The organism is Streptomyces sp. NPDC001443 (assembly GCF_053597355.1).
The window spans coordinates 115,344-230,686 of record NZ_JBSFIA010000005.1 but is presented as its reverse complement, the minus strand read 5'-3'; the positions used below and the strand labels follow the sequence as shown (position 1 = coordinate 230,686).

Genomic DNA, 115,343 nt, shown 5'->3' with positions numbered 1-115,343 from the left:
CGGCCGGCTCGCTGGGCGCGCGTACGCACCTCACGCCAGGCGTCGGCGTCCCAGTCCAGCTCCGGCCCGATGGAACCGGTGCCCATCGGCCGCGCCAGCGACACCGTGCCGGGCGGGACTTCTGCCGAGTTCCCCTCGTGACCCTCGTCACCAGGGGGCAACTCAAGCCCTCCCGAGCCCACCCGCGCACCGCCTTCCGCTCCCCCGAGCATCCCCGTCCCAACGATCAAGGAAGGGTACTCCGGGAGCGGTCGGCGGTGCAGCCGGATGGCCATGGTCGTTTCTCAACTACGAGGTTCCACATGACCGTTCTGCCCCGCGAGGGCGGCCGGAGTGAGCGGATTCATAGCGGTTACGTCCCTGGGTGCGATGGAGAAGCCCTGCCAGTGGACGGGCATGGGCTGCTGGTCCTCGTCCCGGGCTATGTGGTGGAAGCCCACGTTCACCCAGACGACCGGGTGGGTGAGGGTCTGTCCGTTGACCCAGGTGTCGACCGACTTCCCGTGCCCGGCACCGCAGTTGAGCGGGTTGTTGCTGGCGTACTGCTCGCACTTGTTGTACTCGGTGAAGTACACGTCGTGCTTGGTGAAGGCGCGGCCGGGGTACTTGGCGGTGGGCCCGGGGACGAGCTCGTAGGAACGCGCGTGCCCGTCCTTGTTCTTGCCGGTCGCGCTGACGACCCGCCACCAGCGCATGTCCTTCGCGTCGCCCGCGAGTTCCTTGGTGACGTTGGTGCGGGTGGTCTTGTTGGTCGGGCCCTGTCCGCCCGCGGCGGGCGGGCTGACGACCGAGTCGTACTGCTCGACCCGGCCCTTGGAGGAGCCGTCGAGGCCGAAGTCGAGCCGCCAGAACACATTGTGGCTGTGGCTGGTGGCGTAGGCCCTGGCACCCTTGCCGAGCGGCCAGCCGCGGCCGTCGCCGGCGTCGTAGTCGTACGGCGAGAGGCTGCCGGTGGCGCCGACGTTCATGTTGACGGTGCCGTCGTCCTGGAACCGCCACTCCGTCATGTACTCGTACCAGCCGACCTTGTTGACCGTGTAGACGAGCAGGTCCTTGCCCTGGGCCTGGTACACCTTGTTCCCGGTGTCGGCCTGCATGCGGTACGCGTGACCGCGCGAACGGGTCGTGGTGCACAGGCCCTTGACGTTGGGGTGCGCGGGGTCCCCGTCGGGGACCTTGACCGACCGGATGGTGCCGCCGGGGCACTCGCCGGCGGCCAGGTCCACCAGGCCGGAGCCGAAGTTGTAGTCGGTGACGTCGTTGAACTCGTTCTTGCCGTCGTCGTAGGGCACATGGATCTGGGCGAGCTTGGCGCTGTTGAGGACCTTGATCGGAGCGGTCTCGCCGGGCGGCTGGTAGGAGACGTCCTCCAGGACCAGCCCGGACCTGCTCTCGAAGCGCCAGCACATGCGCCAGGTCGTGCCGCTGGCGAGCTTCTGTTCGATCCGGAAGGCGGTGCTGCACGACGGCGCCGCCGCCGCGGGGGCCGCCTCGGGCCGGGCGTGCGCCGGTCCCGCGGCGGTCGTCACCCCGGCGGTCAGCGCCGCAAGGGACAGTCCCACCGCAGCGGTACGGGCACGGCCGATTCTGTTCACGCGCATGAGGAAATGACTCCCTGACAGGAGGTGGGTTTGCGGCCGGGACGCGACGCGCCCCGGCGGGTCGGACACGGCGCGCCGCAGCACACCGGACGTGGCACGCCGCAGCGGGCCGTGAGCGGCGCGCCTCAGCGGGCCAGCGAGGCGACCTTGCGGGCGCTCAGGTCGATGACGAGCGACCGGGCGTCGATCCACGGCCCGTTCTTGACCTTCGGGAACAGCCGCACGCAGCGGTGTTCGCCGCACTTGTCGAGCACGGCGGGCTGCGCACCCGGCGTGGCCCGGTAGACCATGCCGGTGATCAGCAGCTGGTCCGGCGAGGTCAGCTCCGCGCCCGTGGCGTCCTTGTAGTCCGCCTTCAGACCCGCGCCCGCGGGATCGGCGATCAGCAGCCGGGCGGCCTCGGTCTGCTCGTCCCGGCTCAGCGGCGGCTGGACACCGTGCTGACGGCCGGTCCCCTCCACCTTCCCGGTGTCCAGGTTCACGGTCCGGGTGACGAGCGTGTCGTCGCGGTAGTCGTAGAACGTGACGTCCGCGCGGCGCGGCGCGTCCGGGTCGTCGAGTTCCGCGGCGTCCGGCTCGGCGAGGTCGACGCCGATGCGCTGCGGGCCGCGTCCGCCCGTCACGTTCTCCCCCGCGACGAGCTGCTGCCCGCCCAGCGCGATCCGCTCGACCCGCCGGGTCTCGTCGTCGGTCAGCGGGTCCCGGCCCGTGCCCTTCGCCCCCTCGGCCGGCGCCGGTGCGACGACGCCCGGCGCGACCGTGCCGCCGCCCTGGCCGGCGGCGTCCTGCCGGGCCGACTGCCCGCCCTTGCTCCCTCCCGTCTCGTCCGCCCCCGCCGTGCCCGGCAGGGTGACAGCGGCCATGACGGCGGTCCCCACCACCGCCATGGCCGCACCGGCCACCACCTTTCCCAGATGGCGGTGCACTATTTCGCGCACTTGTTCCCCCTACTCCCCCGACATCCTGGGAGTAACTGTTTGCCCCGATTGTTCGGCATACGGCGTATGCACTGGTCGGACGGTAAGAGGGGCGTAAGTCACAGGTGGTTCCATCACTTTCGGGGACACTCGGGGCCAAGGCGCCCCCAGCGCCGCCGTCCACCTGAAAGAGTCGTGTCCATGCAGGTCTGGCCTGGAGAGGCATATCCACTCGGTGCCACGTACGACGGCGCCGGCACCAATTTCGCGGTCTTCACGGAGGCCGCCGACCGAGTCGAGCTGTGTCTGCTGCACGACGACGGCTCGGAGACGGCGGTCGAGCTGCGCGAGAGCGACGCCTTCGTGCGGCACGCGTACGTGCCCGGCGTCATGCCGGGCCAGCGCTACGGCTTCCGGGCGCACGGCCCGCACGCCCCCGAGCGCGGACTGCGCTGCAACTCGGCGAAACTGCTGCTCGACCCGTACGCGAAGGCGGTCAGCGGCTCGGTCCGCTGGGGGGAGGAGGTGTACGGCTACCACTTCGGCAGCCCCGACCGGCGCAACGACCTGGACTCCGCGCCGCACACGATGACCTCGGTCGTGGTCAACCCGTACTTCGACTGGGGCGACGACCGGCGGCCGCGCACCGAGTACCACCGCACGGTGATCTACGAGGCCCACGTCAAGGGCCTCACGATGCGTCACCCGGCGCTGCCCGAGGAACTGCGCGGCACCTACGCGGCGCTCGCCCATCCCGCCGTCATCGACCATCTCACCTCGCTCGGGGTCACCGCGCTGGAGCTGATGCCGGTCCACCAGTTCGTCAACGACCACCGCCTGGTGGACATGGGCCTGAACAACTACTGGGGCTACAACACGATCGGCTTCTTCGCGCCGCACAACGCCTACGCCTCCTGGGGCGACCGCGGGCAGCAGGTCCTCGAGTTCAAGTCTGCGGTACGGGCGCTGCACGAGGCCGGCATCGAGGTGATCCTCGACGTGGTCTACAACCACACCGCCGAGGGCAACCATCTGGGTCCGACGCTGTCCTTCCGGGGCCTGGACAACCCGTCGTACTACCGGCTGGCCGACGATCCCCGCTACTACATGGACACGACGGGCACCGGGAACTCGCTGCTGATGCGGTCCCCGCACGTACTCCAGCTGATCATGGACTCGCTGCGCTACTGGGTCACCGAGATGCATGTCGACGGGTTCCGCTTCGATCTGGCGGCGACGCTGGCGCGGCAGTTCCACGAGGTGGACCGGCTGTCGTCGTTCTTCGACCTGGTGCAGCAGGACCCGGTGGTCTCCCAGGTCAAGCTGATCGCCGAGCCGTGGGACGTCGGCGAGGGCGGCTACCAGGTGGGCAACTTCCCGCCGCTGTGGACCGAGTGGAACGGCAAGTACCGCGACACCGTACGGGACCTGTGGCGCGGCGAGCCGCGGGCGCTCGCGGAGTTCGCGTCACGGCTGACCGGCTCGTCCGATCTGTACCAGGACGACGGACGGCGCCCGCTGGCCTCGATCAACTTCGTGACCTGCCACGACGGCTTCACCCTGCACGACCTGGTGTCGTACGACGACAAGCACAACCACGCCAACGGCGAGGACAACCGGGACGGCGAGAGCCACAACCGGTCCTGGAACTGCGGGGTGGAGGGCGAGACGGACGACCCCGCGGTGCTGGCGCTGCGGGAGCGCCAGATGCGCAACTTCGTCGCCACGCTGATGCTCTCCCAGGGCGTGCCAATGATCAGCCACGGCGACGAGGTGGCGCGCACCCAGCGCGGCAACAACAACGCCTACTGCCAGGACAGCGAGCTGGCCTGGGTGAAGTGGCCGGAGACCGACGACGACGGCGACGCCGGGGGCGGCGGGCTGCTGGAGTTCACCCGCGCGCTGGTGCGGCTGCGCAAGGACCATCCGGTCTTCCGCAGGCGGCGCTTCTTCCACGGCCGGCCGGTTGAGGGCACCCACGACGAGCTGTCGGACATCGCCTGGTTCACCCCGGAGGGCAAGGAGATGACCCAGCGGGACTGGGACTCGGCCCAGGCGTCGGCGCTCACCGTGTTCCTCAACGGCAACGCGATCTCCGAGCCCGGCCCGCGCGGGGAGCGCATCTCCGACGACTCCTTCCTGCTGATGTTCAATGCCTCGGCGAAGCGGCTGGAGTTCGTGGTTCCGGTCGATCACGGGCAGCAGTGGCAGATCGTGGTGGACACGGCCCTCCCGGAGGGGGTGGCACCGCAGACGGACGACAAGGTGCGGGCCGGGGACCGGCTGCCCCTGCCCGACCGGAGCCTGACGGTCCTGCGCCGGCCCACCTAGACGGGCCGGCGGTGGGGCTCCGGCGGCGCTCCGGTGGGGAGCTCCGGCGGACGCTCCGGTGGGGGGCCGGCGACGCTCCGGTGGGGAGCTCCGGCGGACGCTCCGGTGGAGGGGCCGGCGGCGCTCCGGTGGGGGCGTACGGGCGGAGCCGGGTGCGGCGATGACACGAAAGGCGGCGGGGCGGGTACGTAGGTGCCATGACACCTGAGCGACCCGACCCGACGGTGCCCACCGCCACCTACCGGTTGCAGCTACAGCCCGAGTTCCCGTTCGGGGCCGCGGCGGAGATCGTGCCGTACCTGGCCTCGCTCGGCGTCTCGCATCTGCACCTGTCCCCCGTCCTGGAGGCCGTGCCGGGCTCGGCGCACGGCTACGACGTCGTCGACCACGCGCGCGTACGGGACGAACTGGGCGGCGAGGACGGGCTGCGCGCGCTGTCGCGCACCGCGCGCGAGCACGGCCTCGGCCTGGTGGTGGACATCGTGCCCAACCACATGGCCATGGCGCCCCGGCACAACCGGGCCCTGTGGGAGGTGCTGCGGGAGGGGCCGAAGTCGCCGTACGCGCGCTGGTTCGACATCGACTGGGAGGCGCAGGGCGGACAGGTGCTGCTGCCCGTGCTCGGCGGTCCGCTCGGCGCGGAGATCGGGCACCTGGAGGTCGACGGCGACGTCCTGCGCTACCACGACCAGGTGCTGCCGCTGCGGGAGGGCACCGAGGAGCTGCCGCTGCCGCAGCTCCTGGACGCCCAGTGGTACCGCCCCGCGTGGTGGCGGCTGGCCCGTACCGAGCTCAACTACCGGCGCTTCTTCAGCATCTCCGAGCTCATCGGGGTGCGGGTGGAGGACCCAGAGGTCTTCGAGGCCACCCACGCCAAGATCCTCCAGCTCCTCCACGAGGGGGTGATCGACGGCCTGCGCGTGGACCACCCCGACGGACTCGCCGACCCCGACGACTACCTGGAGCGGCTGCACGGGGCGACCGGCGGCCGCTGGACGGTCGTGGAGAAGATCCTGGCGGACGGGGAGCACCTGCCCGCCTCCTGGCCCGTGGCCGGCACCACCGGCTACGACGCCCTGCGGCACGTCGACGGCCTCTTCACGGACCCGGCGGGCGCCGGTGAACTCCTCTCCCGGTACCGGCGGTTCGCGGCCCCGCAGACCGACCGGGGCGGCGACTGGGCGGCGACGGTACGGCGGGCCGCCTACCGGGTGCTCTCGCACGAGCTGGCCGCCGAGGTCGACCGGCTGACCCGGGTCGCGGTCCGGCTGTGCGCCACGGCGCCGGAGCCCGCGCTGCGCGACCGGGCACCCTGGGCGCTGCGGACCGCGCTGCGGGAACTGCTGGTCCGGCTGGAGGTCTACCGGCCCTACGCCTCGGGCGACGCGGCCGGCGTCGTCACCGCGGAGGCCGCGGCCGAGGCCCGGCGTGCCTTCGTCGTGCCCGAGGAGGCCGACGCGGTCGATGTCGTACGGGATCTCGTACTCGGGCGGCACGGGGACGGGCCGGGCCATGCCGAGTTCCGTACGCGTTTCGCGCAGACGGCGTCCGCGCTGCGCGCCAAGTCCGTCGAGGACACCGCGTTCTACCGCTATGTGCCGCTGCTGTCGGGGACCGAGGTCGGCGGGAACCCCGGGTGTCCGGCCGTGTCCCCGGCGGACTTCCACGCCCACTGCGCCCGCGTGCAGCGCGACTGGCCGGTCGGCGGGAGCGTGGTGACGACCCATGACACCAAGCGAAGCGCCGATGTCCGGGCGGCCCTCGCGGTACTGACCGAGTGCCCCGGGCCCTGGGCCGACGTGCTGGCCGAGGTCACCCCCGACGGCGACGGCGTGCCGGACGCGCAGCTCGCGTGGGCGGCCTGGCAGACGGTGTTCGGGCTCGGTCCCGCGTCCCCGGAACGGGTCGGCCAGGCGCTGCTGAAGCAGGTGCGGGAGGCCGGCCTGCACACGAGCTGGACCGAGCAGGACCCCTCGTACGAGGAGCGGGTGGCGCGGTTCGTCGCGACGGGGCCCTGTGGCGCGCCGGGTGAGCGGGTGGCCGCCTTCCGGGACGCCCTGGAGCCCCATCTGCGCGCGAACGTGCTGGGTACGGCCCTGGTCCAGCTGACGATGCCCGGCATCCCCGATCTGTACCAGGGCACGGAGGCCGAGTACCGGGCGCTGGTCGACCCGGACAACCGGCGGCCGGTGCGGTTCCCGCCCGCGGATCCCGGGGAGAAGGGCGCGCTGACCGTGGCCGCGCTGCGGCTGCGCGGGCGGCGCCCCGAGGCGTTCGGGGACGCGGCGACGTACGCGCCCCTGTCCGCGGAGGGCGCGGCGGCGGCGCACTGTCTGGCGTTCGTCCGCTCGGCGACGGTCGTGACGGCGGTGACCCGGCTGTCGCTGCGGCTCGCGGAGGCGGGCGGCTGGCGGGACACCCGGCTGTCCCTGCCGCCGGGGCGGTGGGCCGATCTGCTGGCGCCCGGCCGGGAGTTCGAGGGGCACACGCGCGTGGCGGACCTCTTCGGCGAGCGGCCGGTGGCGCTGCTGGAACGGATCGACGGGGAGCGACCGGCAGGGAATTCCGAGACGGCAGGCACGGCAGGCACGGCAGGGACGGCAGGAACGGCAGGAACGGCAGGAACGGCAGGAACGGCTGAGGACGCCGCGGGCGAGGAGTGACCGTCGGCGCGGACGGCTGCGGCGGCACTGGCGACGGGCGGGCCGTCCGGCGGCAGGGGCCGGGACAGGCCGTCCGGCGGCACGCGCGTCGGACGGGTCGTCCGGCGGCCAGGGCCCTGCCGGGCCCCCGTCGACGGACGGCGGTAATCCGGCGGAGATGCGGGAGATACGGCGGGGAAGGGGGCGATCCGGCGGGGGCCCGCCTCGCGTCCTTGACAGTCCACAGAGTCCATGGGGTACTGCGGATGCGAAGCAGGGCGGACCTATCGGGGGTGAGTCTCCTGCCGGAGCATCGTTACCCCAGCGTTCCCGAACTGGTCGAGTCCGCGAAGGCGTTGGCCGTCCATCGGCCTGACCTGTGCGCCCTGCGGCGGGTGGGCGTCTCGCGCGCCGGCCGACCGCTGCATCTGCTGTCCATGGGCCACGCCCGGCGCGCCGTCCTCGTCGTCGCGGGGGCCCACGCGAACGAACCGGTCGGCGGGTCCACGCTGCTGGCCCTCGCGGAACGGGTGCTGCACGACCGGGAGCTGCGGGCCGACACGTCCTGGCACTTCCTGCTGTGCGCGGACCCCGACGGGGCGAGTCTGCACGTGACGCCGGCGCCACGCAGCCTGTTCGACTACCACCTCGGCTTCTTCCGGCCCGCCGGACCGGAACAGCCGGAGTGGTCGCCGTCCGTGCTGCCGCCCGACCGGCTGCCGCCCGAGACCCGCGCCCTGACCGAGGTCATCGACGAGCTGCGGCCCTACCTCCAGATCTCCCTGCACGGCACCGACCTGGGCGGCAGCTGGATACAGCTCACGAAGGACATCCCCGGCCTGGCGGAGCCGTTCGCCAAGTCCGCGGCCGAGTTGCACATCCCGGTGGAGACGGGCGCCGCCGACGCGGCGGGCTGGCCGGCGAGCGGGCCCGGGGTGCATGTGATGCCCGCGCCCGGCGCGGGCGCCGCGTACCCGAGCATGCCGGACGACGCCCGGCACAGCACCTGGTACCACGCCCACCGGTACGGCGGTCTGACCGCCGTCGTCGAGGTGCCGATGTGGGCGAGCGACCTGGTGGACGACCGCGCGCCGCACCCGGCCCCCGCCGCCGCGCTCCGGCGCCTCGCGCTTCGGCTGCGGCGCGACGCCGTGGAGGTGGAGCAGGTGCTCGCCGAGGCCCTGCCGCGCCTGGCCGGCGTGGACGGGCCGCTGCTGCGGGCCGCGCGCTGGGTGCTGGAGCTGGTGCCGGGTCTGGTCGAGGACTGGATCCACACACCGCCGGCCGACACCACGATGGCGTACGTCGGCAGTGTCGACGCGTTCGCCCGTCGGCTGCCGATGCGTTCGGCGGCGATGCTGCTGCGGGTCCTCCAGGAGAACGACGACCGTGCGGCACCGCGTCTCGAACAGCTCGTGGCGGCCTGGAGCGACGCCTTCGCGGTACGGTTCCGCGCCCGCTGGGTGCCCCTGGAGCACCAGGTCGAGCACCAGTCCCGTACCGTCGTCGCGGCCGCGCTGCACGCGCGCGACCGCGACGGCTGACACGGCCTGTGCCCCGTGCCCGATCACTCGTCCAGCGCGAACACCGGCCCGGTCCACGCCGCCTGCGCGCAGGGGTTGGCGAAGCTCCGCGTGTACTCGACCGGCCGTCCGCCCCACTCCCCGCGCGCGTGGGCGGTCACCGGGGCGTACACCAGCGCGCAGAAGCCGTCCGCCGGCGTGTGGGCGCCGATGTCACCCTTCACCGCGGCGAGCCGCTCGCAGGCCTGTACGGCGTGCGCGTGCCCCCGGGGCGGGTCGCACCGCAGCAGGGCTTCGCGGGTGTCACCCGGACGGGCGCCGTCGCCCCGGGTGACGGTGAGCCGGAGCCAGTCGCCCGTGGGGGCCTCCCGGGCGGCCGCCGGGGCCGACCCGGCGACGGTGAGCAGGGCGGCCGTCGTCAGCAGGACGCCGCGGACCAGGTACGTCGTACGCGCCCTGCTGCCCGGGCGCGTGCGGTGCCGGTCGTGCCTCGTGTGTGTCGCGTGGTTCGGGTGCGTCATTCAAGAGGCATCGGCACGGCCGTCTCCGGACACCAGTCCCGCTCACCCGAACGGGAGTCCTCGCGCGCGTGCGCCGCGGCCAGCTCGAAGGTGGCGAGCACCACGCGCGACTGGTACTCCACCTGGCGGGCCACCGGGATCCAGCGGGCCCCGCAGCCGTCGCGGTAGTCGGCGCACCACTCGTCGATGACCCGGTCCAGGTCCGGCAGCGCGTCGTCCGGATCACCGTCGGCGCCCCGCACCAACTGGTGCAGCAGCCCCGCCGTGCGCAGGGCGAGCCGCCGTCCGGCGATGCGCAGGGCGGCGAGATGGGCGGTGCGCAGGGCCGGCAGGGGGCGCCCCTGGTCACGGACGTCGGGGTCCCACGCGTCGGCCAGGCCGGGACAGACCAGTAAATAGTCGTCGACCGGTGCGAGCAGGCGCGCCGCGTCCGGTGAGCCCGCGAGACGGGGCCGGACCCGGGCGAGGATCAGCTCCAGGAGCCCGGCGTCGTGGCGCAGCGTGCGGCTCACCGTGCGCAGCGCCTCGTCCGGATCGGCGGGCCGGGAGCCGTCCTCGACACCGGCCACGCCCCACATGGGGGCCTCGATCACGGCGGTGACCGTGCCGTGCCGGTGCGGGTGGAACCAGGTGGACTCGACGGCGGCCTCGGTGATGGCCGCGGCCAGGTCGCCCCGGCTCGGGGGCGGGATCCGGTAGACGGCGGGGCCGAGGCCGGGCCAGTACAGGGTGTCGTAGGGACCGAGCTCGCGCGGGATGCCGAGCCGGGTCGCGGTGTGCGCGACACGCTGGGCCAGGCCCGGCAGGTCGCGGGTCAGTTCGACGAAGCCGCCGCCGACGTCGACACCGTGCAGGGAACACTGGAAGAAAGGTTTCAGTTCGTCCTGGACACGGAGCAGGGCCCGCGTCTCGGGGAGCGTGGCGGCCTCCGCGCCGTCGGGCAGCCACTCGGGCTGTTCGAGGAAGCCGGGACGGAAGAAGTTCCGGAAGTAGTGGCCCAGGGTGTACGGGCCGGACAGCCAGCCCTCGTTGCGGCGCAGGCCGTCGGGGTCCAGGCACAGCAGCAGGTTCCAGGTGGTGTCCGCGCCGTCGGCGAGGCGGGGTTCGGCCAGGACACGCTCGGCCAGCCGCAGCGCGGTCGCGCCGCCCACCGGCTCGTTGGCGTGCGGTCCGGCGACCACCAGGGCCTGCCGGGTGCCGTGCCCGACGGACATCAGCCACAAGGGTGTTCCCGCGCGGGACGTCCCGACCTGGCGCAGCCGGGCGTCCCTGGGGCGCCGGGCGACGAGTGCGGCGGCCCGGGCGCCCAGTTCGTCCACGGTCGGGTAGCGGAGGAGTGGCGGCAGGGCGCACCTCCACAATGTGGTGCCGTCGGTTCACCTGGTGTACATGGTGTAAGCACAGTCAGTCATGGCTCGCCGGGTACGTCAACACCGCGGTACGCAAGGGAGTTCGAGGCCCTGGTGCCGGTTCGGGCCGGTTCAGTCCGCCGCGAGCCGGAACGCGATGCTCCCGAAGCCGATCTGGTCGCCCTCGCGGACGACGGCCGCGCCGATCACCCGGCGCCCGTTCACCGTCGTGCCGTTGCTCGAGCCGAGGTCGCGCAGGACCCACATGCCGCCCTGCCGGCTGAGTTCGGCGTGCACGCGCGAGACCGTCTCGTGGGTGAGCCGCAGCCCGCTGGCGGGGTCCCGGCCTATCCGCAGCGCGTGCGTGGCCCCCGGGTGCGGCAGCAGCAGCTTGGGCAGCTTCTCGGCCTGCCAGGCCCGGCGCAGTCGTACGGTGAAGCCGGAGACCGCCTCGACCGTGCCGAACACCGCGCGCGCGAAGCGGCTCTCCGTGGGCAGGTCGGCGGTGAGCGCGGCGAGTTCGTCGGAGCGGCGCGCGGTCAGCGCCAGTTCCATGCGCCGGACGAACGTGTCGTGCGACAGCCGCCCCTTGGCGACACCGTCGCGCAACACCTCCAGGGCCCGGTCGCGCTCCGCGTCGGACAGCCGCGCGGGGTACGTGTGGAACTCGAAGGACGACGTCACGCTCGTGATTGTCGGTCAGTGAACCCCGAGTGTCCAGAAAACACAGAAACGGCGCGCCCGTGCCTGTACCTGGACGACACCCCCCGCAAAAGGGAGCATTCAAAGGCGGATTGATCGTGTTTGAAGGACCATGGACGGGCTACATCACGGTGAGCAGACGAAGGGGAACCGTCCGTGCAGTTCGAGGTGTGGGCACCGCAGGCCGACCGGGTGACGCTCCATTGCGGCGGGGTCACGCGCGCGTTGGAGCGCGATCCGGCGCGTGAGGGCTGGTGGAGCGGCGAGGCGAAGGCGGCCGACGGCACGCGGTACGGGTTCGCGCTGGACGACGGCCCCGTGCTGCCCGATCCGCGCTCCCGCCGGCAGCCGGACGGCCCGGACGGCCTGAGCGCCGTCGTCGATCACGGACGGTACGCCTGGCACACCGAGTGGGCGGGCCGGCCGCTGCCGGGAGCTGTCCTGTACGAGCTGCACGTGGGCACGTACACGCCGGAGGGCACCCTCGACGCGGCCGCCGAGCGGCTCGGCCACCTGGTGGAACTGGGGATCACCCACGTCGAGTTGATGCCCCTGTGCCCCTTCCCCGGTCGGCACGGCTGGGGGTACGAGGGGGTGTCGCCGTGGGCGGTGCACGAACCGTACGGCGGCCCCGAGGCGCTGCGCAGGTTCGTGGACCGGGCGCATGGGCTCGGGCTCGGGGTGGTCCTGGACGTGGTGCACAACCATCTGGGCCCGTCGGGCAATCACCTGCCGGCGTTCGGACCGTACTTCACCGACCGGCACCACACCCCCTGGGGTGCCGCGGTCAACCTCGACGGGCCCGGCTCGGACGAGGTGCGCGCCTTCCTGCTCGGCAGCGCGCTGGCGTGGCTGCGGGACTACCGGATCGACGGGCTGCGGCTGGACGCGGTGCACGCGCTGGCGGACACGCGCGCGTGCCACTTCCTGGAGGAGCTGTCCCGGGCGGTGGACCACCTCGGCGCCGACACGGGCCGGCCGCTGTTCCTGATCGCCGAGTCGGACCTGAACGACCCGCGCGTGGTCACCGCGCGCGCGGAGGGCGGCCTCGGCCTGCACGCGCAGTGGAGCGACGACTTCCACCACGCCCTGCACGCCGCGCTGACCGGCGAGTCCCAGGGCTACTACGCGGACTTCGCGCGCGCCCCCCTCGCGGCCCTGGCCAAGACGCTCACGGGCGGCTTCTTCCACGACGGCACGTACTCCAGCTTCCGGGGCAGGCACCACGGCCGCGCCCTGGACCGCGGCCGGGTGGCCGCGCACCGGCTCGTCGGCTACAGCCAGACCCACGACCAGGTCGGCAACCGCGCCCAAGGCGACCGGCTGGCGGCCGTGCTCTCCCCCGGGCTGCTGGCCTGCGCGGCGGCGCTGACGCTGACGGCCCCGTTCACGCCGATGCTGTTCATGGGCGAGGAGTGGGCGGCGGGCACGCCCTGGCAGTTCTTCACCGACCACACCGATCCCGAGCTCGCCGAGGCCGTACGCCGGGGCAGGCGGCGGGAGTTCACGGCGCACGGCTGGGCCGAGGAGGACGTGCCCGATCCGCAGGACCCGGCGACCCGCGACCGCTCCTGTCTGGACTGGTCCGAGCCGGAACGCCCGCCGCACGCGCGCGTGCTGGACTGGTACCGCCTCCTCATCGCGCTGCGGCACAGCCATCCCGACCTCACCAACCCCGATCTCGCGGACACGAAGGTGGCGTACGACGAGGAGGCCCGCTGGCTGGCCTTCCGGCGCGGTGACGTACGCGTGGCGGTGAACCTCGGCAAGGAGCAGGCGGCGATCCCGCTGGGCACCCGTCCGGCCCGGGTGCTCGCCGCGTGGGAACCGGTGGAGCGTCCGGGGACGGACGGCGTCCTGCTGGTGCCCGGGGAGTCGTGCGTGGTGCTGGAACAGAGCTGACGGAACGGGCGGGGCCGACCGGGAGCCGGGGCGCGGACCCTGGGGTCCGGTCACCCAAGGGTCCGGAGGCCCGGTGACCTGGAAGCCCGGTGACCTGGAAGCTTGGTGACCTGGAAGCCCGGAGGTGAGGTCCGGTCGCCCGGAGGTCCGGGGCCCGATGCCCCGGGGCCGAAGACCCGGGGCCCGAAAACCCGGGACGCGGAGGCGCGGTCGCCCGGGGCGCGGCCCCGGAGGCGTGAGGCCCAAGAAGCACGGCCGTCCGGAGGTCCGGAGGCCGGAGGCCGGAGGTCCGAAAGCCCGGAGGCGCGGAGGCCCGGAGGCGCGGCCAGCGAAGCGTGAGGTCCAGGAGGCACGGTCGTCCGAGGGTCCGGAGCCCCGGAAGCCTGCGGCTCCGGGGCTCCGGACCCTCGTCAGGGCTGTTCCGCGTCGTCCGGGCCCTCCTCGCGGAACTCCGTCACGCGCTCCAGCAGGATCGCCTCCCAGGCGCGGCGCAACTGTGTGCGCAGCAGCGGCAGCGGGCTGTCGCCGCGGCCGTCCAGACGCTCGGCGAGAGCGAGGACCGTGTCGCAGCGGGCCAGCCACAGGCCGCGCAGGCAGCTTCGGGCGCCGTAGCCGGCGAGGGTCGCGGCGCGCACGGCGGCCGGGGAGCCGACGGCGAGCGCGAGTCCGGCGATGTCCTCCGCGGGGTCGCCGACGACCGCGTGGGTCCAGTCCAGCACCCCCCGCACCCGGCCGTCGGCGCCGACCACGAGGTGCTCGCCCCGCAGACCGTGGTGGACGAGGACGGCCGCGCCGGGCCGGGCGGCGAGCTGGGCCGCCCCCTGCGGGGTGAGCTGGTGCAGCAACGCGGCGTCGAACTCGTCTGCGGCGCACAGGAGTTCCGCGGCCGGTACGGCCATCCGGCGCAGCGCCTCCAGGGAGCGGGCCGGGGCGTGCGGTACGCCGAGGACCTCGATCTGCCGGGCGGGCACCTCGCGCATCCCGGTGAGCAGTCCGGCCAGGTCGGCCTCGCCGACGGCCGACACCTCGTGCTGCTCCGCGGTACCGCCGGGCACCTTGGTGTCCAGGGTGTAGGCGAGTCCGGGCGCCCAGTCGCCGTGCGCCACGCTGACCGGTACGGCGACCGGGACATGGGGGCGGACGAGATCGCGCAGGCGCAGTTCGCGGCGGCGCCGGGCGGTCGCCTCGCGGTCGGTGGCGAGGCGCAGCACATGGCGGGTGCCGACCCACCAGGTGGTGGACCCGCCGTCCTCGGCGACGGGCCGTACGTCGGGTCCGGCGGCGTCCTGCGCACCGGCGCCCGCCTCGCCCGTCCTGCCCTCCCCGCCTTCCTTCGTCAGGGAACGGACCAGTCGGCGGACGGTGTCCGCGGTCGGTGTCGGTGCCTGGGTCATGGGCCGCGCCGTCGCTCGGGGGTGTCGTCTCACGGGTTTCCTGGAGGTCCTTCGGACCGGGCCGTCAGTCCACGACGACCATCTCCCGGGTCGTGTCGTTGAGGCGGCGGCCGCCGTCCTCGGTCACGGTCACGATGTCCTCGATGCGCACCCCGAAACGGCCGGGCAGGTAGACGCCGGGTTCGACGGAGAAGCACATGCCGGGGACCAGGGGCTGCTCCTCGCCCTCGATCATGTACGGCGGCTCATGGGTGGTGACGCCGATGCCGTGACCGGTGCGGTGGATGAAGTACTGCCCGTACCCGGCGTCCTCGATGACCCGGCGGGCGGCCCGGTCGACCTCCTGGCAGGCGACGCCCGGCCGTACGGCCCGGAAGCCCGCCTCCTGGGCCGCGCGCACGAGGTCGTGGACCGTCCGTTCCTCGTCCGTGGGCTCGCCCACGTGGACCGTGCGGCTGGTGTCGGAGCCGTAGCCGTCCTTGAGTCCGCCGAAGTCGAGGACGACCATGTCGCCGCGTTCGATGACCCGGTCGCCCACCTCGTGGTGCGGGTTGGCGCCGTTCGGTCCCGAGGCGACGATGGTGAAGTCGACCTGGGAGTGACCGTGGTGGCGCAGCAGGCCCGCGAGGTCGGCGGCGACGTCGGATTCCCGGCGTCCGGCGAAGCGCACGTCGCGGATCTCCTCGAACGTCGCGTCCGCGGCGGCGCCCGCGGCGGCAAGCAGCTCCAGCTCGGCCGGGTCCTTCACGGCGCGCAGCATCGGCAGGGCGACGGTGAGGGAGGCGTACGAGGCGCCGGGCAGCGCCTGCTGCAGCGCGAGCAGATGCAGCGCCCAGGCGTTGTCGCTGATCCCGAAGGAGCCCGAGGCGTCGAGGAGGCCCGCGGTGAGCGCGTAGGGGTCCTTGCCGTCGGTCCAGTCGCGCAGCGCCAGGGCGGTCGCCCCCGTGGCCTTGGCGGCGTCGGGGGCCTCCAGGGCGGGGACGACGAGGACGGGGTCCTGCCCGGCGGCGAGGAGCAGCAGGGTGAGGCGCTCGGTGGCCGCAGGGGGCGCGTAGCCGGTGAGCCAGACGAGGTCGGGGCCCGGTGCCACCAGGAGCCCGGCCAGCCCGGCGTCGGCCGCGGCCCGGGCGGCCCGGTCCATCCGGTCCCGGTAGTCGTCTGCGGTGAAGCGCGCGGCCGTGCTGCCGGTCATCCGGGCCTCCCTGGGTGGACGAAGAGGGGCTACGGGCAGCATCCTGCCCGGCCGGAGGGGCCCGCGCGAGCCGGTCGGCCGAGGACGGGACGGTGTCGTCAGACGACGACGCCCGGGACGGCCCTCAGTCGCTGGTGGGCTCCGTCGTGGTGCCGGACGGTCAGGGTGACCTCCCTGCCGGGGCGGGCGCGGGCGACGGCGTGCGCGAGGTCGGCCGCCGAGCCGATCCGGGTCCTGCCGAAGGCGATCAGCACGTCTCCGCGGACCAGCCCCGCCGAGTAGCCGGGGCCGGGGACGTGGACGCCGACGACCAGCGCCCCGGACCGCCCGGCGTCGACCGCCTCGACGCCGAGGGCCGCCGTGGGGACGGCGGGCGGCAGGGACGGCATCGGGGACACCGGGTACACCGGTGCCACAGCGGCGCCGGAGCCGTCGGCCGCGGACCCGGGGCCGGCGGCCGCCGGTCCGTGGGAGGCCGCCGCCCGGCGCTGGAGCTCGGCGAGCTTGCCCATGCTGATCACCGTCGTCCCCACCGTCCCGAGGCCCACCCCGGACAGCACCAGCGCCGTTCCCAGGAGCAGGCCGAACAGCAGGGTCGTGAGCCGCCGGCCGCGGCGGCGCGCGGTGTGCGGGCGCCGGGTACCGCCGGCGGGCCCGCCGGCGCCCGAGGGCCGCTGTCCGGGCATCGGTCCGGGACGCAACGCGCTCTGTCCCAACGCACTCTGTTCCATGGATCGCCTCCGCCCGGTGCTCTACCCGCGGCACCGGCGTGGCACGAGACACGAACGAGTGAGACTGACCCGGGGCCGGGGACGGGCATCATCCGGTGGACGTGCCCCGCACCCCGCCGCCGCGCCGATGCTAGGCGCAGGAGGGGCACAGCCCCCGGTAGGTGACCTCGACCTCGGAGATCGTGAAGCCGAACCGTTCCACCGCCGGAAGGTCGGCCAGCGGATCGCCGGCGGGGTGGACGTCGCGGATCAGGCCGCAGTTGGAGCACACGAGGTGCTGGTGCGGTCGGTGCGCGTTGGGGTCGTAGCGCTTGGCGCGGCCGTCGGTGGAGACCTCTATGACCTCGCCGAGGGTGACCATCTCGCCGAGCGTGTTGTAGACGGTCGCCCGGGAGATCTCGGGCAGCCGCTGGGCAGCACGGGCGTGCACCTCGTCGGCCGTGAGGTGCACGTGGTCGCCGTCGAGGACCTCCGCAACGACACGCCGCTGGGAGGTCATCCGCCAGCCGCGGCCTCGCAGTCGCTCCAGCAGGTCACTCATATCGGTTCACCTATTCGCGTTCGGTGGGACATCCCGGATTTTACCAGTGGACATCCGGGTTCCTATCGGATATGGGTTTAGTGTGCTTCTTGACTAAGACTCTGTCCATTGTAGGATCGGATCAGGCGCTGGCCAAGGGACAAAAAGACACCAGTACGACAGGAGTGGACGCAGTGACCGTGCGAGGCTTTTCTCGCGCTCACCGCAGCTCTACGGGAGTCGGTGTCCCGTCCGTCCCTCCTCCCGCGGCCCCTGAGCACAGTGATCCGCCCCGTCCGGAAGGATTCCCATCCCATGTCCGAGAACCACGACGCCATCGTCACCGACGCGAAGTCCGGGGGCGCAGGTGGTTGCCCGGTTGCGCACGAGCGCGCCGCGCACCCGACGCAGGGCGGCGGAAACCGCCAGTGGTGGCCGGAACGGCTCAATCTGAAGATCCTTGCCAAGAACCCCGCCGTGGCGAACCCCCTGGGCGAGGACTTCGACTACGCCAAGGCGTTCGAGAGCCTCGACCTCGCCGCCGTGAAGCGGGACATCGCCGAGGTGCTCACGGACTCGCAGGACTGGTGGCCGGCCGACTTCGGCAACTACGGCCCGCTCATGGTCCGGATGGCCTGGCACAGCGCCGGCACCTACCGGATCAGCGACGGCCGCGGCGGCGCGGGCGCCGGACAGCAGCGCTTCGCCCCGCTCAACAGCTGGCCGGACAACGGCAACCTCGACAAGGCCCGCCGTCTGCTGTGGCCGGTCAAGAAGAAGTACGGCCAGAGCATCTCGTGGGCCGACCTCATGATCCTCACCGGCAACGTCGCCCTGGAGACGATGGGCTTCAAGACCTTCGGCTTCGCCGGCGGCCGCCCGGACGTCTGGGAGGCGGACGAGGACGTCTACTGGGGCCCCGAGACCACCTGGCTCGACGACCGGCGCTACACCGGTGACCGCGAGCTGGAGAACCCGCTCGGCGCGGTCCAGATGGGCCTCATCTACGTCAACCCCGAGGGTCCGAACGGCAACCCCGACCCGCTGGCAGCGGCCCGCGACATCCGTGAGACGTTCCGCCGGATGGCGATGAACGACGAGGAGACGGTCGCCCTGATCGCGGGCGGTCACACCTTCGGCAAGACCCACGGCGCGGGCCCGGCGGACAACGTCGGCGCCGACCCCGAGGCCGCCTCGATCGAGGAGCAGGGCCTGGGCTGGAAGAACTCCTTCGGCACCGGCAAGGGCGCCGACGCGATCACCAGCGGCCTGGAGGTCACCTGGACCTCCACGCCGACGCAGTGGGGCAACGGCTTCTTCGACAACCTGTTCGGCTACGAGTGGGAGCTGTCCCAGAGCCCGGCCGGCGCCCACCAGTGGGTGGCGAAGGACGGTGCCGGCGCCGGCACCATCCCGCACGCCCACGACGCGTCGAAGAGCCTGGCCCCGACCATGCTGACGACCGACCTCGCGCTGCGCATCGACCCGGCCTACGAGCAGATCTCGCGCCGCTTCCACGAGAACCCCGAGGAGTTCGCGGACGCGTTCGCCCGCGCCTGGTTCAAGCTGACCCACCGCGACATGGGCCCGCTGGCGCGCTACCTCGGCCCGGAGGTCCCGTCCGAGGTGCTGATCTGGCAGGACCCGATCCCCGCCGTCACGCACGAGCTCGTCGACGCCGACGACGTGGCCGCCCTCAAGACCCAGGTCCTCGCCTCGGGTCTGTCGGTGTCGCAGCTCGTGTCCGCCGCGTGGGCGTCCGCCTCGTCCTTCCGCGGCAGCGACAAGCGCGGCGGCGCCAACGGCGCGCGCGTACGTCTTCAGCCGCAGAGCGGCTGGGAGGTCAACGACCCCGACCAGCTCGCCCAGGTGCTGCGCACCCTGGAGGGCATCCAGGAGTCCTTCAACGCCGCCCAGTCCGGCGGCAAGGAGATCTCCCTCGCCGACCTGATCGTGCTCGCCGGCTCCGCGGCCGTCGAGAAGGCCGCCGAGGACGCCGGTGTCGACGTCGAGGTCGCCTTCACGCCGGGCCGCGCGGACGCCTCGCAGGACCAGACCGACGTGGAGTCGTTCGCCGCGCTGGAGCCGGCCGCCGACGGGTTCCGCAACTACCTCGGCAAGGGCAACCGCCTGCCGGCCGAGTACCTGCTGCTGGACCGGGCGAACCTGCTGACCCTGAGCGCGCCGGAGATGACGGTCCTCGTCGGCGGTCTGCGCGTGCTGGGCGCGAACCACAAGCAGTCGTCGCTCGGTGTCCTCACCGCCACCCCCGGCGTGCTGACGAACGACTTCTTCGCCAACCTGCTCGACCTGGACACGACGTGGAAGGCGACCTCCGAGGACGCGTCCACGTTCGAGGGCCGCGACGCCTCCGGCCAGGTCAAGTGGACCGGCAGCCGCGCCGACCTGGTCTTCGGCTCCAACTCCGAGCTGCGCGCGCTCGCGGAGGTCTACGCGAGCGACGACGCGAAGGAGAAGTTCGTGAAGGACTTCGCCGCCGCGTGGACCAAGGTCATGGACCTGGACCGGTTCGACCTCGTCTGACCGTCCGTCCCACCTCCCGCGCCTGACAGACGTCCGGGCCGGCCCGCACGGGCCGGCCCGGACGTCTTCGCGCAGTGGCGGCCGGGCCGTCCACCGCCCTCACCGCACCGGGGTCGCGGCCCCGCCGTCGAGCAGCGCCTCCGCCAGCCCGGCCGCCGGGCCGCCCGGCGCGCCCAGGCACACCAGTTCGGTGCGGTGGACGACACGCGGCCGCGTGAGCGGCACGGCGACGGCACCCGGCACCCCGGTGGCGGCCGACCGGGGCAGCAGGGTCAGCCCGTGACCCGCGGCCGCCAGGGCGGTGAGGACCCGGACGTCGGTCCCCTCGTACCGCAGCGCCGGGCGGAAGCCGGACCCGTCGACGGCGGCCCGGAGCCGGTCCAGCGGCAGTCCCGCGTCGGGCGCGTCCAGCCAGCGCGCGTGGGCGAGGTCGCCGAGGCGCAGCCCGGGGCGGCCGGCCAGCGGATGGGTGTCGGGCAGCAGGACGCAGACGGACTCCTCGCCGACGCCGTACGTCGTCAGGGGTGCCACGTCGGGCAGCCGCAGCGGATCGCTGGGAGCGGCCAGTCCGTCCACCAGTCCGAGGTCCGCCCGCCCGGCGGCGACGGCCTCGGGCACCTCGTCGCGGGCCAGCACCCGCAGGGTCACCCCGGCCCGCGGAAGCGCCGCCACGGTACGGGGCCCGAGCGCGGTCGCGGTGGTCGCGAGCGTCAGCCCGTGCTCGGGTGCGGCGGCCCTGCGCACGACGTCCGCGCGGGCCGCCTCCAGGCGCAGCAGCAACGGGCCCGCGTGCTCCAGGAGCCGCTCGCCCGCCGGGGTGGGAACGACCGGGCGGCGGGTGAGCAGGCCGGTGCCGAGGTCCTGTTCCAGCGCGGCGATGTGCTGGGAGACGGCGGACTGGGTGTAGCCCAGCTCGCGGGCGGCCGCCGAGAAGGAGGCGAGGCGGGCCACGGTGACGTAGGTGCGCAGGAGATGCGGGTCCATGCCGCCCCAGCATGCCATCAGCGATGCTTATCAGGCGTGCAGGAATCATCGTTGGACGTGAACTGCGGGCGCACACAGGATGAGGTGCATGACGCACTCCCACACGGCGAGGATCGCCCTGGTCGGCGACCGTTCCCCCGAGGTCGCCTCGCACGCCCGTATCCCCCTGCTGCTGGACGCCCTGGCCGAACGCGACGGGCTCGTCCTCGACGCCTACTGGATCCCCTCCGAGGACGCCGCCGCCGAGGGCGCGGTACGCGGCTTCGACGCCGTCTGGGTGCTGCCGGGCAGCCCGTACCGCAGCGAGGCGGGCGTGCTGTCCGCGATCCGGACCGCACGCGAGGAAGGCATCCCGTTCCTCGGCACCTGCGGCGGGTTCCAGCACGCGCTGCTGGAGTTCGCCCGTCACGTCTGCGGACTGACCCGGGTGGCGCACGCCGAGAACGAGCCGGACGCCGACGACTTCCTGATCGAGCCGCTGGTCTGCTCCCTGGTCGGCCACGAGGCGGCGGTGACGGTCGAGCCGGGCTCGCTGGCCCAGTCCGTGATCGGCGCGGAGCACACCGTGGAGCGCTACTTCTGCGCGTACGGCCCCTCCCGCCACCTCGACACGCTGCGCGCCCACGGACTGCGCTTCTCCGGCCACGACGCGGACGGCCACGTCCGGATCGCGGAACTGCCCGGCCACCCCTTCTACTTGATGTCCCTCTTCCAGCCGGAGCTGTCCGGCGACGGCTCGCGCCCGCACCCGATGGTCCGGGCGCTGGCGCGGGCGGCCGTGGAACACGCGGGCCGGTTCAGCCGGCCGCGGGGGTGAGCGCGGGCGGGCGGTTCGGCAGGAAGCCGTGCGAACGGCGGGCCAGATAGGCGGACTTGTAGCGGTCGACCGTCCGGTGCCAGTTCAGGATGCCCGCCATCCAGTTCTCCAGATCGGACACATAGCCCCGCATCACCTCGCGTGCCTCCTCCGACAGGCCGAAGTCGTCGTAGAGGACGGGCAGTTCGTGCGCGACGACGTGTTCGAACTGGCGCATGCGCTGGTTCATCAGGTCGGCGACCACGCGCAGGGCGGCCGGGTAGTCGCAGCCGAAGAAGTTCTGCACGACGAGGACGGCGTTGTGGATCTCGCCCTCGTACTCGATCTCCTTCTGGTACGAGAAGACGTCGTTGAGCAGGCAGGCGTAGTCGACGGCCGCGTTCTCCAGGGAGCGGACGGGGCCGCTGCGGTACACCTCCGGCGGGACGGCGGGACCGTGGCCGAGCCGGCACAGGCTCAGGGTGAGGTCGGAGCCGAAGGTGGCGCGCCGCATCTCCAGGTAGTCGACGGGGTCGGGGATCCGGTTCTGGAGCTGGTTGGCCAGCTCCCACACCCAGCTCTCGGTCATCTTGTCCACGGACTCCTTGAGCGTGGAGCGGGCCTCGGCGGTCATCCCCGCCGTGGTGCGCGCCCACAGGTCGGTCAGCCCGCGCTCCAACGCGCTCGCGGGGACCGGGACCGCCTCCCCGGCGACGGGCATGCACTCGGACAGGCGCCGGACCGCCTGCCGGGCGGCGGCGAGGTCGCCGCGGTGTCCGAAGACGAGCGGGAAGTAGTCGTCGCCGTAGGTCCCCCAGGCCAGCCAGCGCGAGCCGATGTCGAGGCCCTCGGGGGTCGCGTCCGGGTCGAGACCGGCCGCGCACAGCGGGAGGTCGGCCGCGGCGAGCCGGTCCTCGTCCCACACGCCCTCCGCCAGCATGCCGACACGGTGCATCCAGCCGGTCAGCCGGTGGCGGGCGCCGTCGAGGTGCGGGCTGAGCTCCACCTCGAACGGCATCCGGAAGTCGGGCAGCAGGCTGGGGCCGACCTTTTGGCGCGGCACGTGCGCGTGGGCGCGCAGGCGTTCCGCGGCGGCGGCGGCGAGCAGCGCGCCGATGTCCGAGGCGGAGGTGCCGGGCCCGGTCGGGCCGTGCCAGAACGGCACGACCCGGGCACCCTCGTTCATGTACCGGCTGGACCGCAGGTGCCACTCGTGGCCGCCGGACTGCCAGTCCTGGAGCCCCTTGGTGTACGCCGCCACCGCCGCGACCTCGCCGGGGGTCAGACCCCGGTCCACGGCCAGGGCGGGCACCTCGGTCACGGCGGTGTGCTCGAACTGGTGCAGCCGTGAGGTGAGGACGTCGTTGACGATGTCGGCGGCCTGCTGTGCGGTGCAGCCGAAGAAGGTCTCCAGGACCAGCACGCCGTTGCTGTTCTCGCCCTCGTCCTGCACCTCCCGCTGGTAGGAGAACAGGTCGTTGCGCAGGTGCACGGCGTCGGAGAAGGTCTCCATCAGCACCCGCAGCGGCCTCGATCCGGCGACGGACTCGGGGACTTCGGCGGTGGCGTACTCCACGAGACCCGCCGACCAGGGCGCGCCGCCCACCTTGCGGCGCATCTCGATGTACTCGACGGGGTTGGCGACGCGTCCCTCGTCGATGTTGGACAGCTCCCACATCGACTCGTTCAGCAGGTGCTCGGTGGCGACGGCGAAGCGGCGGCGCCAGGCGGCGGACATCGACGGCACGGTGCGGGCCCACAGGTCGGCGAGCCCGGCCTCGACCGGGTTCTGCGGCTGTGGCACGGGAGTTTCCGGGTCCAGCGGCATGAACAGCGGCAGCCGGTCCAGGTGGGCCTTGCCCGCGGCGCGGTCCGGGGTGCGCTTGAACATGTCGAGGAAGTGGTCGTCGAAGAAGAACACCCACACGTACCAGTCGGTGATCAGCGACAGCGCGGGGCCGTCGCAGTCGGGGTGGGTGTAGGCGCAGAGCAGACCGTAGTCGTGCGCGTCGAGATCGGCCTGCTCCCAGATCCCCGAGCCCTCCAGCATGCCCATCTCGCGCGCCCACCGCGTCGAGTGGGTCCGCGCCTCGTCGAGGTGGGGGTTCAACCGCGCGGGGTACGGCATGTAGAAGTGCGGGAGTTCGAACGGCTGCGTCATGGCCGGGCCCTACCCGGGCCCTCCGAGCCGCATCCACCCGGCCGGACATGATCACACCATCGCGTGAATCGAGGCCGAACCGGTCGGATTTCCCGGCCGGTACGCTCCCCCGCCGACGCCCGCCGCCCCGCGTCGGGGTGCGGCCGCCTCAGCCCTTCACCTGGATCAGCGCGTGCCGCCCGCTCGTCCGCCAGCGCTGCCCCTCGGCGGCGTCGAGCGCGTCGCGGGTGGCGGCGTCGAGTCCGGTGACCACGTCGGACTTGAGGGTGCGCAGGGCGGCGACCGGCCCGGGGAAGTAGGCGGTGGCCTCGGCGAACGGAGTGGTCGGCGGCCACCGGCGATCGCCCACCAGCCGACGGTAGTTGAGGTCGCCCTTGAAGACGGTCAGGTCGGCGGCGCCGAACTCCCCGTACAGCTCGGCGGGCATCTCCGCGTACCCGAGCGGGGCGCAGGCGAAGGGGTGGGCGCGCAGCCGGATGCGGCCGTCGGTCAGCGCGTCCCGGACCCGCCGCCCGTACCCGCCGGCCGCGCCCGGCGCCTCGGTGAGCCGGCGGACCGCGTCGAGCACGTCGGCGGTGGTGGCGTCGGAGACGTAGTACGGGTAGGGCTTGATGTGCAGCACCGCCCGCTCCACCCGCCCCTCCTCGAGCAGCCGGGCCACGAGGAGCAGGTCGGGGACGAGTTCGCGGCCCGCGTTGTCGGCGACCAGACAGAGGGTGCCGGTGCCGCCGGGCGGGAGCAGCGACCACAGGGCCGCGCCGGCGTCGGCGACCAGCGCCGGGGTGGTCCCGGCGGCGGGGCCGCCGGGGTCGGACAGCCGGAACCCGAGGTCGGCGCGGTTGCCCCAGAGCGATCCGTGCAGCAGGGCCTCGGCCTGCTCGTCGGCCGGGCGGTCCGCCAGATCGTCGAGGGCGGCCAGTTCGGCGTCCGTCTCCGGGGCGGCCAGCTCGGCGAGTTTGGAGGGCCGGAAGGGGTCGATGCCCTGCCAGGGCCCGGCCGCGAAGTACCCGACTGCTTGGAGGAGTTGACGGTAGAAGTAGCTCTCCGACCACAGCCACGGCACCTCGAACCAGGACCGGCCCGCGTACGTGTCCAGGCCCCAGGTCCGCCACCGGTCCAGGTCGTGCGCGCCGTCGGGAAGCGGTTCGAGCACGCCCTCGGCGCAGTTCTCCAGGAGCGCGTCGAGCGCGCTGCGCACGTCGGGGCCGTAGGGAAGGGCGTCGCGCACCTGGCGGATGATCGCGGGGTGCCGCTCGGCGAGCACGCCGTGGGGGAAGGAGCCGGGTTCGTCGCCCAGGATCACGGGCGGGACGGGGGTGTCGGGCATACGGCTCACCGTATCGGCCGGCTCGGGTCACACCGCGCCGGTCTCCCGCTCCAGCCGGGTGACGAGGGTCAGGTACCTCGGCCGTCGCGGCACCGGCACCAGGCCCCGGATCAGCACCCGCCACATCTCCGCGACACGGCGCGGGAGCCGGGCCACGGGCTCCAGGGAGCGTCCCACGACCCGGGTGCCGACGAAGAAGGAGACGAGGGAGTGGGCGACGGCGTCGACGTCCACGTCCGGGTGGACGTCGGACTCTCGGACCGCGCCGAGCAGCCGGCGGGTGACCAGGTCGAGCCACTCGGTGAACGGGTGCGGCAGCGGCGGACGCACCTCGACGGCGCCGGTGGCGAGCCGGAGTCCGGCCCGGGCGATCGGTCCTTCGACGGACAGGCGCGCCATGCCGAAGGTGATCCGCATCAGGGCCTCCAGGGACGGATACCCCCGGCCGTCGATCCGGCCGGCCACCTGCCGCGAGGCCTGCGACTGGAGTTCCAGGATGGCGTGGGCCAGGTCCTCCTTGGCCGCGAAGTGGAAGTACAGGGCGCCCTTGGTGACCTGTGCGTGCTCGACGATGTCGCTCAGGCTGGTCGACTCGTAGCCGCGTCGGTCGAACAGGTCCGCGGCGGCCGCGATGATCGTCGCGCGGGTCTGTTCGGCGCGTAACTGCCTCGCCATCGGATGGACACTCCCAGGGGCCGTAAAGAACGGGTCATGCCGTTTGTTTTGACTCCCCGCACACGATAACTCAATGCCCGGCCGTACCCACCAGGCATTCAAAGATCGTCGACTCCCCCTGTTCGCCCACGACTTGCAGCATCCCGTCGTCCTGGCAGGTCAGCCCTATCCAGACCGGACTGTCGAGTTCGGCGTACCGATGGAAACGCGCATGATAGGACACAGGGTCCCTTTTCCCCTCGGACCACCACACGGCCGCCTGCCGGGCCGCCTCCAGGAGCAGCATCCCCGGCACGTGGTCGAGCGGGTGGTCGAAGAAAACGGGGTGGGCGGTATCCACCCGCAGTTCCCAGCGGTCCGGTTCGTCCGTCGGGGACAGCACGACGTCGGCGGGCCGGACCCGGGCCACGCCCTCCGGCGGCAGTCCGACCCGCGGGGGCCGGGCCGGGGCGGGGCCGGTCGTACGGCCGGCCCGCAGCCGTTCGTAGACGGCCGCGCTCATGCAGGTGAAACCGACGTCCGCGTACGCCACTTGCTCTCCCGCGCACCGGACCTCCGCCGTGTAGCGGGCGGCGGTCATGCGCGTGCCCCGGTAGCGGACGTCGGTGAAGGCGATGTCGAGGACCGGTTCGGCGGGCAGTTCACCGACGGCCATGTGCTGGGCCGACGTCCACACCCGGAACTCGTCGAGCACGAACCGGTGGCCCAGGGGCACGTCGTACTCGGTGTGCGCGATCAGCGTCCCGCTCTGCCGCACGGTCTCCACGACCAGGAGCGGGTCGTACGCGGTACGGTCGCAGGAGACGTGCAACTCATGGGCCCGCGGCCACTGCGCCGACACCTGGAAACGGTCGGGCCCGGTCCGCTCCCAGTCGGTGAGGAGGGTCTCCGCCACCGCCGCGCGGTGGACGAGTTCGCGGGCCACCGTCGCCGTCATGGACGGGCTCTCGGCTTTCCGACGAGGTCTCGGCATGTCCCTCTCCCTATGGTCTCCCCCGAAGGCCATGGCGGACGGCCAAGTGCCCGATCGAATAAGCGTTAGAGTACGAGGCGACCGGTTTGTTTTCAATGAGATCAGTGGACGACGCCCGATGATCGGGCCGATCCGGCACTCGATCACGGGGTCGGCCGACTCGGCGGTGCGAAGGGGCACTTATGGCAAGACAGGAGCGCGCCATCAGGACGCGCCGGGCGATCCTGGAAGCCGCCGGCGCGGTCTTCGACGAACACGGCTACACCACCACCACCATCGCCATGGTGCTGGAGCGGGCCGAAGTCACCAAGGGCGCCCTGTACTTCCACTTCTCCTCCAAGGAGTCCCTCGCCCAGGCGGTGCTCGACGAACAGGTGCCGTTCGGCGCCGTACCGTCCCAGCCCTGCAAGTTGCAGGAGATCATCGACATGACCTTCGTCGTGGGCATGCGGCTGCTGAGCAACTCCCTGCTGCGGGGCAGCGTCCGGCTCGCGGTCGACCAGTCGACGCCGTCCGGCATCGACTTCGCGGAACCGTTCCGGCAGTGGGCCGAACGACTGACGGAACTGATGGAAGAGGCGCGCGCCCAGGGCGAGTTGCTGCCCACCGTGCGGCCGCGGGACACGGTGGAACTGCTGGTCGGCGCGTTCACCGGCATCCAGTTGATGTCGCGGGCGCTGACCGGCCGCGCGGACCTGGCCGAGCGGTTGTCGGTGCTGTGGACGCACATGCTGCCCAGCATCGCGGTGCCGGGCCTGCTGCCCGCCCTCGACAGCGGCGCCGACCGGGGCGCCCGGGTGCTGGCAGGCGTCGACACGCCGGTCGCGACGTAGCGGGCGGCGCTCGGCGTTCCGGGCGCCCGGCGGCGTTCCGGGTACCGGGCGGCGCTTCGCCGTCGGCTGAACGCGCAGGCCCCGGGCGCCGTACTGGACACAACAGAACCGTTCCCGCGCCCGCCGAGGAGACGTTCCGGATGTCCCGGATGACCGCACACCACCGCACCGCCCTGGCGGCCACCGCCGTGACCCCGCTGCTGCTGAGCCTGTGGACCGCGGCACCCGCCCTGGCGCACGGCGCGCCCACCGGTCCGGCCAGCCGGGCGTTCGCCTGCTCGCCGGAGGGGGGCTCGGCCGGGTCCGCGGCCTGCCGGGCGGCCGCGGCCGCGAGCGGGCAGAACTTCGCCGCCTGGGACGACATCCGGGTCCCGAACGTGAACGGCCGGGACCGTCAGACGATTCCCGACGGGAAGCTGTGCAGTGGCGGCCTGTCCTCCTACAAGGGCCTCGACCTCGCCCGCGCGGACTTCCCGGCCACGCGCGTGTCCCCGGGCGGGACGCTGACGATGACGTACACGGCGACGATCGCGCACGCCGGCACGTTCAAGCTGTTCCTGACGAAGCCCGGTTACGACCCGTCGAAGTCGCTGACCTGGTCCGATCTGCCCACGCAACCGTTCGCCCAGATCACGGACCCGAAGCTGTCGAACGGCGCCTACCACCTCTCGGCCAGGCTCCCCTCGGACCGCACGGGACACCAGGTGCTGTACACGATCTGGCAGACCAGCAGCACCCCGGACACCTACTACTCGTGCTCGGACGTGGTGTTCCCGAAGGCCGCGACGTCCTCGAAGGCCACTTCGGCCGCCAGGGCCACCGCACCCACGAGCACGCCGGCGCACGCGAGCGCGTCGCCCTCCGCGTCCACGCACCGGAGCGCGACCCCCTCCGCGGGCGTGTCGACGCCCGCGGCGGCGCGGACCTCGGAGCCGGCCGCCGTGGCCGCGGCGGCCGACAGCACGCCGGTCGCGGCCGGCACCGACGCCGGGTCCGGGCCCTCCGCGCCGCTCCTGGCGGGCGGCGCCGCCGCGGTGCTGGTGCTCACCGGGGGCGCCGCCCTCTTCACCCGTCTGCGGCGACGCTGAACCTCTCTGCGGGGAGGGTCAGTTGACGGTGACCGCGACGCCCCCGTCCGTCACCGGGGCGTACTTCGCGGTGAAGTAGCCGTTGGCGAAGCACAGGGACGAGCCGGACACCTTGGTGAACTGCTGGTTCACGAAGGAGATGCTGCTGTCGGCGTTGCTCGCCGTGCCGGAGAGCGACGCCGCCTGGTAGACGCAGGTGATCGAGCCGAGCAGGGTGCGCAGTTTGGCCGTGGTCTGGATGGTGGAACCGGCCGCCGGGGTCACGGTGACGGTGCCGGCGGAGGACACGGCGGTGGTGTACGGCAGGTTGTCGACCGTGATGCTGGTGACGCCGAGCACGCCGATGACGTTGCTGGAACAGCTCGCGGAGTCGAAGGTGTGCGACGCCAGGGACTCGGTGGCGGTGCCCGGCGCGGTCGGGTTGTCGCCGACCGTGGCGGTGAACTGCGACGACGTGCAGGAGATGCCGCTCGTTCCGGTCGCGCTCGAGTAGAGGGTGGCGTTGGTGCCGCTGGCCAGGTTGGCGACCAGGGTGTCGCCGCTCGCGACCGGGTTGCCGCCGGCGGTCAGGACCGCGACGTCGTCCGCCGAGGCCGTTCCGGCCATCGGCAGCGCCAGGGCCGCGACGGTGCCGACGAGCGTGAGGAGGGTGCGTGTGCGCATGCGGGTGCCTCTTCTCCGAAGTGGGGGGCGTTGCGGGGGGGGTGCGGGTCGAGGAGCTGGGGGGTGGGGTCGGCGAGGACGCGCTCGGGCGTCCGCCATTGCCGACCCGTGACGCCTTCTCCGTACGTGACGGGCCGGCAACAGCAGCTGCCGGCCTGGGCCGACGACCATGGGGGAGCCGGCGGCCGGGCCGGGCGGAAGGGGCGACCGGTCACGGTGCGCCGGAAGGCGGCCGTGGCGGCGCCGAGAGAAATACGGACTCGTGGGTCACTGGGGACGGAGGCCGGGAACGCGGGCAGTCGCCGCGTCAGGGATCCGGCGCCACGGATCCGGGCTGAGCCAACGAGAGTTGTAGACCTGATGCTCAGTCAACGTCAAGCATGGACAAGGAAGTTGGCGTAAACCGTCGGGTCCCGTAACACCTTCCGAATTCCTTGATCCATAGGCGAAGCACAATCGACACCCTTTTTCCACATCTCTCTTGACCCTTGGCTGTAACCATCGGTAACTTCCTCGGCGGCTACTGCTGCGTAACCGTGAAAGCCCTTGTGGGAGCCGGGAGTCACAAGGAGGCGTGCGCCGCAGCCGCTGTCCGCGCCAGGACAACGCGCCACTGAAGCCCAACCCGCACTGACTATGCCCACGGGAGCAGACATGGCCTCGTCCCCGGACGTCACTCCGTCCGAAGACAACACCCCAGAGAACCCGGAAAGCGGTTCCGCGGCCGCGACGGCGGCGGGCGCCGCCGGATCCGGCCGACGCGGACGTGTCCGGATGCGCCGGGCCGCGGTGATGGCGGTACCGGCCACCCTGGTCGCCGCCGGTATGGCGGTCCTGACCGCGCAGGGGGCGCTCGGCGTGCAGTTCTCGATCTCCGGCATGCCCTTCACCGTCACCGCGACCGAGCTCGACGGCACCGGCTTCGAGCAGTTCGGCGCCCTCGACAACATGGCGAAGGACAGCCCCAACGCGGGCGACACCGGCGGGCAGGTGCTGGTCGTCACCTCGGCCATCAAGGACGCCCACCTCACCAAGCTGTGCCAGAGCGTCGACCTCGGCGGCATCAACCTGCACATCACCGCGGGCGACGGCAAGGACCGGGTGCACGCCACCGACCTGACCACCGACTCCACGCTGCTGTCCGGCGACGCCGAGTTCCACGGCATCGAGATCGGCAACGACGCCAGCGAGCTGAACAAGGCGGGCGTCAAGGGCCCGATCGGCGTCTTCAGCCAGCAGGCCGACACCGTGCACATCGACAACCTGCGGCAGACGAACTACGCCACCACGGCCGGTGTGTTCACCCTGCCGAACCTCCACCTGGGCTTCAGTGACGACGCCTGCTGATCCCGTGCCGAACCGTCCACGGCGGTCACCGCGGTCCGCCTTCCGAGCCTGGCGGGCCCAGCGGCCGTTCTGGGGCGGGCTGCTGCTCGCCCTGGGCGGTGCGTGGATCCTGCTGACCGAGAAGGCGTCGCTGAAGGTCGTCGTGCACATCGGCATGCAGGGCCTCACGGGCTATCTGCTGCCCGTGCTCATGCTGTTGTGCGGGCTGCTGATCCTCTTCAACCCGACGCAGCGGCTCTTCTACTCGATCACCGGCGTCCTGGTCACCCTGGGCACCTGGATCACCTCGAACCTGGGAGGCTTCTTCATCGGCCTGCTCCTCGGGGTGGTCGGCAGTTGCCTCGCCTTCGGCTGGCTGCCGGAGCAGGAACCGCGCCGCAGCCGCCGCGACCGTCGGCGGGAGGCGGCGCGGGCACGGCAGGCCCAGCCGCCGCGGCAGGGCGGGGACACCTCGCCGAAGATGCTGAACGAAGCGGGCGGGCCGGCCTGACACCGGCGGGCGGGGCCGCCCCGCGCCGTCGGGCGCGGCCCACGTCCCGTGGTCCGCGCCCGGCGTTCAGGAGGACACCGGCTCGCCCGTGTCCTCCTTCATCGCCTTCGCCTCGCTCTTGAGGATGCGCATCGACCTGCCGAGCGCCCGTGCCGTGTCGGGCAGTTTCTTCGACCCGAACAGCACGATGACGACGAGCGCCACGATCAGCAGGTGCCAGGGCTCCAGCCCGTTGCGGAGCATGTGCCGCCTCCCCTTCCGCCTGCGGCCCGTCGCAGGTCCGTGAGCGACGGTTGCCGCCTTCGCGCAACTGTACAACCCGGGGGATACGCCCCCGCGAAGGCATGCGTCCACGGACGCACCCGGGTGAACGCGCACAAACCGAGCACGGGTGTCCGGAAGTCACCGGAACTTATCCTCCGGCCCGTTAGTTTCTACGTTGCTGTAGAGACTGACGGCCCGAAGCGCCGTCGGCGCTCATCGGCACACAGCACTGACGACTACCGACATCTGGAGTTCTCATGGCCCTGTGGGACCGCATCAAGGAGTCCGCGTCGACGATGCAGACCCAGCTCGTGGCGAAGAAGAACGACCTCAAGAGCGGCGCCTTCCGCGACGCGAGCATGGCGATGTGCGCCCTGGTCGCGGCGGCGGACGGCACCGTCGACCCGGCCGAGCGGCAGCGCGTCGCCCAGCTCATCGCCACCAACGAGGTGTTGCAGAACTTCCCCGCCGACGACCTGCGCCGCCGCTTCGAGGAGAACCTGGACAAGCTGACGGCCGACTTCGCGTTCGGCAAGGTCAGCGTGTTGCAGGAGATCGCCAAGGCGAAGAAGAAGCCCGCCGAGGCACGTGCCGTGATCCAGATCGGCATCGTCATCGGCGGCGCCGACGGCGACTTCGACAAGACGGAGCAGGCCGTGGTGCGCGAGGCGTGCTTCACGCTGGACCTGCCGCCGCACGAGTTCGACCTCTGATCCTCCCGCCGGCCGGGGAGCCGGGGTCCACCCCCGGTCCCCGGCTCCGGCCTCCGGCTGCCGTTCGGATCCGGCCAAGATCGCCCCCATGATTGACGTGCACGCGCCACACCCCTACTTTCTGACCGACTTGCCGAACCATGTTCGACATTTCGAATGAGAGATGGCATCGGCAGGCCTTTCGTGTCATCCCGTCCCGACGGCGCCCGCACCCTTTTGGAGAACCCGTGCCCGCAGCCCCCCACGCGTCCCGCCGCACGTTCCTCGGCCTGACCGCCACCGTGCCGCTCGCCCTCTCCGGCGCGCTCACCCTGGGCGCCGGAACCGCCCGCGCCGCCGACTCGGCGTACGTCATGGGCTACTTCACCGAGTCCCCGAGCGGCAACGGCACCGACTACGGCCTCCATCTGGCCGTCAGCGCGGACGCGCTGAACTGGACCCCGCTGAACCAGAACAACCCCGTGGTCACCCCCACCGAGGGCGCGGGCGGCCTGCGCGACCCCTTCATCCTGCGCAAGCAGGACGGCACGTTCGTCGTGCTCGCCACCGACCTGAAGGGCACCGACTGGAGTTACGTCAGCCAGTACGTCCACGTCTGGAACTCGACCGACCTGCGCACCTTCACCGGCTACCACCGGCTGAGACTGCACGACATGAACACCCACAGCTGGGCGCCCGAGGCCTACTGGGACGCCGGGCGCGGCCAGTACGGGATCATCTACTCGGCCGTCAACGACAGCGGCCACAACGTCATCATGGTCAACTACACGACCGACTTCGTCACCGCGTCCGCCCCCCAGGTGTTCTTCGACCCCGGCTACGACGTCATCGACGGCGATCTGGCCGTAGGCGTGAACGGCGTCAACTATCTTTATTTCAAGTCGAGTTCGGCGCAGGCATTGGTGGGCGCACGGTCCACGTCGCTCACCCCGGGCAGCTTCACCGCGTTCAGCACCGGCGTCGCGCACGGTGGTACGGAGGCGCCGATCCTCGTCAAGTCACAGGCGACCGGGGCCTGGTGGCTCTGGGGGGACACGTACACCCCGAACGGCGTCTTCTACGCCTGGCAGAGCGGCAGCCTGTCGGCGGGCACCTGGACCGCGGTGGACCAGCGGACGTACACCCAGCCGGTGAACTCCAAGCACGCCACGGTCCAGCCGATCACCACGACCGAGTACACCGACCTGCTGGCCAAGTGGGGCGCGCCGGCCTGGAACCGGCTGAAGTCCTACAACTACCCGGCCCGTTACGTCCGCCACTCCAATTACGCGGGCCGGATCGACGAGTATCCCTTCGACCCGTACCAGGACTCGCAGTGGAAGCTGGTCCCGGGACTGGCCGACAGCGCCGGGGTCTCGTTCCAGTCGGTCAACTACCCGACCCGCTACCTGCGGCACGCCGACTACCAACTGCGACTGGACGTCCACGACGGCACGTCGACGTTCTCCCAGGACGCGACATTCTACCGGACGGCGGGCCTGGCGGACGCGACCTGGTCGTCGTTCCGCTCGTACAACTATCCGACGCGGTACATCCGCCACTCGAACTACGTCCTGCGCATCGACCCCGTCTCCACCGCCACCGAGCAGCAGGACGCGACCTTCCGCGTCGGCCACTGAGCCTTCGGGGGGCCTGCCGGGCGACGCGGACCGCCGCCCTCACCGACGGCGAGGGCGGCGGTGCGGCGTGGGATCAGACCAGGCCGACCGAGGCCAGCCACTCCTTGGCGACGTCCAGCGGGTCCTTGTTCTCCAGCTGCACCTTCGCGTCCAGGGCCAGCAGCGTCTCGGTGTCGAGCTTGGCCGAGACCGCGTTGAGCGCGGCGGCGCCCTCCTTGGAGAGGCCGCCCTTGTAGACGAGCGGCTGCACGTTCTCGAACCCGAAGAGGTTCTCCGGGTCCTGGAGGACGACGTGCTTCTCCTGGGTGATGGTCGCGTCGGTGGTGAAGAGGTCCGCGACCTGCACGGTGTTCTTCTTCAGCGCGGCCTGGGTCAGCGGACCGCCCGCGTCCAGCGCCTTGAAGGACTTGAACTCCAGGCCGTACACGGACTTCAGGCCCACCAGGCCCTGCTGCCGGGTCTGGAACTCCGGCGAGGCGCCGAGGACCAGGTCCTTCGCCGCGTCCTTGAGGTCGGCGATGCTGGACCGGGACGTCAGGTCGTACTTCTTGGCGGTCTCCGCGTTGACCGTGACGGAGTCCTTGTCCTGCGCCGGGGCCGGGTCGAGCAGTTCGAGCTTGGCGTCCAGCTTCGCGCCGATCGCGGCCGTCGTGGCCTCGACCGTCTTCGGCGCGGCCTTCGCGTCGAGGTAGGCAAGGAGCGCGCCGTTGTACTCGGGCAGCACGGTGATGGAGCCGTTCTTGAGCAGACCGTAGGTCGTCTCACGGCTGCCGATGTTCGGCTTGTAGGTGACCTCGACGCCCTTGGCCTTCAGCGCCTCGCCGTAGATGTCGGCGAGCAGGATGCTCTCGGCGAAGTTGTTGGAGCCGACGACGACGGACTTGCCGTCCGCCTTGCCGTCCGCCAGCGGGTCGCCGGCGTCGTCGGAGGAGGAACATCCCGCCAGCAGGGCCGTCGCCGCGGCGAGCGCGACGGCAGCGGCGCCGGGGTGTCTCCGGATGAACGTGCTGCTGAGGACGTTGGAAGTCACGATTCCCGTTCCGGGTTCGGGGGTTGGCTGACCTTGCGGTGGTGCGGTCGGTACAGAGCTCTCCTGATCCAATCCAGCCTGTTCGTGATCAGTCAAGGGGATTCCGGTCACCGATTTGCTTCGATACGCGTCCCGTTGTAAACGCGGCGTGAACGAGCATGAACGAGCCGGACATGGGCCGCGACAGACGGGTTGTAACCGGATCTTGACGTAGAGCGAGGTCCTTGATCGATCAATGAACAGGTAGTCTCCAGGCAGCTCGCGAGGCACGACACCCCTTTTGAGACGATCGAAACCGGTCACGCGACACACCACGCATCGCGCAGCACCCGTGAAGGAGGCCCGGTGTCCACGAATCAGGTGGACGCGCCCTCCCCCAGGCTCTCGGCTCCGTCCGAGCAGGGGGGATCCCCACGGTCGGCACCACCGGCCCCGCCCGGACGCGGGAACGTTCGGGACTTCGCCGACCGGTGGCCCTTCAGGCGCAAACTCAACATTCTCGTCGGCGTTCCGCTCACCGTGGTCGCCGTCCTGCTCGGCTACCTCATCAGCGAGCAGCTGCGGGAGTCCTCCGGCGCCGCGTCGGCGGCCCAGCTGGTCCGCGACAGCACGCAGGTCGCGCAACTCGTCGGCCGGGTGCAGGCCGAGCACCAGCAGGCCATCCTGCTGTCCGTACGGCACCAGGCGGCCTACGACGGCGGCACGCCCTCGTCCGAGGCCTACCGCATGGCGCAGCTGGCCGTGGACACCCAGATCGAGAAGGTGCGCGACACCTTCGGCGACCGGCTGCCGGCCGCCGAGGCACAGGCCCTGCGCGAGGTCGAGGGTCTGGAGAACCTGCGGAACACCATCGAGCAGGGCTATCTGCCCGCCGACAACATCGACCCGGCGTACGCGGGCGCCGCCGAGGGCCTCATCAACGGCCTCGGCCTGGACCGCGACGCCGACCTGGCCGCCACCTTCACCGGCACCCTGCTCGACTCGCTGCTGCGCGCCGACGCGGCGCACGGCGCCTTCGAGACCGGGGTGCTCTCGGCGCGCACCGGTGACACCAACGCGCTCATCGAGTTCACGGGGGCGGTCGGCTCCTACGAGCTGTACACCTACCAGGCCGAACGGTTCGCGCAGTTCGCCTCCGAGGAACAGGCCGACGAGCTCGCCGGCATCGAGCACACGCCCGCGCAGGCCGCCATCATCCGGCACTACGCCGAACTCCAGATCGACCCCAGCGCGCTCCAGGCCGAGACCACCGCGCAGATCCGCGCGGCGCTGAAGGACTCGATCGACTCCTACCCGGGCTACCTGCAGCAGGCCCAGGAGCGGCTGAAGATCACCACCTCGCTGATCGACCAGATCGCCGACCGGGCCGACGACGCCTCCACCGACGCCCAGTGGCGCGCCGGTCTGCTGCTGAGCCTGGCGCTGATCGGGTTCGCCGCCTGGATCGCCTTCTCCGCCGCGGTCCGCCGCTCCGTCATCCGCCCGGTGCAGGCGCTCACCGGGGCCGCGCAGGAGGTCGCCGACGCGGCCGGCCGGGAACTCGCCCGCGTGGCGGACGACGACGCCGAGGCCGAGGACCCGCCGCTGCTGCGTGCGATGCCCGTCACCGCCCACGACGAGATCGGCGAGCTGGCCGAGGTCTTCAACCGGGTGCAGACCACCGCGGTCGCGCTGCTGGAACGTCAGGTGCTCAGCCGCCGCAACGTGGCCGAGATGTTCGGCAACATGGGCCGCCGGGTCAGCAACCTCACCACCCGGCAGCTCGCGCTGATCGACTCCGTCGAGCGCGGCGAGACCGACCCGGCGCTCCTCGAGCACCTCTACTCCATCGACCACATCGCGGTCCGGCTGCGCCGCAACGCGGACAGCCTGATGCTGCTGGCCGGCATCCGCGAGACCGTGCTGGCCTCCGGACCCACCGCCCTCGCCAACGTCGTACGGGCCGCGCTCGGCCAGATCGAGGACTTCCACCGGGTCGAGGTGCACGCCGGGACCACGGTCATGGTGGAGCCGGACCTGGTCGGCGACCTGACCCTGATGGTCGCCGAACTCCTCGAGAACGCCGTGTCGTTCTCGCCCGCGGGCAGTCCGGTGGAGGTGACCGTGCGCTCCGGCGACACCGGCGCGACGATCACGGTCGCCGACCACGGTCTGGGCATGAGCGCCGAACGGCTCGCCGAGGAGAACGGCCGCCTGATCCGTCGCGAGCGGCTGGACCTGGTACCGACGAAGGTGCTCGGCCTCTTCGTGGTGGGCACGCTGGCCCGTCGCTGGGAGGTCGGGGTCGACCTGTCCCGCACCCGGGGCGGCGGTGTGACGGCCGAGGTGACGATCCCGTCGTCGCTGCTGCTGACGATGAGCGCGGTGGCCTCCGGCGGCCCGGCCGGTACGGCCCACGCCGTCTCCGTCTCCGTCTCCGGTACGGCCCACGCCGACGCCCCCGCGGCTTCGGCCGCCACCCCCGCGGCTTCGGCCGCCACCCCCGCGGCTTCGGCCGCCGCCTCCGGGCCCAGGCCGTCGCCCTCCGCCGTACCGTCGGCGGGACGACCGGCCGACGAGCACCCCGGTGCCCTCCCCCGCCGCGTCCCACGGTCCGGGCAGGACCCGGCGGACGCTCCGGGGACGGGCGCCGCGGACCGGCCGGCTCCGCTCGTTCCCGCCCCCCGCGCCGAGGCCGGGGCCCCGGCTCGCGATGCCGACGGCACCGGCGGGGCCCGGCCGCTGCGTCGCCGGGTGCGCGGCGCCACCCTGCGTACCACCGTGGACGCCGGACAGCAGTCCGCGCGGCAGACCGCCGTGCCGGACGACGCCGACGCCGTCCGCTCCGCGCTGGAGGAGTTCGAGGCGGGCGTGGAACGCGCCCACCAGGACACCGCCTCTCATCGTCTGCCGGCCGAGCCGGTCCCGACCACTCTCCACCCGCACGACCCGAACCACCTCCCGGAAGGAGCCGAGCAGTGAGTACGTCGACAGGTGACACCCCGTCGGGCGAGTCCGCGCCGACCGATCTGCAGGCCGCCGCAGCCGACTTCACCTGGCTGCTCAATCGTTTCGCCACAGAGACCGCAGGTGTGGTCGACGCGATCGCGGTGTCCTCCGACGGGCTGCTCATCGCCGTGTCCGAACTGCGCGAGCACGCCGACTCCGAGCGTCTCGCGGCGATCGTCTCCGGCATCACCAGCCTGGCCGCGGGCGCCTCGGGCAACTACGGTCTGGGCGGCCTGAACAAGGTCATCATCGATCTCGAGGGCGGCCATGTGCTGGTCTCCGCGATCGGCAGCGGCGCGGTGCTCGGCGTGGTCACCGACAAGGAGGCCAAGCTGGGCAACATCGCCTACGAGATGACGGTGTTCGCCAACCGGGCGGGCGCCGCGCTCAGCCCCCAGCTCGTGCTCGAACTCAAGAACAGCGTCGGCGCGGCGTCCCGGCGCTGACCGGCCGCCGCCGGTCGCGAGAGAAAAGAGAGCTGCCCATGGCGGACGGCGCCGCACCACCTCCGGAGCCGGAACCGGTCGCGGAGCCTGACCCCGTCGCGGCCCCGGAGCCGGCTCCGGTCGCCGATCCGGGTCCGGACCCGGTTCCGGACCCGGTTCCGGTCGGACCCGCCTCCGCCGTGCGGCCGTTCCTGGTCACCGCCGGCCGGGTGGCGGGCTCGGGAGAGGCCGAGCCCGGACGGACGATGCCCGTCGAGACGCAGCTGGTGGCCACGGTCGCCGGACTGGACGGGCTCGACCGGCTCTCCTTCGAGCGGCGCGACATCGTCGCCGCCTGCCGGCAGCCGCAGTCCATCGCGGAGATCGCGGCCAGGCTGCGGCTGCACCTGAACGTGGTGCGGGTTCTCGCCGAGGACCTGCGCCGCGCCGGGCAGCTGAGCGTGCAGGTGCCGGACGCGGGCCTCACCCACGGCGCGTCCGTCCTGCGCAGGGTTATCGAAGGCCTGCGGGCCATCCCCGACTCCCGAGGAATACTCCGTGACACCGACTGAACCGCTCACCCGGGGCGCGGCCGCGCAGCGCACCGTACGGCCGCCGCTGCCGGTGAAGATGGTGATCGCGGGCGGCTTCGGCGTGGGCAAGACCACCGCCGTCGGCTCGATCTCCGAGATCGAGCCGCTGACCACCGAGGCCGCCATCACCGAGGTCGCGGCCGGGGTGGACGACCTCAGCCACACCCCGCGGAAGACCACGACCACGGTCGCGATGGACTTCGGCTGCATCACCATCGACCCCACCCTGAAGCTGTACCTGTTCGGCACCCCCGGGCAGGAGCGGTTCGGGTTCATGTGGGACGACATCGTCGAGGGCGCGGTCGGCGCGCTGGTCATCGTCGACACCCGCCGTCTGGACGACTGCTACGCGGCCGTGGACTACTTCGAGCACAAGGGCATCCCCTTCGCGGTGGCGGTCAACGCCTTCGACGGGAAGGTGGAGCACTCGCTGGACGAGGTCCGCTGGGCCCTCGACATCGCCGACGGCACCCCGTTGTCGGTGTTCGACGCCCGTGAACGGGGCTCGGTGCGGGACGCGCTCCTCGTCGTGCTGGAACTCGCGCTGGCCCGCACCGAGGACGCCGCGTAGAACCTGTCCGGCCCGGCGTGGGACGCGCCGGGCCCACGCTGGGCCCGGCGCCCGTCAGGTGCCGCGCCGGACTCCCGGCGACACGGTGAGCCTGGCCACCGCCCAGAACGCCGCGAGGGTGACCAGGGCCAGCGCGGCCACCAGGGTGGCGCCGCCGACGACCTTCTCGTAGTTGCGCTGGTAGAGGCCGTCGATGATGTACCGGCCGAGCCCGCCGAGACCGACGTACGCGGCGATGGTGGCCGTCGAGACGATCTGGACGGCCGCCGAACGCAGACCGCCGAGGATCAGGGTGAGGGCGACCGGCAGTTCCACCTGGAACAGGATCCGCGGCTCGGGCATGCCCATGCCCCGGGCCGCGTCCACCGGGGCGGGGTCGACGGAGCGGACCGCCTCGTAGGTGGTGACCAGGATCGGCGGGACGGCGAGGACCACCAGCGGGATCATCACGGGCCCCAGGCCGAAGCCGAGCCAGGTGACCACCAGCACCAGCAGGCCGAAGGTGGGCAGGGCCCGGCCCGCGGTGGCGAGCAGGGCGAGGGCGTTGCCGCCCCGGCCGTAGTGCCCGGTGACCAGGCCGACCGGCAGTCCGATCGCGGCGGCGAGGGCGAGCGCCTCCAGGGAGTACCGGACGTGTTCGAGGACCCGGGTGGGGATGCCGTCGTAGCCGTGCCAGTGGGAGCCGTCGCCGAAGAAGGCGTGGACGAACTGGAGCAGGTTCACCGGGCCGTGCTCTCCTTCGGCATCCAGGGGGTCAGCAGCAGCCGTACGGCCACCAGTGCCGCGTCGGCCAGGATCGCCAGCACGGCCGTCGTCGCCACGGAGTTCACCGCGAGCTCCGGGCGGTTGTAGATCTGGGCGTCGTGCAGCAGGTTGCCCAGCGCGCCCTGGTTGCCGATCAGCATGCCGACGCTGACCAGGCTGATGCTGGAGACGGTGGCCACCCGCAGGCCCGCGATGATCGCGGGCACGGCGATGGGCAACTGCACCTGGACGTAACGGCGTACGGGTCCGAAGCCCATGGCGGTGGCGGCGGCCAGGGTCTCCGGCGGCACCGACCGCACGCCCTCGACGATCGCCGGCACGAGCACCACCATGCTGTACACGGCGAGCGGGATCATCACCGTGGTCTCGCTCTGGCCGGTGTAGTCGATCAGGACGACGAAGAAGGCCAGCGAGGGGACCGCGTACAGCACGGTGGTCACGCCCAGAACGGGTGCGTACAGCCAGCGGAGGCGGACGCAGAGCTGGGCGACGGGCAGCGAGACGACCAGCCCGACCAGGACCGGCACGAGCGCCTCGCGCAGATGCAGGCCGATCAGGCCCGCATAGGTGTGCTGGAGGTCGCTGGGGATGTCGAAGAAGCCGCTCACCGGACGGCCCGCGCGTCTTCGGCGCCGCGGTCCGGGGCGGGCGCGCCGGCGCCGCGGTCCAGGGCGTGCGCGCTGCGGATCGCCTCGCCGACGGCCTGCTGCGACACCACTCCCACGACCCGTCCGGTGCCGTCCACGCCGACCGCCCATCCGGTGGGCGACAGCACGGCTCCGTCGAGGGCGGCCCGCAGCGAGTCCTTCCCGTGCACGAACGGCCGCCCGTGGGGCAGCAGTCGGCCCGGTTCGATCTCCCCCGCCGCGAGGTCCTTCGGGTCGCCCCAGCCGAGGGGTCTGCCGTCCAGGTCCGTGACGAGGAGGAAGGGGGCGCCGGAGGCCGAGCCGCGCGCGGCGATCGTCCCGGCGTCGGTGTCCAGGGCGACGACCGGAGCCGTCTGCAACTCCAGTCCGCCGGACGGGAAGAAGGACAGCCGCCGGATGCCCCGGTCGGAGCCGAGGAAGTCCTCGACGAACGCGTCGGCGGGGTCGGAGAGCAGCTTCGCGGGCGGGGCGTACTGGGCGAGGTGACCGCCGGTGCGCAGCACGGCGACCATCGTGCCGAGCTTGACCGCCTCGTCGATGTCGTGTGTCACGAAGACGATGGTCTTGCCCAGTTCCGCCTGGACCCGCAGGAGTTCGTCCTGGAGTCCCTTGCGCACGATGGGGTCGACGGCGGAGAACGGCTCGTCCATCAGCAGCACCGGCGGATCGGCGGCGAGCGCCCGGGCCACCCCGACGCGCTGCTGCTGGCCGCCGGAGAGCTGGTAGGGGTAGCGCTTGGCGAGCGAGGCGTCGAGTCCGACCCGTTCCATCAGCTCGCGGGCCCGGGCACGGGCCCGGTCCCTGCCCCAGCCGAGCAGCCGCGGCACGGTGGCGATGTTGTCGACGATCGTGCGGTGCTGGAAGAGACCGGCGTTCTGGATGACGTAACCCATGGAGCGGCGCAGGGTGTTGACCGGCTGCTGCCGGATGTCGACCCCGTCGAGGAGGATGGTGCCCTCGCTCGGCTCGACCATCCGGTTGATCATGCGCAGGGTGGTGGTCTTGCCGCAGCCCGAGGGACCGACGAGGACGGTGATCGAGCCGTCCGGGATGTCCAACGAGAGCCGGTCGACCGCGACCGTGCCGTCCGGGTACCGCTTGGTGACTGAATCTATCCGTATCAAAACGCCGAATACCCTTCGGGTTTGGCAGGAATTGCCCTTACTTCGGCCGCGGGTCGTCGTTGCCTGGCCGATGCGGGAAGAGTCTAGTCCGGGTTTGTTACGGCATTCCGGCCTGCGACGCTCGGACTTGAGCCACTTCGGCCTGCGCCACTCCCGTCGCCTGCGTCCTGTGGGGCCGCGGCCACCGGAAGTCCCGGGGTGCGCAGGACCCGTCGCCGGGCGTCCACCGCGTACACCTCGCAACCCGCCCGCGCGGCGGCCCACTCGACGCCCTCCTCGCCCATCGCGAAGGCGGCGGTGGCCACCGCGTCCGCCTCCGTCAGCGTCGGGGCCACGACGGTCACGCTGAGCAGAGCGGTCGCCGGAAGGCCCGTACGGCCGTCGAGGATGTGGTCGCCGCGCTCGTAGCGGGCGGACGTGGCCACCGCGCCGTCGGTGACCTCCAGGACGGCGCAGAGCCGGTCGGCGATCTCGGGGTGCCGTACGCCGACCCGCCACGGCCCGCCGGCCGTCACCACGTCTCCCCCGGCGTTCAGGCAGAACCGGCCGAGTCCCGCGTCCCGGAGCAGCCCGGCCGCCCGCTGCACCGACCAGCCCTTCACCACCGCGCAGGGGTCGAGGCCCCGGCCGGGCAGCCGCACGTCGAACGCGCCCCGGGTCGCCACCCGGTACTCCTCGCACAGGCCGAGCACCTCGGCGAGGTCGGGGCTCACCTCGTCGGCGGACAGCTCGCCCCGGTCGAGCCGGGAGACCTCGCTGTCCGCCCTGAAGGGGCTGAACCGCTCGTCGACCTCGCGCAGCCGGCCGAACAGCGCGTCCGTGACGCCGTCGGGGACGTACGGATCGTCGATCCGCAGCGAGACCGGGAACCCCATGACGTGTTCGACGCGCCGCACGTCAGGCGCCCTCGGCGTCGAGGGCGGCCTGGAGCGACTCCCGGTAGCCGTCGCTCGTGATCGTGGCGCCGGACACCGTGTCGACGTCCGCGCTCTGCGCCTGGAGCGTCTCCGCGATCAGCTTGGGCACGGCGGCCGCCGTCTGCGGGTGGTCCGGCTGCCGGAGCATCCGCACGGAGGCGATCCGGTCGCCCTCGAACGTCACCTCCACCTGCACGTCACCCTTGTCGGTGTGCACCGTCGAACCCGCGACGGCCTTCCCCGAGCCGCCCGAGGACGCCGAGGAGGAGCCCGGCGCCGCCGCGGGCGCCGCGGCCTCGGCCGACGACGACGTCCCGCCGGACGGTTCGTAGCGCCACACCGGGACGAGGCCCGCGACGCTCAGGACCAGAACAGGTATCGCTCGTTTCACGGTCTTTCCCTCTTTCCTTTCCCTCTTCCCGTTTCCCCGGCCCTCGTCATCCCGCCAGGCTGAACCGCTCGAAGTGGATCTGCGGTCCGGGCACGTCCAGCGCCCGCAGGGAGGCGAGCACCGCGTTCATCATGGGCGGCGGTCCGCACAGGAAGACGTCCCGGTCGGCGATGTCCGGCACCAGCCGGGCCAGTTCGGCAGGGGCGAGCCTGTCGGGGCTGACCGGACCGGTCACCAGGTGCAGTTCGGCGCCCTTGACCCGGGCCAGCTCGCGCAGCTCGTCGTACAGGACCGCGTCCCGGTCGGTGGCGACGCGGTAGACGACGACGGCGTGACCGTGCAGTTCCTCCAGGAGCGCCCTGATCGGGGTGACGCCGACACCGCCCGCGATGAGCACGGACTCGGGCCGGGTGCGGTGCAGGGCGGTGAAGGCGCCGTAGGGGCCCTCGGCGAAGACGCGCGTGCCGACCTTCAGGTGCCGCAGCGCGGCGGTGCCGTCGCCCGCCGTCTTGGCGGTGAGGCGCAGCGAACGGCCGTCCGGGGCGGCCGACAGGGAGAACGGGTTGGCCTGCCACCAGCGGTCCTTGGTGAGGAACCGCCACAGGAAGAACTGGCCGGCCCGGGCGGGCAGCCGGTCCAGGTCGCGTCCGGTGATGTGGATGGAGACGACCGTGTCCGACTCGAGGACGACGGCCGACACCCGGAGCCGGTGCCGCTGGTTGCGCCACAGCGGCAGCACGGCCCGGCCGACGGCGACCGAGCCGAGGGCCAGGCCCCACACCGTGTACCAGTAGGTCTTCGCGGCGGCGGACGCGGTGAACGTCGTACCGACCGCGACCTGGTGGGTGAAGGCCAGGACGACGGCCACGTAGGTGTACAGGTGGATGAAGTGCCAGGTCTCGTACGCCAGCCGGCGCCGGGCGTACCGGGCCGAGGCGGCGCCCACGACGAGGACGATCGCGAGGGCGACGACGGCCCGCAGCACGCCCTCGGCGGTCTCGGCGAGGTCGACCACCTGGCTCACCGGGTCCATGCCGGAGGAGTCGGCGTAGCCGAAGGCGATGAACACGACGTGCGCGAGCAGGGTCCACAGGATGCCGAAGCCGGTCCAGCGGTGCCAGGAGGTCAGCCGGTCCATGCCGATCCGGCGGTCGAGCCAGGGCAGGCGGGCCACCAGCAGCAGCTGGAACGCCATCAGCAGCGCGCCGTACAGGCCGGCCAGCCGGCCCAGCACGATCAGGGCGTTCGAGGCGAAGCCCGCCTGGGTGAAGAACCAGGCGACCACGGCCGCGTTCGCGGCCAGCACCGCGTACAGGCCGGTGCGCGCCACCACCCTGGGGCGCAGGCCCGTGGGGGGCGCGGGAGGCGATTGGACGGTCGTCACGGGCGGGAGCTCCTTGATCGGGGCCGGGGTGTCCGAGCTTGTCCGCGCGGAGCTGTCATTTTGCTGTCGTTCATCTTTCAAGTGGTTATCGAAGTGGTCTCGCCGGTGCCCCCGCCCCGGCGGCCGGGACCGAGTGAAGCACTATGAGCGGGTGGAAAAGGTACGACTTCTCGTCGTGGACGACGACCCGCCGATCGCCGACCTGGTGGCGACGGTCGCCCGTTACGAGGGCTGGGAGGCGGTCACCGCGCACTCGGGCGAGGAGGCGCTGAGCCGGGCCGCCGAGTTCCATCCGGACATCGTGGTGCTCGACCTGATGCTGCCCGACGTGGACGGCTTCGGTGTCCTGGACCGGCTGCGCGGCTCGGGGACCATGGTGCCTGTGGTGTTCCTCACCGCCCGCGACACGGTCGCCGACCGGGTGGCTGGGCTGACCCGGGGCGGCGACGACTACCTGGTCAAGCCGTTCGCGGTGGAGGAGCTGATGGCCCGGCTGCGCACCGTGCTGCGGCGCAGCACCGGGCCCGGGTTCCGGCGGTCGGTGCTGCGGGTGGCGGACCTGACGATGGACGAGGACACCCGTGAGGTGCGGCGCGACGGCCTGCTGCTGACCCTCACGCCGACCGAGTACGAGGTGCTGCGCTATCTGATGCGCAAGTCGCCGACCGTCATGACCAAGGCGCAGATCCTCGACCACGTGTGGGAGTACGGCTTCGGCGGCCGCTCCAACGTCGTGGAGCTGGTGGTCAGCCGGCTGCGCCGCAAGCTGGACGCCACGGGCGATCCGCTGATCCACACCGTGCGCGGGTTCGGGTACGTGGTCCGGCAGGCGACGCAGTGAGCACGGCGCTCGGACGGTTCCGGCACACCTATCGCAGGCTGCGCCTGGGCACCCGGCTGGCGCTCGGTCTGGGCGCGCTGTCGCTGGGGGTGTTCGCCGTCGTCGGCACCGCGCTGACCATGTACATGCGCGAGTACCTGGACCACCAGCTCACCGCGCAGCTCAAGCTGGTGCAGGTCGTGCAGTCCAAGGACGCCGCCGCGCACGGCACGGTGACCCGCCAGCCGTACTACGGCTGGTACACGGCGGTGTACGACGTGACGGGGACCTCGGCGGTGCTGCGCACCCCGGCCGAGGTGCCGTCCGACAGCCGCGCGCTGACGGCCCTGGCCGAGCTCAGGGCGAACACCGCGCACGAGCTCCAGCGCACCGTGCGGATCGACGGGGCGGGCACCTACCGGCTGCGGGCCTGCGCGGTGCAGCCGGGGGTGGTCCTGGTGACGGCCGCGCCCACGGCCGGGATCGACGCCACCGTGCGACAGCTGATCACCGTGCAGGTCGTGGCGTTCGCCCTCGCGCTGCTCACGCTGGTGGTGGCCGGGCGGGCGCTGCTGCGGCGCGGACTGCGGCCGCTGAGCGAGATGGCGCACACCGCGCACGGCATCGCCTCGCACAACCTGACCGGGTCGGCGGCCCGGCTGCCGCTGCGCGCGGACGCCCCGGGCGGCGGCCCGGAGGTGGAGGAGCTGCGCGTCGCGTTCAACACGATGCTGGAGCACATCGACGCCTCCCTCGCGGTGCGCGCGCGGGCCGAGCAGCGGCTGCGCCGCTTCGTCGCGGACGCCTCGCACGAGCTGCGCACCCCGCTGATGTCGGTACGGGGCTACGCGGACCTCTTCCAGTACGCGGCCGCCAACGCCCCCGAGGAACGGGACCGGCACCTGGCCCGGCTGCGGGCCGAGGCCGCCCGCATGGGTTTCCTGCTGGACGACCTGTTGCTGCTCGCGCGGCTGGACGCCGAGGAGGTGGAGACGCCGCTGCGGATGCGGGACGCCGACCTGGTGGAGCTGGTCGGGGAGGCGGCCGACGCGTTCCGCGCGAGCCACCCGGAACATCCGCTGACCGTGACGGCCGGGCCGGCGCCGGTACGGCTGCGACTGGACCCGCAGCGGGTCCGGCAGGTGCTGGACAACCTGCTCACCAACGCCGCCGTGCACACCCCGGACGGCACTCCGGTGTCCCTCGTCCTGCACGTCACCGCCGACCGGGCGGTCGTACGGATCACCGACACCGGCCCCGGGATACCGGTCGCCGACCGCGACCGGGTTTTCGACCGCTTCTACCGGGTGGACAAGGCCCGCAGCCGGGACCGCGGCGGCAGCGGCCTCGGCCTGTCGGTCGCCGGATCGCTGGTGCGCGCGCACGGCGGCACCATCGAGCTGGGCGACGAGCCCGACACCACGGTGTTCACGGTCGCCCTCCCCCTCACGCCCGGCAGCGGCTGACCCCAGGGCGTGTTCCGGGGGTCCGGGGGTCCGGGCCGGCCGGTCTGGGTGCCGGCGCGGCCGCGACGCCCGCTCGCCCACGCTCCGTCGGTTGCCGGACACCCTCGCGTCACACCGGACGGGGACGTTGCCGTCGTGTCCCTCCTGCCGCTCGACGACTCCCGGGGGCCGCTCCCCGCCCCCGCTCCCGTCCCCGTCGCTCCCTCCTGCACCCCGTCCACCACCGCGCTCTCCCCGCCCGCGCCTGCCGCCTCCCCCGTCCGCTCCCCGGCGGCCGCCGGGCTGGTGCACCGGGCGGTGGTCCTGCTCCCGGTCCTGCTGATCGGGGTGTGGGCGGCGGTCGACTGGCCCTCCGTGCGCGGGGGTACCGCCCGGCTGGCCTCGGCCGACCCCTGGTGGCTGCTGCTCGCCGTCCTCCTCACCTGCCTGGGCTGGGTGGCCGCCGCCGTCGTACGGCAGGGCTCCATCCCGGACCGGCTGCCGGCGGGGCTGCTGATCGCCTCCCAGTTCGCCGCCGGAGCCGCCAACCACGTACTCCCGGCCAGTGTCGGCGCGCACGCCGTCACCCTGCGCTTCTACCGGAGCCAGGGCATCCCCCTCGCCCGCGCGACCGCCTCCATCGCCCTGTACTCGCTGGCCAGGCCGATCGCGAAGATCCCGGTCCTGCTCGTGTTCGTGCTGGCCTTCCCGGACATGCTGGAGCTCGGCGCGCTGGTCCCGGACGACGGGACGCTGCTGCTGATCACGGCCTGCCTGGTGGCCGGTCCGGCGGCGGCCGCGCTGCTGGTGATCCTGGTGCGTCCGCTGCGCCGGCCGGTCCTCGCCCTCGTACGGACCGCGTCGTCCGACGCGCGCGTGCTGCACACCCGGCCCGGCCGGGTGCTGGCCCTGTGGGGCGGCTCGGCCGCCACACCGGTGCTCCAGGGGTGCGTGATCGCCGCGGTCGGCGCCTCGCTGGGGCTGCCGCTGTCCTGGGCCCAGGTGGTGTTCGCGTTCCTGGCGGCGGGCACCGCGGCGGGGGCCGTACCCGCGCCGGGCGGCATCGGGCCCGTGGACGCGGCGCTGGTGCTGGCCATGACCGCGTTCGGCGCACCGCTGGACCTGGCCGCGGCGACCGTCATCGGCTACCGCGTCCTGACCGTGTGGGTGCCGCTGCTACCGGGCGCGCTGGTGCTCTCGGCGCTCGTGCAGCGCAAGGTGCTGTGAGCCCCGGCGCCCGGGCCGTGCGTCCCGGGCGCCGGGGCGGGGCGGGTCAGCGTGCGGTGAGTTTCCACAGGTGGTCGGCGGTGCCGTTGTCGCTCCACTGGAGGACCCGGGCACCGGAGGCGGTGCTCATGCCGTCGACGCCGAGCAGCAGACCGCTGTTGTAGTTCGCGATCTTGTAGTAGCCGCCGTCGGCCGGGACGAGCTGCCAGAGGTGGTCGGCGGTGCCGTTGTCACCCCAGATCAGGGCCGTGCCGCCGTCGCCGGTACTCGCGTTGGTGATGCCGAGCAGCAGCCCGCTCGCCTGGTTGACGATCCGATAGAGCCCCGAACCCGCCGCCACCAGCGTCCAGTTCTGGTCGGTCCCGGTGGTCGACGCCGCCTGGACGACGGCCGTGCCCTGGGCCGTACCGGCGTTCAGGGTGTCCAGGGCGAGCCCGCTGTTCTTGTTGGTGATCTGGTAGCGGCCTGCCAGCGAGGTGGAGGTGCCGCTGGGCGTGACGACCAGGTGGTAGCCGTCGGAGGCGTTCATGGCGACGGGCACGGTGATCGAGCCGTTGTTCACGGTGTAGTCGGTTTCGGAGACCGTGAAGGGGGCCGAGACGGCCGTCGTACGGCCCTTGGAAGGCGTGTACTCCAGCTTCACGTGGACCGTGCCGCCGAACGCGGACAGGGAGCCGAGCCCGTTGACGGTCACGGCCGTGGCTCCGGTGCCGCCGCCGAAGACGACACTGATCTGCCTGCCGTCGCCGGTGAGCGAGGCGGCACCGTCGATCCCGGTCTGCGCCGGGGGCGTGGTGGTGAGCATCGTCCCGGACATGTCGCCGTACCACTTGTACAGCCAGTACGAGCCGTTGGGCGATCCCCCGGTGTCGGTCAGGGTGTCGCCGAGCGTGCCGTAGTGGTTCCAGAAGGCGAGCTCCGCGTCCCGGACGCCGGCGCGCTCGAACTTGGCGACGTAGCCGACCAGTGCCCCGGGCACACCGACCTCGGTCGGGGTGCCGTACTCCTCGATGGAGACGGGCCGTGGACTGATGCCGAGGCTGCTCTCCAGCGCGCGGTAGGCGGAGACATGGGCGGCGATGTCCTGGCTGCCCTGGAGTTCGTGCCAGGCGACGACGTCCGGCACGGTGCCCGACGCCTTGGCGTCGGTGAGGAACGTGCTCATCCAGCTCTGGTTCCAGGCCGAGTAACTCGGCCCCTGGATGGGTGTGGTGCCGCCCTTGGCCCGCACCTCCTTGTACGTCCGGGACCAACCGGCGTCGAAGGCACCGGCATTGGCGGTGTCCCAGGTCCAGTCGGGCTCGTTCCACAGCTCGTACGCGCTGATGTTGCCGGCACCGGACGCCTTGACGGAGGCCACCTGGGTGTCGACGGCGGTCAGCCAGTCGCTCCAGCTCACCCACTTGTACGGGAAGTTCGGATACCAGTCGGGCATCCTGACGACCACCTTGGCACCCGCCCTGGCCGCCTTGGCGGCGACGGCCAGGGAGTCCCCGGCTGGTGTGGGCTCGCCGTTGGGCAACTGCTTTCCACCGGGGGCCATCTGGACGAAGGTGTTCGGCTTCAGCGGCTGGACGAGACTGTCGGCGGGGGTGTTCGCGTCGGCGAGGCCGTAGAGGCTGCCGGTGGCGACATGGGTGACGGAGCGCAGGGTCTGGGCCGCGTTGACGACCAGCGTGGTGGAGGCGGTGGGGGCCGCCTGGACGGGAGCGCCGGTCAGGACGGTCGCGGCGGCGGCCAGCGCCGTCACCGTGGCGACTGAAGCGGCGGCGGACCGGCCTAACGGCCTTCTGCGGGCGGTGGTTGGGGATGCCGGAGCGGACATGGGTGGCGGCTCTCCTCACGGAAGGGGGGCGGAAGGGAGGTGGAGCGGGGGGAGCGGCGGTACGGCTGACGTCCCGGTCAGTCCTTGACCGCGCCCGCGGTGACCCCGGCGGCGACGTACCGCTGCGCGAGGACGAGAAGGACGGCGGCGGGTACGGACGCGACGACGGCGGTGGCCATGATCGCGTTCCATTCCTGGTTGTTGTTGCCGATGTAGTGGTAGATGCCGAGGGTGATCGGGCGCAGGTCGCCGCCGCCGTCGAGGGTGTTGGCGAAGACGAAGTCGGACCAGGCCCACAGGAAGCCGAACAGCGAGACGGTGACCACGGCGTTGCGGCTCACCGGCAGCACGACGGACCAGAAGACGCGCAGCGCGCCCGCGCCGTCGATCCGGGCGGCGGCGGTGAGTTCGTCGGGGATGCCCGACATGAACGCCGCGAAGATCATGACGCCGAAGGGCACGGAGATGGTGGAGTCCGCGACGATCAGGCCCCACCAGGAGTTCAGCAGCCCGGCGTTGAGGAAGATCCCGTAGAAGCCCATCGCCATGACGATGCCCGGGATCATCTGCGCGATCAGCAGGGCCAGGCTCAGCAGGCCGCCGCCGCGCGGACGCAGCTTCGCCAGCGAGTAACCGGCCGGGGCGGCCAGGACGAGGGTGAGGGCGACCGTGCCGAGGCCGATGAGCAGGCTGGTGCCGAGACAGGGCAACTGGTCGCGCAGGACAGCCCGGTAGCCCTCGAAGGTGGGGTGCAGCGGGAGCAGGTCGGGCGGGGACTTGCGCATGTCCGACTGCGGGGTGAGGGACACGTTGAGCATCCAGTACACCGGGAACAGCATGAGCGCGGTGAGCAGGACGCCGATGACGGTGTGCCGGTGGGAGCCGGTGCGGGAGGTCACGTCTCCTGCCTCCTCTGGACGCGGATGTACAGCAGACCGAAGACGAGCGCGATCAGGACGAGGATGTTGCCGACGGCGGCGCCGGGGCCGAACTGCGGCAGCAGGGTGCCGAATCCGAGCTGGTACGACCAGGTGGCCAGGGTGGACGAGGAGTCGCCCGGGCCGCCCTTGGTCATGATCCAGATCAGGTCGAACACCTTGAGCGTGTAGACCAGGCCCAGCAGCAGGGTGATCGCCGAGACCGGGCGCAGCAGGGGGAAGGTGATGCTCCGGAACTGCCGGGTGCCGCTCGCCCCGTCCAGCGCGGCGGCCTCGTACAGCTCCCGGGGGATGTTCTGGAGTCCGCTGTGCAGGATGACCAGGTTGAACGGGATGCCGATCCAGACGTTGGCGATGATCACCGAGATGAGTGCCCGGTCCGGCGAGGTCAGCCAGTCGACGGGCGGCAGGCCGACCAGGTGGAGGGCGTAGTTGACCACGCCCGACTCGCTGTTGAGCATCCATGACCAGGTGGACGCCGACACGATCAGCGGCAGCAGCCACGGGACCAGGAACAGCGCCCGCAGGGTGCCGGCGAGGCGGAAGTGCCGGTCGAAGAAGACCGCGAGGGCCAGCCCGGCCGTGTACTGGAGGGCGATGGACACGAAGGTGAAGACCATGGTGTGGCGCAGCGCGGGTCCGAAGGCCGGATCGTCCAGCACCCGGGCGAAGTTGTCCCAGCCCGAGAACGGGGCGTCGCCCGCGACGAAGGACCGGACCGTGTAGTGCCGCAGGCTCAGGTCGAGGTTGCGGTAGAGCGGGTAGAGGTAGAAGGCGACGAGGTAGACGACGAGCGGGGCGACGAAGGCCGACGCGGTCAGCCGGCTCCGGCGGCGCCCGCGGCGGGCCGCCCCGTCGCGTCGGCCGGCGGCGCCCGTCGCCCCGGCTCCGGCCGGTGACCGCCCCGGCAGGCGGTCGGCTCGGGCGATGGTCATACGAACTCCTGGATGCGGGTGCTGCTTGCCTGCTGCTTGCCTGTCGGCGGCTCGGCCGCCGAGCCGGTTCCGGACCGGTGTCGGCCCTCGGTCAGCCCTTGGCGTTCCCGGCCGCCGTCTGCGCGGTGGCGAGGGCGGCCTTCGGGCTGCTGCCGCCGGACAGCGCCGACTGCACCGCGGTCCACAGGGGCTGCGAGATGGTGGGGTACCTGGTGCCGAGGCCGCCGCTGGTTCGGCCGCGGGCGGCGGCCACGGCCTCGACCCACGGCCGGAGCTTCGGGTTCGCCGCGACCTGCCGGCTCTGCACGGCGGCGGTGGGGGCCACGTACGTCAGCGCGGTGTCGCTGGCCAGCAGGTTCTCCGAGCTGGTCAGACAGGTGACGATCTTCTCGCTGACGTCGTAGCGGGCGGTGTCCTGCTGCACGGGCACGGTGACGAACTCGCCGCCCGTCGGCACCGGCGCCGCACCGCCGTGCTGTCCGGGGATGCCGACGACCCCGTACTCGAATCCGGCCTTCTCGGCGTTGGCCAGCTGCCAGGTGCCGTTCTCGGCGAAGGCGTACTCGCCGGTGGCGAACTCCTGCCAGCTGGTGGTCTGGGTGTTCTGGAGCACGTCCTTGGGCGCGTAGCCGGCGTCGACCCACTGCTTCCACAGCGTCAGCGCGGCGACCGCCTGTGCGGAATCGAGGTCCTTGAGGTCGGCACCGGCGCCCCAGAACCACGGCAGGAACTGGAAGCTGCCTTCCTCCGTGTTGATCGCGGAGAAGGTGATGCCCTTCTTGCCGGCCGCGGCGACCTTCTTCAGGGCGGCCGTCAGCGACGCCCAGTCCTTGACGGAGGCGGGGTCGACACCCGCGGCGGTCAGGATCTTCTTGTTGTAGTAGATCGCCAGGGTGTTGGCGCCGATCGGCACCCCGTAGGAGGCGCCGTCAAGGGTGCCCGCGCCGATGATGTTCTGCTGCATCGCGGACGTGTCCAACCCGAGGTCGCTCGTCTTGTTGAGGATCCCGGCCTCCACCAGCGTGGAGACGACCGGGTTGTCCACGAGCATCACGTCGGGGGCGTTGCCCTGCTGGGCGGCGAGCAGCGCCTTGTTGCCCAGGTCCGTGGTGTCGTATCCGGTGCGCTTGACGGTCACTCCGGCCTCGGTGCCGCACCGGGCGACGCGCTTTCCCCAGTCCGAGGAGGCGTCGAACTGCGGGTACGGGTCCCAGAACGTGTACGTCGCCGAGTCGGCGGAGGAGCCGGAGGAGCCCGAGCCGCCGCCCCCGCAGGCGGAGACGGGGACCAGGGTGCCGACGGCGGCGAGGCAGGCGAGGAGGGTGCGGCGGGTGCTTCTCATTGCGGTGACCTCGTTGTCGTGGATGCGGGAGGAGAGCGGGACGGGACGGGCTTCAAAAGGCAGGCGCGGGAAGCGGGTCGGGGAGGACGGGTGGGTTCAGGAGGTCGGCAGCCAGACGCGCATGCTGCCGTCCCGCCGGTTGGCCCAGGCGTAGTACGGGATCGCGGTCAGCTCGACGGGGTCGCCCGCCGGACGCCCGGCGCCGGCCGCCGCCGCCGCGGGCAGGTACGGCCACCAGCCGGTGTCCTGGAGCGGTCGGCGGTGTCCGGCGGCCACCACCGTGGTGACACCGCCGAGCAGGTCGGGGCGGTGCTTCACGGCGAGCGGACGGGTCGGGTCGAGGACGATGTCGTCCAGGCCGCCACCCGCGTGGTCCACCTGCTCCAGGCAGTACACGAGCGGCCCGCGTTCCACCGCGACGCAGCCGCGTACGGCGTCCACGCGCGGATCGGCCGCGGTGAGGCGGGGTTCCAGAACCAGTTCCAGGACGACCCGGTCGCCCGGGGCCCAGGTCCCGGTCAGCCGCAGCCAGCCGTCCGTGACCGGGGCGTCCGTCCGGTCGTACGTCCGGGACCCGTGCCGCACGCGGTACTCGCCGCACCACTGCGGGATGCGCAGCGACAGGGTCCAGGGCCGGTCCCGCGGGGTTTCCTCCACCGTCAGGGAGATCACGCCGTGCCAGGGGTAGTCGGTCTCGGCGGCCACGGTGACGGGCGTGCCGTCGAGGTCGCCGCGGTAGCGGCCGGTGACGTACTGGTGGATCTGGAGGCCGTCCGCGTCGACGGACGAGAGATAGTGCCCGAGGGACGCGAGCAGCCTCATCGCGTTCGGCGGGCAGCACGCGCAGCGGAACCAGCGGGTGCGGCGGGCCGACTGGTCGCCGCCGGGGTCGGTGTGCCCGTCGCGGACCTGGAGCGGATTGACGTACAGCCAGCTCTCGCCGTCCAGCGAGACGCCCGCCAGGAAGCCGTTGTAGAGGGTGCGTTCGATCAGGTCGCCGTAGCGGCTCTCGCCGGTGAGCAGGGCCAGGCGCCAGCTCCACTGGACGGAGGCGATGGCGGCGCAGGTCTCGCAGTAGGCGCGTTCGGTGGGCAGTTCGAACGGGTCGCCGAAGTCCTCCTCGTCGTGGTGGGCGCCGAGCCCGCCGGTGAGGTGCGTCTTGGTGGCGGTCATGGCCCGCCACAGCCGTTCGGCGGCGGCGCGCAGTCCGGCGTCGCCGGTCTCGGTGGCCAGGTCCGTCGCCCCGGCCAGCAGATACAGCTGGCGTACGGCGTGTCCCTCGACGTCGGTCGCCTCGCGCAGCGGCACCCGGTCCTGGCAGTAGGCCTCGCCGCCGAGCAGGCCGTGGCCGTAGCGGTCGACGAAGTAACCGGCGAGGTCGAGGTAGCGGCGTTCGCCGGTCTCCCGGTACAGCTCGACCAGGGCGGTCTCCACCTCGGGGTGGCCGTCGACGCCGTCGATCGGCCGCCCGCTGCCGGGCGGGCCGAAGGTGGCGTCCAGATGGTCGGCGAACCGGCGCGCCACGGTGAGCAGTTCGTCCCGTCCGGTGGCGCGGTGGTGGGCCACCGCCGCCTGGATCAGATGGCCCGCGCAGTACAGCTCGTGCCCCCAGCGCAGATCCTGGTAGCGCTCGCCGCCCCGGCGGAGCTGGAACCAGGTGTTGAGGTAGCCGTCGGGCTGCTGGGCGTCCGCGACCAGCGCGACGATCCGGTCGGTATGGGCCGCCAGCTCCGCGGCCGGCTCCTGGGCCAGCTGCCAGGCGGCGGCCTCCAGCCACTTGTAGACGTCGGTGTCGACGAAGGGGTAGGCACCCCGGAAGTCGCCCTGCGCCGTGCCTGCCGCCAGCCGCAGGTTGTGCAGGTTCCCGGCGGACTCCAGCAGGCCGGGACCTTGGGGGATCGAGGTGCGCGCGTTGGTCTCGCGGCGGGTGTGCCAGAAGCCGGAGCGCACCTCGGCGACGGCGGGCCGCAGTGCGGTACGGGCGTCCGGGCCGAGGCGGACCGGTCCCGTCGGGAGCAGGGCGGAGCGAGTGCGGGGCATGGCTCTCCGGGAGGTGGGAGGGGATGCGGGGCGCGGGCTTCTGGAGGGCGGGCGGGGCTCTGAAGGGCGGGCTCTGGAGCACGGGCTCTGGTGGGGCTCGGTCGGGGAAGCGGGAGACACGAAGCGCGTGGGCAAATAATTGAGCAACCGTTTTCTCTCGCGCCAAAGTAGAGGGGAGCCAGGGGACGGGGGTCAAGGGCCGTGCGGGATTTTTCTCCGTACGCTCCCAGGCTGGAACTCGGCCGGGTCGGCTGTCAGGATGGATGGCGCCGATGCCGCCGCCCCGCGCGCACGGATCGGCCGTGACGTCGTACGAGAAAAGGATTGCTCGTGACCGAAGCCGCTCCGCGTTCTCCCGCCGCAGTCCGGGCCAAGCTCACCGATGTCGCCGCGCTGGCCGGGGTCAGCGTGGGCACGGCGTCGAAGGCGCTGAGCGGTGGTGGGCGGATGCGGCCCGAGACCCGGCAGCGGGTCCTGGACGCCGTGGAGGAGCTCGGGTTCCGGCCCAACCAGCTGGCGCAGAGCCTGCACACCGGCCGCAGCTGGACGGTCGGGCTGATGACCACCGACGGCATCGGCCGCTTCAGCACCCCCGTGCTGCTGGGCGCCGAGGACGCGCTCGGGGCCGGGAAGATCTCGGTGCTGCTGTGCGACACGCGCGGCGACGCGATCCGGGAGCAGCACCATCTGCGCAACCTGATGGAGCGCCGCGTCGACGGCATCATCGTCACCGGCCGCCGTACGGATCCGCGCGGGCCGCTGGCCGGGGTCGACGCCGTCCCCATCGTCTACGCGCTCTCGCCCTCCACCGACCCGGCCGACACCTCGGTGGTGTCCGACGACCGGGGCGGGGCCCGGCTCGCGATGGAGCATCTGCTGTCCACCGGCCGCACCCGGATCGCCCACCTCACGGGCCCGGAGCACCACGCGGCGGCCCGGGACCGCGCGCGGCACGCGGTCGAGCACCTGGAGCGTGCCTCGCTCGGTCTGGCGACGGGTCGGGTGCACTACGGCGAGTGGAGCGAGGCGTGGGGGCGGCGCGCCGCCGAGGCGGTCCTGCGTACGGCCCCGGACACGGACGCCTTCTTCTGCGGCAACGACCAGATCGCCCGCGGCGCGGCGGACGCACTGCGGGAACGGGGGGTGGGCGTGCCCGGTGACATCGCGGTCATCGGCTACGACAACTGGGACACCATGGCCCTGGCCTGCCGCCCGCCGCTCACCACGATCGACATGGACCTCGCCGAGATCGGCCGGATCGCCGCGCTGCGCCTGCTGGAGGCCATCGACTCCGGCCCGGCCCCGGGCGTGCACACCGTCCCGTGCCGGCTGGTCGTGCGCGAGTCCAGCTGACGGCACGCGGGGCCGGCCGATCGCAGCGGGAGGCCTGATCGCGGAGGGCGGCCGCGGCGGCCCCGTCGTCAGACGGCGACCACATGCACGTCCGGCGGAGCCAGCACCTCCAGGTACGCGCGGATGTCCTCCGGGTCACTGGTGAAGACGACCGCGCTGCCGTGTCGGGCGGCGGCGAGCGCCACCCAGGCGTCGACCGCGTCCGGCCGCTTCTTCACCGGGAGGGCCGCCTGCCCCAGCGCACTGCCGATGCGCCGCCAGTCGACCAGGTCCGGGCCCGTGGCGCAGGCCAGGCATTCCGGACGGCCCGCCTTCGTCTCCCGCATCGGCGGCTCGGACGTGCGGGCCTGCGGGACGGTGCAGTCCTTGAGCACCCCGGACAGGGAGTGCACCAGCGCCGGACGGGGTCGCCACACCTGGGCGAGAACCGGACCGAGCACCAGTGCCCGGTGCGGGGCCGTCCGCAGACCTTCATGGAGTGCGATCGCCTTCGCCTTGCCGTCGGCGAGCGCGATGAGCATGCCGGTGTCATAGACCGGCACCCGAGCGCTCACGCGGCATGCCCCGGCCGCCGCCCCTGCCGGTCCCGGCCGTGCACGAGCCCGAGCGCCTCCTCGACCTCGCGGCGCTCCTGCTCCGTCAGTGCCCCCGGCACCCCGACGGGCTCCTCCGGCAGGTCGGCCGCCTCCCGCTCCGCCCGGGCGATCAGCGCATCCACCCCGGCGAACTGCTCCTCTATGGCATCGCTCTCGGCCATCTGCCGGATCGCCGCATGCACCAGGTACGCCGAGACATCCATACCCGACCGCTCCGCGTGCTGTCTGATGCGCTCGGCCTGCGCCTGCTCCAGGCTGATGCTGATCCGGGTCTTCGCCATACGGCAACCGTATGACGCGTATTACGGAGGCGCAAGCGGCCATGTCCGGAAACCGCTTCCCGTCGCCGGATCTCGACCTGACGCACTCGGGTCCGAAGAACGCGACGACGCCCGCACGGAATTCTCCGTGTGGGCGTCAGGCGGTCCGGCGTCAGGCGGTCCGGCGTCAGCCGGTCCGGAGTCGAACGGTCGCGGTCAGCTCGCGTCCGGTGCCAGCCGCAGCGAGATGCTGTTGATGCAGTACCGCTGGTCGGTGGGCGTCGGATAGCCCTCGCCCTCGAAGACATGGCCGAGGTGCGATCCACAGCGGGCGCAGCGCACCTCCGTGCGCACCATCCCGTGCGAGCGGTCCGCGATCAGCTCGACCGCGTCGGTGTCCTTCGGGTCGAAGAAGGAGGGCCAGCCGCAGTGCGACTCGAACTTCGTCTCCGAGGTGAACAGCTCCGCACCGCACGCGCGGCAGGAGTAGACGCCCTTGGACTTGGTGTCGGTGTACTCACCGGTGAAGGCGGGCTCGGTCGCGGCCTGGCGCAGCACGGCGTATTCGGCCGGGGTCAGCTCCGCACGCCACTGCTCGTCCGGCTTTTCGACGTCGTACGACATGAAGCTCAGCCCCTCTGGTTCTCGGTCAGGCCCGCGACAGGCGGTCCAGGATCTGCGGGCCCAGGTCCGTCACGTCGCCCGCGCCCATGGTGAGAACGAGATCGCCGGGGCCGGCCATTCCCGCGACGACGCCCGGCACCCCGGCCTTGTCGTGCACCGCCGTCACGTCCGCGCCGGCCGCCCGCGCGGCCTCGATGATCAGCTCGCTGGTGACGCCCGGGATCGGGTCCTCACGGGCCGGGTAGATGTCGAGCACGACCGAGGCGTCCGCGAGGGCGAGGGCCTGGCCCATCTCCTTGCCGAGCTCCTGCGTCCGGGAGAAGAGGTGGGGCTGGAAGACCACCAGGATGCGCGCGTCGCCGACGGCGGCGCGCATCGCCTCCAGGTCGGCCGACATCTCGGTGGGGTGGTGCGCGTAGGAGTCGACGACCTGGACCCCGGCCGCCTCGCCCTTGAGCTGGAGCCGGCGCTTGACGCCGGTGTACGCGGCCAGCGCCGGGGCCAGCTCGGACACCGGGACACCCAGCGCGACGCCCGCCGCCAGCGCGGCCACCGCGTTGCTCGCGTAGTGCCGGCCGGGGACGGAGACGGCGAAGGTGACCTCCTGGCCCTCCAGCACTACCGTGACCTGGCTCTTGAGGCCCTGCGGCAGCACGGACAGGATCCGCACGTCGGCGTCCTCGGCCTCGCCGTACGTCACCACCCGCACGCCGTCCGCGGTGACCCGGCGGGTCAGCTCCCGCGCGCCCTCGTGGTCGGCCGAGACCACCAGCGTGCCGCCCTCGGTGATCCGGTCGACGAACGTCTCGAAGGACTCGTAGATCTCCTCCATCGACGCGTAGTTGGCGTGGTGGTCGAGCTCCACGTTGAGGATGATCGCGACCTCGGGCGCGTACTTGTGGAAGCTGCGGTCCGATTCGTCCGCCTCGGCGACGAAGATCTCGCCCGCGCCGTGCTCGGCGTTGGAGCCGGGGGCGTCCAGGTCGCCGCCGATGGCGTACGACGGGTCCAGGCCCAGCTCGGAGAGGGAGACCGCCAGCATCGAGGTGGTGGTCGTCTTGCCGTGCGTGCCCGCGACGGCGATCGGCCGCAGGCCGTCCATCAGCCGGGCGAGGGCGTCCGAGCGGTGGACGACGGGGATGCCCAGCGCCGCGGCGCGGGCCAGCTCCGGGTTGTCCGCGCGGATCGCCGACGAGACGACCACACAGCTGGCGTCGTCGGCGAGGTGCTCGGCGGCGTGTCCGATGTGCACGGTCGCGCCCAGCGCCCGCAGCGCCTGCGCGGTCTCCGAGTCCTTGGCGTCACTGCCCGCCACCTTCGCGCCGCGCCGGGCCAGGATCTTGGCGATGCCCGACATCCCGGCGCCGCCGATGCCGATGAAGTGCGGTCGGTCCATGGCGGTAGGAAGGCCCGGGGCCATGTGCGTCTCCCTGGAGTGGTGCGGCGAACGTGAGCCCTAAGCCTAGGGCAGGCGGACGGGCGCCCCGGGTACCCCTCACGCCTTGCTGTGCGAGAACAGCTTCAGCACCGGAACCCCCACCTTGTGCCGGGCCCTGGAGGCCCAGTCCCGGTGGAAGAACTCCTCCACGTAGTGGGGATCGGTCAGGACGATCACCTCGTCGGCCCCGATCTCGTCGACCAGGGCCTTCAGGGCGTCCAGCGGGTGGTCCTCGACCAGCCGGCCCTCGGCCTCGCAGCCGGCCGCCCGCAGGGCCGTCAGGGACACCGAGAGCGCTTGCTGCGCGGGCTCCTTCGCGGCCTCGCCCTCCGGCGTCTCGCCCTCCCGGGCGGCGTCGTCGAGGTCGCCGAGCGCGATGTCGTCGATGGCCCGCAGCAGGCGGTCCGCCTGGTCGCCGCGCGGCTGGAGCAGGACATGGAAGACGACCGCCTCCTCGCCGTGCAGCGTGGTCACGAACTCCACGTCGACGGACGTCAGGGCCTTCTCGATCATCAGCACGCTTCTGAACACCAGGCGCCTCTTCTCCTTCGAGGGCCCGGCCGGCCCTCTGTCCTCCGTGGGGCCTTGCACGGCCCTGCGGAAACCATCCTGCCCCGTGATCGCACGGGTACTGCCGGATTCAGTGTGCCCAGCCGGGAGATAAACGGAACGGCACATTCCGTCGTTTTCGGTCAGACCCGCACCGATGGCGGTCAAACCCGCCGGTACCGGCTGAACAGGAACCCGTCCTCCTCCAGCAGGGACACCAGCGCGAACCGGCTCGGCACGGTCACCGGGGGGCCGCCCGCGATGCGCTGCGCGGCACCGGCGGTGAGCATGGGGGAGACGGTCAGGCACAGCTCGTCGAGGACCCCGGCGGCCACCAGCTGGCCCAGCAGCCGCGGGCCGCCCTCGGTCAGCAGCCGGGTGTGGCCGAGCCCCGCCAGCGCCCGGACCGCGCGGGCCGGGTCCACGCCCGCGCCGTCACCGGCGATCAGCACCCGGGCGCCGGCCTTCTCCGCGGCCGCGATCCGGTCCCGGGGCGCGGCGGCGCCGGTGAGGATCAGGGTGGGAACCAGGGGCGCGGTGAACAGCGGGAGCGAGAAGTCGAGGTCCAGACGGGCGGAGACCACCGCGACGGCGGGCGCCGGGGCCTGCCCGGCGCCCGCGCGCCGCTCGGCGAACTCGGCACGCGCGCGCGCCGGACGGTACCCCTCCTGACGTACCGTTTCCGCACCCACCAGCACCACATCCGCCAGCGCCCGCAACGTGCCGAAGATCCGCATGTCGGCGGCGTTGGAGATGGGCTGCGAGCGGCCGTCGTGCTGGGCGGCCCCGTCGAGCGTGGAGACCATGTTGGCGCGCAGCCAGGGCCGGGGCCCCGCGGACGGTCCACCGGTCCCGGACGCGGCCCCGGGCGTACGCTCCGGATAGGCGTAGGCGGTGGCCAGCTCGTCGAGGCTCCACTCGCGCCCGACGCCGGCCGGACCCCCGGCGGGCGCCTCGCGCGCCTGGTCGGAGGCGGGAGCCGCTGTCTCGTCGGTCACAGGGAACAGGCGTCGCATGCCGTGCAGTCTGGCACGGAGCTTAGAGTGGTGAACCGTGTCGTCCTCCACCTCCGCCCCCGGCCTCAGCCCCATAGCCGACGCGGCCCCGCTGTCCCTGTGCGCCCGCGCCCCGCATGTCCCCGCGGACCGGCTGGTCGCCGAGATGGTGCCGCCGCCGCGCTTCGACTCGGTGCGCTTCAGCACGTACATCCCGGACCCGAACCAGCCCAGCCAGACCGAGGCCGTGCGGGTGCTGGAGGGCTTCGCCGCCGGACTCGGCGGGGCGCACTCCACCGGTACCGCCAAACGGGGGTTCCTCGGGTTCGGCAGGGCCAAGGCGCCCAAGACCCCGGCGGGCCCTCGCGGGGTCTACCTCGACGGCGGTTACGGCGTCGGCAAGACCCACCTGCTGGCCTCCCTGTGGCACGCCACCCCGGCCGAGCCCGCGCTCAAGGCGTTCGGCACCTTCGTCGAGCTGACGAACCTGGTCGGCGCCCTCGGCTTCCAGCAGACGGTGCAGACGCTCTCCGGGCACCGGCTGCTGTGCATCGACGAGTTCGAACTGGACGACCCCGGTGACACGGTCCTGGTGTCGACGCTGCTCGGCAAGCTGGTCGACGCCGGCGTCGCGCTGGCCGCCACCTCCAACACCCTGCCGGGCAAGCTCGGCGAGGGCCGGTTCGCGGCCGCCGACTTCCTGCGGGAGATCCAGGGCCTGTCCGCCCGCTTCCGCCCGCTGCGCATCGACGGCGAGGACTACCGCCACCGCGGCCTGCCCGAGGCACCGGCACCGTACTCCGACGAACAGGTGACGAAGGCGGCGTACGCGACGGCCGGCGCCTCGCTCGACGACTTCCCGCACCTGCTGGACCACCTGGCCCGCGTCCACCCCAGCCGCTACGGCGCCCTGACCGACGGCGTGAAGGCGGTGTGCCTGACCGACGTCAGCCCGGTGCCGGACCAGTCGACGGCCCTGCGGCTCGTCGTGCTCGCGGACCGGCTCTACGACCGCGAGGTGCCCGTCCTGGCCTCCGGACAGCCCTTCGACCGGCTGTTCAGCGAGGAGATGCTCAACGGCGGCTACCGCAAGAAGTACTTCCGGGCGATATCCCGGCTGACCGCGCTGGCCCGCGACGCCAAGCGGCTCGTCGAGTCCTGACGGCGCGACGCGTCCCGGTCGCCCGCTCCCGGGGCGGGGGCGGGTCGTCCGGACCCGACCACCCGCCCCGCCACCCCCTCCGGGCACGCATTCCCCGCGGCGCGGCGCCACGTCGGCCCGCGACAGCTTTGCCCGATTAGGGGACTTTGCCCGGTTAGCATATTCTTGACCGGTCATTGACCAGTAATTGGCCTGATTCAGGGAAAAGGACCGACGGAGGGCGCCCATGCTCCGGGGTACGACGGCTCGCACCGTGCTGTCGCTGCTGACCGCCGCCCTGCTCGCACTGTCCCTCTCCACTCCGGCCGCGTCCTTCGCGCCCGCGCACCCCACCCGGCACGGCGAGGCCGAGGCCGACGCCGGGTCCGGCCCCGCCCTCACGCGCACGACGCCGCGCGACGAGTCGGCCGTCGCCCTCGACCGCACCCGGCAGGCGAGTCCGGCCAACACCTCCCGCGACCGGCACCACCTGGCCGCCCGCGCCGACCCGGCACCCCAGGAACCCGAGCGCCCGTCGTCGGCCCGGGACCCCGCGACCGCTCCCCGCCCGCCCCGGGCCGAAGACGCGGGGCGGCGCCCCTGGAGATCCCCGGCGGCGCACTCTCCGGCAGTCCTCCAGGTCTTCCGCTGCTGAGCACGACAGAGCGGTCCGACCCTGTCCCGCAAGCCCGACGCGCACCGGCGCGCCAGGAGGAGTGATCCGTATGCAACCCCTCATCGACAACGCCCGTACGTTCGGACAGCGGCCCGAGCAGCTCGCCGAGCTCGCCGCCGGCCAGTCCCCCCAGGTCCTGTTCATCACCTGCTCCGACTCCCGGGTCGTGCCGGCGCTGATCACGGGCGCCCGCCCCGGCGAGCTCTTCGAGCTGCGCACGGCGGGCAACATCGTGCCCCCGCACACCATCGGCCGTCCCACCGGCGAGGCGGCCACCATCGAGTACGCCGTGGAGGTGCTCGGCGTCCAGGACGTCGTCGTCTGCGGCCACTCGCACTGCGGCGCCGTCGGCGCGCTGGTGCGCGGCGACGACCTCGACGCCGTGCCCGCCGTACGCGACTGGCTCGCGCAGGCCGCGGACGACCCGGCGTCCGCGGACCCGGACGACCCGACCGTCGCCGGGGGCGTGCAGCACCACGTCCTCGCCCAGCTGCTGCGGCTGCGCTCCTACCCATGCGTCCAGAAGCGCCTGGCGGACGGCCGGCTGCGGCTGCGCGGCTGGTACTACGAGGTGCACACCGGGGCCGTGCGCGAGCACCGGGCGGACACCGACTCGTTCGAGGCGCTGTGAGCGCCCGCCGACCGGAGCCAGGAGGGCGCCCCCGCTCCGTGAGGCTCCCGGTGCGGCCGGGACGGTGACCGCGGGCTGAGCCTCGGACGGCGTTCGGTCCGGGATCCGGCACATGGCCCCGGACCGAACATCGGGCATATCGTTGCAGGAGCAGATATTTCAGACCTCTTCCCAGGGAGGTCGACATGTTCGAGGAGCTGCTGGCGGCGGCCGCGGCGGTCGGGGCCGCCGGTGTGGTGTACGTCGCCGCGGCGGCACGGGTGGTCAAGCAGTACGAGCGCGGTGTGGTCTTCCGGCTCGGCCGGGCTGTCCGGGTGGTGCGTGAGCCGGGGTTCACGATGGTCGTCCCGGCGGTCGACCGGCTCCGCAAGGTCAACATGCAGATCGTGACGCTGCCGGTGCCGGCCCAGGAGGGCATCACGCACGACAACGTCACGGTGCGGGTCGACGCGGTCGTCTACTTCAAGGTCGTCGACGCGGCGGCCGCGATCATCAACGTCGAGGACTACCGGTTCGCCGTCTCGCAGATGGCGCAGACCTCGCTGCGGTCCATCATCGGCAAGAGCGACCTCGACGACCTGCTGTCCAACCGGGAGAAGCTCAACCAGGGTCTCGAGCTGATGATCGACAGCCCGGCCGTCGGCTGGGGCGTGCAGATCGACCGGGTGGAGATCAAGGACGTGTCGCTGCCGGAGTCGATGAAGCGCTCCATGGCCCGGCAGGCCGAGGCGGACCGCGAGCGGCGGGCCCGGATCATCAACGCGGACGCCGAGCTCCAGGCGTCCAAGAAGCTGGCGGAGGCCGCCGGGGTGATGTCCGAGCAGCCCGCCGCGCTCCAGCTGCGGCTGCTCCAGACGGTGGTGGCGGTCGCCGCCGAGAAGAACTCCACGCTCGTGCTCCCCTTCCCCGTGGAGCTGCTGCGCTTCCTGGAGAAGGCCCAGCAGCAGCCTCCGGGCACCGCGGCGCCTTCCCCGCAACCCCCGCTGCCACCGTCGTCGTCGGCACCGGCGCTGCCGGAACCACCCCTGTCGACCGCTCCGCCGGACGGGGCCGCGCCGTCGGGAGCGTCGCCCTCGGAGGATCCGCCGCAGCCGCCGCCCCCGCCCTCCGACGAGCGGTGAGCCGCCGGGCCAGACCCGGCCGGGTGACTTCGCCACCGCGCCGCAGGCATATAGGCACACTAATCAGCCGCCTGCCCCTACCTTCATATGATGATCACATCGGTACGCCGTCTCATCACCGCCTGCGCCCTGGGCGCCACCCTGGCGGGCCTCGCCGCCTGCGGCACCGACAGCCCCAGCGCCTCCCCCGTCCCACAGACGCCGCAAGCACCGCAAGCCCCTCAGGCGCCCCATGCCCCGCAGCACGCCCCGGCCCCCTCCCCCGCCGTCTCGCGGCCACCGACCCTCGCGCCCGGGCCCGCCGGTCTCACCCCGGTCTTCAAGAACGGCCCCCGCACACCGGACCGGACCGTCGCCCTGACCTTCGACGCCGACATGACCGCCGACGAGGGGCCGCGCGCCGCGGCCGGCGAGCACTTCGACAACCCGCAGCTCATCGCGACACTGCGGGCGCTGAAGGTGCCGGCCACCGTGTTCATGACGGGGCGGTGGGCCGAGGAGTACCCGATCCAGGCCCGCTCGATCGGCCGGGACCCGCTGTTCGAGATCGCCAACCACTCCTACAGCCACTACGCCTTCACCGGCGACTGCTACGGCCTGCCGACCGTGTCCGAGGACCGGATGCGCTCGGAGGTGGAACGGACGTACACCGCCTTCCGCAAGGCGGGGGTGGACGACGCGATGCCGTACTTCCGCTTCCCCGGAGGCTGCTACGACCAGAAGGCGCTGCGCGCGCTGAGCGCCACCGGCGTCACGGCGGTGCAGTGGGACGTGGTGAGCGGGGACGCGTTCGCGACGGACTCCGACGCCGTGGCCAAGCAGGTCCTGGAGGGTGTGAAGCCCGGCTCCGTCGTCGTCATGCACTGCACGCGCAGCGCCGCCCCGGCGACCGAGCGGGCCGTGCGCCTGGTCGTGCCCGAGCTGCGCAAGCAGGGCTACCGGTTCGTGAAGGTGTCCGAGCTGATCGGAGCCGCCGACCGCAGGCGATGACCCCGGCCGGAAGCGGCGTACGGACCTCTCACCGCGCTCGCCGGGAGGTGAGCGCGCAGGTCCCTCACGGCGCTCGCCGGGAGGTGAGCGCGCAGGTCACGGCGGTCGCCGCGGCCGTGAGCAGGACGGCGGCGACGAGGGGCAGCAGGGGCACCGGCACCTTCCCGGACTGCGAGCCGGTGACCAGGCCGCCGACCGCCGCGTTCGCCGGGGACCCGGTCACCACCAGGGACAGCAGGGCCGCGAGCAGCAGCGCGGGCACCGCGCGGCCGGGCGAGCGCAGCACCGGCCAGGCGGTGAGCGCGCCGACGGCCGCCCCGAGCAGGGCACAGACCAGGACGACGAGCAGCCCGGCACCGGCCGCGGGCAGCGGCGGCACCCGGGTGCGGTGGTCGGTGCCCACCGGATCGCTGATCAGCGTCACGACGACGGTCGCGGCCGCGCCCAGTGCGGTGGCGCAGGCCAGGGCCACCAGCAGACAGGCCAGATGCGCCCGCGCCGGTGTGGTCGCCGCCGCGACCACCCCTCGGGCCGCGGGCGGCTCGTTGGTGACGCAGATCCGCACCAGCCAGGCGGCGACGGGGAGCAGGGCCGCGGCCGCGTAGCCGAGGGAGTCGAGCACCGGCTGCCCGCCCTGGATGCCGATCCCGAGGAAACCGGCGTACAGGATGAACGGCGGCAGCCAGCGCTGCGAGCGGATCAGCAGGGCGGCCTGGTAGCGGACGAGGGCGGTCACGGGCGGCTCTCCTCGGCGGGGGCGACGCTCACCACGTGCCAGGGCGGGCGGGCGGTCAGCAGGGCACGGAGCAGGACGTCCGAGTGGGACGCGGGGACGGTGAGCCGGTGGGCACCCGGCGCGCTCTCGTCGACGGCGGTGGCCCAGCGGGCGGCGTCGGCGGGCGGGGCGGCCCCGGCCGGTCCGCGGACCTCGACGAGCACGGCGGGGCCGGCCGCCGGAGCGGCTTGTTCCGTACGCAGGCCGAGCGCGCCGTCGCGCACCGTGTACGTGGCGTCGGGCACCCCCTCCAGCCGGCGTGGGTCGTGGTCGACGAAGACGACGGCCGCACCGGCGGCGGTGCGCTCGGCGACGGCCCGTTCCAGTTCGGCGCGGGCGTCGGCGTCCAGGCCGGTCCACGCCTCGTCGAGCACCAGCAGCTCCGGTTCGGCCACCATCGCCTGGGCGACCGCGACCTTCTGGCTGCTGCCCTTGGACAGCCGTGTCATCGGGGTGCGGGCGTAGGAGGCGGCGCCGAACCGCTCCAGCCACTGCTGCGCGGCCCGGGCGGCCGCCGCGCGCGACAGGCCGTGCACGCTGCCGAGGTGGGTGAGGTATCCGGACGGGGTGAAGGGCAGCGCCGACGGGAAGCGTTCGGGCACGTACGCCGTGCGGGTGCGCCCGGTGATCCGGCCCTCGCTCGGGGCGTCGATCCCGGCGAGGACGCGCAGGAGGGTGGACTTGCCGGTGCCGTTGGCGCCCTCCAGGCGGACCAGGGTCCCGGGGGACACGGTCAGGTCGATGCCGCGCAGCACCCAGGGACCCCGTAAGCCGTAGCGCCGGCCCACGTCGACCAGTCGCAGATCACGTTCCATGGAGGCATCTTCTCCTGCCCATTAGGGTGGGCTGTCGTGAGCCCCGATCCGACACCCCTCGCCGACAGTCCCTTCCGGTCCGAGCCCAGCATCCGCGACCAGGCACCCCAGTACGTCCTGCCGCTGGTGGTGCGCATCGAGCGGGCCGAGCCGCCCGAGCGCACGGACGCGCTGGAGACCGCCGCCCGCGCGGTGCTCAGGATGCTGGACGACGAACGCTCGGCGGGCGACGGCGTCTGGGCGCAGGCGGTCCGGGACTGGCAGGACGCCCGCATCCGCAAGGTCGTGCGGCGGGCGCGCGGGTCCGAATGGCGCCGGGCCGAGGCGCTGCCCGGGATCACGGTCACCGGTGAGTCCGCGGAGGTACGGGTGTTCCCGCCCGTCCCGCTGGACGGCTGGCCCAAGGAACTGGTGAAGCTCCAGGTCTCCGGCACCGACCTCGACGACCCCCGGCCGCCGGCCGAAGCCGCGCCCGGCACACCGGTGCTGTGGTTCAACCCGGAGGTGCCGATGTCGGCGGGCAAGGCGATGGCCCAGGCCGGGCACGGCGCCCAACTCGCCTGGTGGGAACTGTCGGACGAGGAGCGCCGCGCTTGGCGCGACGCGGGCTTCCCCCTCGCCGTACGCACGGCCGATCCCCTGCGCTGGCGCGAACTGTCCGGCAGCGGGCTGCCGTTGGTGCGCGACGCGGGCTTCACCGAGATCGCGCCGGGCAGTTGCACGGTGATCGCCGAACATCCCGCCCTGCGGTAGTCACGGCCCGGGGTGGGCAGCCCGACGGCCCGGTAGGTCGGCGGCCTCGCCCGGCGCCCCGACGGCCCGGTAGGTCGGCGGCCTCGCCCGGCGCCCCGACGGCCCGGCGGCCCTCCGTCCGAACCTCAAATGTTGCTCTGAAGACGAGAGCGGCAGGGTTCGGTGCTCTGCGCCGGGGCGATACCTCCGTCACCAGGGAGGGGCCGCGGCGGGGGCCGGCGGGGGCCCCGGAGGAGGGGACCATGGAGCGACTCGGGACGGGAATCGGCTGGCGGCCGGAGATCGCCGACGCGGTGGAACGCATGCCGGGCGTCGACTGGGTCGAGGTCGTGGCGGAGAACCTGTGCCCCGGCCACCTCCCCGCCTCCCTGCGACGGCTGCGCGAGCGCGGGGTGACCGTCGTCCCGCACGGCGTCTCACTGGGACTCGGCGGCGCCGACCGCCCCGACGAGGGCCGGCTGGCCGCTCTCGCCGAGCGGGTCGGGACGCTGGGCGCGCCGCTGGTCACCGAGCACATCGCGTTCGTACGGGCCGGCGGACCGCTGACCGCCTCCCCGCGGCTGGAGGCCGGTCACCTGCTGCCCGTCCCGCGCACCCGGGACGCCCTCGACGTGCTGTGCGAGAACATCCGTGTCGCGCAGGACGCGCTGCCCGTGCCGCTCGCCGTCGAGAACATCGCCGCGCTGTTCTCCTGGCCGGACGAGGAGCTGACGGAGGGGCAGTTCCTGTACGAGCTGGCCGACCGTACCGGTGTGCGACTGCTCGTCGACGTGGCCAACCTGCACACCAACCACGTCAACCGCGGTGAGGACCCGGCCGCGGCGCTCGCCGCGCTCCCCCTGGAGGCCATCGCGTACGTGCATGTCGCGGGCGGCTTCGAACGGGACGGCGTCTGGCACGACAGCCACGCCCACCCGGTGCCCCGGCCGGTCCTCGACATCCTGGCCGACCTCGCCTCCCGGGTGACTCCGCCGGGCGTCCTGCTGGAGCGGGACGAGAACTTTCCCGAGCCGAGGGAGCTTGAACGGGAACTGGGGGCGATCCGGGACGTCCTGGAGAAGGGACGGGCCGCCGCGGCCGACCGGCCCGCGCCCGCGCCGCCGGCCGCGGACTCCCCCGTCACCGGGCACCTGGACCCGGCCCGGCAGCGCCTCGCCCTCGCCGAGACCGCGCTGTTGTCCGCGCTGGTGGCGGGGACGCCCGCGCCCGAGGGGTTCGACCGGGTGCGTCTGGGGGTGCAGGCGCGGGCGCTGGCCGGGAAGCGGGCCGACGTCGTGGCGAAGGTCGCACCGGAACTGCCGGAGATCCTCGGCGACGGGTACCGGCCGCTGTTCCTCGGCCACGCCCAGCGCCGTCCGATGACCGGCGGCTACCGGCGCGACGCGCTGGACTTCGTGGCGGACCTGCTGCTCGCCGGGCGGCCGGCGGACGGGCGGACCCGGCGGGCGCTGCGGGAGTGGTGGCTGGAGCGGTCGGGTCCGGCGCCGCGCTCCGCCCGGCCGGGGGTGCGGCTCGCCCGCGTGACGCGTCAGGCGCTGCGCCGCCCGCTGAGCCGCCACTGAGCCACCGGGGGAGCCGCAACCCTCTTCTCCTGTACGGCAGTCGGCGTAGAAGCCGCGATAACCCGGCTGCCCCTCACCGAAGCCGGTTAGCGTGCGGTGCCGCAACAGGAGGCACCATGCGACGACCCCGACCCCCCGTGCCCGGCAGAGGCCCGTTCAGTGGCACCGGCCTCATCATCGTCTGTCTCGCCGCCACCATGTGCGCGCTGCTCTACCCGATCTGGTCGTACACCGACCGACGCCCGGCCGGTGTGGACGTGCTCGGCTCACAGACCGTGCCGACGCGGTACGGGCCGCTGTCCGGTCTCGACCGCGACTTCGTCACGAAGGTCCGGCTGGCGGGCCTGTGGGAGCTGCCCGCGGGGCGCCAGGCCGCGCGCAAGGGCACCACGCGGGCCGTACGGACGGCCGGGGAGCGCCTGGTCGAGGGGCACACCTACCTGGACGCGCGGGTACGTGACGTCGCCGCGCGGCTGGGGCTGGTGCCGCCCGACGAACCCGACGCGCAACAGCGGTCCTGGCTGGAGGAGTTGGACGCGGCGAGAGGCACGGACTACGACCGCGGGTTCGCCGACGTCCTGCGGCTCGCGCACGGCCAGGTGTTCGCGCTCGTCGCCCAGGTGCGGGCCGGTACCCGCAACTCCCTGGTGCGTGACCTCGCCGACGACACGATCACGACCGAGCTGGACCACATCAGGATCCTGGAGGCCACCGGATACGTCGACTTCGACGCCCTGGCCCGGGAGGCGGACGGCACGAGCACCCCACCGGCGGTCACCCACTTCCCCGTACCGCTCGACCCGACGACCGCCCCCGCGGGCGGGGTCCCGGCCACGCCGGGGCCGAGCGCCTCCCCGTCCTACCCGCTGCCGCCGGCCACCTCCGGCCCTCCTCCGTGACGTCACGTACCCACAACGCTCCGTCCGGATCGTGAACAGGGCATGGCGCCCCACGGTGCCTTTGGCATAGAAACACGGCATGTTCTGGGTCCTCTTCCTGGTGTCGGCCTGGGCCGTGGCCGCCGTCTCGTGCACCCGCCTGTGCCTGGCCGCCGCACGCGTGGCCGCCGTCGACACGGCCCCGGACGCGACCCACGATCTGACGCTCTACGAAGCCGCGTTCCTGTCCGGCGGGCCCGCCCGGGTCGCCGAGCTGACCCTGGTGTCGATGGCCCGTCAGCGTCGGCTGCTGCTCGCGCACACCGGCTGGGCGACCGTCGTCGATCCGCGCGGGCGGGACGACATGGAGCGGTCCGTCATCGGGGCGATCGGACCCGAGGGTCAGTCGCGCATAGCGCCCGTGCGGAGCGGCGCGGCCGCCGCCGACGCGGTGCGCAGCCTCGCCGACCGGCTGGTGAGCGCGGGTCTGGCCGTACCCGACGGGGCCCGTACGACGGTGGCGTCGGGCGTCCGCCAGGTGCGGGCCGCCACGCTGGCCGTCCTGGCGCTGGGCGCCGTCGCGCTGTCGATGCCCGGCCAGCCGGACATGCCGCGCACCCTGGTCGCCCTCTGGTTCGGACTGCCCCTCGCGCTCACCCTGAGCTGCCTCGTGATCGCGCGGGTCGAGGTCCACCCGTACTCGCGCTGGGCCTCGCCGGCCGGGCAGCGGCTGCTGGGCGCCCTGGTGCGGCAGGGCGGCGGCCCCGGCGACGACCGCACCTACCTCACGTCGGTCGCGGTGCGCGGGGTCCGCGCCGTCGGCGAGCCCGAACTGCGGGCGGCCTTCGGGCAGCGCACGCCGTACTGGCACGACTGACCGCGCCCGCGCCCGGCGGGGGCGCGCGGAGGCATTGGCGCCGACACCGGCAGGCGGTGCTTGCCTTCCCCCGCACCCCCACGAAACATCCCCTTTGTCGCCGCCGTGCCTCGAAGGGATCCGCGATGAGAGCAGCCGTCGTCCACTCGGCCGCCGGGTCGTTGCTGTTGGCCGTTCTCGCCGCCGGTCCGGCCGGGGGCAGCACCGGCGCCCCCGCCACGACGACCGAGCGCGAGGGCACCAGGGTGGCCGCCGCCCGCGCCGCCGGGACCGGTGTCCGCTTCGGCGCGTGCACCGAGTTGCGGGACGCGCCGGACAGCCTCCGGTGCGGCACGGTGAGCGTCCCGCTCGACTACGCCCACCCGGACGGCAAGCAGATCGAGCTGACCGTCAGCCGGGTGCCGGCCACCCACCGCGACCCGCACAACAGCAAGCGCCGGGTGCCGCGCAAAGGCGCCCTGGTCTTCAACCCGGGCGGACCCGGCGGCTCCGGCATGTACTTCCCGCTGGCCGGCACGCTCCCGCAGTGGAAGCGCATCGCGGCCGCCTACGACCTGGTCGGCTACGCCCCGCGCGGCGTCGGCCGCTCGGCACCGCTGTCCTGCCAGGACCCCGGGCACTTCTTCAAGGGACCGGCCCCGGCGCCGGTGCACCCCTCGGAGTCGTACAAGCGGGAGCGCGTCGCACGGGCCAAGGCGTACGCGCAGGGCTGCGCGAAGCGGTCGGGCAGCGCGCTGCGCCACTACACCTCCCTGAACAACGCCCGTGACCTGGACGTCCTGCGGGCCGCGCTCGGCGAGCCGAAGCTGACGTTCCTGGGCGCCTCGTACGGCACCTACTTCGGGGCGCTGTACGCGACCCTGTTCCCCTCGCACGTGGCCCGGATGGTGTTCGACGCGGCGGTGAACCCCGATCCCGCGCAGATCTGGTACCGCAACAACCTCGGCCAGTCGGCGGCGTTCGAGGAGCGCTGGGCGGACTTCCGGGAGTGGGTCGCCCGCCACCACGACGTGTACGGACTGGGCACGACGGCCGCGGCGGTGGCGGACAGCTACGAGAAGGCGCGGGCCCGGCTGGCCGCCCGGCCGGCCGGCGGGAAGGTCGGCCCCGCCCAGTTGCAGAACGCGTTCCTCCGGGCCGGGTACTACGACACGTACTGGCCCTCGCGTGCCGCGGCGCTGTCGGCGTATCTGAAGGGCGACCCGCGGCCGCTGGTGGCCCAGGCGGCGCCGGTCACGCGGTCGGCCGCCGAGGCGGAGAACGGGAGCGCCGTCTACACGGCCGTGGAGTGCAACGACGCGCCCTGGCCGACGGACTGGAAGGTGTGGGACCGCGACAACACGCGGCTCGCTCGGGTGGCGCCGTTCGAGACCTGGGACAACGCCTGGGCGAACCTGCCGTGTGCCTACTGGCCGGTGCCGCGGCAGCAGCCGCTGGACGTGCGGACCGGCCCCGGCGAGCTGCCGCCGACGCTGATCCTGGCCGCCGAGCGGGACGCGGCCGCGCCCTACGACGGCGCTCTGGAGCTGCGCCGACGGCTGGCGGGCTCGGTGCTGGTGACCGAGCGGGACGCCGGCACGCACGGTGTCGCCGGCGGTCCCAACCGCTGCGTCAACGGCCATCTGGAGGCGTATCTGCTGGAGGACCGGCTGCCGGACCGGCGCGCGTCCTGCGCACCGCGTCCGGAGCCGGTGCCCACGCCGAAGCCGGGCACGAAGGCGAAGCCGGCCACGCGGTCGAAGCCGGTACGGGGCTGACGGCCGGCCGCCGGGGGCCTGCCTTGCGGCAGGCCCCCGGAGCGGGCTCAGGCCAGGCCCGCGACCAGCTCGGCGATGTCCTTGCGGCGGCCCGTGTAGAAGGGGACCTCCTCGCGGACGTGCATCCGCGCCTCGGAGGCACGCAGGTGACGCATGAGGTCGACGATGCGGTACAGCTCGTCGGCCTCGAAGGCCAGCATCCACTCGTAGTCGCCGAGGGAGAACGAGGCGACCGTGTTGGCGCGCACGTCGGGGTATCCGCGGGCCATCTTGCCGTGGTCGGCGAGCATCCGGCGGCGGTCCTCGTCGGGCAGCAGGTACCAGTCGTAGGAGCGCACGAACGGGTAGACGCTCACGTAGTTGCGGGGCGTCTCGTCGGCGAGGAACGCCGGGATGTGCGAGCGGTTGAACTCGGCGGGGCGGTGCAGCGCCATGTTCGACCAGACCGGCTCCAGAGCGCGCCCCAGCTTCGTCCGGCGGAAGAGGTTGTACGCCTCCTGGAGCTGGTCGGAGGTCTCGGCGTGCCACCAGATCATGAGGTCGGCGTCGGCGCGCAGGCCGGACACGTCGTAGGTGCCGCGGATGGTCACGTCCTTCGCGGCGAGCTGGTCGAACAGCTCCTGGACCTCGTCGGCGTAGCCCGCGCGGTCCTCGGGCAGCACGTCCTTCAGCCGGAAGACGGACCACAGCGTGTAGCGGATGACCTCGTTGAGGTCCTTGGCCAGCTTGCCCTTGTTCGGGATCCTGCCGGACTCGGTGGTGGGGGCATCTTCACTCATGCGGCTATTCTCCCGCTCCGCCGTGCAGGCTCTGCACCGGGTTGGCGGTGAGTTCCTGCACACCGCGCAGGTCGCCGCCGAGCTGGTCGACCGCCGCGTACGCGCTCGCGATGCAGGCCGGGATGCCGACCCCGTCGTACGCCGCGCCGCACACCGCCAGGCCCGGGACCGCGGCGACGTGCCCGCGGACGCGGGCCACGCGCGCGTGGTGGCCGACGGGGTACTGGGGCAGGCCGTCGGTCCAGCGGGTGACCCGGGTCTCCAGGGGGACGGCGTCGAGGCCGGTGGCCGCCTTCAGGTCGTGCCGGGAGACCGCCACGAGGGCGGCGTCGTCGCGCTCGAGGATCTCGGTCTCGCGGTGCCGTCCGACCGAGGTGCGCACCACGACCACGTCCGGGTCCTCGTCGGCGATCCAGCCCCACTTGCGGGAGGCGAACGTCGACGCCTTGATGGTGCGCCCGTCCACCGGCGGGACGAGGAAGCCGCTGCCCTCGGGCAGGGCGGCCGCGTCGCCCTGCCGGTAGGCGAGGGTGATCAGGGCCATCGAGGCGTACTCCACGGTGTCCAGTTCGGCGGCGGCCGCGGGGCAGTCCTCGCGCAGCAGGCGGGCGGTGTCGCGGGCGGGGGCCGCGAGGACGACGGCGTCGGCCTCCTCGGTGCGGCCGTCGGTCAGGATCCGCCAGCCGTCGCCGGTGCGGCGCAGGCCGCGCACCGAAGTGTTCAGCCGGATCTCCCCGCCGCGCGCCTTCACCGACTCCGCGACGGCGAGCGGGAGCCGGCCCACTCCGCCGGCGATGCCCATGAAGACGGGCCCGGCCTGCTGGTTCGCCGCCGTCTTCGCCTGGATCTCGCGGACCGCCTCGGTCAGCGAGTCGTGCGTGCGCGCGGCCTGGTAGAGCTGGGGGACGGCGGAGCGCAGCGAGATGCGGTAGGCGTCGCCCGCGTAGACCCCGCCCAGCAGGGGTTCCACCAGCCGGTCGACGACCTCTCGGCCGAGCCGGGCCGCCACGTACTCCCCCACCGCCACGTCGTCGCCGACCTCGGTGCGCGGCAGGCGGGCGTCGTCGTCGATACGGGCCAGGCCCTCGTCGGACAGCACTCCGGCCAGCGCGGCGGCGGTGCCGGGGACGCCCATCACATGGCCCTTGGGCATCGGACGCAGGGCGCCCCGGGTCCAGATCGAGGCGGTCGCGGTGGCCGGCGGCTGGAGGTGGTCGGCCAGACCCACCTCGCGCGCCAGCTCCACCGCCTCCGGTCTGCGGGCCAGCATCGACTCGGCGCCGAGGTCGACGCGCGCGCCCGCGATCTCGCCCGGCAGCAGCTTGCCGCCGACCCGGCCGGACGCCTCCAGCACGGTCACGCGCGCCCCGCGCTCCAGCAGCCGGTGGGCGGCGGCCAGCCCCGCGATCCCTGCCCCCACGACGACGACATGCTGCGTGCCCGTACCCGTATCCGTTGCGCTCATGACCCCACTCTCTCAGAGCCCTCCGACACTCCCTCAGAGCCGTTCGGCACCCTCGCGCGGCCCTTCGGGCACTCCCTCAGGGCCCTCCGGCAGCCCCGCGGGCCCCCGGTGTCCTGGACGAGTCCCGACCGTGACCGCATCGCGACCGGCCGCCGCAAACGTCCCGGGCCGCTGCGGCGTCGAAGGAGCGTCAGTCGTCACCGCCCCGGGGGGAGACCCACATGCGCGCACCACACCCCGCCCCACGTTCCGCACGGCGTTCCGCGCCGCCTTCCGTACGGCGTTCCGCCCGGGCCCTGGCCGGGTTGCTGCTCGTCTCGGCCCTGGCCCTGGCGGGATGCAGCGCGGGCGCGGACGACAAGTCCGCCACCGCTTCCGACGCCAAGGCCGCGGCCGGGCCCGAGGCGCAGACGGACACCGGTTCGCAGGCCCGGTCGGGCGCCGCCGACAGCAGCGGCAGCAGCAGCGGCAGCGGCAGCGGCAAGGCGAAGACCGGCACGCCGCCGGCCCTGTCCACCAGCCACATCATCCGCACCGCCACGCTGACCGTGCGGGTCAAGGACGCCGCGAAGGCCCTCGACTCGGCCCGCACCACCACCGAGAACGCGGGCGGCTACGTCGGCGACGAGACGACCACCCGGTCCACCCAGGACACGGACAGCGGCGAGACCACCCGGGTCGTGCTGCGCGTGCCGGTCGACCGTTACGACGAGGTCCTCGCCGGTCTGGAGGGCACGGGCAAGCTCCTGGAGCGCACCGCGAAGGCCCAGGACGTCACCGACCAGGTCGTCGACGTCGACAGCCGGGTCAAGTCGCAGCGCGCCAGCGTGGCCCGCATCCGCGAGCTGATGGACCGGGCGACCAAACTCTCCGACGTGGTCACCCTGGAGGGCGAACTGAGTTCCCGCGAGGCCGATCTGGAGTCGCTGCTGGCCCAGCAGGCGTCCTTGAAGGACCGGACGAGCATGGCCACCATCACGCTCTCCCTCTTCGAGAAGCCGGTGCCGAAGGCCGAGAAGAAGGACGAGGACCCCGGGTTCACGGACGCGCTCGCGGGTGGCTGGGGAGCGTTCGTGACGATGCTGCGCTGGCTCGCGGTGGCGTTCGGCGCGGCCCTGCCGTTCGCGGCCGTGGCGGCGCTGCTGGTCCTGGCGTGGCTGCGCCTGGTCCGGCCCCGGCGCCGGCACCGGACCGCACCGGACGGACCGGTTCCGACCGGACCCGACCGGAACGGGCCGACCTTGAGCGGACCCGATCAGCACTGAACCGACAGCACCGAAATGCCCGTCCCCCGTAGCGTGTTCGTATGAGCATGAGCCGTGTGAGCCCTCGGGCAGAGCGACTGGTCGTGATCGGCGGCGACGCCGCGGGAATGTCCGCGGCGTCCCAGGCCCGCCGACTCAGAGGTCCGGACGAGCTGGAGATCGTGGCCTTCGAACGCGGCCACTTCACGTCCTACTCGGCGTGCGGCGTCCCCTACTGGGTGGGCGGCGACGTCACCGAACGCGACCAACTGATCGCCCGCACGCCCGAGGAGCACCGCGAACGGGCGATCGACCTGCGGATGCGCACCGAGGTCACGGAGATCGACACCGCCGGGCAGCGGGTACGCGCGCGTGACCTGGACAGCGGCGCCGAGTCCTGGACGTCGTACGACAAGCTGGTGATCGCGACCGGGGCCCGGCCGGCGCGTCCCGAGATGCCGGGCATGGACGCCCCGGGGGTCCACGGGGTGCAGACCCTCGACGACGGCCAGGCCCTGCTCGACACCCTGGCACGCACGCGTGGCCGACGCGCGGTGGTCGTCGGCGCCGGCTACATCGGCGTGGAGATGGCCGAGGCGCTCATCAACCGGGGCTACGGGGTGACGGTCCTCAACCGCGGCACGGAGCCCATGTCGACGCTGGATCCCGACATGGGCCGTCTGGTGCACCGGGCGATGGAGGGCCTCGGCATCACCATGGTCAACGACGCCGAGGTCACCAAGGTGCTCACCGGCGACGACGGGCGGGTACGGGCGGTGGTCACCGAGGACGCGGAGTACCCGGCCGACGTGGTCGTGCTCGGCATCGGCGTACGCCCGGAGACGGCCCTCGCACGGGCCGCCGGACTGCCCCTGGGCAGCCACCACGGCCTGCTCACCGACCTGGCGATGCGGGTGCGCGGCCACGAGAACGTCTGGGCGGGCGGCGACTGCGTGGAGGTGCTGGACCTCGTCTCGGGACAGGAGCGGCACATCCCGCTCGGCACCCACGCCAACAAGCACGGCCAGGTCATCGGCACCAACGCGGGCGGCGGCTACGCCACCTTCCCCGGCGTCGTCGGCACGGCGGTGAGCAAGGTCTGCGACCTGGAGATCGCGCGCACGGGGCTGCGCGAGAAGGACGCGCACCGGGTCGGGCTGCGCTTCGAGGCGGTCACCATCGAGTCGACCAGCCGGGCGGGCTACTACCCGGGCGCCTCGCCCATGACGGTGAAGATGCTCGCCGAGCGCCGTACGGGACGGCTGCTCGGCGTGCAGATCGTCGGCCGGGAGGGCGCGGCGAAGCGGGTCGACATCGCCGCGGTCGCCCTCACGGCCGGCCTGACGGTGGAACAGATGACGGCCCTGGACCTGGGGTACGCGCCGCCCTTCTCCCCGGTGTGGGACCCGGTGCTGGTGGCCGCCCGCAAGGCGGCGGCCAAGGTGCGCCCCGCCTGACGGCCCCGGTGCACCACGGCGGCCGGGGCGGTGCGCTCGGGCCGTCCCGCGGCTCCGGGGCCCGGGACGGAACGCTCAGGCCGTGCCGGTGATCCGGGGCAGCGAGGCCACGGACGCGCTCGCGGCCGTGGCGGTGGCGGCCGGCTGCTCGCCGGCCGGCCGCGCGTGCGCCGCCGACGCCCTGACGGTCCGCAGCCGGTTGCCGACCGCCTCGTCGAGGGTCACCGGCCGCTTCAGCTGCGCGGCGAGCCGCCCCGCCTCCTGGCCGAGCCGGGCCACGTCCTCCCACGGCAGCCGCACCACCAGTGAGATCTCCGCCTCACCGTCAGGCAGTGCGTGGATCGCGGGCAGAGCCTGAGCGGTAACTCCGTCGTTCATCGCCTGATCCTCACGTCGTCCCCGCGTCACGCCTTCCCCGGACCGCGGGCGGTTGACGACTCATACGCGTGTACGGACGCGGGTGTTCACCGGCCCGTCGTCCACCGGTTCGTCCGGCGTCCCGCGGGCAGTAGTCCCTTGTGGTCATCCCCGTGCACGACGTCAACCCGGTGCGCCGCACCCCCTGGGTGACGTACGCGCTGATCGCCGCGAACGTCCTGGTGTTCCTGTTCACGCCGGGCCTCGCCGGCTCCGCGGCGGCCGGCGACCATCTGTCCCGGCTCTGTCACCTGCACGCGTTCCTGGACCACTACGCGGCGGTGCCACGGGAGTTGATCCACCATCAGCTTCCGGGAACCGTCCCCACGGGGGCCGTCGGGGCCGGCGCACAGGGGCCGGGCTGCGTGGTCGGACCGCCGGGCTACGCCAAGTCCCCGCCTCTGTCCGTGTTCACCGCGCTGTTCCTGCACGGCAGCTGGCTGCATCTGCTGGGCAACATGCTGTTCCTGCTGATCTTCGGGAACAACATCGAGGACCGCATGGGGCACATCCGCTTCACGCTGTTCTACGTCGCCTGCGGCTACGCGGCCTCGTACGGCTTCGCACTGCTCAACGACGCGTCGACCGACCCGCTGATCGGCGCCTCGGGGGCGATCGCCGGCGTGCTGGGCGCCTATCTGGTGCTGTATCCGAGGGCGCGGGTCTGGGTGCTCGTCCCGTTCCTGGTCTTCCTGCCGCTGCGGCTGCCGGCCTGGCTGGTGCTCGGCTTCTGGTTCGTGCTCCAGGCGGTGTACTCGTCCGGCGAGGGCGTCTCCGAGGTGGGCACGGTGGCGTACGCGGCGCACATCGTCGGCTTCCTCACCGGGATGCTGCTCGCCTGGCCGCTGCGGCCCGGCACCCCACCGCCTCCGGAGCCGCGCGGCCTGCTGTTCGGCAGGCGGGCGCGACCCCGGCACTCCTGGTGAGGCGCCTCAGCGGGCGGTGCGGGTGTGGACGTACTCCACGAGCCGGGTCAGCGCGTCCGGGTCGGTGGACGGCATGACTCCGTGGCCGAGGTTGAAGATGTGGCCCTCCAGGTCCGCGGCCGCGTCGAGGACCTCGCGCGTCTTGGCCTCGACCGCGTCACGGCCGGCGAACAGGACGGTCGGGTCCAGGTTGCCCTGGAGCGCCTTGCCCGGTCCGACCCGGCGGACGGCCTCGTCCATCGGCACCCGCCAGTCGACGCCGACGACGTCCGCGCCCGCCTCGCCCATCAGACCGAGCAGCTCGCCGGTGCCGACACCGAAGTGGATGCGGGGGACGCCGTACCCCTCGACCGCGCGGAACACCTTCGCGGAGGCGGCCATCACCGAGCGGCGGTAGTCCACCGGGGCCAGCGCGCCGGCCCAGGAGTCGAACAGCTGGACCGCGCTCGCGCCCGCCTCGATCTGGACCTTCAGGAAGGCCGCGGTGATGTCGGCGAGACGGTCGAGCAGGTCGGCCCAGAGCTCGGGGTCGCCGTACATCATCGCCTTGGCGTTCTCGTACGTGCGCGACGGGCCGCCCTCGACGAGGTAGCTCGCGAGGGTGAACGGCGCGCCCGCGAAACCGATCAGCGGGGTGCCGCCGAGTTCGCGGGTGAGCAGGCCGATCGCCTCGACGACGTAGGGCACGTCGTCCGGGGTCAGGTCGCGCAGCTGCGCCAGGTCGGCGCGGGTGCGGATCGGCCGCTCGACGACCGGGCCGACGCCGGGCTTGATGTCGAGGTCGATGCCGATGGCCTTGAGCGGGACGACGATGTCGCTGAAGAAGATCGCCGCGTCCACGTCGTGCCGGCGCACCGGCTGGAGCGTGATCTCGGTGACCAGCTCGGGGCGCATGCAGGACTCCAGCATCGGAACGCCCTGGCGCACCTTGCGGTACTCCGGCAGGGAGCGACCGGCCTGCCGCATGAACCACACGGGCGTGTGCGGCACGGGCTCACGCCTGCACGCCTTCAGGAAGGGGCTGTCGTACGTCGCTGTCGGCTGCTGGCCCGCGGGGCTTCCGTTCGCACTCACGACGGCAAGTCTCGCACGACGGCGGAGCACCCCGGGCCGGAGTGCGGGACACGGGACCGCCTACGGGTCGGGGCGCGGGTGGCTCACGGGTCGGGGCGCGCGCAGTGCGGGCAGGGGCGTGGAGGGCGGGCCGCGGGCCCTGGGTGCGGGGGCGGGGCGCGGGCGGTTCGGGGTGCGGGCAGGGGCGTGGGGGCAGGGTGCGCGCGGGGGTGCGAGGTGCCGTGCGCGGGAGCGCAAGGGGCCATGGGGGTGTCTTGCTCTGCACGAAGCCCCCGTTCCCCTTAATCTTCCCCGCATGGCTGCGGCTCAGGGACGACTGTCGGACGGCGCTGGCGAGATGGACGACGCGAAGGACACCGGGGAGGACGCCCCACACGCGAACGCGGCTCCGCCGCCCTTCCGGGCCGCGGTGGACGCGCTGAGAACCGCGCGGCTGCGACCGCAGATCGAGATCGAGCCGACACCGGCCCCGCAGCGGCTGGCGCCGTTCACGTACGCGCTGGAGGCGGCGGTCGTCGACGGCGACCAGGAGCTGGCCGACGGCCGGCTGGTGCTGCTGCACGACCCCGCCGGGCACGACGCCTGGCAGGGCACCTTCCGGCTGGTGACGCTGGTGCGCGCGGAACTGGAGGCGGAGATGGCCGCCGACCCGCTGCTGCCCGAGGTGTGCTGGTCGTGGCTGACGGGCGCGCTCCAGGCGCGCGGCCTCGGGTACGGCGAGCCGAGCGGCACCGTCACGCGCGCGAGCTCCCACTACTTCGGCGGGCTGTCGGCACGCCCCGCGGCCTCGCAGATCGAGATCCGGGCGTCGTGGACGCCCCGGGAGGGCCTGGGCGGGGTCCCGGACACCGCGGGCCATCTGGCGTCCTGGTGCGATCTGCTGGCCCAGGTGGCGGGGCTGCCGCCGGCCGGTCCCGGCGACGCGTCGGTGGTGACGCTGCCGCAGCGACGGGGGCCGCAGTCCCGGTGACCTCACCGCGGGGGCGGAGTCCGGACCGGAACCGGGGCCGGGACCGGAGCCGGGGCCGGGGCTGACGCAGGGGCCGAGCCGGGGCCGGGACCGGAGCCAGGGCCGGGGCTGACGCAGGGGCCGAGCCGGGGCCGGGACCGGAGCCAGGGCCGGGGCTGACGCAGGGGCCGAGCCGGGGCCGGGACTGGAGCCGGGGCCGGGGCTGACGCAGGGGCCGAGCCGGGGCCGGGGGCACCCGCGTGAGAATCCCGCGGCCGCCCCTCCGCCGCGCCCGCGAGGCCCTCGGACCTGCGCCTGATCGGTTTTTCGACCGCTCTCTCACACTCGCTCACCCCCTCTTGGCCCGTTTGCTCGTCCGTTTTGATGATCTCTTTGTCGATACGGCCACTTTCAGACAACCAACTGGCTTCGACCGAAACGATTCGATCTTCGGATGATCGCTCGCGTGTCCGAATTGCACGTATTGTTACTCACTAGATCGTGATCATTTCCTAAAGGACGCCGGGTTTGGTGCCGAAGACGACTGTGACCTTGAAAGCACGGTTCGTCCCGGCTTCATCCCCACGAGCCGGTACCGTCCCCCACCCAGGAGGCCTGGTGTCCGTTCTCCTCGAGCAGCCCGCAAGCCTGGTCGCCTACCGCCCGAACAAGCCCACCGCCATGGTGGTCGTGGCCGACCCCCGCGTCCGCTCCACCGTCACCCGCCACCTGTGGGCGCTCGGTGTGCGCGACGTCATCGAGGCCTCGTCCATCGCGGAGGCTCGTCCCCGCATCGGCAACCCCCGCGACATCTGCGTCGCCGACGTCCACCTGCCGGACGGCTCCGGCCTCACCCTCCTGTCCGAGACCCGCGCGGCCGGTTGGCCCAACGGCCTCGCCCTCTCCGCCGCCGACGACATCGGCGCCGTGCGCAACGCCCTCGCGGGCGGCGTCAAGGGCTATGTCGTCACCGGCACCCGCACCAACGTCGGGCTCCCCACCCGCCTCGGTGCCGCCCCCATCGGCTCCGCCGCCGCCCGCCTGCACCGCCGCCCCCCGGGTGCCCCGAGCCACCCGGGCGGCTACCGCGAACTGTCCGGACGCGAGGTCGAGGTGCTGCGACTGGTCGCGGAGGGCCAGTCGAACAAGGCGATCGGCGTCTCCATGGGCCTGTCCGCGCTGACCGTCAAGAGCCACCTCGCCCGCATCGCCCGCAAGCTCGGCACGGGCGACCGCGCCGGGATGGTCGCGGTGGCGCTGCGGACCGGAATCATCCACTGACCATCACGACCGCATACCGATCTCCCGATCGGCCCACCGCCCGGATGTCACCCCATTGCCCCACTGACCGCTTTCGCTGACACGTGTGATACGTGACTGGTTTACACCCCTCAGGCGCCCGCCGACGGAACGTTCCGTCGGCGGGCGCTGTCGATACACGGATACCCTTGACATGTGACCGACGCCCAAGAGACCGCAGCAGCCACGTCACTGCGAACCACCGGAGGCGCCCCTCCGGACGACGGCGGATCTTCTGCGACCGGGGCGCCCGTCCCGCTGCTCGAACCGCGCGAGGGCATTCCGCCGGTGATCACCGACGAGGCCGCCCTCGCCGAGGTGATCGCCGCCTTCGCCGCCGGAACCGGCCCGGTGGCCGTGGACGCCGAGCGCGCGTCCGGCTACCGCTACGGCCAGCGCGCCTATCTGGTGCAGCTGCGCCGCGCCGGCGCCGGCTCCGCCCTGATCGACCCCGTGGCCTGCCCGGATCTCTCCGGGCTGGGCGAGGCGCTGTCCGGGGTGGAGTGGGTGCTCCACGCGGCCACCCAGGACCTGCCCTGTCTGCGCGAGATAGGCATGGTTCCCAGTCTGCTGTTCGACACCGAGCTGGCCGGCCGGCTGGCCGGGTTCCCCCGGGTGGGCCTGGGCGCGATGGTCGAGAGCGTGCTCGGATTCGTCCTGGAGAAGGGCCACTCCGCCGTCGACTGGTCGACCCGGCCGCTGCCCGATCCCTGGCTGCGCTACGCGGCCCTGGACGTGGAACTCCTCGTCGATCTGCGCGACGCGCTGGAGAAGGAGCTGGACCGGCAGGGCAAGCTGGAGTGGGCCCGGCAGGAGTTCGACGCGATCGCCTCCGCTCCGCCGCCGGAGCCCCGCAAGGACCCCTGGCGACGTACGTCCGGCATGCACAAGGTGCGGCGGCGGCGCCAGCTCGCGGTGGTGCGCGAGCTGTGGGAGGCCCGCGACCGGATCGCGCAGCGCCGGGACGTCTCGCCGGGCAAGGTGCTCGGCGACGCGGCCATCGTCGAGGCCGCCCTCTCGCTGCCGGCCAACGCGCACGCCCTCGCCGCGCTGGCCGGGTTCGGGCACCGCATGGGGCGGCGGCAGCTGGACCAGTGGCAGGCGGCCGTCGACCGCGCCAGGGCGTTGCCCGACGCACAGCTGCCGCAGCCGGGGCAGCAGGTGACCGGTCCGCCGCCGCCGCGGGCGTGGGCGGACAAGGACCCGGCCGCGGCTGCCAGGCTGTCGGCCGCGCGGGCGGCGGTGTCGGCGCTGGCCGAGCGGATCGACATGCCTCAGGAGAACCTGATCACACCGGACACCGTGCGACGGGTCTGCTGGGAGCCGCCGAGGAGCACGGACGTCGACTCCACCGCGGCCGCGCTGGCCGGGTACGGCGCCCGCCCCTGGCAGGTGGAGCTGGTGGCCCCGGCCCTGTCCGAGGCGCTGTCCGTCCGGGCCACCTGACAGGACACCCACCGGCCCCTGACGGCCCGGCACCGCCCCTCGCCCGGACCGCCCGCGGCCCGACGGGCCCCACGGACCACACCGAGGTCCTCGATCGGCCCCCACGGACCATGGCCGAGGTCCCCGACCGGGCCCCGAAGGGACCATCGGGGACCCTGACGGACCACCACGGACCGCCGAGGTCCCGGGTGGACCCCCACACGGACCGCCGAGGTCCCTGACGGACCACCACGGACCGCCGAGGTCCCGGGTGGACCCCCACACGGACCGCCGGGGATGTGGATGGCCCCCCACGCTCCGTCCGTGTCCCCGACGGACCCCCGCGGGCCGCCGGGGATGTGGACGGACCGTCGCCGCCCGGGTCGTGGGCGGTCCGCGCCCGCACTCCTCTCCGCCCTGCGCCTCCGCTACGCCCGAAGGTGACGCGGAAACGGAGTAAGGGCGTACGTCGAGATCACGCCAAGATCCGGCACGGACAGGCAGCGGCACACCGCTCCCGCGCGTCAGCAGAACACGGCCGACCGCAGGCGGACGAGGGTGCGGACCGCCGCCCGACCCGTGCGCGGCGGGCGCGGCCTCTCCCGGCAAGGCGCCCCCCGGCGCCCCCAGGGCCGACCCGCCCCGGAGCCGACCCGGCACGCCCGGCAAGGCGACTTCGGCACGCGCACACCCGACCCCCGCACCCGGCAGGACGACTTCGGCACCCCGCGGAAGCAACCCCGACGCACCGGACAAGGCGACTTCGGCACGCCCGCGGAGGCGGCTCCGGCGCGCCCGCGGAGGCGGCTCCGGCGCGCGGGTGAATGTGACCTTCGCCGCTCCAGCCCCCGGGGCTGGGCAGCATGGTTACTCGCAAGTAGCATGGGGAGGTGAGCGCGCGCTCAGCGCGTGTGCCGCGCTGCAGTGCCATCCCGCATCTGGAGGAGAGCCATCGTGCCTCGTACCGTCAGGGACGTCGTCTTCGTCGACGGCGTCCGCACCCCGTTCGGCAAGGCGGGCCCGAAGGGCATCTACCACGAGACCCGCGCCGACGACCTCGTCGTGAAGGCGATCCGGGAGCTGCTGCGCCGTAACCCGGGCCTCGACCCCAAGAAGATCGACGAGGTCGCCATCGCCGCGACCACGCAGATCGGCGACCAGGGTCTGACGCTGGGCCGTACGGCCGGCATCCTCGCGGGTCTCCCCCAGTCGGTCCCCGGCTACTCCATCGACCGCATGTGCGCGGGCGCGCTGACCGCCGTCACGTCCGTCGCGGGCTCCATCGGCTTCGGCGCGTACGACGTCGTCATCGCCGGTGGTGTCGAGCACATGGGCCGTCACCCCATGGGTGAGGGCGTCGACCCCAACCCGCGGTTCGTCAGCGAGAAGCTGGTCGACGAGTCCGCCCTGTTCATGGGCATGACCGCGGAGAACCTGCACGACCGCTACCCCACCATCACCAAGCAGCGCGCCGACGAGTACGCCGTGCGCTCGCAGGAGAAGGCCGCCAAGGCGTACGCCGACGGCAAGATCCAGCAGGACCTGGTGCCGATCTCGGTCCGCCGCACCAACGCCGAGGCCGGTGAGACGGGCTGGGGCCTGGTCACCGCCGACGAGCCGATGCGCCCGGGCACGACCCTGGAGAGCCTGGCCGGCCTCAAGACCCCGTTCCGGGTGCACGGCCGGGTCACCGCCGGCAACGCGGCCGGTCTGAACGACGGCGCGACCGCCTCGATCATCGCGTCCGAGGACTTCGCCCGCGAGAACGGCCTGCCGGTCAAGATGCGCCTGGTCTCGTACGCCTTCGCGGGCGTCGAGCCGGAGGTCATGGGCTACGGCCCGATCCCGGCCACCGAGAAGGCCCTGGCCCAGGCCGGTCTGTCGATCGAGGACATCAACCTCTTCGAGATCAACGAGGCGTTCGCCGTCCAGGTCCTCGCCTTCCTGGAGCACTACGGCATCGCCGACGACGACGCGCGCGTCAACCAGTACGGCGGCGCGATCGCCTACGGCCACCCGCTCGCCTCGTCGGGCGTGCGTCTGATGACGCAGCTGGCCCGTCAGTTCGAGGAGCAGCCGCACGTCCGCTACGGCCTGACCACCATGTGCGTCGGCTTCGGCATGGGCGCGACGGTCATCTGGGAGAACCCGCACTTCGAGGGGGACAAGTGAGCAACACCGCCGAGCTTCTGAAGGGTGCGGCCGAGCTGTTCCCGGACGAGGTCGTGACGTCGGCGCACGTGCGCCACCTCGACCTGCCGTACGGCGCCGGGCGTTTCGCGCTCGTCACGCTGGACAACGGCTTCGACCACACCAAGCCGACCACCTTCGGCCCGGCGTCGCTGGCGAACCTCAACGCCGCGATCGACCAGGTCGAGGCGGAGGCCGCGGCCGGCGGGATCGTCGGCGTCGGCATCACCGGCAAGCCGTTCATCTTCGCGGTCGGCGCCGACCTCAAGGGCGTCGAGCTCCTCAAGGAGCACAAGGACGCGCTCGCCATCGGCAAGGGCGGCCACGAGGTCTTCAAGCGCCTCGCGGGCCTCGCGGTCCCGACCTTCGCGTACTACAACGGCGCGGCCATGGGCGGCGGCGTCGAGGTCGGCCTGCACTGCACCTACCGCACGGTCTCCAAGGCCCTGCCGGCGTTCTCGCTGCCCGAGGTCTTCCTCGGCCTGGTCCCCGGCTGGGGCGGCTGCACGATCCTGCCGAACCTGATCGGCGCGGACAAGGCCGTCTCGGTGATCATCGAGAACAGCCTCAACCAGAACAAGCAGCTCAAGGGCCAGCAGGTCTTCGACCTCGGCATCGCCGACGCCCTCTTCGAGGGTGCGGACTTCCTGGAGCAGTCGCTGATCTGGACGGCGAACGTCCTCAAGGGCGACATCGCGGTCGAGCGTCCGGCGATCGACCGCGGCGAGGCCTGGGACCAGGCCGTCGCCCGCGGCCGCGCCGCCGCCGACGGCAAGGTGCACGGCGCGGCCCCGGCCGCCTACCGCGCGCTGGACATCATCGCCGCCGCCAAGAACGGCGACCTCCAGCAGGGCTACGACGCCGAGGACCTGGCGCTCGCCGACCTGATCATGGGTGGCGAACTGCGGTCCGGCATCTACGCGTTCAACCTGGTGCAGAAGCGCGGCAAGCGCCCGGCCGGTGCCCCGGACAAGAACCTGGCGCGCCCGGTCACCAAGGTCGGCGTGGTCGGCGCGGGCCTGATGGCCAGCCAGCTCGCCCTGCTCTTCCTGCGCCGCCTCGAGGTCCCGGTCGTCCTCACGGACATCGACCAGGAGCGCGTCGACAAGGGTGTGGGCTACGTCCACGCCGAGATCGACAAGCTGCTCGGCAAGGGCCGGATCAACCAGGACAAGGCCAACCGCCTCAAGGCGCTGGTCTCCGGCGTCCTGGACAAGGCCGAGGGCTTCTCCGACGCGGACTTCATCATCGAAGCCGTGTTCGAGGAGATCGGTGTCAAGCAGCAGGTGTTCGCGGAGGTCGAGGCGGTCGCCCCGGCGCACGCGATCCTCGCCACCAACACCTCGTCCCTCTCGGTCACCGAGATGGCCTCGAAGCTGAAGAACCCCGAGCGGGTCGTCGGCTTCCACTTCTTCAACCCGGTCGCGATCCTGCCGCTGCTGGAGATCGTCCGCGGCGAGCTGACCGACGACGCGTCGCTTGCGACCGCCTTCGCGGTGGCCAAGAAGCTGAAGAAGACCGCGGTCCTGGTGAAGGACGCCCCGGCGTTCGTCGTCAACCGCATCCTCACCCGCTTCATGGGCGAGATCCAGAACGTCATCGACGAGGGCACCTCCGTCGAGGTCGCGGAGAAGGCGGTCGAGCCCCTGGGCCTGCCGATGTCCCCGCTGGTCCTGCTGGAGCTGGTCGGTCCCGCGATCGGTCTGCACGTCTCGGAGACCCTCAACCGGGCCTTCCCGGACCGCTTCACGGTCTCCCCGAACCTCGCGGCCGTCGTCAAGGCGGGCAAGCGCGGCTTCTACGTCTACTCCGCCGAGAACGGCTTCAAGCCGGTGCTGGACCCCGAGGTCGCCGCGCTCCTGAAGCAGGGCGATGTCGTCCTGACCGAGGAGCAGGTGCGCGCCCGGGTCCTCGACGCGGTCGCCCAGGAGATCGGGCTCATGCTCGACGAGGGCGTCGTCGCCGAGGCCCAGGACATCGACCTGTGCCTGATCACGGGCGCCGGCTGGCCCTTCCACCTGGGCGGCATCACGCCGTACCTGGACCGTGAGGGTGTCTCGCAGCGGGTGAACGGCAAGCCGTTCCTGGAGCCTGGGGTGGCTTCGGTCCCGGCATGACGTCCACCGCGCACCGGTCCTGACACCGGTGCGACACGCGACCGCCCCCGCCGCTTCCACAGCGGCGGGGGCGGCCTGCGTGTCACCGGTCCGCGGTGCACCGGCACGTCCCGGACGTCGTACGGCACACGTGAAGAGGGCCTCCACGCACTGCGCGAAGACCCTCTCTCGTTCCACACCGGCGAACCGGACGTCTCACACCACTGTCAGCGGCCCGAAACCGTCGGCGACATCACCCGTGGCCTGTCGCATCACTCTCACCCGCGCGTCCGTGCCCATCACCGCCACCACGACCCGCCCCACATGGTCCAGCGCGAGGGCGGGCGGACGAGCGATCAGCACATCGTGGTCGGTCCACTCCGGTGCCTCTTCCCGGCCCTGGACCGCGACGACCGCGGTGCTCAGCCGGTTCCGGGCGTTGCGGCGCGCGAGGACGACGACGTCCTGGCGGCCGGTCTGCTGCCGCAGCGCCGCGATCCTGCCGGTTCCGCCGTGGCCACCCAGCCGTTCGACACGTTCGTTCCACCGGCCGTCAGGCCGCTGCCGCACGCACAGCACCTCGCCCGAATCCTCCTCACGGTAGAAGAGCGCCATACGCGAACGTCCGATCTGCACCGGCGTGATTCCGCCGACGGGCCGCCAGGCGTCCGGATCGGCCGACGTCACCCCGTCCTGCAGCTTGTACGGGCCGTACACGCTCTCCTGGTACCAGTGCAGGCCGCTGACGCGGTTCGCAGCGAACAGTTCGATCCGACCGGTGGACTTCAGGACAGCTGTCAGGCAGTCCTGCACGGCGCGACCGCCCAGGTCCTCCCAGTCACCCCAGCCGTCGCCGGTCTCACGGCGGGCGCTGACACCGGACCCGAAGTTGCGCATGAACACGTGCAGTCTGCCCGAAGGATCCACGGCGGCTTCGGGGACGCCCACCTCCCGGCAGCGTCGCCAGTCGTTCGACCGCTCGTTGGGATTGCCGACCCTCTCCCAGGGGAGTACCGCCCCGGTGCGGGCCTGCCGCCGCATACGGACGACCTCCACGTCCACCTGGCCGCCCAGCCCTTGGGCGCGACGCAGAGCGACGAGATGTACTCCGCCTTCCCTGTCCGGCGCCACGGCCAGTGCGGGGGCCAGGCCGGTGCCGGGCAGGAAAACCGGCCCGCCCCAACTGTCGCTGCCCGGCTCGTTCTCGGTCCAGACCGCGACCCGGCCACCGAGCATGGCGTACGCGGCGAGCCGGCCGTCGGCCTGCAGATGGAGCCAGTCGGTCCCGCCCTCGTACCGGGCCCGGGTGCTCCAGCCATAGCGACGGATGTCGACTCCGTCAGAGAGCTGCAGGTCACCGCAGTAGCGGTGCCGGCAGTCGTGTCCGTCGGCGGAGGTGTACACGTGGAGCACGCGCTTCTTCTCGGCCCAGCCGTCCTCGGTGAGGTTGCTGGGCCAGCTCTTGTTTCCGTAGCCGACGCAGTTGTCGACGAGGGGCGGCGCGCCGCCTTCCACGATGTAGTGCTCCAGCGCCGCCAACGCGAACTGTGCCGCCGCGGTGTGGTCCTGGTGGTCGCTGGACTGCGGCCCTCGCTCCTCGTCCCAGTGCGTGTGCCAGGGATCGGGGTCCATGGTCCAGAACTGGCTGGGCCGCGCGCGATGGAGTATCTCGACCAGGGAACGCAGCAGCTCGTCCTTGCTGATCTCCTGCGGCTGGTGCAGCGGTGCCCCCGCGGCAATCAGGGTGAGCTGGGCGGAGGCCTCCCCGTTCCACAGCTGGGCCAGCTGGACGGGCGGCACGTCGGCCGGGAATCCGTGCCGGGTGTCGACGATCCGCAGCCCGAAGAAGAGCAGCTGCACATGGGGCGCGACCAGCAGGGTGGAACGGTCCACCGACACTCCGGTCGAGAACGTGAAGACGTCGCGTGCCCATTCGCTCTCGCGGTCGCCCGTCACCATGTCCGCGTACGCCGCGCGCAGTCCCTGCTGACGCGCCTCGGCGTACCCCTCGTAGTCCGGCGGGCTGTCCATACGGAGGGGGTCACGGGTGTCGATGTTGCGTCCGTCGGCCTCGCCTGCCGTCAGGTACACGCTGGTGACCTGGCGCCCCGCCTCCAGCGCCCGTTGCAGGTCGGGGTTGATGAAGTAGAGGTCGTCGTCCGGATGCGCCAGCACCTGGACCAGCGAGGGCCGTACCGGGGGTCCTCCGGCGGGCTCCACGCCGGGTTCTCCTCGCCCATGGAAGGGCTGGGGACGATTCGGGTCAGGGATACCAATGCTCATTGCTGCCATCCAGAAAGACGTCCCGTGCGGAACATCTGATTACGCGGTGTAACCGCCTCGAACTGACTGAGGGTCGGGAAGGGGCCGGGCAGGACGGCCGCCGGCGCGGCGTCCTGCCACGTCACACCTCAGCCCACAACCTGCCACGCCTCGAATCCGATCGACCCGCGGCCGGCCTGCCGGGCCACGGCCAGACGCCCGTCCACACCCAGCACGGCGATCCACGCACGGCCGACCGCGTCGAAGGCCACGGCTGGAGCGTGCACCGGCGGTCCGCCGAGCACCTCAGTGGAAAGTTCCTGCCAGGGGTTGTCGCCGGGAACGAAACGGTAGGCGATACCGCCCAGATCGCTGAGGGCGGCCACCAGTGTGCCGAGCTCCATGTCCGGACTCGCAGCGCAGGCGACCGCGCCGAAGCCGCCTCGGCCGCCGATCGACGCAGCCGGTCTGGACCACCGACCGCCCGGCGCGTCCTCCTCGGCCATGAGCAGCTGCCCCGTTTCGGGCTGCCGGAACACGGCCATGACCCGGTCGTTCGGCTGTACCACGGCCGTGGCGGGCGAGGCCGGGACAGTGAGGCGAAAACGAGGAGCACGCTGCAACTCCTCGTAATGGGAACCCTGTACCCAGTGGAAAACACCTTCTCTGCTGGCGGCGAAGACCTCTACCCGACCGTTGGGTGCGGTCAGCGCGGAAACGCCTTCTTGCAGCTCATGTCCGCGCAGATCGGTCCACTTGCCCCAGACACCGTCCGTCTCCTGAATGCGGGCGTGCAGTCCCTGTCCCGCATTGCGAACAAAGAGGTGCAGACGCCCCAGAGCATCACGGGTGACAGCCGGCGCACCCAAATGACGATCCCGCCCAGGGTTTCCCGCGCTGGGGTTGCCCAGAATGGACCAGTCGCCGAACGCCCCGTCCCGCTCGGTCTGTTCGAGTACGACAATCTCGCGTCGATGGGTGTGGTCCGGCCCTATGTGGGACATACGCCGAGCGAAGACCTGCCAACGACCGTCCGGCGTGAGGCTCACCGCCAACCCTGGCGACAGCGGGCCACCGCCCAGGAAGAACGGTCCACGCAGCTGACCACTGCCCGCCTGCGGCTCCAGCCAGAGCGCGACCTGCTGGTTGACCACGGCGAAAGCAGTCAGGCGGCCGTGTGCGTCCCTTCCGAGCCAGGGCCCGTTCGGATGGCGTGGCGTGGTGCTCTGCACCCAGCCCGTGGCGCGCGAGTTGAGGCCGACCGCGTAGTCACCGCTGCCCGCAGGATCACCGCAGTCGTAACCGTCGGCGGCGCCGTAGATGTTGAGGAAGTACTCCTTTAGCGAGACCGCCTGCAGCCCGAGACCTTTGGGCCAGCGCTCATTGTAATAACCCCGGAAGGCTTCGACGACGAAAGTGTGCCCTTCACCCGGCCCTTCGTACTGTTCCAGTGCGAGAGACGCGAAGAGCGCAGCCGCAGTGTGATCGCAGTGGTCGGCCAGGTCACCGAAGTCGTAACGCTGCGGGAATCGCTCGTCGTGGACAAGTCGATCGGGGTCCGGGTCCAACGTCCTTACGAGCGTCGGTCGAGCAAGATCGAGAATTTGGACCAAGGTGTCGACCAACCCGGAACGCGTGTACCAGTGCTCTTCGTTCACGATTCCGCCACTCACCACCAGCGTACGGACTCGCTCCTCCTCCCCCTGCCACAGAACGTGCAGACTCCGCGGCAGTGCACCCTGGATGCCGTGCTGGCGGATATTGAGAAAGACCAACTTGATCCATGGCGCGTCCGCGAGCGAGTAGACCTCGGCGACGGCACCCCCCGCCGTGGGCAACGCGGACGGCACCCAAGGCGCTGTACGGTCGCCGAGAACCATGGCAGCGTAGGCGGCTCGGATGCCGTTCTGTCGCGCCTTCCCGTAAGCCTCCTGGTCTGCGACGGGCTTGGTCATCTGCCAAGGGCGAGGGTTCCGGCCGTCCGAGTCCCCATTGGTCAGATATACCGTCGTGGTGGGTGTACCCGCCTTGACCGTCCGAAAAGTGACAGGGTTCATGAAGAACAGGTCGTCGTCCGGGTGCGCGACGATCTGCAGTACGGAGGCGGCGGACACGCTGAAGTCTCTTTCTTCTGTCTGGTCGAAGTAAGTCACAACGGCCATTCCGGCAGATATCCGGAATGGGCACGACGATTTCTGGTGGACCCCGTTTCAAACTGACTGGCCACTGGAAAATAACTCGGCAGGAAGGCGGTCAGAATCGCATCCTGCTCTTCTTCCGGCACATCTCCGTCGTGAAAATCATTAAGGCAGAACACGTCATGGGGACGCGCCGTCAGGATACGCTGCAATCTCGGACCGTGCTCGACGAGCCCGACGTTGACGAATCCGCACGAGATGTTGCCGGGCACGCTGCGCAGCGTGTGGAATCCGTAGTAATGGTGCAGCGACGACGCCACCGAAACATCGCTGCGATCGCGCAGCTGATTGCCGGCAGCAACCGCGATCTCAGGTTCGTACTCCCGCTCGATGTCGGCAAGCACACTGCGCCGCAAGGGGTGAGGGGCGTGCAGGAACGAGTGCACCAAGGTCTGCCCGAAAGAACTCTCGATCAAAGCCCGATTGTTCTTGGCGGCGGCGATGTTGAACTCGTCCTCGTCCGACGGCGGGGACATCGGCACGGCCGTGGGCGACATGAAGTGTCTGGCCTGGCCGTTCCCGAGGAAGAACATGTTGGGCTGTACGGTCCGCCCCAGGAAAACGTCGTCGTTGAAGTAGAGGAAGTGCTCGGACAGGCCCTCGATGTGGTGCAACTGGCTTTCGATGGCATGGGAGTTGTAGGTGGGCAGAGCTCCCCTGTCACCGAAGATCTCCGCGTGGTCGACGATCCGCACACGGGGGTGGGACAGGTCCAGCCATTTCGGGGCCTGCTTGTCGCTGACGATGTAGATGTTGCGGATCCACGGAGCGTACATGTCGATCGACCGCAAGGAATAACGCAGTTCGTCCCGGTCGCGGAAGCGGGCCGCGCTCGTGGCCGCGTCCTGGGTGTCCATTCCCAGGCCGGCCAGGACGGAGTTCTTCCGCTCCAGCCAGTCGACGTCGGCGCCGTTCACCCAGGTGTAAACAGCGTCCACGGGGAAGTCGACGTCCCCATGGATCCTCTGTCCGAAAGGCGCGATCGTCGGGTACCGGCGGCCGCCCAGCGTGATGGGGCGGCGGTGCATGGCGCTGACGGGCACTCGGTCACCGATCAGAGTCCGGGCCGGGCCTTTGAGGTACCCGGTCTCGTCGGGCTCGTCGTCCCAGAAGGTGATCGTGCAACCGTAGACCGCCCCGAGACGCAGCGTCCGTGACGGCGATACGACACTTCGGTAGACGCTGATGCCCGAACAGGCGCCGTCGACGTATTGGCCGATCAGGGCGGTCAGAGCCGTCGCCACCGTCTTCTGGGCCTCGTTGAGCACGGACGCGTAGACGGCCTCGTCCGCGTACCGCTCGGCCAGTGCCTTGAAAACAGCCCCCTGATAGGAGCGGTGCACAGCGACCGAGTGCCGCACCAGGTGGTCGCGCACGACCATGTACGGGATGGCCGCGCCCTCCAGAGCGTTGGCCACGAGCGCGAGGTTCGCCTGTACCACGTCCCAGGGCGACTGCCACTCGAGCAGTGCGCACACCTGACCGCCGTCCTGGACCAGGCCATGCCGCTCCAGCAGGCGCTGCTCCAGCGCCCGCTGGTCGCCCGAACGAACGGACCCGGCAGGCATGGGAGGTGCCGCCGGCAGACCCCCTTCGGGGCTGCTCAGGTAGGCGTGCACCGCCTGTCGCTCGGCCTTCACCAGATCCCTGCGCCCACGTTCACGGTCTGCCACGAGCTCGTGGAACAGCCCCTCCCACTGGGCGGTGACCACGGCGGGCGAGAACCGGTCGACGGAGGCGAGCGCCGCGACGCCCATGCGGTGACGGAGTTCCGAGTCCTCGATCAGTGTCAACAGGGCGGAGGCCAGGGAGTCGATGTCCCCCGGGGGCACCAGGATGCCGGTCTCCCCGTCGATCACCACTTCCCGTGGGCCGTTGGGTGCGTCGTAGGAGACGACGGGGACGCCCGCCGCCTGCGCTTCCGCGAGGACCAGTCCGAATGCCTCGTTCCGGGAGGTGAGCAGGGCGATGCTGGCCTTGGCCCACTCCTCCGCGAGCTGCGGCGAATTGCCGTTGAGCTGCACGCAGTCGTGCAGTCCGAGCATGTCCATCTGCCGACGCAGGGCACCGCTGAGCGGTCCGTCCCCGAAGACGCGCAGCTGCCAGTCGGGGTGATGCTTGGCCACCGTCGCCCACGCGGTGAGCGCGTGGTCGATCTGCTTCTCCCCGACGAGCCGGCCGGCGATGACGACGGTTCGGGTCTCCAGGGTCGACCGGGGCCTGAACCCGCTGGGCAGCGCGTTCGGCACGACCGCCAGACGAGGGGCGGCCGCGCCCAGGGTCTCGGCGAACCATTCCCGGGTCCGCTCGCTCAGCACTGCCAGGACGTCCAGCCGCGCGGCATACCGCAGCAGCGGTTCGCCGCTGGTTCCGCGCAGCTCGGAGACACGGTGCTCCTGGTGGACCGTGATCACCCGGGCCGGGGCCAGACGGACCGCCAGCGCCATCAGCGCGGGAGTCGTGGTGATCAGGACGTCGGTGTCGGTCTGCTGCAGGGCGAGTTCGAGTTCGAGGTCGGTGAGACGGTTGAACGCCGACTCCCACGACTGGTCGACGATTTCGCTCGGCCGGGCAGCCAGCCCCGACCACACCTCGTCCCCCACGTCACTGCTGCGCAGCGGGCGAGGGGCCTCTCCCGTGATGTCGACCAGGTAATCGAGTCGCACCCGTTCGTCGGGCACGAAGAACTGCGTGGGCTTGCTCTTGAAGACGCTGAGGACCCGGACCTCGTGCCGGGCCGCGAGTTCGGTCGCCTGGTTGAAAACGGCGCGTTCGGTGCCACCGACGGCGTCCGCCGTGGTGAGCAGGAATGTGATCTTCACTTCTCGGACTCAGTCTGCCTCGGGCATGCGCGTGCAGGTGACTCGGAGATTCCCTGCCGGGGTATAGCGCGGTTGGACGATCATGGGGGTCTGGCCGACGGGGGTCATGGCCATGCTGCGCATGGCGAAGACGCGCCGCGGGTTGCGGACGTCGTGCAGCCGCCGACCCAGTCTCAGCGCGGGACCGGCCTCCTGGCACAGCACGACGTCCCAGTGCTCCGGCCTCGTGGAGCGTGGTCTCATCTGCTCCAGGGGAACCTCGGCCCTGAGGACACCCGATCCCAAGGAGTGAACGGGCTGACGGATCCGGCGGCCGGCCGCGACGAACTCCGCCCACGGCCTGTCGGCTTCGGTGCCCAGCACCCGGAAGTCCACCGTCACTCCGGCGTGCGACATGTGCACCTTGGACACCTCGGCGGCCGGCACCGGAGAGGAGTTGACGATCCGGGCGTTACCGGTGACGGTGCGCCCGACACGGTAGCGCGCCCCGGTGACGCGGGAGACCGTCATGGGCTTGGTCGGGCCCTCGTAGGGAACCGGGGGCTGCAGGAGCAACAACGCCAGAGACCGTGACCGTCCCCCTGTCCGCAGGTCCAGCCGGAGCTTCCACCTTCCGGCGCCGATGGGTACCCCGCCGACTTCCGCGCCCATCAGCACTGCCGCGTCCACCAGGCCCTCGCCCCCCGGGCCCCGGTAGGCACGCGCCTCAGCACGGTGCCGCCTGAAGCCCCGCCGAAGTATCACGGCCGCGTGATCAGGTACGGGCATGGCAGGGGGCAGGACCGCGTGGAGATTCACGGTCTGGCCGTCGAGGACGGCCGCGTAGCGCAGCTGCGCGGTGCGCTTCTTCTTCATCGGGAGGAACAGATGGAGCATCAGCCAGAGCCGGATCGCCACTGCGCGTCCGCGGAGCCCCGGCCGGGGGCCTCCGGTCCCGCCGGACGCGTCGGGAGAGGTTGCCGAAGAGGAGCTCACGGGTAGGAGGCCTCCAGCTCCGACGTCGGAGCCGTCTGCGGAGCGGGGGTGCCGGCAGTGCGCTCGTAGGGGCTCGAAACGGGGAAATACGAGTCGAGGAAGCGGGTCACCATCCGGCCCTGGGCCTCTCTGTCTTCCGGCACCACCGTGTCGTTGATGCAGAACGTGTCGAAGTCGCGTCGGGCGAGCAGCCGGTCCATCCGCAGCGCCGCCTTGTCGTCGCCTATGTCGATGTAGACATAGCGCAGCTCTCCTACCGTGGCGCGCTCGGAGTGGTACGCGTAGTAGTGGTGCAGCGACGAGACCACGGGGACGTCGTACTGGGAACGGAACCGCGCGTGCTGGGTCACCCAGTGCGCCCTGGCGTAGGTCTGCTCGATCTCGGCGAGGACGCTGCGCCTGAGGACGTGCGGGGTGTGCTTCATCTTCTGGTTGATGACGGTGCCGAACTGCTGGGCGATCAGGCCCCGGCTGTTCTTTCCCGCGGCGTCCACGGGCAGGTCCTCCGGCTTGATCTGGCCGGACGGGATCAGCGCCTTGGACATGAAGAACTTGGTCAGCCCGTTCGGATGGAAGAACTGGTCCGGGCGCACCGGCCGGCCGAAGAACACGTCGTCGTTGAGGTAGAGGAAGTGTTCCGCGAGCCCGGGGATGTGGTGCAGCTGGCTCTCGATCGCGTGCGAGTTGAAGGTGGGCAGGGCGTTCGGGTCGGAGAAGATCTCCCGGTGGTCGACCACGCGCAGGCCCGGGTAGGCGGTGTCGAGCCAGGCCGGGACCTGCCCCGCGGTCACCAGGAAGATGTTCCGCACCCAGGGCGCGTACTGGTGGATCGACCTCAGGGAGTAGCGGAGTTCGTCCCTGCTCGTGTAGCGCGCGTCGTTCGCCGCCTGCTCGTGCAGCGGGGTGAAACCGGCGGCCAGCTGACGCCGTGCCGCGTCCTTGCGCCTGCGCCACACCGGGTCCGAGTCGTCGACCCAGGTGTACACGACATCGATCGGGAAGCGGTGCTCACCGATCAGCGAAGCAGTGAACTCGGGCAGGGTAAGGGTCTGACCGGTTACGTACTGGAACGGTACGGGGCTGAAGAGGGCCTGCTCGGCCCGACGGCGGCGGCCGGCCACCGGGGCGCTCGTGACCACCGAATTGGGCCGCGGCGCGACCAGCACGCCGTCGGCCTCCTCCCAGAACTCCAGGTCGCATCCCGACTCATGGGCGAAGACGAGGTTCTCCGTCGGGTCGCAGACGTTCCAGGACAGCCGGAGCACCTGCTCCGAACGGAGTCTGCGCCAGGTCTTCGCCGACCCTCCGGCACGCGGCTGTCCCCCCGGCATCGCACAGACATAGCCGGGGTTGCGACCGAAGACGAGCTGGAGCAGTTCCTCGACGTCGGCACGGAGCGCGGCGGGAACGGCCACACAGGGCACGTTCTTACCGGTGCCGCGTACGGCGAAGTAGTCGAGCCCGGCGTCCTCCAGCACCGCCACCAGCAGATGGAGGTTCCTGGCCCGGGCAGCCCATTCGGTGGCGCCCGGAACCACCACGGCCAGCACGTGCTGACCCTTGAACTGCACCACACGCATCGGGACGGCGGAGTCACGCAGCGCGGAAGCGCGACGCCCGCCCAGCGTCACCTTCATCAGCGCCGAGCGGAGCGAGTCGAGGGCCACGAGGGACCGCATGACAGCGTTCCGCAGCGGGCGCGGCACACGGCGCACGATGCGCCGGCGCGCCCGTACGGGCACCAAAGATCGATATGTCGATACCAGAGCACTGGCCTCAGGGCTACCCGGGCTCACCTCAGCTCCTCAGCATCTTCAGAAGAGGATTGAGGCCCCCCTCGCACCCAACCGGCCACACAGGCATGCCGGCCCGATCGGAACTGGACACCAGGACCGAGCAGATCACGCCATCGAATCTTCACATCTTGGCTACTCATTGTCTACATGGTGCATACACATGAGACACGTGTCACTTAAACTCACATCCGAGCCGAACGACGGAAACCGGCGACATGGGACGATCCCGCACCTCGCGCCCCGTAGCGGCACGATGGCGCGAGGGGACGGTCGACGGCCTGTCCCCCGTCGACGGCACCGGCGACAGGAACGACGGCCCTGGCCGGATATGTGCCCGAACGCATGTCTATAGTGCACGTCAGCCCGGCAGCGCACGGACCGGCCCTTCCCCCCCACCCGAGTCCTCGAGCCATCGACTTCCACCCCCTCGGGGGTACGACCAGCGAGGACCCGCAACCAGAATGAGCCATGTCTCGACGCCCCAGCCCACCGGTCCCGACCCGTCGCCCCGCCGCGACGGGGGTGACCGGAAAGCGCCCGTACGCCAGCGCACCGGGGGCCGCCGGGTCGGCCGGAAGATCCTGCTGGGCCTGACCGTCCTCGTCCTGGCCGCCGGCGGCACCGGCTACTGGCTCTACAGCGGCCTCGACGGCAACATCCAGCAGATCGACCTCGACCAGGCGATCGGCGACGACCGGCCCGCGAAGCTGCCCACCTCCGGGCAGAACATCCTGATCCTGGGCTCCGACTCGCGCGCCGGCGCCAACGCCGCGCTCAAGACGGGCAACGTCTCGGGGGCGCGGTCCGACACCGCGCTGGTGATGCACATACCCGAGGGGCGACAGAAGGCCGTCGCCGTCAGCATCCCGCGCGACACGCTGGTGACCCGTCCCGAGTGCACCCGGACGGACGGCTCCGAGGTTCCCTCCGCCAAGCGCGTCATGTTCAACTCCATCTACTCCCAGGTCGGTTCGGCCTGCGTGGTCAAGACCGTGGAGAAGATCTCCGGGATCCGCATGGACCACTACATGGAGATCGACTTCGCCGGCTTCAAGGGCCTGGTGGACGCGATCGGCGGCGTGACCGTCACCGTCGGCCAAGACATCCACGACACCTCCAGCGGTCTCGACCTCACCGCCGGCACGCACCGGCTGAACGGCACGCAGTCCCTGGAGTTCGTACGGACCCGGCACGGCATCGGCGACGGCAGCGACCTCGGCCGCATCGGTCTTCAGCAGCAGTTCATGACCGCGCTGCTGTCGGAGATCAAGAAGCAGGATCTGCTGGGCAGCCCGACGAAGACGTACAAGATCGCCGACAGCCTGACCCAGGCGCTGACCACCGACTCCGACCTCGCCTCGCTCACGGCGCTGGCCGAGTTCGGCCGGAGCATGAACGGCGTCGACCCGTCCACCATGGAGACGATCATGCTCCCGGTGTCGTACGACACGATCGACCCGAACCGGGTCGTGGCCGCCGAGCCCCAGGCATCGAAGCTGTGGAAGGCGCTGCGCACCGACTCCGAGATCCCCGAGTCGGCGAAGAAGTCACCCGCCAGGGGCGGATCGTGACCTGAGTACCGCGCCACACGGCCGCGCCCGTCCGTCCGACGCGGCGGTCGACACCCCGTCGGCCGTGGCCGCCGCCGCACCGATCGCGGTGTGGCGGCGGGGAGCGGGGGCGCCGACCGGTTCGACCTGTCCCGCTCCCGCCGTGTTCAGACCGTGCGCCAGGCCTCCAGCGCCAGGCCCGGTTCGTCCTTGCGGCGGGTGAGGCGCAGTTCGCCGGTCGACGGGGAGAGGGCGGCCGCGACCACCCGGCCGTCCTCCGCCACGGTGAGGCTCACCTCCGCGTCCCCGGGCAGTTGCGCGCCCGACTCGGTCCACCAGGCCCCGGCCGTCTCCTGTTCGGTCGGGTAGGCGGCGAAGGCCACCCGGCCCGAGGCCGAGCGCTGCGCGAGCAGCGTGCAGTCGTGGCCGTCCAGCTCGCAGCGGACCGCCGCGATCCGGCCCGGACCGGCTGCGGTCAGCAGGGCGACGGGCGCGCCGCCGGGGCGCCAGGCGCACAGGGCGCCGGATTCGTCGGTGAAGAAGAGGGTGGTGCTCTCCGGCGAGGTGGCCAGCGCGCGCAGCGTGCCCGGACGGGCCGATGCCTCCAGCGCCTCCATCCGGACCGGCGTGGCTCCCGCCTTCTCCTGTCGCCAGTGCAGCACGGCGCTCGGCATCGTCGCGTACAGCTCGACGCGGCCCGACTCCCCCGTCACCGCCTCCAGCTCCCCTTGGACGGCATGACCCCTGAGGTCGCGCCAGGGCTCCCAGCCGCCCTTCTCCTTCTGCGCGCGCATGCTCACCCCGCCACCCTCGTTGCGGACGAAGACATGGGCTCGCCCCTGGGCGTCCACCGCGACCGCAGGGGTGCCGGTGCGGTCGCCCGTCCTGTTGGGGTGTCCGATCGAGTCCCAGTCCATGGCCGCGAGCCGCGGTCGGAAGTGGGTGGAGTGCACCAGACCGGACTCGCCGGGCGCGGTGGGCCGCCAGGAGACCAGATGGGCATAGCGGTCGACGCCTTGTCCGATCCCGAGGACGGGGTGCAGTCGCTGCTCGCCGCCGATCCTGCGGGGCGCGGCCCAGGAGCCGCCGGGACCGCGCTCGGCCCGGCACAGGACCGCGTCGCCCGAGGGCATGTAGACACTGAGTCGGCCGTCGCGGCCGCGTATGAACCAATCGCCGTGCACCGCATCACTGTATGCCGCCGTCGGAGGCCGTCCTCCATGCGGGGCGGTCCCACGTGCGACGCTGGGCGCATGAGCGACCAGGACGCGCGCCCCCTCCTCGTGGTCGTCGACGCGGCGAACGTCGTCGGGTCGGTGCCCGACGGCTGGTGGCGCGACCGGCACGGCGCCGCGCGGCGGCTGCGCGACCGGCTGGCGGCCGACGGCCTGCCGGGGCACGACGGCCCGGTCGAGATCGTGCTGGTGGTGGAGGGCGCGGCCCGTGGGGTGGAGTCCGTGCCGGGGGTACGGGTGGAGCAGGCGCCCGGCAGCGGCGACGACCACCTGGTCCAGGTCGTCGCCGGCGCCGTCGGCCGCCCCTGTCTGGTCGTCACGGCTGACCGTGAACTCCGGCGCAGGGTGACGGAGTTGGGGGCGCGAGTGACGGGGCCACGGGCGGTACGGGGCTGACGGCGGAGGCCGTGCGGAACGGGTGGGGCGGCGGAGGCCGTGCGGAACGGGTGGGGCGGCGGAGGCCGTGCGGAACGGGTGGGGCGGCGGACGCGTGCGGAACGGGTGGGGCGGCGGACGCGTGCCGCTCACTGCCCCGCCGTCGCCCGCCGGTACAGCACCGCCCCGTCCACCCTCCCCGCCTCCTCGTACCCGGCGGCCAGCAGGTGCCGTAGTCCCGGGATGCGGTCCGGGCCGTACGGGCCGCCGCGGGAGTCGTCGACGATCAGTGACGGCGGGCGGTCGGCCAGTTCCGCGCGGAAGACCGGCCAGGTGCCGGGGACCGCGTACTTCTCGCCGACCTGGGGGCCGTCGCGCCCGCCGCTGAAGTTGGTGAGCAGACCGGCCGTCAGGTAGCGGCTGGCGGGGGTGCGGTCGGCCAGCCAGTACGTCTCCGGGTGCATGCCCCACAGCAGGACGCGGTCGGCGGGGCCGGTGCGGTCGGCGACGGCGGCGGCCAGGCGCTGGGCGTGGGCGAGTTCGGGGCGCGGGGCGAGCAGACCCCAGGCCAGGAACAGGACGCAGCAGCAGGACGAGGTCAGTACGGCGCCCGGCGCCCGCTCCCGGGGCAGGAGCTGGAGCGCGGAGGTGGCCAGCAGCGCGAGCGGCGGGATCAGCTGGAGGTAGTAGTGGCCGAAGAAGTGGAAGCCCGTCAGCACCGCTCCGGCCGACGCGGCCAGCCACAGCCAGAGGTCGGCCGCGCCCGTGCGCGCGATGCGCAGGGCCCGTACGACGGGCGGGAGCAGGCCCGCGCAGGCGACCGCGAGGATGGCCGTGTTGACCAGCGCCCGGCCCAGGACGTGCAGTTCGGAGCCGGTGAACGTGGCGTAGACGACGGAGCCGGTGACGGTCCAGAAGACGAAGCCCGCCGGATCGGTCAGCAGGGCGGCGCCCAGCACCGGCAGCGCCGCCCCGGCCGTCAGCCGCAACAGGGCGGGCCGTGCGGTGCCGCACAGCCACAGCACCGGCAGCAGTACCGCCCCTCCGGTCTGCTTGGCGAGGAAGGCACAGGCCACGGCGGCCCCGGCGGTCGCCCAGCGGCGCCGGTCGGCGCACCACATCGCGGCCGCCGTACAGGGCAGTATGAACACCTCGAAGCCCGCCGCCTGCGCGTCCTCGGGGTTGAGTCCGACCGAGACGAGCAGGTAGAGCACACCTGCGGTGCGGCCGGCTCGGTCGCCCCAGCGGCGCCGGGCGAGCGAGGCGAGTGCCGCGGCGGTGAGGAGCTGGGCCAGCACCGCGAACACCCGGACACAGGTGAGGGAGTGCGAGCCGCACAGGGCGAACGCCCCCTGGTAGAGCCACGGCACCAGCGGCGGCTTGCGGTCCACGACCGTCTCGTAGAGCTGTCCGCCGTGGGCCAGGAGGCGGGCCTGCACGGCGAGATAGCCCTCGTCCGGGTTCCACAGCGGCGGTACGAAGGACGGCACCCGGGTGACGCAGGCCAGCACCGCGAGCAGCGGTAACAGGCGCTTCCAGTACGACGCCGCCGCTTCGGCTGCGACTACGGAACGTGGTGTGGCGAGCGGTGCGGCAGACATGGGGAGCACGCTATCCGGCCTCGCATCTCCTGCCTGAGCGGGACATACGAGGCCGGGCGGTCGGATGACTCGATCACTCCCCGTGTTCGGGGATCTGGTCGGCCGTGATCTCCTCGTGGCGTCCCAGACGGCTGTGCGAACGGCCGTACAGGAAGTAGACGACGAAGCCGATCACCATCCACACCGCGAACCGGAGCCAGGTCTCGGCGGGAAGGTTCAGCATCAGCCAGAGCGTGGCGAGGACCGAGACGATCGGGAGGAACGGCACCCAGGGGGTGCGGAAGGAGCGGTGCAGGTCGGGGCGGGTGCGGCGGAGGATGATCACGCCGAGGGCGACGACCACGAAGGCGAAGAGCGTGCCGATGTTCACCAGCTCGGCGAGCTCGCTCAGACTGGTGAAGCCGGCGACGATCGCGATGATCACGCCGAGCAGGATGGTCGGCCGGTGCGGGGTCCGGTAGCGGGGGTGGACCCGGGAGAAGAAACGGGGCAGCAGCCCGTCACGGCTCATCGCGAAGAACACGCGGGTCTGCCCCAGGAGCAGGATCATGCAGACCGTGATCAGGCCGACGGCGGCGCCGAAGCTGATCACGCCCGCGAACCAGGGGTGCCCGGTGGCCTTGAACGCGTCGGCGAGCGGGGCGTCCACGGACAGCCGGGTGTAGTGCTCCATTCCGGTCACGACGACGGAGACGGCGACGTAGAGGGCGGTGCAGACGAACAGCGAGCCGAGGATGCCGCGCGGCATGTCCCGCTGGGGGTTCTTGGTCTCCTCGGCGGCGGTGGCGACCACGTCGAAGCCGATGAAGGCGAAGAAGACCACGGACGCGGCAGTGAAGATGCCCATCACGCCGAAGTTGGAGGGGGCCCAGCCGGCCAGCAGCTGGATCAGCGGGGCCTTGAGGTCGTCGCCCGCCGGGACCGGCTGCGCCTTGGGGATGAACGGGCGGTAGTGGGCGGTGTTGATGAAGAAGGCGCCCGCGACGATGACGATGAGGACGACGGCCACCTTGATCGCGACGATGACCTCGGTGACGCGCGCGGAGAGCTTCATGCCGAGCACCAGGACGCCGGTCAGCACCAGGACCAGCGCGGCGGCGAGGATGTCGAAGCCGAAGCCGTGGGCCGTGTCCCGGCTGCCGAGCTCCGCGGGCAGGTGCCAGCCGGCGTTGTCCAGCAGTGAGCGGATGTAGCCGGACCAGCCGACGGCGACCACCGCGGTGCCGAGCGCGAACTCCAGCACCAGGTCCCAGCCGATGATCCAGGCGGGCAGCTCGCCGAGGGATGCGTACGAGAAGGTGTACGCGGATCCGGCCACCGGGAGGGTGGAGGCGAACTCGGCGTAGCACAGGGCGGCCAGGGCGCAGACGATGCCGGCCACGACGAAGGCCAGGGCGACCGCGGGGCCCGCGTTCTCCTTGGCGACCTTGCCGGTCAGGACGAAGATGCCGGTGCCGATGATGACGCCGACGCCGAAGACGGTCAGGTCCAGCGCGGACAGGGATTTCCTGAGCGCGTGCTCGGGCTCCTCGGTGTCGAGGATGGACTGCTCGACCTTCTTCGTCCGGAAGAGGGTGCTGCTCACGGCGTACCTCCCACGCTGTGTCGTCCTCGACATGATCGAGAGAGTGCGTAGTCCGTATGCCCCGAAGTGTGGGATTCAACGCGAATGGGCCGGTTTCGCCACCTTTCGATGGTGAAACCGGCCCGTCCGGCCGTGCCGGTGTTGCGCTCGGATCCTGTCCGGCGGTCAGTCGCGCGCGGGCTCGACCTCGGCGGTCGGCCGGTCGAAGCGTCCGTCCAGCTTCGAGACCAGGCCGGTGACCTGGCGGGCGATGTCGGGCGCGGTGAGCCCGATCTCCGCCATGACCTCGGCGCGGGAGGCGTGGTCGAGGAAGCGCGGCGGGATGCCGAAGTCACGCAGCGGCATGTCGACGCCCGCGTCGCGCAGGGCCTGCGCGACCGCGGAACCGACACCGCCGACGCGGGAGTTGTCCTCGACGGTGACGACCACACTGTGCCGCTCGGCGAGCGGGGCCATGGCCTCGTCGACGGGCTTGACCCAGCGCGGGTCGACGACGGTGGTGGTGATGCCCTGCTTCTCGAGCAGTTCGGCGATCTCCAGGCACATCGGCGCCAGCGCGCCGACGGAGACCAGGAGCACGTCGGGAGTACGGGTGCCCGGCTCGCGCAGCACGTCCATGCCCCCGATCCGGCCGACGGCCGGTACGGCCGGGCCGACGGCGCCCTTGGAGAAGCGGACCACGGTGGGCGCGTCGTCCACGGCGACGGCCTCGCGCAGCTGGGCGCGGACCTGGTCGGCGTCGCGCGGGGCGGCCAGCCTGAGGCCGGGGACGACCTGGAGGATCGACATGTCCCACATGCCGTTGTGGGAGGCGCCGTCGGTGCCGGTGACGCCGGCCCGGTCCAGGACGAAGGTGACCCCGCACTTGTGCAGCGCCACGTCCATCAGCACCTGGTCGAAGGCGCGGTTGAGGAAGGTGGCGTACACGGCGAAGACCGGGTGGACACCGCCGGCGGCCAGGCCCGCGGCCGAGACGGCGGCGTGCTGCTCGGCGATGCCGACGTCGTAGACGCGGTCGGGGAAGGTCTTGGCGAACTTGTCCAGGCCGACCGGCTGGAGCATGGCCGCCGTGATGGCGACGATGTCCTCGCGCTCCTTGCCGAGCTCGACCATCTCGTCGCCGAAGACGGAGGTCCAGTCGGCGCCGGAGGAGGCGATCGGCAGGCCCGTGTCCGGGTGGATCTTGCCGACGGCGTGGAAGCGGTCGGCCTCGTCCTGGAGGGCGGGCTGGTAGCCGCGGCCCTTCTCGGTGAGGCAGTGCACGATGACCGGACCGCCGAAGCGCTTGGCGCGGGCCAGCGCGGACTCCAGGGCCTCGATGTCGTGGCCGTCGATCGGGCCGACGTACTTCAGGCCGAGGTCCTCGAACATGCCCTGCGGGGCGATGAAGTCCTTCAGGCCCTTCTTCGCGCCGTGCAGGGTCTCGTAGAGCGGCTTGCCCACGACGGGGGTGCGCTCCAGGAGGTCCTTGCCGCGGGCCAGGAAGCGCTCGTAGCCGTCGGTGGTGCGCAGCGTGGCGAGGTGGTTGGCGAGGCCGCCGATGGTCGGCGCGTACGAGCGCTCGTTGTCGTTGACGACGATGACCAGCGGGCGGTCCTTGGCGTCGGCGATGTTGTTGAGCGCCTCCCAGGCCATGCCTCCGGTCAGCGCGCCGTCACCGATCACGGCGACCACGTGGCTGTCGCGCTTGCGCAGCTCGTTCGCCTTGGCGAGGCCGTCGGCCCAGCCGAGGACCGTGGAGGCGTGGCTGTTCTCGATGACGTCGTGCTCGGACTCGGCCTGCGAGGGGTAGCCGGACAGGCCGCCCTTCATCTTCAGCTTCGAGAAGTCCTGGCGTCCCGTGAGCAGCTTGTGCACGTAGGACTGGTGGCCCGTGTCCCACAGGACCTTGTCCTTCGGGGACTCGAAGACGCGGTGCAGAGCGATGGTGAGCTCGACCACGCCGAGGTTGGGGCCGAGGTGGCCGCCTGTCTTGGACACGGCGTCGACGAGGAAGGTCCGGATCTCCTCTGCCAGCTGGGCCAGCTCCTCCAGGCTGAGCCGGTCCAGATCGCGCGGTCCCCTGATGCGGGTCAGCAGCGGCACCCGTGCCTCCTTGCACTTAAAAAGCTGATCGAGCTGTTGCCGGGCTCGTCGAGTCTAATGTTCCGCCCCGGCGCGTGATGCCCGGGCTCCTCGTCGTGGGTCACACGGACGGCCGTACCCACGATTGCCCGGTCTATGACATACCTGTGCCCGGCACCGCCGTTGGTGCCGGGCACAGGATCTTCCGCGGGGGCCGCCGCGGGCTTCCGCGGCGGCCCCGGAGCGGTGTTACGCGCGGCCCGCGGCCTTCTGGCTCTTCCGGGAGACGGAGTCGATGACGACCGCGCCCAGGAGCACCGCACCAGTGATCATGTACTGGATGGAGGTGTTCATGTTGAGCAGGTCCAGACCCGTCTGGATCGACTGGATGACCAGCATGCCCAGGAGGGCCGACCAGACGTTACCGCGACCACCGAAGAGGCTCGTACCACCGATGACGGCCGCCGCGATGGCGAGCATCAGGGTGTTGCCGCCACCGGCGTTGAGCGTGGCGCTCGCGGTCTGGCCGGCGAAGAACATACCGCCGATGGCCGCGAAGGAACCGGAGATGGCGAAGACGGAGATACGGACCATCGGGACGCTGATGCCGGCCCGGCGGGCCGCCTCGATGCCACCGCCGACCGCGAAGATCTTGCGGCCGTACGTGGTGCGGCGCAGCACGAAGTCGACGATCACCAGGGAGGCGAGGAAGATCACCAGGGCGTTGGAGACACCGGAGGCGTTGTTCAGCACGGCAGCGGCGGCGAAGGCGGCCACGGCGAGCGCGACGACACGCAGCAGGATCTCGCTGGTGGGGCGGAAGGGCACGTTGGCGGCCTTGCGGCGGCGCTGCTCCATGAAGGAGCCGACGAGCATCGACAGGACGGCGAGGCCGGCCAGCAGGTAGGCGCCGATGACGGCCTGGTCCATGAAGAAGGAGCTCTGGCCGAGCAGGTGCACCGGGCCGGTCTCGGCCGGGATGTTGATGGTGCCGCTCGAACCGAGCAGCCACAGCATCAGACCGCTCCAGCCCAGGAAGCCGGCCAGCGTCACGACGAAGGCGGGCACGCCGATCCGGGCGAAGAACCAGCCCTGGAGCGCGCCGATGGCGGCACCGGTCAGGACGGTCAGGAACAGGGCCAGCCACTGGTTCATGCTGTGGTTGACCACGAACACCGCGAAGACCGTGGACGCCAGACCGCTGACCGAGCCGACGGAGAGGTCGATCTCACCGAGCAGCAGCACGAACACCAGGCCGATGGCGAGCATGCCGGTGGCCGAGAGGAAGTAGCTGATGTTCGACAGGTTGTCGGCGCTCAGGAACCGGTCGTTCTGCGTCTGGAAGATCGTCCAGATGACGATCAGACCGACGAAGACCGGCAGCGAGCCCAGCTCGCCACCCTTGATCTTGCGCTTGAACTCGGTGATGTAGCCCTTGAGGCCCTCTTCGCGGACCAGCAGACGCGGGTCGACGACGGCGACCGGCGCGGCGGTGGGGTCGTCGGCGGGAGCGACCGTGCTCTGCTGCTCCACCTCGGCCTCCGCCTTGGAAACCTTGGACGTGTCGCTCACTTTGCGGCCTCCGCACTGCGACGCCCCGCACGACGGGTCACGGCGTTGTCCGTGGCTCCGGTGATCGCGGCGATGATCTCTTCGTGGCTGGTGTCCTTCACGGAGAAGGAACCGTTGTTCTTGCCCAGGCGCAGGACGGCGACGGTGTCCGCGACGGCCTTCACATCGGCCATGTTGTGGCTGATGAGGATGACGCCGAGGTTGCGCTCGCGCAGTCGCTCGACCAGGTCGAGGACCTGCGCGGTCTGCTCGACGCCGAGGGCGGCGGTCGGCTCGTCGAGGATGACGACCTTGGGGTCACCGATCAGGGCGCGGGCGATGGCCACGACCTGGCGCTGACCACCGGAAAGGCTCGCGATCGGGATGCGCACGCTCGGGATGCGGATGGAGAGCGTGCTCAGCAGCTCGCGCGCCTTCTGCTCCATGGTGACCTCGTCGATCGCACCACGGTGCTTCAGTTCGCGACCGAGGTAGAGGTTGCCCACCACGTCGAGGTTGTCGCACAGGGCGAGGTCCTGGTAGACCGTCGCGACGCCGAGTCCCGAGGCGTCGTGCGGCTTGTTGATGCTGACCGCCTTGCCCTCCCACTCGATGACGCCCTCATCGATGGGGTGGACACCCGCGATCGTCTTGACCAGGGTGGACTTTCCGGCGCCGTTGTCGCCCACCAGGGCGACCACTTCTCCGGCGTGGACCTCCAGCTCTACGTCGGTGAGGGCCTGAACCGCACCGAACCGCTTGGAGACTCCGCGCAACGCCAGCACGGGCGTAGCGGACACGTGAACCATCTCCTTCGCCGCCTGACCGGCGGGGATGCCGCGCTAGATCAAACAGGCGCGGAGGGATGTGCGAAAAGCACAAGGTTTACAAGATGAACATGCGCGAATCCGTCGCGCTTCGCAACGGTTCCATCCGACGCCCGCCCCGCAGCGGGGTGTGAAGGTGGGGCAGGCGTCGGACAGGTTCGCGGGACCGCCGGGCGGTCATGACTCGGGCGGCCACCCGGGGTGCGGGTGGTCGCCCGAGACGAACTGCTTACTGCAGGCCGGCAGCCTTGCAGGCCGCGGCGAAGTCCGCGGTGCAGATGTCGGCGACGGAGTACAGACCGTCCTTGATCACCGTGTCCTTGATGTTGGCCTTGGTGACCGAGACCGGGGTCAGCAGCTGCGAGGGCACCTTGTCGCCGGAGCCGCTGGTGAGCTCCTGGGTGGCCAGGGACTTGATGTCCTTGCCCTGGAGCAGGTTGACCGCGAGCTGGGCAGCGGCGTCCGCCTCCGGCTTGAAGGCCTTGTAGACCGTGGAGGACTGGGTGCCGGCGACGATGCGCTGGATGCCCGCGAGCTCGGCGTCCTGGCCCGTCAGCGGGATGCCGCTGATCTTCGCGCCCTTGAGGGTGTTGGCGATACCACCGGCCATGCCGTCGTTGGCGGAGTAGACGCCCGCGATGTTCTTGGCACCGAGCTGCGTGATGGCGGCGGACACCTTCTGCGCGGCGACCGTGTCCTTCCACAGACCGGACTGCTCGTACGCGATGTCGACCTTGCCGTCGAGGGCCTTGTGGGCACCCGCCTTGAACTGACCGGCGTTCGGGTCGGCGTCGTCGCCGTTGATCATGACGATCTTCGACTTCGGGGTGGCCTTGGAGCCGAGCGCGGCGAGGAGGGCCTCACCCTGGAGCTCGCCGACCTTCTGGTTGTCGAAGGACACGTAGGCCGAGACCGGGCCCTGGGCGAGACGGTCGTACGCGACGACCTTGATGCCCTTGTCCACCGCGGTCTGGATGGAGGACTTGATGGCGGCCGAGTCCTGAGCGGAGATCACGAGGACCTTGACGCCCTTGGTGATCATGCTGCTGACCTGCTGGGCCTGCTTGGCAGCGTCGCCGGCCGCGTTCGCGTACTCGACGTTGCAGTCCGAGCACAGCTCCTTGACCTTGGCCTCGAACAGCGGCTTGTCGAACTTCTCGTAGCGCGCGGTGACGCTGTCGGGAAGCAGGAGACCGATGGTCTTGCTGTCCGACGAGGAGGAGCTGCTGCTGCCGGAGTCCTTGTCGCCGGCCTTGCCGCAGGCGGCCACCGAAAGGGCCATGGAAACGGCAGCGGTACCGATGACGACTCTACGCATCGTGTTGTTCATTGGTGGTGCCTCCCTGACAGGGCCGCAACGCTGCGGCCGAGGTGGGTTGGAGTCAACTCGGCCACAGGTTCGACGTCAAGAAGTAAATACTTAACGGGTTGGCAACGACGTGTTTCGTTCTCTAAGTGAAGGCAGGCGCCGCGGCACCCAAGGAGCCGTCCAAAAGGGTCGAATCACCCATCTCATTGAGTGCGAGAGCGAGCGCTCCGAGCACCTCGGCGCGACCCCCGAGCGTCCCCGGGAGCACCGAGAGCTGGCGGGCCGCACTGGGGATGGCATAGCGCCCCACGGACTCCCTGATGGGCCCCAGGACCAGCTCGCCGGCCTCGGCGAGATCGCCGCCCAGGACCACCCGGCTGGGGTTGAGCAGGTTGCAGAGATTCGCGACCCCGCTGCCGACGTGGCGGCCGACGTCGCCGATCACGCGACGGCATCCCGGATCTCCGTCCCTGGCCAGTCTCACCACGCTCTCCATGGTCAGATCCATGCCGTGACTGGGCTGGAGCAGCGGCAGCACGTAGCGCGCGGCCGTGAAGGTCTCCAGGCAGCCCCGGTTGCCGCAGCGGCAGACGGGACCCGACTCATCGAGTGTAATATGTCCGATTTCTCCTGCGGTTCCGCCGGGGCCCCGGTAGATCTTCCCGTCGATCACCAGCCCCGCGCCGACCCCGCTGGACACCTTGATGTAAGCAAGATCACGCACGCCCCGGCCGCTGCCCCAGACCAGCTCGCCGAGGGCGCCGAGGTTGGCGTCGTTGTCCACGTGGACGGGCACGCCGAGCCGCCCCCGCATCTCCTCCGCGGGTCTGCTGCCGCTCCAGCCCGGCAGGATCGCGGTCGAGCCCAGGGTGCCGGACTCCACGTCGATCGGCCCGGGCACGCCCAGGCCCACGCCCGCGATCTTGGAACGGTCCACTCCGGTGGCCGCGATCAAGCGGTTGACCAGCTCTTCCGCCCGGTCGAAGCCCTGGGCGGAGGAGGCGTCGACGTCCAGCGGCTCGGACTCCTCGGCCAGGACCTGATGGGCCAGATTGCCCACCGCGACCCGTAGGTGCGTATGGCCGAAATCGACCCCGATGACGATGCCGGCGGCGCCGCTCAGCGAGACGCTGCGGGCCCGGCGGCCACCCGCCGAGGTGGGCGTGACCTCGACGGTCCCGCCGTCCTTGAGTTCACGGACGATGTTGGAGACCGTCGCCGCCGACAGGCCCGTCGTCCTCGCGATCTCCGCCTGGGTGAGCGATCCCGCCAGCCGGACGGCACGGACGACCCGCTCCAGGTTGGCTCGGTGCAGCGAAGACTGCGACCCTGGAGTCTCCAAAACGACCTCCTGCGCACGGGACCGCCTCGATGAGGCCCCGTCTATGTCCAACTAGTGAACTCTAAGCTGAGCCGTTCGGGTTGCCTCCCGTCAAGAGGTTGAACAATTTCCGGGGTACCGCGCGCAGCGGCGCACACCGCTCCCGACCCCGGGAACGGTGTGCGCGCGGGCGCCTGCGGAGCGCTACTTCAGCGTCGCCGAGGTCAGTCCCGCCTGGACCTGGCGCTGGAAGGACAGATAGACCACCAGCATCGGGATCATCGCGATGGTCACGCCCGCGAAGAGGACCGGCAGGTCGGTCGCGTAGCCCATCTGCTGCTGGAGCTGGATCAGTCCCTGGGTGAGCACGTAGCGCTCGGGGTCGTCGCCGCTCTGCGGCTGCATCAGGACCGTCGGCAGGATGAACTGGTTCCACTGGCCCAGCGTGTTGAAGATCCCGACACTGATCAGGCCGGGCTTCGCCATCGGCAGCATGACCTGGAAGAACGTCCGGGTGTGCGAGGCCCCGTCGAGGATCGCCGCCTCGAAGACCGCCGTCGGCAGGGTCCGGAAGAAGGCGTGCATGAAGAACACCGTGAACGGCAGCGAGTAGGCGACGTAGACCAGGATCAGGCCCTGGTAGGTGTTCAGCATGTCCAGGCGCTTGACCATGAAGAACAGCGGCACCAGGGCCAGGAACACCGGGAACATCGCGCCGGCGACGAAGAAGTAGTAGAGGAACCGGTTGCCCGGGAACCGGTAGCGGGCCAGCACGTACGCGGCCATCGAGCCGAACAGCATCGTCAGCGGCACCGAGAACACCAGCACGATGACGGTGTTGAGGAGGTAGTCGCCGATACCGGTCTTCCAGGCCCGGGAGAACACGTCCAGGGACCAGTGCTGCGGCCAGCCGAAGGCCGAGCCGCCGATCTGGGCGTCGGTCTTGAAGGAGCTGAGGACCAGCCACACCAGCGGCAGCACGATCAGCAGGGCCCACAGGGCGAGGAACCCGTGCGAGAAGGCGTTCAGCACGACGCCCTCGCGGGGCCGGCCGTCGGGGCGGACCGGGGTCCTGCCCGCGGACCGCTGGGCGGGGACCTGCGTGGTCTCCTTGATGGGGGTGCTCATCGTCGTCGTCTCTCCCGCTCAGAACTCGATGCGCTCACGGCGGGTGGCGCGCAGTGTGACCACGGACAGGACCAGGGTGAGCAGCAGCATGATCACGCCCATCGCACAGGCGTAGCCGCTCTTTCCGAAGTAGAGGAAGTTGCGCATCATCACGGTCGACATGACGTCGCTCTCGTGGTTGGGCCCGCCGCCGTAGGCGCCCATGCTCGCGGTCATCGACGAGACCAGGACGAACATGTCCATGGCCACGATGCCCAGGTACACCCAGGCGGTCTGGACGGTGTCCCACAGCAGCGGAAGCGTGATGCGGAAGAAGGACTGGGCGCGGCCGGCTCCGTCGATGAGGGCGGCCTCGTAGACGTCCCTCGGGATCGACTGCATGGCGGCCGAGAACAGCACCAGGTAGAAGCCGACGCCGTGCCAGACGACGACCAGGATGAGCGCCCAGCGCACGATGCCGGGCTCGTTGAGCCATTCCACCGGGCTGTCGGGGTCGACCAGTCCCAGTTTGATGAGCAGGCCGTTGAGCATGCCGCCGCCGTCGCTGCGGTACACCGCGTTGAAGAGCACCGCGAGAATGGCGAGCGACAGCACCTGCGGGAAGAAGTAGACGATTTTGTAGAACGACGACCCGGCGACCCCGCTGACGCCGCCGGCACGACTGCGTCCACCCACGTTCACCATGAAGGCGAAGAAGATCGACAGCAGAATGGTGATCACCGGGATGAACACCAGGAACTGGATGTTGTGCCAGATGGCCTTCAGGAAGACGTCGTCCTGGAAGAGGGTCTTGTAGTTGTCCAAGCCCACGAAGTCGAAGGTCTGCGACTGTCCCTTCCAGTCCGTCAGCGAATAGCCGAACGTCTGGATGTACGGCCAGATGACGAAGATCAGATAAAGCGCCACGGGAACGAGGAGAAATCCCGCGACGAACCTGTACTGCCCTTTGCGCATGGCGTTCCTGCCCCTGGTGTCCTTCCCCCGGGCCGGAGCGGATTCCGGCCCGGGGTCCGCCTCGTCGAGCGCGGTCAGTCGCGGTGGTTCTTCTTGGACGCCGGGTCCTTGGCCGCCTTGTCGACCGCCGCCTGCGCCCGCTTCAGCCACTCCTTGGGCTGGATGCGCTTGGACATGAGCTCGTTGGAGGCCGCCTCGATGGACGCGCCCATCTCGCTGTACCACTCCGTGTACAGGAACCGGAAGGTGTTGTCACCGGCCGCCTTGGACGCCTCGACCGTGGACTGGGTGCCCGGCCGGAGCTGGACGGCGGAGTCGACGCCGTCCTTGAGGATGGTCAGCGAGTTGGCCTCCTTGGCGAACGAGGTCGACCACTCCTTGGACAGCATCCGCCGCATGAACTCCTTGGCGGCGGGCAGGTTCTTGGCCTTCTTGGGGATGATGAACGGCTCGCCGGAGCCGGCCCGGATCGCCTCGAACGGCATCGCGCTGCCGGGCAGCAGGGGCATCGGCATGAACTTCATGTCGAAGTCGTCCGGGGTCTGCTTGAGCTGCTCGTTCTCCAGCCAGGAACCGCAGGTGATGAAGGCGGCCTTGTACTGGTTCCAGCGGGTCTGCGACTCGGTGTGGGTCAGACCGTTCGTGCCGGGCATCAGATAGCCCTTCTCGACGATCTCGTAGATCGCCTCGATGCCGGCCTGTGCGGCGTCGGAGCCGACGAACGCCTTCGGGTCCAGGTTGTCGATCGCCTTCATGGCGTCCAGACCGCCCTTCTTGGCGATCATGTCCATGATGGCGACATTGATGTAGTACGGGTACTTGCCCTGGTGCGCGAGGCCGCCGATGCCCTGGGACTTGGCGTCCTTGCAGATGGCGAGGAAGTCGTCCCAGGTCTTGGGCTCGCTCCAGCCCTTCTCCTTGAAGAGCTTGCCGGAGTACCACAGGCCCCACACCGTGTAGATGTAGTTGAGGGCGACGACCTTGCCCTCCTGCAGGCCCGGGTCGGTGGTGCCGGGGATCAGGGTGTCGCGGACCTTCTTGGAGGGGTCGTCGACCGAGGGCGCGTCCAGGACCTCGGCGAGGTCGAGCAGCTGGTCGTTCTTGTAGAGGACGTCGACCTTGATCTGCTGGGCGCCGGAGTCGTCGACGATGTCCGGCGGGTTGCCCGCGTTGAAGCGCGGCTGGAGCTTGCCGCTGATCTCCTGGGTGCCGGTGTGGGTCGAGGTGACGCCGGCCGTCTTCTGGAAGGTCGACTCCCACGCCTTGGCGTAGTCGTCGCCGTAGCCGCCCTTGAAGATGACGACGTCGAGCTTGCTGCCCTTCTCCACTCCGAAGGGATTGTCCTTGCTGGTCTTCCCCTTGTTGGTGTCCTTCGTGGAGTCGTCACTTCCGCCACCGCTGGCACAGGCGGACAGGAAGCTCATCGTCGGTACGGAGATCAGGCCGAGCGCGGCCGACCGCTGAATCAG

At 71.9% G+C, this 115,343-nt stretch carries 97 protein-coding genes (2 of these 97 cut by a window edge); 40 read left to right on the top strand and 57 right to left on the bottom strand.

Going from position 1 to position 115,343, the window contains the following annotated elements:
- From ACWC24_RS09005 to ACWC24_RS08995, 3 genes are all read right to left on the bottom strand, one after another.
- A protein-coding gene (locus ACWC24_RS09005) for an SAV2148 family HEPN domain-containing protein (protein WP_450662187.1) crosses the window boundary here: on the bottom strand, positions 1-212 show its 5' end (the start). Its footprint begins 1,075 nt before the window's first position; only the first 212 of its 1,287 coding nucleotides appear in the window; its start codon is at positions 210-212; its stop codon lies beyond the left edge, outside the window.
- 72 nt (positions 213-284) lie between these two features.
- Positions 285-1,601, bottom strand: coding sequence for a copper amine oxidase (locus tag ACWC24_RS09000; RefSeq protein ID WP_450662148.1), 1,317 nt, complete (start codon positions 1,599-1,601; stop codon positions 285-287).
- Positions 1,602-1,726: 125 nt separating this feature from the next.
- Positions 1,727-2,539 (bottom strand): Tat pathway signal sequence domain protein, encoded by an 813-nt coding sequence (locus ACWC24_RS08995; protein WP_450662147.1) that lies wholly within the window; start codon positions 2,537-2,539, stop codon positions 1,727-1,729.
- Between the two features lie 180 nt (positions 2,540-2,719).
- On the opposite strand from ACWC24_RS08995, the gene glgX reads away from it, so the two are divergent.
- The 3 genes from glgX (at position 2,720) to ACWC24_RS08980 (ending at position 9,035) form a co-directional block, all read left to right on the top strand.
- A complete protein-coding gene (glgX, locus tag ACWC24_RS08990) occupies positions 2,720-4,849 on the top strand; it encodes a glycogen debranching protein GlgX (RefSeq protein ID WP_450662146.1) in 2,130 nt (709 codons plus the stop codon).
- A gap of 197 nt (positions 4,850-5,046) precedes the next feature.
- The gene (gene treY / locus ACWC24_RS08985) at positions 5,047-7,512 is read left to right on the top strand and encodes a malto-oligosyltrehalose synthase (RefSeq protein WP_450662145.1); all 2,466 of its coding nucleotides are present in this window, start codon (positions 5,047-5,049) and stop codon (positions 7,510-7,512) included.
- Positions 7,513-7,784: 272 nt separating this feature from the next.
- Complete coding sequence (locus tag ACWC24_RS08980; protein WP_450662144.1) at positions 7,785-9,035, top strand: M14 family zinc carboxypeptidase; 1,251 nt, start codon at positions 7,785-7,787, stop codon at positions 9,033-9,035.
- A gap of 23 nt (positions 9,036-9,058) precedes the next feature.
- On the opposite strand, the gene ACWC24_RS08975 is transcribed toward ACWC24_RS08980, so the two are convergent.
- From ACWC24_RS08975 to ACWC24_RS08965, 3 genes are all read right to left on the bottom strand, one after another.
- On the bottom strand, positions 9,059-9,535 hold the full coding sequence (locus ACWC24_RS08975; protein ID WP_450662143.1) for an SSI family serine proteinase inhibitor: 477 nt from the start codon (positions 9,533-9,535) through the stop codon (positions 9,059-9,061).
- Positions 9,532-10,854 (bottom strand): M14 family zinc carboxypeptidase, encoded by a 1,323-nt coding sequence (locus ACWC24_RS08970; RefSeq protein WP_450662142.1) that lies wholly within the window; start codon positions 10,852-10,854, stop codon positions 9,532-9,534. The genes ACWC24_RS08975 and ACWC24_RS08970 overlap by 4 nt, the downstream gene beginning before the upstream one ends.
- 162 nt (positions 10,855-11,016) lie before the next feature.
- Positions 11,017-11,568 carry an FHA domain-containing protein gene (locus ACWC24_RS08965; RefSeq protein WP_450662141.1) on the bottom strand — a complete coding sequence of 184 codons (552 nt, stop codon included), beginning with the start codon at positions 11,566-11,568 and terminating at the stop codon, positions 11,017-11,019.
- Positions 11,569-11,742: 174 nt separating this feature from the next.
- Between ACWC24_RS08965 and treZ the strand changes: the two genes are divergently transcribed.
- Complete coding sequence (gene treZ, locus ACWC24_RS08960; RefSeq protein WP_450662140.1) at positions 11,743-13,488, top strand: malto-oligosyltrehalose trehalohydrolase; 1,746 nt, start codon at positions 11,743-11,745, stop codon at positions 13,486-13,488.
- A 410-nt stretch (positions 13,489-13,898) separates the two neighbouring features.
- Here the strand turns inward: treZ and ACWC24_RS08955 are convergent, their stop codons facing one another.
- From ACWC24_RS08955 to ACWC24_RS08940, 4 genes are all read right to left on the bottom strand, one after another.
- Positions 13,899-14,882 (bottom strand): aminoglycoside phosphotransferase family protein, encoded by a 984-nt coding sequence (locus tag ACWC24_RS08955; RefSeq protein WP_450662139.1) that lies wholly within the window; start codon positions 14,880-14,882, stop codon positions 13,899-13,901.
- Between the two features lie 64 nt (positions 14,883-14,946).
- Entirely contained in the window at positions 14,947-16,074 is a 1,128-nt protein-coding gene (locus ACWC24_RS08950) for a M24 family metallopeptidase (RefSeq protein ID WP_450662138.1), read from the bottom strand.
- Between the two features lie 98 nt (positions 16,075-16,172).
- Positions 16,173-16,790, bottom strand: a complete 618-nt coding sequence (locus ACWC24_RS08945; RefSeq protein ID WP_450662186.1) for a PDZ domain-containing protein — start codon at positions 16,788-16,790, stop codon at positions 16,173-16,175.
- A 145-nt stretch (positions 16,791-16,935) separates the two neighbouring features.
- Positions 16,936-17,346 carry a Fur family transcriptional regulator gene (locus tag ACWC24_RS08940; protein ID WP_450662137.1) on the bottom strand — a complete coding sequence of 137 codons (411 nt, stop codon included), beginning with the start codon at positions 17,344-17,346 and terminating at the stop codon, positions 16,936-16,938.
- 294 nt (positions 17,347-17,640) lie between these two features.
- On the opposite strand from ACWC24_RS08940, the gene katG reads away from it, so the two are divergent.
- On the top strand, positions 17,641-19,869 hold the full coding sequence (katG, locus tag ACWC24_RS08935) for a catalase/peroxidase HPI (protein ID WP_450662136.1): 2,229 nt from the start codon (positions 17,641-17,643) through the stop codon (positions 19,867-19,869).
- 99 nt (positions 19,870-19,968) lie between these two features.
- Here the strand turns inward: katG and ACWC24_RS08930 are convergent, their stop codons facing one another.
- Positions 19,969-20,853 carry a LysR family transcriptional regulator gene (locus ACWC24_RS08930; RefSeq protein ID WP_450662135.1) on the bottom strand — a complete coding sequence of 295 codons (885 nt, stop codon included), beginning with the start codon at positions 20,851-20,853 and terminating at the stop codon, positions 19,969-19,971.
- A gap of 88 nt (positions 20,854-20,941) precedes the next feature.
- On the opposite strand from ACWC24_RS08930, the gene ACWC24_RS08925 reads away from it, so the two are divergent.
- Entirely contained in the window at positions 20,942-21,670 is a 729-nt protein-coding gene (locus tag ACWC24_RS08925) for a CTP synthase C-terminal region-related (seleno)protein (protein WP_450662134.1), read from the top strand.
- Here ACWC24_RS08925 and cyc2 read toward each other — a convergent pair.
- The 4 genes from cyc2 to ACWC24_RS08905 form a co-directional block, all read right to left on the bottom strand.
- Positions 21,651-23,810, bottom strand: a complete 2,160-nt coding sequence (gene cyc2 / locus ACWC24_RS08920; RefSeq protein WP_450662133.1) for a germacradienol/geosmin synthase Cyc2 — start codon at positions 23,808-23,810, stop codon at positions 21,651-21,653. The two genes, ACWC24_RS08925 and cyc2, sit on opposite strands and share 20 nt — an antisense overlap.
- A gap of 148 nt (positions 23,811-23,958) precedes the next feature.
- Positions 23,959-25,137 (bottom strand): damage-control phosphatase ARMT1 family protein, encoded by a 1,179-nt coding sequence (locus tag ACWC24_RS08915; protein WP_450662132.1) that lies wholly within the window; start codon positions 25,135-25,137, stop codon positions 23,959-23,961.
- 27 nt (positions 25,138-25,164) lie between these two features.
- Positions 25,165-25,812 (bottom strand): ScbR family autoregulator-binding transcription factor, encoded by a 648-nt coding sequence (locus tag ACWC24_RS08910; RefSeq protein ID WP_450662131.1) that lies wholly within the window; start codon positions 25,810-25,812, stop codon positions 25,165-25,167.
- 70 nt (positions 25,813-25,882) lie between these two features.
- The gene (locus ACWC24_RS08905; protein WP_450662130.1) at positions 25,883-26,785 is read right to left on the bottom strand and encodes a ScbA/BarX family gamma-butyrolactone biosynthesis protein; all 903 of its coding nucleotides are present in this window, start codon (positions 26,783-26,785) and stop codon (positions 25,883-25,885) included.
- 182 nt (positions 26,786-26,967) lie between these two features.
- Here ACWC24_RS08905 and ACWC24_RS08900 point away from each other — a divergent pair, with 182 nt between their 5' ends.
- Together ACWC24_RS08900 and ACWC24_RS08895 are read left to right on the top strand one after the other, a co-directional pair.
- Entirely contained in the window at positions 26,968-27,618 is a 651-nt protein-coding gene (locus tag ACWC24_RS08900) for a ScbR family autoregulator-binding transcription factor (RefSeq protein WP_450662129.1), read from the top strand.
- A gap of 140 nt (positions 27,619-27,758) precedes the next feature.
- A complete protein-coding gene (locus ACWC24_RS08895) occupies positions 27,759-28,706 on the top strand; it encodes a lytic polysaccharide monooxygenase auxiliary activity family 9 protein (RefSeq protein ID WP_450662128.1) in 948 nt (315 codons plus the stop codon).
- 18 nt (positions 28,707-28,724) lie between these two features.
- Here the strand turns inward: ACWC24_RS08895 and ACWC24_RS08890 are convergent, their stop codons facing one another.
- Positions 28,725-29,369, bottom strand: a complete 645-nt coding sequence (locus ACWC24_RS08890; protein WP_450662127.1) for a Tat pathway signal sequence domain protein — start codon at positions 29,367-29,369, stop codon at positions 28,725-28,727.
- 654 nt (positions 29,370-30,023) lie between these two features.
- On the opposite strand from ACWC24_RS08890, the gene ACWC24_RS08885 reads away from it, so the two are divergent.
- Complete coding sequence (locus tag ACWC24_RS08885; RefSeq protein WP_450662126.1) at positions 30,024-30,716, top strand: DUF6230 family protein; 693 nt, start codon at positions 30,024-30,026, stop codon at positions 30,714-30,716.
- A gap of 4 nt (positions 30,717-30,720) precedes the next feature.
- Positions 30,721-31,206: a DUF6114 domain-containing protein gene (locus tag ACWC24_RS08880; protein WP_450662125.1), complete on the top strand. Its 486-nt coding sequence runs from the start codon at positions 30,721-30,723 to the stop codon at positions 31,204-31,206.
- 66 nt (positions 31,207-31,272) lie between these two features.
- Here ACWC24_RS08880 and tatA read toward each other — a convergent pair whose 3' ends face one another.
- Positions 31,273-31,449 carry a Sec-independent protein translocase subunit TatA gene (gene tatA / locus ACWC24_RS08875; RefSeq protein ID WP_450662124.1) on the bottom strand — a complete coding sequence of 59 codons (177 nt, stop codon included), beginning with the start codon at positions 31,447-31,449 and terminating at the stop codon, positions 31,273-31,275.
- A gap of 278 nt (positions 31,450-31,727) precedes the next feature.
- On the opposite strand from tatA, the gene ACWC24_RS08870 reads away from it, so the two are divergent.
- Both ACWC24_RS08870 and ACWC24_RS08865 read left to right on the top strand, forming a co-directional pair.
- A complete protein-coding gene (locus ACWC24_RS08870; protein WP_450662123.1) occupies positions 31,728-32,183 on the top strand; it encodes a tellurite resistance TerB family protein in 456 nt (151 codons plus the stop codon).
- A gap of 227 nt (positions 32,184-32,410) precedes the next feature.
- The gene (locus ACWC24_RS08865; RefSeq protein ID WP_450662122.1) at positions 32,411-33,802 is read left to right on the top strand and encodes a glycoside hydrolase family 43 protein; all 1,392 of its coding nucleotides are present in this window, start codon (positions 32,411-32,413) and stop codon (positions 33,800-33,802) included.
- 73 nt (positions 33,803-33,875) lie between these two features.
- On the opposite strand, the gene ACWC24_RS08860 is transcribed toward ACWC24_RS08865, so the two are convergent.
- Positions 33,876-34,832 carry an ABC transporter substrate-binding protein gene (locus ACWC24_RS08860; RefSeq protein ID WP_450662121.1) on the bottom strand — a complete coding sequence of 319 codons (957 nt, stop codon included), beginning with the start codon at positions 34,830-34,832 and terminating at the stop codon, positions 33,876-33,878.
- A gap of 345 nt (positions 34,833-35,177) precedes the next feature.
- On the opposite strand from ACWC24_RS08860, the gene ACWC24_RS08855 reads away from it, so the two are divergent.
- From ACWC24_RS08855 to ACWC24_RS08840, 4 genes are read left to right on the top strand one after another with little or no spacing between them, the layout of a single operon-like run.
- Positions 35,178-37,793: an ATP-binding protein gene (locus ACWC24_RS08855; RefSeq protein WP_450662120.1), complete on the top strand. Its 2,616-nt coding sequence runs from the start codon at positions 35,178-35,180 to the stop codon at positions 37,791-37,793.
- Positions 37,790-38,266: a roadblock/LC7 domain-containing protein gene (locus ACWC24_RS08850; protein ID WP_450662119.1), complete on the top strand. Its 477-nt coding sequence runs from the start codon at positions 37,790-37,792 to the stop codon at positions 38,264-38,266. The genes ACWC24_RS08855 and ACWC24_RS08850 overlap by 4 nt, the downstream gene beginning before the upstream one ends.
- Before the next feature lie 38 nt (positions 38,267-38,304).
- Positions 38,305-38,817: a DUF742 domain-containing protein gene (locus tag ACWC24_RS08845; protein WP_450662118.1), complete on the top strand. Its 513-nt coding sequence runs from the start codon at positions 38,305-38,307 to the stop codon at positions 38,815-38,817.
- Positions 38,804-39,409: a GTP-binding protein gene (locus tag ACWC24_RS08840; RefSeq protein WP_450662117.1), complete on the top strand. Its 606-nt coding sequence runs from the start codon at positions 38,804-38,806 to the stop codon at positions 39,407-39,409. Before ACWC24_RS08845 ends, ACWC24_RS08840 begins: the two co-directional genes overlap by 14 nt.
- A 54-nt stretch (positions 39,410-39,463) precedes the next feature.
- On the opposite strand, the gene ACWC24_RS08835 is transcribed toward ACWC24_RS08840, so the two are convergent.
- The 6 genes from ACWC24_RS08835 to ACWC24_RS08810 form a co-directional block, all read right to left on the bottom strand.
- Positions 39,464-40,132: an ABC transporter permease gene (locus tag ACWC24_RS08835; RefSeq protein WP_450662116.1), complete on the bottom strand. Its 669-nt coding sequence runs from the start codon at positions 40,130-40,132 to the stop codon at positions 39,464-39,466.
- Positions 40,129-40,782 (bottom strand): ABC transporter permease, encoded by a 654-nt coding sequence (locus ACWC24_RS08830; RefSeq protein ID WP_450662115.1) that lies wholly within the window; start codon positions 40,780-40,782, stop codon positions 40,129-40,131. The genes ACWC24_RS08835 and ACWC24_RS08830 overlap by 4 nt, the downstream gene beginning before the upstream one ends.
- Complete coding sequence (locus ACWC24_RS08825) at positions 40,779-41,945, bottom strand: ABC transporter ATP-binding protein (RefSeq protein ID WP_450662114.1); 1,167 nt, start codon at positions 41,943-41,945, stop codon at positions 40,779-40,781. Before ACWC24_RS08825 ends, ACWC24_RS08830 begins: the two co-directional genes overlap by 4 nt.
- Positions 41,946-42,028: 83 nt before the next feature.
- Positions 42,029-42,841 (bottom strand): FAD:protein FMN transferase, encoded by an 813-nt coding sequence (locus ACWC24_RS08820; RefSeq protein ID WP_450662113.1) that lies wholly within the window; start codon positions 42,839-42,841, stop codon positions 42,029-42,031.
- Position 42,842: 1 nt separating this feature from the next.
- Positions 42,843-43,253 carry an FMN-binding protein gene (locus ACWC24_RS08815; RefSeq protein ID WP_450662112.1) on the bottom strand — a complete coding sequence of 137 codons (411 nt, stop codon included), beginning with the start codon at positions 43,251-43,253 and terminating at the stop codon, positions 42,843-42,845.
- 46 nt (positions 43,254-43,299) lie between these two features.
- Positions 43,300-44,637 (bottom strand): ferredoxin reductase family protein, encoded by a 1,338-nt coding sequence (locus ACWC24_RS08810; RefSeq protein ID WP_450662111.1) that lies wholly within the window; start codon positions 44,635-44,637, stop codon positions 43,300-43,302.
- Positions 44,638-44,788: 151 nt separating this feature from the next.
- Between ACWC24_RS08810 and ACWC24_RS08805 the strand changes: the two genes are divergently transcribed.
- The 3 genes from ACWC24_RS08805 (at position 44,789) to ACWC24_RS08795 (ending at position 48,129) form a co-directional block, all read left to right on the top strand.
- On the top strand, positions 44,789-45,478 hold the full coding sequence (locus ACWC24_RS08805; RefSeq protein WP_450662110.1) for a response regulator transcription factor: 690 nt from the start codon (positions 44,789-44,791) through the stop codon (positions 45,476-45,478).
- Positions 45,475-46,923, top strand: a complete 1,449-nt coding sequence (locus ACWC24_RS08800) for a sensor histidine kinase (RefSeq protein WP_450662109.1) — start codon at positions 45,475-45,477, stop codon at positions 46,921-46,923. The genes ACWC24_RS08805 and ACWC24_RS08800 overlap by 4 nt, the downstream gene beginning before the upstream one ends.
- Positions 46,924-47,058: 135 nt before the next feature.
- Positions 47,059-48,129, top strand: coding sequence for a lysylphosphatidylglycerol synthase transmembrane domain-containing protein (locus ACWC24_RS08795; RefSeq protein ID WP_450662108.1), 1,071 nt, complete (start codon positions 47,059-47,061; stop codon positions 48,127-48,129).
- 46 nt (positions 48,130-48,175) lie between these two features.
- Here the strand turns inward: ACWC24_RS08795 and ACWC24_RS08790 are convergent, their stop codons facing one another.
- From ACWC24_RS08790 to ACWC24_RS08770, 5 genes are all read right to left on the bottom strand, one after another.
- Positions 48,176-49,879: an RICIN domain-containing protein gene (locus ACWC24_RS08790; protein ID WP_450662107.1), complete on the bottom strand. Its 1,704-nt coding sequence runs from the start codon at positions 49,877-49,879 to the stop codon at positions 48,176-48,178.
- Positions 49,880-50,031: 152 nt separating this feature from the next.
- Positions 50,032-50,853, bottom strand: coding sequence for a carbohydrate ABC transporter permease (locus tag ACWC24_RS08785; RefSeq protein WP_450662106.1), 822 nt, complete (start codon positions 50,851-50,853; stop codon positions 50,032-50,034).
- Positions 50,850-51,827 (bottom strand): carbohydrate ABC transporter permease, encoded by a 978-nt coding sequence (locus ACWC24_RS08780; RefSeq protein ID WP_450662105.1) that lies wholly within the window; start codon positions 51,825-51,827, stop codon positions 50,850-50,852. Before ACWC24_RS08780 ends, ACWC24_RS08785 begins: the two co-directional genes overlap by 4 nt.
- A 91-nt stretch (positions 51,828-51,918) precedes the next feature.
- On the bottom strand, positions 51,919-53,169 hold the full coding sequence (locus tag ACWC24_RS08775) for a sugar ABC transporter substrate-binding protein (RefSeq protein WP_450662104.1): 1,251 nt from the start codon (positions 53,167-53,169) through the stop codon (positions 51,919-51,921).
- Between the two features lie 96 nt (positions 53,170-53,265).
- A complete protein-coding gene (locus ACWC24_RS08770; RefSeq protein WP_450662103.1) occupies positions 53,266-55,209 on the bottom strand; it encodes a glycoside hydrolase family 127 protein in 1,944 nt (647 codons plus the stop codon).
- Between the two features lie 330 nt (positions 55,210-55,539).
- Between ACWC24_RS08770 and ACWC24_RS08765 the strand changes: the two genes are divergently transcribed.
- Positions 55,540-56,562 (top strand): LacI family DNA-binding transcriptional regulator, encoded by a 1,023-nt coding sequence (locus tag ACWC24_RS08765; RefSeq protein WP_450662102.1) that lies wholly within the window; start codon positions 55,540-55,542, stop codon positions 56,560-56,562.
- A gap of 68 nt (positions 56,563-56,630) precedes the next feature.
- Here ACWC24_RS08765 and ACWC24_RS08760 read toward each other — a convergent pair whose 3' ends face one another.
- From ACWC24_RS08760 to ACWC24_RS08735, 6 genes are all read right to left on the bottom strand, one after another.
- Complete coding sequence (locus ACWC24_RS08760; RefSeq protein WP_450662101.1) at positions 56,631-57,104, bottom strand: hypothetical protein; 474 nt, start codon at positions 57,102-57,104, stop codon at positions 56,631-56,633.
- 8 nt (positions 57,105-57,112) lie between these two features.
- Positions 57,113-57,439 (bottom strand): plasmid mobilization protein, encoded by a 327-nt coding sequence (locus ACWC24_RS08755; RefSeq protein ID WP_450662100.1) that lies wholly within the window; start codon positions 57,437-57,439, stop codon positions 57,113-57,115.
- 195 nt (positions 57,440-57,634) lie between these two features.
- Entirely contained in the window at positions 57,635-58,042 is a 408-nt protein-coding gene (gene msrB, locus ACWC24_RS08750) for a peptide-methionine (R)-S-oxide reductase MsrB (RefSeq protein WP_450662099.1), read from the bottom strand.
- A gap of 25 nt (positions 58,043-58,067) precedes the next feature.
- Positions 58,068-59,462, bottom strand: coding sequence for a UDP-N-acetylmuramate--L-alanine ligase (murC, locus tag ACWC24_RS08745; protein ID WP_450662098.1), 1,395 nt, complete (start codon positions 59,460-59,462; stop codon positions 58,068-58,070).
- Positions 59,463-59,537: 75 nt separating this feature from the next.
- Positions 59,538-59,993, bottom strand: a complete 456-nt coding sequence (locus tag ACWC24_RS08740; protein ID WP_152895143.1) for an indole-3-glycerol phosphate synthase — start codon at positions 59,991-59,993, stop codon at positions 59,538-59,540.
- A 200-nt stretch (positions 59,994-60,193) separates the two neighbouring features.
- Positions 60,194-61,045, bottom strand: coding sequence for a pyrimidine reductase family protein (locus ACWC24_RS08735; RefSeq protein ID WP_450662097.1), 852 nt, complete (start codon positions 61,043-61,045; stop codon positions 60,194-60,196).
- Positions 61,046-61,082: 37 nt separating this feature from the next.
- Between ACWC24_RS08735 and zapE the strand changes: the two genes are divergently transcribed.
- The 5 genes from zapE to ACWC24_RS08710 all read left to right on the top strand — a co-directional run bounded on the left by zapE (position 61,083) and on the right by ACWC24_RS08710 (position 65,583).
- Positions 61,083-62,186: a cell division protein ZapE gene (gene zapE / locus ACWC24_RS08730; protein ID WP_450662096.1), complete on the top strand. Its 1,104-nt coding sequence runs from the start codon at positions 61,083-61,085 to the stop codon at positions 62,184-62,186.
- A gap of 226 nt (positions 62,187-62,412) precedes the next feature.
- A complete protein-coding gene (locus tag ACWC24_RS08725) occupies positions 62,413-62,820 on the top strand; it encodes a hypothetical protein (RefSeq protein WP_450662095.1) in 408 nt (135 codons plus the stop codon).
- Between the two features lie 70 nt (positions 62,821-62,890).
- Positions 62,891-63,472, top strand: a complete 582-nt coding sequence (locus ACWC24_RS08720) for a carbonic anhydrase (protein WP_450662094.1) — start codon at positions 62,891-62,893, stop codon at positions 63,470-63,472.
- A 185-nt stretch (positions 63,473-63,657) separates the two neighbouring features.
- The gene (locus ACWC24_RS08715; RefSeq protein ID WP_450662093.1) at positions 63,658-64,593 is read left to right on the top strand and encodes a slipin family protein; all 936 of its coding nucleotides are present in this window, start codon (positions 63,658-63,660) and stop codon (positions 64,591-64,593) included.
- Between the two features lie 90 nt (positions 64,594-64,683).
- Entirely contained in the window at positions 64,684-65,583 is a 900-nt protein-coding gene (locus ACWC24_RS08710) for a polysaccharide deacetylase family protein (protein ID WP_450662092.1), read from the top strand.
- A 64-nt stretch (positions 65,584-65,647) separates the two neighbouring features.
- Here the strand turns inward: ACWC24_RS08710 and ACWC24_RS08705 are convergent, their stop codons facing one another.
- Complete coding sequence (locus ACWC24_RS08705; RefSeq protein ID WP_450662091.1) at positions 65,648-66,319, bottom strand: ABC transporter; 672 nt, start codon at positions 66,317-66,319, stop codon at positions 65,648-65,650.
- Positions 66,316-67,173 (bottom strand): ABC transporter ATP-binding protein, encoded by an 858-nt coding sequence (locus ACWC24_RS08700; protein ID WP_450662090.1) that lies wholly within the window; start codon positions 67,171-67,173, stop codon positions 66,316-66,318. The genes ACWC24_RS08705 and ACWC24_RS08700 overlap by 4 nt, the downstream gene beginning before the upstream one ends.
- Before the next feature lie 36 nt (positions 67,174-67,209).
- On the opposite strand from ACWC24_RS08700, the gene ACWC24_RS08695 reads away from it, so the two are divergent.
- From ACWC24_RS08695 to ACWC24_RS08675, 5 genes are all read left to right on the top strand, one after another.
- A complete protein-coding gene (locus tag ACWC24_RS08695) occupies positions 67,210-67,926 on the top strand; it encodes an aminoacyl-tRNA hydrolase (RefSeq protein ID WP_450662089.1) in 717 nt (238 codons plus the stop codon).
- A 242-nt stretch (positions 67,927-68,168) separates the two neighbouring features.
- A complete protein-coding gene (locus ACWC24_RS08690) occupies positions 68,169-69,488 on the top strand; it encodes a DUF692 domain-containing protein (RefSeq protein WP_450662088.1) in 1,320 nt (439 codons plus the stop codon).
- Positions 69,489-69,604: 116 nt separating this feature from the next.
- Complete coding sequence (locus tag ACWC24_RS08685; RefSeq protein WP_450662087.1) at positions 69,605-70,387, top strand: DUF4142 domain-containing protein; 783 nt, start codon at positions 69,605-69,607, stop codon at positions 70,385-70,387.
- Between the two features lie 79 nt (positions 70,388-70,466).
- Complete coding sequence (locus ACWC24_RS08680; protein ID WP_450662086.1) at positions 70,467-71,243, top strand: TIGR04222 domain-containing membrane protein; 777 nt, start codon at positions 70,467-70,469, stop codon at positions 71,241-71,243.
- Between the two features lie 125 nt (positions 71,244-71,368).
- On the top strand, positions 71,369-73,000 hold the full coding sequence (locus ACWC24_RS08675) for an alpha/beta hydrolase (RefSeq protein WP_450662085.1): 1,632 nt from the start codon (positions 71,369-71,371) through the stop codon (positions 72,998-73,000).
- Positions 73,001-73,047: 47 nt separating this feature from the next.
- Here ACWC24_RS08675 and hemQ read toward each other — a convergent pair whose 3' ends face one another.
- Together hemQ and hemG are read right to left on the bottom strand one after the other, a co-directional pair.
- The gene (gene hemQ / locus ACWC24_RS08670) at positions 73,048-73,779 is read right to left on the bottom strand and encodes a hydrogen peroxide-dependent heme synthase (RefSeq protein WP_152894641.1); all 732 of its coding nucleotides are present in this window, start codon (positions 73,777-73,779) and stop codon (positions 73,048-73,050) included.
- A 4-nt stretch (positions 73,780-73,783) separates the two neighbouring features.
- On the bottom strand, positions 73,784-75,244 hold the full coding sequence (gene hemG / locus ACWC24_RS08665; RefSeq protein WP_450662084.1) for a protoporphyrinogen oxidase: 1,461 nt from the start codon (positions 75,242-75,244) through the stop codon (positions 73,784-73,786).
- Positions 75,245-75,465: 221 nt separating this feature from the next.
- Between hemG and ACWC24_RS08660 the strand changes: the two genes are divergently transcribed.
- On the top strand, positions 75,466-76,509 hold the full coding sequence (locus ACWC24_RS08660) for a DUF4349 domain-containing protein (RefSeq protein WP_450662083.1): 1,044 nt from the start codon (positions 75,466-75,468) through the stop codon (positions 76,507-76,509).
- A 47-nt stretch (positions 76,510-76,556) separates the two neighbouring features.
- Positions 76,557-77,945 carry an FAD-dependent oxidoreductase gene (locus tag ACWC24_RS08655; RefSeq protein ID WP_450662185.1) on the top strand — a complete coding sequence of 463 codons (1,389 nt, stop codon included), beginning with the start codon at positions 76,557-76,559 and terminating at the stop codon, positions 77,943-77,945.
- Positions 77,946-78,020: 75 nt separating this feature from the next.
- Here the strand turns inward: ACWC24_RS08655 and ACWC24_RS08650 are convergent, their stop codons facing one another.
- Positions 78,021-78,323, bottom strand: a complete 303-nt coding sequence (locus tag ACWC24_RS08650; RefSeq protein WP_450662082.1) for a hypothetical protein — start codon at positions 78,321-78,323, stop codon at positions 78,021-78,023.
- A 140-nt stretch (positions 78,324-78,463) separates the two neighbouring features.
- Between ACWC24_RS08650 and ACWC24_RS08645 the strand changes: the two genes are divergently transcribed.
- Positions 78,464-79,288 (top strand): rhomboid family intramembrane serine protease, encoded by an 825-nt coding sequence (locus ACWC24_RS08645; protein ID WP_450662081.1) that lies wholly within the window; start codon positions 78,464-78,466, stop codon positions 79,286-79,288.
- Positions 79,289-79,294: 6 nt separating this feature from the next.
- Here ACWC24_RS08645 and hemE read toward each other — a convergent pair whose 3' ends face one another.
- A complete protein-coding gene (hemE, locus tag ACWC24_RS08640) occupies positions 79,295-80,362 on the bottom strand; it encodes a uroporphyrinogen decarboxylase (RefSeq protein WP_450662080.1) in 1,068 nt (355 codons plus the stop codon).
- Positions 80,363-80,657: 295 nt separating this feature from the next.
- On the opposite strand from hemE, the gene ACWC24_RS08635 reads away from it, so the two are divergent.
- The 5 genes from ACWC24_RS08635 to ACWC24_RS08615 all read left to right on the top strand — a co-directional run bounded on the left by ACWC24_RS08635 (position 80,658) and on the right by ACWC24_RS08615 (position 88,342).
- Positions 80,658-81,332, top strand: coding sequence for a DUF3000 domain-containing protein (locus ACWC24_RS08635; RefSeq protein WP_450662079.1), 675 nt, complete (start codon positions 80,658-80,660; stop codon positions 81,330-81,332).
- A 597-nt stretch (positions 81,333-81,929) separates the two neighbouring features.
- The gene (locus ACWC24_RS08630) at positions 81,930-82,592 is read left to right on the top strand and encodes a LuxR C-terminal-related transcriptional regulator (RefSeq protein WP_450662078.1); all 663 of its coding nucleotides are present in this window, start codon (positions 81,930-81,932) and stop codon (positions 82,590-82,592) included.
- A gap of 174 nt (positions 82,593-82,766) precedes the next feature.
- The gene (locus ACWC24_RS08625; protein ID WP_450662077.1) at positions 82,767-84,056 is read left to right on the top strand and encodes an HRDC domain-containing protein; all 1,290 of its coding nucleotides are present in this window, start codon (positions 82,767-82,769) and stop codon (positions 84,054-84,056) included.
- Positions 84,057-84,989: 933 nt separating this feature from the next.
- The gene (locus ACWC24_RS08620; protein WP_450662076.1) at positions 84,990-86,207 is read left to right on the top strand and encodes a thiolase family protein; all 1,218 of its coding nucleotides are present in this window, start codon (positions 84,990-84,992) and stop codon (positions 86,205-86,207) included.
- Positions 86,204-88,342, top strand: coding sequence for a 3-hydroxyacyl-CoA dehydrogenase NAD-binding domain-containing protein (locus tag ACWC24_RS08615; RefSeq protein ID WP_450662075.1), 2,139 nt, complete (start codon positions 86,204-86,206; stop codon positions 88,340-88,342). The genes ACWC24_RS08620 and ACWC24_RS08615 overlap by 4 nt, the downstream gene beginning before the upstream one ends.
- 195 nt (positions 88,343-88,537) lie before the next feature.
- On the opposite strand, the gene ACWC24_RS08610 is transcribed toward ACWC24_RS08615, so the two are convergent.
- The 5 genes from ACWC24_RS08610 to ACWC24_RS08590 form a co-directional block, all read right to left on the bottom strand.
- Entirely contained in the window at positions 88,538-90,541 is a 2,004-nt protein-coding gene (locus ACWC24_RS08610) for a PIG-L family deacetylase (RefSeq protein WP_450662074.1), read from the bottom strand.
- A gap of 191 nt (positions 90,542-90,732) precedes the next feature.
- Positions 90,733-92,736: a PIG-L family deacetylase gene (locus ACWC24_RS08605; protein ID WP_450662073.1), complete on the bottom strand. Its 2,004-nt coding sequence runs from the start codon at positions 92,734-92,736 to the stop codon at positions 90,733-90,735.
- The gene (locus ACWC24_RS08600) at positions 92,733-95,603 is read right to left on the bottom strand and encodes a stealth conserved region 3 domain-containing protein (protein WP_450662072.1); all 2,871 of its coding nucleotides are present in this window, start codon (positions 95,601-95,603) and stop codon (positions 92,733-92,735) included. Before ACWC24_RS08600 ends, ACWC24_RS08605 begins: the two co-directional genes overlap by 4 nt.
- Positions 95,604-95,612: 9 nt before the next feature.
- Positions 95,613-96,479 (bottom strand): hypothetical protein, encoded by an 867-nt coding sequence (locus ACWC24_RS08595; protein WP_450662184.1) that lies wholly within the window; start codon positions 96,477-96,479, stop codon positions 95,613-95,615.
- Between the two features lie 95 nt (positions 96,480-96,574).
- The gene (locus ACWC24_RS08590; protein WP_450662071.1) at positions 96,575-98,257 is read right to left on the bottom strand and encodes a stealth family protein; all 1,683 of its coding nucleotides are present in this window, start codon (positions 98,255-98,257) and stop codon (positions 96,575-96,577) included.
- 578 nt (positions 98,258-98,835) lie between these two features.
- Between ACWC24_RS08590 and ACWC24_RS08585 the strand changes: the two genes are divergently transcribed.
- Positions 98,836-99,945, top strand: a complete 1,110-nt coding sequence (locus tag ACWC24_RS08585) for an LCP family protein (RefSeq protein WP_450662070.1) — start codon at positions 98,836-98,838, stop codon at positions 99,943-99,945.
- 146 nt (positions 99,946-100,091) lie between these two features.
- On the opposite strand, the gene ACWC24_RS08580 is transcribed toward ACWC24_RS08585, so the two are convergent.
- Complete coding sequence (locus tag ACWC24_RS08580; protein WP_450662069.1) at positions 100,092-101,108, bottom strand: hypothetical protein; 1,017 nt, start codon at positions 101,106-101,108, stop codon at positions 100,092-100,094.
- 69 nt (positions 101,109-101,177) lie between these two features.
- Here ACWC24_RS08580 and ACWC24_RS08575 point away from each other — a divergent pair, with 69 nt between their 5' ends.
- Positions 101,178-101,555 carry an NTP pyrophosphohydrolase gene (locus ACWC24_RS08575; RefSeq protein ID WP_450662068.1) on the top strand — a complete coding sequence of 126 codons (378 nt, stop codon included), beginning with the start codon at positions 101,178-101,180 and terminating at the stop codon, positions 101,553-101,555.
- A 128-nt stretch (positions 101,556-101,683) separates the two neighbouring features.
- Here the strand turns inward: ACWC24_RS08575 and ACWC24_RS08570 are convergent, their stop codons facing one another.
- From ACWC24_RS08570 to ngcE, 10 genes are all read right to left on the bottom strand, one after another.
- Positions 101,684-103,135 carry an ArnT family glycosyltransferase gene (locus ACWC24_RS08570; RefSeq protein WP_450662067.1) on the bottom strand — a complete coding sequence of 484 codons (1,452 nt, stop codon included), beginning with the start codon at positions 103,133-103,135 and terminating at the stop codon, positions 101,684-101,686.
- A gap of 73 nt (positions 103,136-103,208) precedes the next feature.
- Positions 103,209-104,720, bottom strand: coding sequence for an amino acid permease (locus ACWC24_RS08565; RefSeq protein ID WP_450662066.1), 1,512 nt, complete (start codon positions 104,718-104,720; stop codon positions 103,209-103,211).
- 165 nt (positions 104,721-104,885) lie between these two features.
- Positions 104,886-106,805 (bottom strand): 1-deoxy-D-xylulose-5-phosphate synthase, encoded by a 1,920-nt coding sequence (dxs, locus tag ACWC24_RS08560; protein ID WP_450662065.1) that lies wholly within the window; start codon positions 106,803-106,805, stop codon positions 104,886-104,888.
- 228 nt (positions 106,806-107,033) lie between these two features.
- Positions 107,034-108,356: a sugar ABC transporter permease gene (locus ACWC24_RS08555; protein ID WP_450662064.1), complete on the bottom strand. Its 1,323-nt coding sequence runs from the start codon at positions 108,354-108,356 to the stop codon at positions 107,034-107,036.
- Positions 108,353-109,144 (bottom strand): ATP-binding cassette domain-containing protein, encoded by a 792-nt coding sequence (locus ACWC24_RS08550; protein WP_152886235.1) that lies wholly within the window; start codon positions 109,142-109,144, stop codon positions 108,353-108,355. The genes ACWC24_RS08555 and ACWC24_RS08550 overlap by 4 nt, the downstream gene beginning before the upstream one ends.
- Before the next feature lie 247 nt (positions 109,145-109,391).
- Positions 109,392-110,492, bottom strand: a complete 1,101-nt coding sequence (locus ACWC24_RS08545) for a sugar ABC transporter substrate-binding protein (protein ID WP_351604498.1) — start codon at positions 110,490-110,492, stop codon at positions 109,392-109,394.
- A 121-nt stretch (positions 110,493-110,613) separates the two neighbouring features.
- On the bottom strand, positions 110,614-111,813 hold the full coding sequence (locus ACWC24_RS08540; RefSeq protein ID WP_450662063.1) for an ROK family transcriptional regulator: 1,200 nt from the start codon (positions 111,811-111,813) through the stop codon (positions 110,614-110,616).
- A gap of 183 nt (positions 111,814-111,996) precedes the next feature.
- Positions 111,997-112,920, bottom strand: coding sequence for a carbohydrate ABC transporter permease (locus tag ACWC24_RS08535; RefSeq protein ID WP_450662062.1), 924 nt, complete (start codon positions 112,918-112,920; stop codon positions 111,997-111,999).
- 18 nt (positions 112,921-112,938) lie between these two features.
- Positions 112,939-113,874, bottom strand: coding sequence for a carbohydrate ABC transporter permease (locus ACWC24_RS08530; protein ID WP_450662061.1), 936 nt, complete (start codon positions 113,872-113,874; stop codon positions 112,939-112,941).
- A 74-nt stretch (positions 113,875-113,948) separates the two neighbouring features.
- Positions 113,949-115,343: the 3' portion of an N-acetylglucosamine/diacetylchitobiose ABC transporter substrate-binding protein gene (ngcE, locus tag ACWC24_RS08525; protein ID WP_450662060.1), read on the bottom strand. 54 nt of this gene lie beyond the right edge of the window; the window shows 1,395 of its 1,449 coding nt (coding positions 55-1,449); its start codon lies beyond the right edge, outside the window — the gene reads right to left on this strand; its stop codon occupies positions 113,949-113,951.

What these genes read in the sequence shown, in the direction of transcription:
- ACWC24_RS08715 (WP_450662093.1), top strand. Translation starts at nt 63,658, where the DNA reads ATGTTCGAGGAGCTGCTGGCGGCGGCCGCGGCGGTCGGGGCCGCCGGT.
- ACWC24_RS08955 (WP_450662139.1), bottom strand. Translation starts at nt 14,882, where the DNA reads ATGACCCAGGCACCGACACCGACCGCGGACACCGTCCGCCGACTGGTC.
- murC (WP_450662098.1), bottom strand. Translation starts at nt 59,462, where the DNA reads ATGGCCCCGGGCCTTCCTACCGCCATGGACCGACCGCACTTCATCGGC.
- ACWC24_RS08720 (WP_450662094.1), top strand. Translation starts at nt 62,891, where the DNA reads ATGCAACCCCTCATCGACAACGCCCGTACGTTCGGACAGCGGCCCGAG.
- ACWC24_RS08735 (WP_450662097.1), bottom strand. Translation starts at nt 61,045, where the DNA reads ATGCGACGCCTGTTCCCTGTGACCGACGAGACAGCGGCTCCCGCCTCC.
- ACWC24_RS08690 (WP_450662088.1), top strand. Translation starts at nt 68,169, where the DNA reads ATGGAGCGACTCGGGACGGGAATCGGCTGGCGGCCGGAGATCGCCGAC.
- ACWC24_RS08550 (WP_152886235.1), bottom strand. Translation starts at nt 109,144, where the DNA reads ATGGTTCACGTGTCCGCTACGCCCGTGCTGGCGTTGCGCGGAGTCTCC.
- ACWC24_RS08895 (WP_450662128.1), top strand. Translation starts at nt 27,759, where the DNA reads ATGTCCCGGATGACCGCACACCACCGCACCGCCCTGGCGGCCACCGCC.
- ACWC24_RS08885 (WP_450662126.1), top strand. Translation starts at nt 30,024, where the DNA reads ATGGCCTCGTCCCCGGACGTCACTCCGTCCGAAGACAACACCCCAGAG.
- ACWC24_RS08710 (WP_450662092.1), top strand. Translation starts at nt 64,684, where the DNA reads ATGATCACATCGGTACGCCGTCTCATCACCGCCTGCGCCCTGGGCGCC.
- ACWC24_RS08890 (WP_450662127.1), bottom strand. Translation starts at nt 29,369, where the DNA reads ATGCGCACACGCACCCTCCTCACGCTCGTCGGCACCGTCGCGGCCCTG.
- ACWC24_RS08845 (WP_450662118.1), top strand. Translation starts at nt 38,305, where the DNA reads ATGGCGGACGGCGCCGCACCACCTCCGGAGCCGGAACCGGTCGCGGAG.
- ACWC24_RS08530 (WP_450662061.1), bottom strand. Translation starts at nt 113,874, where the DNA reads ATGCGCAAAGGGCAGTACAGGTTCGTCGCGGGATTTCTCCTCGTTCCC.
- ACWC24_RS08650 (WP_450662082.1), bottom strand. Translation starts at nt 78,323, where the DNA reads ATGAACGACGGAGTTACCGCTCAGGCTCTGCCCGCGATCCACGCACTG.
- ACWC24_RS08545 (WP_351604498.1), bottom strand. Translation starts at nt 110,492, where the DNA reads ATGAACAACACGATGCGTAGAGTCGTCATCGGTACCGCTGCCGTTTCC.
- ACWC24_RS08930 (WP_450662135.1), bottom strand. Translation starts at nt 20,853, where the DNA reads ATGGACCCGCATCTCCTGCGCACCTACGTCACCGTGGCCCGCCTCGCC.
- ACWC24_RS08655 (WP_450662185.1), top strand. Translation starts at nt 76,557, where the DNA reads ATGAGCCGTGTGAGCCCTCGGGCAGAGCGACTGGTCGTGATCGGCGGC.
- treY (WP_450662145.1), top strand. Translation starts at nt 5,047, where the DNA reads ATGACACCTGAGCGACCCGACCCGACGGTGCCCACCGCCACCTACCGG.
- ACWC24_RS08910 (WP_450662131.1), bottom strand. Translation starts at nt 25,812, where the DNA reads ATGGCGAGGCAGTTACGCGCCGAACAGACCCGCGCGACGATCATCGCG.
- ACWC24_RS08590 (WP_450662071.1), bottom strand. Translation starts at nt 98,257, where the DNA reads ATGCGGTCCCTCGTGGCCCTCGACTCGCTCCGCTCGGCGCTGATGAAG.
- ACWC24_RS08660 (WP_450662083.1), top strand. Translation starts at nt 75,466, where the DNA reads ATGCGCGCACCACACCCCGCCCCACGTTCCGCACGGCGTTCCGCGCCG.
- ACWC24_RS08595 (WP_450662184.1), bottom strand. Translation starts at nt 96,479, where the DNA reads ATGCTCCATCTGTTCCTCCCGATGAAGAAGAAGCGCACCGCGCAGCTG.
- hemQ (WP_152894641.1), bottom strand. Translation starts at nt 73,779, where the DNA reads ATGAGTGAAGATGCCCCCACCACCGAGTCCGGCAGGATCCCGAACAAG.
- ACWC24_RS08535 (WP_450662062.1), bottom strand. Translation starts at nt 112,920, where the DNA reads ATGAGCACCCCCATCAAGGAGACCACGCAGGTCCCCGCCCAGCGGTCC.
- katG (WP_450662136.1), top strand. Translation starts at nt 17,641, where the DNA reads ATGTCCGAGAACCACGACGCCATCGTCACCGACGCGAAGTCCGGGGGC.
- ACWC24_RS08635 (WP_450662079.1), top strand. Translation starts at nt 80,658, where the DNA reads ATGGCTGCGGCTCAGGGACGACTGTCGGACGGCGCTGGCGAGATGGAC.
- hemG (WP_450662084.1), bottom strand. Translation starts at nt 75,244, where the DNA reads ATGAGCGCAACGGATACGGGTACGGGCACGCAGCATGTCGTCGTCGTG.
- ACWC24_RS08570 (WP_450662067.1), bottom strand. Translation starts at nt 103,135, where the DNA reads ATGTCTGCCGCACCGCTCGCCACACCACGTTCCGTAGTCGCAGCCGAA.
- ACWC24_RS08685 (WP_450662087.1), top strand. Translation starts at nt 69,605, where the DNA reads ATGCGACGACCCCGACCCCCCGTGCCCGGCAGAGGCCCGTTCAGTGGC.
- ACWC24_RS08925 (WP_450662134.1), top strand. Translation starts at nt 20,942, where the DNA reads ATGACGCACTCCCACACGGCGAGGATCGCCCTGGTCGGCGACCGTTCC.
- ACWC24_RS08675 (WP_450662085.1), top strand. Translation starts at nt 71,369, where the DNA reads ATGAGAGCAGCCGTCGTCCACTCGGCCGCCGGGTCGTTGCTGTTGGCC.
- ACWC24_RS08900 (WP_450662129.1), top strand. Translation starts at nt 26,968, where the DNA reads ATGGCAAGACAGGAGCGCGCCATCAGGACGCGCCGGGCGATCCTGGAA.
- tatA (WP_450662124.1), bottom strand. Translation starts at nt 31,449, where the DNA reads ATGCTCCGCAACGGGCTGGAGCCCTGGCACCTGCTGATCGTGGCGCTC.
- msrB (WP_450662099.1), bottom strand. Translation starts at nt 58,042, where the DNA reads ATGTCGTACGACGTCGAAAAGCCGGACGAGCAGTGGCGTGCGGAGCTG.
- ACWC24_RS08780 (WP_450662105.1), bottom strand. Translation starts at nt 51,827, where the DNA reads ATGACCATCGCCCGAGCCGACCGCCTGCCGGGGCGGTCACCGGCCGGA.
- ACWC24_RS08870 (WP_450662123.1), top strand. Translation starts at nt 31,728, where the DNA reads ATGGCCCTGTGGGACCGCATCAAGGAGTCCGCGTCGACGATGCAGACC.
- cyc2 (WP_450662133.1), bottom strand. Translation starts at nt 23,810, where the DNA reads ATGACGCAGCCGTTCGAACTCCCGCACTTCTACATGCCGTACCCCGCG.
- ACWC24_RS09000 (WP_450662148.1), bottom strand. Translation starts at nt 1,601, where the DNA reads ATGCGCGTGAACAGAATCGGCCGTGCCCGTACCGCTGCGGTGGGACTG.
- ACWC24_RS08680 (WP_450662086.1), top strand. Translation starts at nt 70,467, where the DNA reads ATGTTCTGGGTCCTCTTCCTGGTGTCGGCCTGGGCCGTGGCCGCCGTC.
- ACWC24_RS08700 (WP_450662090.1), bottom strand. Translation starts at nt 67,173, where the DNA reads ATGGAACGTGATCTGCGACTGGTCGACGTGGGCCGGCGCTACGGCTTA.
- ACWC24_RS08725 (WP_450662095.1), top strand. Translation starts at nt 62,413, where the DNA reads ATGCTCCGGGGTACGACGGCTCGCACCGTGCTGTCGCTGCTGACCGCC.
- ACWC24_RS08775 (WP_450662104.1), bottom strand. Translation starts at nt 53,169, where the DNA reads ATGAGAAGCACCCGCCGCACCCTCCTCGCCTGCCTCGCCGCCGTCGGC.
- ACWC24_RS08915 (WP_450662132.1), bottom strand. Translation starts at nt 25,137, where the DNA reads ATGCCCGACACCCCCGTCCCGCCCGTGATCCTGGGCGACGAACCCGGC.
- ACWC24_RS08940 (WP_450662137.1), bottom strand. Translation starts at nt 17,346, where the DNA reads ATGAGTGACCTGCTGGAGCGACTGCGAGGCCGCGGCTGGCGGATGACC.
- ACWC24_RS08755 (WP_450662100.1), bottom strand. Translation starts at nt 57,439, where the DNA reads ATGGCGAAGACCCGGATCAGCATCAGCCTGGAGCAGGCGCAGGCCGAG.
- glgX (WP_450662146.1), top strand. Translation starts at nt 2,720, where the DNA reads ATGCAGGTCTGGCCTGGAGAGGCATATCCACTCGGTGCCACGTACGAC.
- ACWC24_RS08770 (WP_450662103.1), bottom strand. Translation starts at nt 55,209, where the DNA reads ATGCCCCGCACTCGCTCCGCCCTGCTCCCGACGGGACCGGTCCGCCTC.
- ACWC24_RS08575 (WP_450662068.1), top strand. Translation starts at nt 101,178, where the DNA reads ATGAGCGACCAGGACGCGCGCCCCCTCCTCGTGGTCGTCGACGCGGCG.
- ACWC24_RS08950 (WP_450662138.1), bottom strand. Translation starts at nt 16,074, where the DNA reads ATGACCGGCAGCACGGCCGCGCGCTTCACCGCAGACGACTACCGGGAC.
- ACWC24_RS08975 (WP_450662143.1), bottom strand. Translation starts at nt 9,535, where the DNA reads ATGACGCACCCGAACCACGCGACACACACGAGGCACGACCGGCACCGC.
- ACWC24_RS08905 (WP_450662130.1), bottom strand. Translation starts at nt 26,785, where the DNA reads ATGCCGAGACCTCGTCGGAAAGCCGAGAGCCCGTCCATGACGGCGACG.
- ACWC24_RS08585 (WP_450662070.1), top strand. Translation starts at nt 98,836, where the DNA reads ATGAGCCATGTCTCGACGCCCCAGCCCACCGGTCCCGACCCGTCGCCC.
- ACWC24_RS08740 (WP_152895143.1), bottom strand. Translation starts at nt 59,993, where the DNA reads ATGATCGAGAAGGCCCTGACGTCCGTCGACGTGGAGTTCGTGACCACG.